Origin of the sequence: Halodesulfurarchaeum formicicum (assembly GCF_001886955.1) — an archaeon.
GTDB classification, from domain to species: Archaea; Halobacteriota; Halobacteria; order Halobacteriales; family Halobacteriaceae; genus Halodesulfurarchaeum; species Halodesulfurarchaeum formicicum.
Genome location: NZ_CP016804.1, coordinates 550,632 through 660,826, shown reverse-complemented (window position 1 = coordinate 660,826; position 110,195 = coordinate 550,632). Strand labels below are relative to the sequence as shown.

Annotated in this window: 117 protein-coding genes, 2 tRNA genes and 4 pseudogenes (2 of these 123 cut by a window edge); 74 read left to right on the top strand and 49 right to left on the bottom strand. The window is 64.5% G+C overall.

The genetic code is table 11. From position 1 onward, the window contains the following. Positions 1-405, top strand: the 3' portion of a protein-coding gene (locus HSR6_RS03450) for a DUF7117 family protein (RefSeq protein ID WP_071932815.1). The gene continues 318 nt to the left of window position 1, outside the view; the window shows 405 of its 723 coding nt (coding positions 319-723); the start codon falls outside the window, past its left edge; its stop codon occupies positions 403-405. On the opposite strand, the gene glyA is transcribed toward HSR6_RS03450, so the two are convergent. After that, on the bottom strand, positions 406-1,653 hold the full coding sequence (gene glyA, locus HSR6_RS03445) for a serine hydroxymethyltransferase (RefSeq protein ID WP_070364602.1): 1,248 nt from the start codon (positions 1,651-1,653) through the stop codon (positions 406-408). A gap of 134 nt (positions 1,654-1,787) precedes the next feature. On the opposite strand from glyA, the gene HSR6_RS03440 reads away from it, so the two are divergent. Continuing rightward, positions 1,788-3,488 (top strand): YcaO-like family protein, encoded by a 1,701-nt coding sequence (locus tag HSR6_RS03440; RefSeq protein ID WP_071932814.1) that lies wholly within the window; start codon positions 1,788-1,790, stop codon positions 3,486-3,488. Here HSR6_RS03440 and HSR6_RS03435 read toward each other — a convergent pair. The 6 genes from HSR6_RS03435 to HSR6_RS03410 all read right to left on the bottom strand — a co-directional run bounded on the left by HSR6_RS03435 (position 3,485) and on the right by HSR6_RS03410 (position 9,410). Further along, positions 3,485-4,609 carry a DUF63 family protein gene (locus HSR6_RS03435; protein ID WP_071932813.1) on the bottom strand — a complete coding sequence of 375 codons (1,125 nt, stop codon included), beginning with the start codon at positions 4,607-4,609 and terminating at the stop codon, positions 3,485-3,487. The genes HSR6_RS03440 and HSR6_RS03435 overlap by 4 nt on opposite strands. Positions 4,610-4,651: 42 nt before the next feature. Continuing rightward, positions 4,652-5,668 (bottom strand): [LysW]-lysine hydrolase, encoded by a 1,017-nt coding sequence (locus HSR6_RS03430; protein WP_071932812.1) that lies wholly within the window; start codon positions 5,666-5,668, stop codon positions 4,652-4,654. After that, positions 5,665-6,798, bottom strand: a complete 1,134-nt coding sequence (locus tag HSR6_RS03425) for an aspartate aminotransferase family protein (protein ID WP_071932811.1) — start codon at positions 6,796-6,798, stop codon at positions 5,665-5,667. Before HSR6_RS03425 ends, HSR6_RS03430 begins: the two co-directional genes overlap by 4 nt. Continuing rightward, positions 6,795-7,619 (bottom strand): acetylglutamate/acetylaminoadipate kinase, encoded by an 825-nt coding sequence (locus tag HSR6_RS03420; RefSeq protein WP_071932810.1) that lies wholly within the window; start codon positions 7,617-7,619, stop codon positions 6,795-6,797. Before HSR6_RS03420 ends, HSR6_RS03425 begins: the two co-directional genes overlap by 4 nt. Further along, complete coding sequence (argC, locus tag HSR6_RS03415; protein WP_071932809.1) at positions 7,616-8,656, bottom strand: N-acetyl-gamma-glutamyl-phosphate reductase; 1,041 nt, start codon at positions 8,654-8,656, stop codon at positions 7,616-7,618. The genes HSR6_RS03420 and argC overlap by 4 nt, the downstream gene beginning before the upstream one ends. Positions 8,657-9,326: 670 nt before the next feature. Then, positions 9,327-9,410: transfer RNA gene (locus tag HSR6_RS03410), tRNA-Leu, on the bottom strand. Between the two features lie 137 nt (positions 9,411-9,547). Between HSR6_RS03410 and HSR6_RS03405 the strand changes: the two genes are divergently transcribed. Together HSR6_RS03405 and HSR6_RS03400 are read left to right on the top strand one after the other, a co-directional pair. Then, positions 9,548-10,036 (top strand): DUF309 domain-containing protein, encoded by a 489-nt coding sequence (locus tag HSR6_RS03405; protein WP_070364595.1) that lies wholly within the window; start codon positions 9,548-9,550, stop codon positions 10,034-10,036. Positions 10,037-10,091: 55 nt separating this feature from the next. Further along, a complete protein-coding gene (locus tag HSR6_RS03400; protein ID WP_070364594.1) occupies positions 10,092-10,880 on the top strand; it encodes a M14 family metallopeptidase in 789 nt (262 codons plus the stop codon). Here the strand turns inward: HSR6_RS03400 and HSR6_RS03395 are convergent. After that, entirely contained in the window at positions 10,877-11,323 is a 447-nt protein-coding gene (locus HSR6_RS03395) for a UPF0179 family protein (RefSeq protein ID WP_070364593.1), read from the bottom strand. The two genes, HSR6_RS03400 and HSR6_RS03395, sit on opposite strands and share 4 nt — an antisense overlap. Before the next feature lie 101 nt (positions 11,324-11,424). Here HSR6_RS03395 and HSR6_RS03390 point away from each other — a divergent pair, with 101 nt between their 5' ends. Next, positions 11,425-12,117 (top strand): type 1 glutamine amidotransferase, encoded by a 693-nt coding sequence (locus tag HSR6_RS03390; RefSeq protein ID WP_095532144.1) that lies wholly within the window; start codon positions 11,425-11,427, stop codon positions 12,115-12,117. Here HSR6_RS03390 and HSR6_RS03385 read toward each other — a convergent pair whose 3' ends face one another. Further along, entirely contained in the window at positions 12,118-12,384 is a 267-nt protein-coding gene (locus HSR6_RS03385) for a hypothetical protein (protein WP_070364592.1), read from the bottom strand. 342 nt (positions 12,385-12,726) lie between these two features. Between HSR6_RS03385 and HSR6_RS03380 the strand changes: the two genes are divergently transcribed. From HSR6_RS03380 to HSR6_RS03290, 19 genes are all read left to right on the top strand, one after another. Next, on the top strand, positions 12,727-13,836 hold the full coding sequence (locus HSR6_RS03380; protein ID WP_070364591.1) for a hydrogenase small subunit: 1,110 nt from the start codon (positions 12,727-12,729) through the stop codon (positions 13,834-13,836). A gap of 4 nt (positions 13,837-13,840) precedes the next feature. Then, positions 13,841-15,388: a nickel-dependent hydrogenase large subunit gene (locus HSR6_RS03375; protein ID WP_071932808.1), complete on the top strand. Its 1,548-nt coding sequence runs from the start codon at positions 13,841-13,843 to the stop codon at positions 15,386-15,388. Next, entirely contained in the window at positions 15,378-16,373 is a 996-nt protein-coding gene (locus tag HSR6_RS03370; protein WP_070364589.1) for a cytochrome b/b6 domain-containing protein, read from the top strand. The genes HSR6_RS03375 and HSR6_RS03370 overlap by 11 nt, the downstream gene beginning before the upstream one ends. 1 nt (position 16,374) lies before the next feature. Continuing rightward, entirely contained in the window at positions 16,375-16,938 is a 564-nt protein-coding gene (locus tag HSR6_RS03365) for a hydrogenase maturation protease (RefSeq protein WP_070364588.1), read from the top strand. Continuing rightward, complete coding sequence (locus HSR6_RS03360) at positions 16,935-17,138, top strand: hypothetical protein (RefSeq protein ID WP_070364587.1); 204 nt, start codon at positions 16,935-16,937, stop codon at positions 17,136-17,138. Before HSR6_RS03365 ends, HSR6_RS03360 begins: the two co-directional genes overlap by 4 nt. Next, positions 17,138-17,524, top strand: a complete 387-nt coding sequence (locus HSR6_RS10780) for a HypC/HybG/HupF family hydrogenase formation chaperone (RefSeq protein ID WP_083258812.1) — start codon at positions 17,138-17,140, stop codon at positions 17,522-17,524. The genes HSR6_RS03360 and HSR6_RS10780 overlap by 1 nt, the downstream gene beginning before the upstream one ends. Next, positions 17,517-18,623, top strand: a complete 1,107-nt coding sequence (gene hypD / locus HSR6_RS03350) for a hydrogenase formation protein HypD (protein ID WP_071932807.1) — start codon at positions 17,517-17,519, stop codon at positions 18,621-18,623. The genes HSR6_RS10780 and hypD overlap by 8 nt, the downstream gene beginning before the upstream one ends. Before the next feature lies 1 nt (position 18,624). Further along, positions 18,625-19,683 carry a hydrogenase expression/formation protein HypE gene (hypE, locus tag HSR6_RS03345; RefSeq protein WP_070364585.1) on the top strand — a complete coding sequence of 353 codons (1,059 nt, stop codon included), beginning with the start codon at positions 18,625-18,627 and terminating at the stop codon, positions 19,681-19,683. Further along, positions 19,683-20,105, top strand: a complete 423-nt coding sequence (locus tag HSR6_RS03340) for a hydrogenase maturation nickel metallochaperone HypA/HybF (protein WP_071932806.1) — start codon at positions 19,683-19,685, stop codon at positions 20,103-20,105. Before hypE ends, HSR6_RS03340 begins: the two co-directional genes overlap by 1 nt. Positions 20,106-20,137: 32 nt before the next feature. Further along, complete coding sequence (gene hypB / locus HSR6_RS03335; RefSeq protein ID WP_083426090.1) at positions 20,138-20,923, top strand: hydrogenase nickel incorporation protein HypB; 786 nt, start codon at positions 20,138-20,140, stop codon at positions 20,921-20,923. Between the two features lie 3 nt (positions 20,924-20,926). Further along, complete coding sequence (gene hypF / locus HSR6_RS03330) at positions 20,927-23,281, top strand: carbamoyltransferase HypF (protein WP_071932805.1); 2,355 nt, start codon at positions 20,927-20,929, stop codon at positions 23,279-23,281. Next, positions 23,278-24,405 (top strand): ABC transporter substrate-binding protein, encoded by a 1,128-nt coding sequence (locus HSR6_RS03325; RefSeq protein WP_070364582.1) that lies wholly within the window; start codon positions 23,278-23,280, stop codon positions 24,403-24,405. The genes hypF and HSR6_RS03325 overlap by 4 nt, the downstream gene beginning before the upstream one ends. Then, the gene (locus HSR6_RS03320; protein WP_070364581.1) at positions 24,402-25,451 is read left to right on the top strand and encodes a FecCD family ABC transporter permease; all 1,050 of its coding nucleotides are present in this window, start codon (positions 24,402-24,404) and stop codon (positions 25,449-25,451) included. Before HSR6_RS03325 ends, HSR6_RS03320 begins: the two co-directional genes overlap by 4 nt. Continuing rightward, positions 25,448-26,224: an ABC transporter ATP-binding protein gene (locus HSR6_RS03315; protein WP_070364580.1), complete on the top strand. Its 777-nt coding sequence runs from the start codon at positions 25,448-25,450 to the stop codon at positions 26,222-26,224. Before HSR6_RS03320 ends, HSR6_RS03315 begins: the two co-directional genes overlap by 4 nt. 58 nt (positions 26,225-26,282) lie before the next feature. Beyond that, the gene (locus HSR6_RS03310; RefSeq protein WP_070364579.1) at positions 26,283-26,942 is read left to right on the top strand and encodes an energy-coupling factor ABC transporter permease; all 660 of its coding nucleotides are present in this window, start codon (positions 26,283-26,285) and stop codon (positions 26,940-26,942) included. Next, positions 26,939-27,238, top strand: coding sequence for a hypothetical protein (locus HSR6_RS03305; protein WP_070364578.1), 300 nt, complete (start codon positions 26,939-26,941; stop codon positions 27,236-27,238). The genes HSR6_RS03310 and HSR6_RS03305 overlap by 4 nt, the downstream gene beginning before the upstream one ends. A gap of 14 nt (positions 27,239-27,252) precedes the next feature. Further along, the gene (gene cbiQ, locus HSR6_RS03300; protein WP_071932804.1) at positions 27,253-28,065 is read left to right on the top strand and encodes a cobalt ECF transporter T component CbiQ; all 813 of its coding nucleotides are present in this window, start codon (positions 27,253-27,255) and stop codon (positions 28,063-28,065) included. After that, positions 28,062-28,952 (top strand): energy-coupling factor ABC transporter ATP-binding protein, encoded by an 891-nt coding sequence (locus HSR6_RS03295; protein ID WP_083258809.1) that lies wholly within the window; start codon positions 28,062-28,064, stop codon positions 28,950-28,952. Before cbiQ ends, HSR6_RS03295 begins: the two co-directional genes overlap by 4 nt. A 68-nt stretch (positions 28,953-29,020) precedes the next feature. After that, entirely contained in the window at positions 29,021-29,434 is a 414-nt protein-coding gene (locus HSR6_RS03290; protein WP_070364576.1) for a DUF302 domain-containing protein, read from the top strand. A gap of 20 nt (positions 29,435-29,454) precedes the next feature. Here HSR6_RS03290 and thsB read toward each other — a convergent pair whose 3' ends face one another. Genes thsB through HSR6_RS03275 form a run of 3 tightly spaced genes read right to left on the bottom strand, consistent with a single transcriptional unit; the run spans position 29,455 to position 31,954 of the window. Beyond that, positions 29,455-31,119 carry a thermosome subunit beta gene (gene thsB / locus HSR6_RS03285; protein WP_157754358.1) on the bottom strand — a complete coding sequence of 555 codons (1,665 nt, stop codon included), beginning with the start codon at positions 31,117-31,119 and terminating at the stop codon, positions 29,455-29,457. A gap of 59 nt (positions 31,120-31,178) precedes the next feature. After that, the gene (gene crcB / locus HSR6_RS03280) at positions 31,179-31,574 is read right to left on the bottom strand and encodes a fluoride efflux transporter CrcB (RefSeq protein WP_070364575.1); all 396 of its coding nucleotides are present in this window, start codon (positions 31,572-31,574) and stop codon (positions 31,179-31,181) included. After that, on the bottom strand, positions 31,571-31,954 hold the full coding sequence (locus HSR6_RS03275; protein ID WP_070364574.1) for a fluoride efflux transporter FluC: 384 nt from the start codon (positions 31,952-31,954) through the stop codon (positions 31,571-31,573). The genes crcB and HSR6_RS03275 overlap by 4 nt, the downstream gene beginning before the upstream one ends. A 181-nt stretch (positions 31,955-32,135) precedes the next feature. On the opposite strand from HSR6_RS03275, the gene HSR6_RS03270 reads away from it, so the two are divergent. Next, positions 32,136-32,657: an AmiS/UreI family transporter gene (locus tag HSR6_RS03270; RefSeq protein WP_070364573.1), complete on the top strand. Its 522-nt coding sequence runs from the start codon at positions 32,136-32,138 to the stop codon at positions 32,655-32,657. 123 nt (positions 32,658-32,780) lie between these two features. Next, positions 32,781-34,052 (top strand): formamidase, encoded by a 1,272-nt coding sequence (gene fmdA / locus HSR6_RS03265; protein ID WP_070364572.1) that lies wholly within the window; start codon positions 32,781-32,783, stop codon positions 34,050-34,052. A 12-nt stretch (positions 34,053-34,064) separates the two neighbouring features. On the opposite strand, the gene HSR6_RS03260 is transcribed toward fmdA, so the two are convergent. Continuing rightward, positions 34,065-34,385: a hypothetical protein gene (locus HSR6_RS03260; protein WP_071932803.1), complete on the bottom strand. Its 321-nt coding sequence runs from the start codon at positions 34,383-34,385 to the stop codon at positions 34,065-34,067. Positions 34,386-34,491: 106 nt separating this feature from the next. Between HSR6_RS03260 and HSR6_RS03255 the strand changes: the two genes are divergently transcribed. Beyond that, entirely contained in the window at positions 34,492-34,914 is a 423-nt protein-coding gene (locus HSR6_RS03255) for a universal stress protein (RefSeq protein WP_070364570.1), read from the top strand. 47 nt (positions 34,915-34,961) lie between these two features. Beyond that, entirely contained in the window at positions 34,962-35,897 is a 936-nt protein-coding gene (locus tag HSR6_RS03250) for a cation diffusion facilitator family transporter (protein WP_070364569.1), read from the top strand. Positions 35,898-35,908: 11 nt separating this feature from the next. On the opposite strand, the gene HSR6_RS03245 is transcribed toward HSR6_RS03250, so the two are convergent. Next, positions 35,909-37,054: a permease gene (locus tag HSR6_RS03245; protein ID WP_071932802.1), complete on the bottom strand. Its 1,146-nt coding sequence runs from the start codon at positions 37,052-37,054 to the stop codon at positions 35,909-35,911. A gap of 116 nt (positions 37,055-37,170) precedes the next feature. Beyond that, positions 37,171-37,593 carry a CoA-binding protein gene (locus HSR6_RS03240; RefSeq protein WP_070364567.1) on the bottom strand — a complete coding sequence of 141 codons (423 nt, stop codon included), beginning with the start codon at positions 37,591-37,593 and terminating at the stop codon, positions 37,171-37,173. 195 nt (positions 37,594-37,788) lie between these two features. On the opposite strand from HSR6_RS03240, the pseudogene HSR6_RS11390 reads away from it, so the two are divergent. The 3 genes and pseudogenes from HSR6_RS11390 to HSR6_RS11280 all read left to right on the top strand — a co-directional run. Then, a pseudogene (locus HSR6_RS11390) lies at positions 37,789-37,899 on the top strand (ArsR/SmtB family transcription factor); the annotation flags it as partial. After that, positions 37,874-38,212: pseudogene (locus HSR6_RS11385) on the top strand (zinc ribbon domain-containing protein); the annotation flags it as partial. The pseudogenes HSR6_RS11390 and HSR6_RS11385, both read left to right, overlap by 26 nt. A gap of 26 nt (positions 38,213-38,238) precedes the next feature. Further along, positions 38,239-38,364 carry a hypothetical protein gene (locus HSR6_RS11280; RefSeq protein ID WP_257786078.1) on the top strand — a complete coding sequence of 42 codons (126 nt, stop codon included), beginning with the start codon at positions 38,239-38,241 and terminating at the stop codon, positions 38,362-38,364. 156 nt (positions 38,365-38,520) lie between these two features. On the opposite strand, the gene HSR6_RS03230 is transcribed toward HSR6_RS11280, so the two are convergent. From HSR6_RS03230 to HSR6_RS03210, 5 genes are all read right to left on the bottom strand, one after another. Next, positions 38,521-39,360 (bottom strand): hypothetical protein, encoded by an 840-nt coding sequence (locus tag HSR6_RS03230; protein ID WP_071932801.1) that lies wholly within the window; start codon positions 39,358-39,360, stop codon positions 38,521-38,523. A 91-nt stretch (positions 39,361-39,451) separates the two neighbouring features. Continuing rightward, positions 39,452-40,396 carry an NAD-dependent epimerase/dehydratase family protein gene (locus HSR6_RS03225; RefSeq protein WP_233488551.1) on the bottom strand — a complete coding sequence of 315 codons (945 nt, stop codon included), beginning with the start codon at positions 40,394-40,396 and terminating at the stop codon, positions 39,452-39,454. Then, on the bottom strand, positions 40,393-41,319 hold the full coding sequence (locus HSR6_RS03220) for a DUF1616 domain-containing protein (protein ID WP_071932800.1): 927 nt from the start codon (positions 41,317-41,319) through the stop codon (positions 40,393-40,395). The genes HSR6_RS03225 and HSR6_RS03220 overlap by 4 nt, the downstream gene beginning before the upstream one ends. Next, entirely contained in the window at positions 41,316-43,241 is a 1,926-nt protein-coding gene (locus HSR6_RS03215) for a hypothetical protein (RefSeq protein ID WP_148661796.1), read from the bottom strand. The genes HSR6_RS03220 and HSR6_RS03215 overlap by 4 nt, the downstream gene beginning before the upstream one ends. A 244-nt stretch (positions 43,242-43,485) precedes the next feature. After that, positions 43,486-44,418, bottom strand: a complete 933-nt coding sequence (locus HSR6_RS03210) for a glycosyltransferase (protein ID WP_071932798.1) — start codon at positions 44,416-44,418, stop codon at positions 43,486-43,488. 266 nt (positions 44,419-44,684) lie between these two features. Between HSR6_RS03210 and HSR6_RS03205 the strand changes: the two genes are divergently transcribed. The 9 genes from HSR6_RS03205 (at position 44,685) to HSR6_RS03165 (ending at position 52,615) form a co-directional block, all read left to right on the top strand. After that, a complete protein-coding gene (locus tag HSR6_RS03205) occupies positions 44,685-45,986 on the top strand; it encodes a sulfatase-like hydrolase/transferase (RefSeq protein ID WP_071932797.1) in 1,302 nt (433 codons plus the stop codon). 184 nt (positions 45,987-46,170) lie between these two features. Next, positions 46,171-46,788 (top strand): acyltransferase, encoded by a 618-nt coding sequence (locus HSR6_RS03200; RefSeq protein ID WP_071932796.1) that lies wholly within the window; start codon positions 46,171-46,173, stop codon positions 46,786-46,788. Beyond that, a complete protein-coding gene (locus HSR6_RS03195) occupies positions 46,785-47,885 on the top strand; it encodes a DegT/DnrJ/EryC1/StrS family aminotransferase (RefSeq protein WP_071932795.1) in 1,101 nt (366 codons plus the stop codon). Before HSR6_RS03200 ends, HSR6_RS03195 begins: the two co-directional genes overlap by 4 nt. 5 nt (positions 47,886-47,890) lie before the next feature. Continuing rightward, positions 47,891-48,475 carry a metal-dependent hydrolase gene (locus HSR6_RS03190; RefSeq protein WP_071932794.1) on the top strand — a complete coding sequence of 195 codons (585 nt, stop codon included), beginning with the start codon at positions 47,891-47,893 and terminating at the stop codon, positions 48,473-48,475. A 126-nt stretch (positions 48,476-48,601) separates the two neighbouring features. Beyond that, positions 48,602-49,372, top strand: coding sequence for a polysaccharide deacetylase family protein (locus HSR6_RS03185; protein WP_071932793.1), 771 nt, complete (start codon positions 48,602-48,604; stop codon positions 49,370-49,372). Continuing rightward, the gene (locus HSR6_RS03180; RefSeq protein WP_071932792.1) at positions 49,365-50,528 is read left to right on the top strand and encodes a glycosyltransferase family 2 protein; all 1,164 of its coding nucleotides are present in this window, start codon (positions 49,365-49,367) and stop codon (positions 50,526-50,528) included. Before HSR6_RS03185 ends, HSR6_RS03180 begins: the two co-directional genes overlap by 8 nt. Continuing rightward, a complete protein-coding gene (locus HSR6_RS03175; RefSeq protein WP_083426088.1) occupies positions 50,525-51,643 on the top strand; it encodes an ATP-grasp domain-containing protein in 1,119 nt (372 codons plus the stop codon). The genes HSR6_RS03180 and HSR6_RS03175 overlap by 4 nt, the downstream gene beginning before the upstream one ends. A 5-nt stretch (positions 51,644-51,648) precedes the next feature. Beyond that, positions 51,649-52,290: an HAD family hydrolase gene (locus HSR6_RS03170; RefSeq protein WP_071932791.1), complete on the top strand. Its 642-nt coding sequence runs from the start codon at positions 51,649-51,651 to the stop codon at positions 52,288-52,290. Between the two features lie 115 nt (positions 52,291-52,405). Further along, positions 52,406-52,615: a pro-sigmaK processing inhibitor BofA family protein gene (locus HSR6_RS03165; RefSeq protein ID WP_071932790.1), complete on the top strand. Its 210-nt coding sequence runs from the start codon at positions 52,406-52,408 to the stop codon at positions 52,613-52,615. Between the two features lie 159 nt (positions 52,616-52,774). Here HSR6_RS03165 and HSR6_RS03160 read toward each other — a convergent pair whose 3' ends face one another. Together HSR6_RS03160 and HSR6_RS03155 are read right to left on the bottom strand one after the other, a co-directional pair. Then, positions 52,775-54,736 carry a VWA domain-containing protein gene (locus tag HSR6_RS03160; RefSeq protein ID WP_083426086.1) on the bottom strand — a complete coding sequence of 654 codons (1,962 nt, stop codon included), beginning with the start codon at positions 54,734-54,736 and terminating at the stop codon, positions 52,775-52,777. A 139-nt stretch (positions 54,737-54,875) separates the two neighbouring features. Next, positions 54,876-55,877, bottom strand: coding sequence for a glycosyltransferase family 2 protein (locus HSR6_RS03155; RefSeq protein ID WP_071932788.1), 1,002 nt, complete (start codon positions 55,875-55,877; stop codon positions 54,876-54,878). A gap of 541 nt (positions 55,878-56,418) precedes the next feature. On the opposite strand from HSR6_RS03155, the gene HSR6_RS03150 reads away from it, so the two are divergent. Continuing rightward, positions 56,419-57,936 (top strand): oligosaccharide flippase family protein, encoded by a 1,518-nt coding sequence (locus HSR6_RS03150; protein WP_071932787.1) that lies wholly within the window; start codon positions 56,419-56,421, stop codon positions 57,934-57,936. On the opposite strand, the gene HSR6_RS03145 is transcribed toward HSR6_RS03150, so the two are convergent. Both HSR6_RS03145 and HSR6_RS03140 read right to left on the bottom strand, forming a co-directional pair. Next, positions 57,937-58,770: a hypothetical protein gene (locus tag HSR6_RS03145; protein WP_071932786.1), complete on the bottom strand. Its 834-nt coding sequence runs from the start codon at positions 58,768-58,770 to the stop codon at positions 57,937-57,939. It abuts the gene before it with no gap. A gap of 14 nt (positions 58,771-58,784) precedes the next feature. Continuing rightward, complete coding sequence (locus tag HSR6_RS03140; RefSeq protein WP_071932785.1) at positions 58,785-60,251, bottom strand: right-handed parallel beta-helix repeat-containing protein; 1,467 nt, start codon at positions 60,249-60,251, stop codon at positions 58,785-58,787. 189 nt (positions 60,252-60,440) lie between these two features. On the opposite strand from HSR6_RS03140, the gene HSR6_RS03135 reads away from it, so the two are divergent. Then, the gene (locus HSR6_RS03135) at positions 60,441-61,421 is read left to right on the top strand and encodes an alkaline phosphatase family protein (protein WP_071932784.1); all 981 of its coding nucleotides are present in this window, start codon (positions 60,441-60,443) and stop codon (positions 61,419-61,421) included. An 8-nt stretch (positions 61,422-61,429) separates the two neighbouring features. On the opposite strand, the gene HSR6_RS03130 is transcribed toward HSR6_RS03135, so the two are convergent. After that, positions 61,430-63,595, bottom strand: coding sequence for a right-handed parallel beta-helix repeat-containing protein (locus HSR6_RS03130; RefSeq protein WP_071932783.1), 2,166 nt, complete (start codon positions 63,593-63,595; stop codon positions 61,430-61,432). Between the two features lie 397 nt (positions 63,596-63,992). Between HSR6_RS03130 and HSR6_RS03125 the strand changes: the two genes are divergently transcribed. Next, on the top strand, positions 63,993-65,240 hold the full coding sequence (locus HSR6_RS03125) for a DegT/DnrJ/EryC1/StrS family aminotransferase (RefSeq protein ID WP_071932782.1): 1,248 nt from the start codon (positions 63,993-63,995) through the stop codon (positions 65,238-65,240). 63 nt (positions 65,241-65,303) lie between these two features. Then, on the top strand, positions 65,304-66,503 hold the full coding sequence (locus HSR6_RS03120; RefSeq protein ID WP_071932781.1) for a carboxylate--amine ligase: 1,200 nt from the start codon (positions 65,304-65,306) through the stop codon (positions 66,501-66,503). Between the two features lie 4 nt (positions 66,504-66,507). Here HSR6_RS03120 and HSR6_RS03115 read toward each other — a convergent pair whose 3' ends face one another. Next, on the bottom strand, positions 66,508-67,476 hold the full coding sequence (locus HSR6_RS03115) for a polysaccharide deacetylase family protein (RefSeq protein WP_083426085.1): 969 nt from the start codon (positions 67,474-67,476) through the stop codon (positions 66,508-66,510). 103 nt (positions 67,477-67,579) lie between these two features. Between HSR6_RS03115 and HSR6_RS11380 the strand changes: the two are divergent. From HSR6_RS11380 to HSR6_RS03090, 6 genes and pseudogenes are all read left to right on the top strand, one after another. After that, positions 67,580-68,122, top strand: a pseudogene (locus HSR6_RS11380) (Gfo/Idh/MocA family protein); the annotation flags it as partial. A gap of 158 nt (positions 68,123-68,280) precedes the next feature. Next, positions 68,281-68,505 (top strand): annotated as a pseudogene (locus HSR6_RS11375) (Gfo/Idh/MocA family oxidoreductase); the annotation flags it as partial. Between the two features lie 51 nt (positions 68,506-68,556). Beyond that, positions 68,557-69,123, top strand: coding sequence for a Gfo/Idh/MocA family protein (locus tag HSR6_RS03105; protein WP_394327140.1), 567 nt, complete (start codon positions 68,557-68,559; stop codon positions 69,121-69,123). Beyond that, a complete protein-coding gene (locus HSR6_RS03100; protein ID WP_071932778.1) occupies positions 69,120-70,487 on the top strand; it encodes a nucleotide sugar dehydrogenase in 1,368 nt (455 codons plus the stop codon). Before HSR6_RS03105 ends, HSR6_RS03100 begins: the two co-directional genes overlap by 4 nt. Beyond that, positions 70,484-71,611, top strand: a complete 1,128-nt coding sequence (locus HSR6_RS03095) for a DUF354 domain-containing protein (protein WP_158514131.1) — start codon at positions 70,484-70,486, stop codon at positions 71,609-71,611. The genes HSR6_RS03100 and HSR6_RS03095 overlap by 4 nt, the downstream gene beginning before the upstream one ends. Further along, a complete protein-coding gene (locus HSR6_RS03090; RefSeq protein WP_071932777.1) occupies positions 71,608-71,871 on the top strand; it encodes a hypothetical protein in 264 nt (87 codons plus the stop codon). Before HSR6_RS03095 ends, HSR6_RS03090 begins: the two co-directional genes overlap by 4 nt. Before the next feature lie 56 nt (positions 71,872-71,927). Here the strand turns inward: HSR6_RS03090 and HSR6_RS03085 are convergent, their stop codons facing one another. Beyond that, positions 71,928-72,404: an NUDIX hydrolase gene (locus HSR6_RS03085; protein WP_071932776.1), complete on the bottom strand. Its 477-nt coding sequence runs from the start codon at positions 72,402-72,404 to the stop codon at positions 71,928-71,930. Positions 72,405-72,511: 107 nt separating this feature from the next. On the opposite strand from HSR6_RS03085, the gene HSR6_RS03080 reads away from it, so the two are divergent. The 4 genes from HSR6_RS03080 (at position 72,512) to HSR6_RS03065 (ending at position 76,504) form a co-directional block, all read left to right on the top strand. Next, positions 72,512-73,852, top strand: coding sequence for a phosphopentomutase/phosphoglucosamine mutase (locus HSR6_RS03080; protein ID WP_071932775.1), 1,341 nt, complete (start codon positions 72,512-72,514; stop codon positions 73,850-73,852). 83 nt (positions 73,853-73,935) lie between these two features. After that, positions 73,936-75,111 carry a bifunctional sugar-1-phosphate nucleotidylyltransferase/acetyltransferase gene (gene glmU / locus HSR6_RS03075; protein ID WP_071932774.1) on the top strand — a complete coding sequence of 392 codons (1,176 nt, stop codon included), beginning with the start codon at positions 73,936-73,938 and terminating at the stop codon, positions 75,109-75,111. Between the two features lie 150 nt (positions 75,112-75,261). Then, a complete protein-coding gene (locus tag HSR6_RS03070; protein ID WP_071932773.1) occupies positions 75,262-75,513 on the top strand; it encodes a HalOD1 output domain-containing protein in 252 nt (83 codons plus the stop codon). 235 nt (positions 75,514-75,748) lie between these two features. Beyond that, positions 75,749-76,504, top strand: coding sequence for a TraB/GumN family protein (locus HSR6_RS03065; RefSeq protein WP_071932772.1), 756 nt, complete (start codon positions 75,749-75,751; stop codon positions 76,502-76,504). 26 nt (positions 76,505-76,530) lie between these two features. On the opposite strand, the gene HSR6_RS03060 is transcribed toward HSR6_RS03065, so the two are convergent. Together HSR6_RS03060 and HSR6_RS03055 are read right to left on the bottom strand one after the other, a co-directional pair. Continuing rightward, the gene (locus tag HSR6_RS03060) at positions 76,531-76,734 is read right to left on the bottom strand and encodes a hypothetical protein (RefSeq protein WP_233488550.1); all 204 of its coding nucleotides are present in this window, start codon (positions 76,732-76,734) and stop codon (positions 76,531-76,533) included. A 700-nt stretch (positions 76,735-77,434) separates the two neighbouring features. Further along, positions 77,435-77,710, bottom strand: a complete 276-nt coding sequence (locus tag HSR6_RS03055; protein ID WP_071932770.1) for a helix-turn-helix domain-containing protein — start codon at positions 77,708-77,710, stop codon at positions 77,435-77,437. 558 nt (positions 77,711-78,268) lie between these two features. On the opposite strand from HSR6_RS03055, the gene HSR6_RS03050 reads away from it, so the two are divergent. Next, positions 78,269-78,484, top strand: coding sequence for a hypothetical protein (locus HSR6_RS03050; protein ID WP_071932769.1), 216 nt, complete (start codon positions 78,269-78,271; stop codon positions 78,482-78,484). A 46-nt stretch (positions 78,485-78,530) separates the two neighbouring features. On the opposite strand, the gene HSR6_RS03045 is transcribed toward HSR6_RS03050, so the two are convergent. Further along, positions 78,531-79,085, bottom strand: a complete 555-nt coding sequence (locus HSR6_RS03045) for a DUF7344 domain-containing protein (protein ID WP_071932768.1) — start codon at positions 79,083-79,085, stop codon at positions 78,531-78,533. A gap of 145 nt (positions 79,086-79,230) precedes the next feature. Continuing rightward, a complete protein-coding gene (locus HSR6_RS03040; RefSeq protein ID WP_071932767.1) occupies positions 79,231-79,911 on the bottom strand; it encodes a DUF7344 domain-containing protein in 681 nt (226 codons plus the stop codon). A 638-nt stretch (positions 79,912-80,549) separates the two neighbouring features. On the opposite strand from HSR6_RS03040, the gene glmS reads away from it, so the two are divergent. Both glmS and HSR6_RS03030 read left to right on the top strand, forming a co-directional pair. After that, positions 80,550-82,361: a glutamine--fructose-6-phosphate transaminase (isomerizing) gene (glmS, locus tag HSR6_RS03035; RefSeq protein ID WP_071932766.1), complete on the top strand. Its 1,812-nt coding sequence runs from the start codon at positions 80,550-80,552 to the stop codon at positions 82,359-82,361. A gap of 204 nt (positions 82,362-82,565) precedes the next feature. Then, positions 82,566-82,838 (top strand): HalOD1 output domain-containing protein, encoded by a 273-nt coding sequence (locus tag HSR6_RS03030; RefSeq protein ID WP_071932765.1) that lies wholly within the window; start codon positions 82,566-82,568, stop codon positions 82,836-82,838. Positions 82,839-82,930: 92 nt separating this feature from the next. On the opposite strand, the gene HSR6_RS03025 is transcribed toward HSR6_RS03030, so the two are convergent. Both HSR6_RS03025 and HSR6_RS03020 read right to left on the bottom strand, forming a co-directional pair. Next, positions 82,931-84,991, bottom strand: coding sequence for a heavy metal translocating P-type ATPase (locus HSR6_RS03025; protein WP_199399071.1), 2,061 nt, complete (start codon positions 84,989-84,991; stop codon positions 82,931-82,933). 109 nt (positions 84,992-85,100) lie between these two features. Then, complete coding sequence (locus tag HSR6_RS03020; protein ID WP_071932764.1) at positions 85,101-85,298, bottom strand: heavy-metal-associated domain-containing protein; 198 nt, start codon at positions 85,296-85,298, stop codon at positions 85,101-85,103. A 251-nt stretch (positions 85,299-85,549) separates the two neighbouring features. On the opposite strand from HSR6_RS03020, the gene HSR6_RS03015 reads away from it, so the two are divergent. Beyond that, positions 85,550-85,852 (top strand): UPF0175 family protein, encoded by a 303-nt coding sequence (locus tag HSR6_RS03015; RefSeq protein ID WP_071932763.1) that lies wholly within the window; start codon positions 85,550-85,552, stop codon positions 85,850-85,852. Then, complete coding sequence (locus tag HSR6_RS03010) at positions 85,849-86,373, top strand: hypothetical protein (protein WP_071932762.1); 525 nt, start codon at positions 85,849-85,851, stop codon at positions 86,371-86,373. The genes HSR6_RS03015 and HSR6_RS03010 overlap by 4 nt, the downstream gene beginning before the upstream one ends. Positions 86,374-86,478: 105 nt before the next feature. Here the strand turns inward: HSR6_RS03010 and HSR6_RS03005 are convergent, their stop codons facing one another. From HSR6_RS03005 to HSR6_RS02990, 4 genes are all read right to left on the bottom strand, one after another. Next, entirely contained in the window at positions 86,479-86,736 is a 258-nt protein-coding gene (locus HSR6_RS03005; RefSeq protein ID WP_071932761.1) for a type II toxin-antitoxin system HicA family toxin, read from the bottom strand. A 2-nt stretch (positions 86,737-86,738) separates the two neighbouring features. Next, on the bottom strand, positions 86,739-87,014 hold the full coding sequence (locus HSR6_RS03000; RefSeq protein ID WP_071932760.1) for a type II toxin-antitoxin system HicB family antitoxin: 276 nt from the start codon (positions 87,012-87,014) through the stop codon (positions 86,739-86,741). A 503-nt stretch (positions 87,015-87,517) separates the two neighbouring features. After that, positions 87,518-87,592, bottom strand: a tRNA-Glu gene (locus HSR6_RS02995). A gap of 62 nt (positions 87,593-87,654) precedes the next feature. Then, on the bottom strand, positions 87,655-89,007 hold the full coding sequence (locus tag HSR6_RS02990; protein WP_071932759.1) for an ATP-grasp domain-containing protein: 1,353 nt from the start codon (positions 89,005-89,007) through the stop codon (positions 87,655-87,657). A 94-nt stretch (positions 89,008-89,101) separates the two neighbouring features. On the opposite strand from HSR6_RS02990, the gene HSR6_RS02985 reads away from it, so the two are divergent. Genes HSR6_RS02985 through HSR6_RS02965 form a run of 5 tightly spaced genes read left to right on the top strand, consistent with a single transcriptional unit; the run spans position 89,102 to position 93,593 of the window. Beyond that, the gene (locus tag HSR6_RS02985) at positions 89,102-90,124 is read left to right on the top strand and encodes a succinylglutamate desuccinylase/aspartoacylase family protein (protein WP_071932758.1); all 1,023 of its coding nucleotides are present in this window, start codon (positions 89,102-89,104) and stop codon (positions 90,122-90,124) included. 46 nt (positions 90,125-90,170) lie between these two features. Beyond that, positions 90,171-90,602, top strand: a complete 432-nt coding sequence (gene sdhC / locus HSR6_RS02980) for a succinate dehydrogenase, cytochrome b556 subunit (protein ID WP_071932757.1) — start codon at positions 90,171-90,173, stop codon at positions 90,600-90,602. After that, positions 90,602-90,970 carry a succinate dehydrogenase gene (locus tag HSR6_RS02975; RefSeq protein WP_071932756.1) on the top strand — a complete coding sequence of 123 codons (369 nt, stop codon included), beginning with the start codon at positions 90,602-90,604 and terminating at the stop codon, positions 90,968-90,970. The genes sdhC and HSR6_RS02975 overlap by 1 nt, the downstream gene beginning before the upstream one ends. After that, the gene (locus tag HSR6_RS02970; RefSeq protein WP_070364551.1) at positions 90,970-91,764 is read left to right on the top strand and encodes a succinate dehydrogenase/fumarate reductase iron-sulfur subunit; all 795 of its coding nucleotides are present in this window, start codon (positions 90,970-90,972) and stop codon (positions 91,762-91,764) included. The genes HSR6_RS02975 and HSR6_RS02970 overlap by 1 nt, the downstream gene beginning before the upstream one ends. Positions 91,765-91,766: 2 nt before the next feature. Then, the gene (locus tag HSR6_RS02965; protein WP_071932755.1) at positions 91,767-93,593 is read left to right on the top strand and encodes an FAD-binding protein; all 1,827 of its coding nucleotides are present in this window, start codon (positions 91,767-91,769) and stop codon (positions 93,591-93,593) included. On the opposite strand, the gene HSR6_RS02960 is transcribed toward HSR6_RS02965, so the two are convergent. The 7 genes from HSR6_RS02960 to HSR6_RS02930 all read right to left on the bottom strand — a co-directional run bounded on the left by HSR6_RS02960 (position 93,594) and on the right by HSR6_RS02930 (position 100,097). After that, on the bottom strand, positions 93,594-93,791 hold the full coding sequence (locus tag HSR6_RS02960) for a XapX domain-containing protein (RefSeq protein ID WP_070364549.1): 198 nt from the start codon (positions 93,789-93,791) through the stop codon (positions 93,594-93,596). 38 nt (positions 93,792-93,829) lie between these two features. Further along, positions 93,830-95,116, bottom strand: coding sequence for a phosphoribosylamine--glycine ligase (purD, locus tag HSR6_RS02955; protein ID WP_071932754.1), 1,287 nt, complete (start codon positions 95,114-95,116; stop codon positions 93,830-93,832). Positions 95,117-95,188: 72 nt separating this feature from the next. Then, the gene (locus HSR6_RS02950) at positions 95,189-95,644 is read right to left on the bottom strand and encodes a DUF5804 family protein (RefSeq protein ID WP_070364547.1); all 456 of its coding nucleotides are present in this window, start codon (positions 95,642-95,644) and stop codon (positions 95,189-95,191) included. Beyond that, complete coding sequence (locus tag HSR6_RS02945) at positions 95,641-96,837, bottom strand: tRNA sulfurtransferase (protein WP_071932753.1); 1,197 nt, start codon at positions 96,835-96,837, stop codon at positions 95,641-95,643. Before HSR6_RS02945 ends, HSR6_RS02950 begins: the two co-directional genes overlap by 4 nt. 41 nt (positions 96,838-96,878) lie before the next feature. Continuing rightward, positions 96,879-98,084, bottom strand: a complete 1,206-nt coding sequence (locus HSR6_RS02940) for a methionine adenosyltransferase (RefSeq protein ID WP_071932752.1) — start codon at positions 98,082-98,084, stop codon at positions 96,879-96,881. Positions 98,085-98,156: 72 nt separating this feature from the next. Continuing rightward, positions 98,157-98,693, bottom strand: a complete 537-nt coding sequence (gene cyaB / locus HSR6_RS02935) for a class IV adenylate cyclase (RefSeq protein WP_070364544.1) — start codon at positions 98,691-98,693, stop codon at positions 98,157-98,159. 42 nt (positions 98,694-98,735) lie between these two features. After that, positions 98,736-100,097 carry an Nramp family divalent metal transporter gene (locus HSR6_RS02930; protein ID WP_071932751.1) on the bottom strand — a complete coding sequence of 454 codons (1,362 nt, stop codon included), beginning with the start codon at positions 100,095-100,097 and terminating at the stop codon, positions 98,736-98,738. Between the two features lie 106 nt (positions 100,098-100,203). On the opposite strand from HSR6_RS02930, the gene HSR6_RS02925 reads away from it, so the two are divergent. Further along, complete coding sequence (locus HSR6_RS02925; protein ID WP_070364542.1) at positions 100,204-101,124, top strand: FKBP-type peptidyl-prolyl cis-trans isomerase; 921 nt, start codon at positions 100,204-100,206, stop codon at positions 101,122-101,124. Here the strand turns inward: HSR6_RS02925 and HSR6_RS02920 are convergent, their stop codons facing one another. Together HSR6_RS02920 and HSR6_RS02915 are read right to left on the bottom strand one after the other, a co-directional pair. Further along, positions 101,125-101,778, bottom strand: a complete 654-nt coding sequence (locus HSR6_RS02920; protein WP_233488548.1) for an RAD55 family ATPase — start codon at positions 101,776-101,778, stop codon at positions 101,125-101,127. It abuts the gene before it with no gap. After that, positions 101,778-102,389 (bottom strand): MinD/ParA family ATP-binding protein, encoded by a 612-nt coding sequence (locus HSR6_RS02915; RefSeq protein WP_070364540.1) that lies wholly within the window; start codon positions 102,387-102,389, stop codon positions 101,778-101,780. Before HSR6_RS02915 ends, HSR6_RS02920 begins: the two co-directional genes overlap by 1 nt. Positions 102,390-102,483: 94 nt before the next feature. On the opposite strand from HSR6_RS02915, the gene pyrB reads away from it, so the two are divergent. The 8 genes from pyrB (at position 102,484) to HSR6_RS02875 (ending at position 107,456) form a co-directional block, all read left to right on the top strand. After that, positions 102,484-103,383: an aspartate carbamoyltransferase gene (gene pyrB / locus HSR6_RS02910; RefSeq protein ID WP_070364539.1), complete on the top strand. Its 900-nt coding sequence runs from the start codon at positions 102,484-102,486 to the stop codon at positions 103,381-103,383. Further along, positions 103,380-103,844 carry an aspartate carbamoyltransferase regulatory subunit gene (pyrI, locus tag HSR6_RS02905; RefSeq protein WP_071932749.1) on the top strand — a complete coding sequence of 155 codons (465 nt, stop codon included), beginning with the start codon at positions 103,380-103,382 and terminating at the stop codon, positions 103,842-103,844. The genes pyrB and pyrI overlap by 4 nt, the downstream gene beginning before the upstream one ends. Positions 103,845-104,133: 289 nt before the next feature. Beyond that, complete coding sequence (locus tag HSR6_RS02900) at positions 104,134-104,328, top strand: DUF1918 domain-containing protein (RefSeq protein ID WP_070364537.1); 195 nt, start codon at positions 104,134-104,136, stop codon at positions 104,326-104,328. A gap of 6 nt (positions 104,329-104,334) precedes the next feature. Next, on the top strand, positions 104,335-104,751 hold the full coding sequence (locus HSR6_RS02895) for an RNA-binding protein (protein WP_070364536.1): 417 nt from the start codon (positions 104,335-104,337) through the stop codon (positions 104,749-104,751). 1 nt (position 104,752) lies between these two features. Beyond that, positions 104,753-105,451 (top strand): RNase P subunit p30 family protein, encoded by a 699-nt coding sequence (locus HSR6_RS02890; RefSeq protein WP_071932748.1) that lies wholly within the window; start codon positions 104,753-104,755, stop codon positions 105,449-105,451. A gap of 49 nt (positions 105,452-105,500) precedes the next feature. Then, entirely contained in the window at positions 105,501-105,977 is a 477-nt protein-coding gene (locus HSR6_RS02885; RefSeq protein ID WP_071932747.1) for an Rpp14/Pop5 family protein, read from the top strand. Continuing rightward, on the top strand, positions 105,978-106,691 hold the full coding sequence (gene psmA / locus HSR6_RS02880; RefSeq protein ID WP_071932746.1) for an archaeal proteasome endopeptidase complex subunit alpha: 714 nt from the start codon (positions 105,978-105,980) through the stop codon (positions 106,689-106,691). 39 nt (positions 106,692-106,730) lie between these two features. Beyond that, positions 106,731-107,456 carry a ribosome assembly factor SBDS gene (locus tag HSR6_RS02875; RefSeq protein ID WP_070364532.1) on the top strand — a complete coding sequence of 242 codons (726 nt, stop codon included), beginning with the start codon at positions 106,731-106,733 and terminating at the stop codon, positions 107,454-107,456. A 3-nt stretch (positions 107,457-107,459) separates the two neighbouring features. Here the strand turns inward: HSR6_RS02875 and HSR6_RS02870 are convergent, their stop codons facing one another. Beyond that, a complete protein-coding gene (locus HSR6_RS02870) occupies positions 107,460-107,780 on the bottom strand; it encodes an FUN14 domain-containing protein (RefSeq protein WP_070364531.1) in 321 nt (106 codons plus the stop codon). Positions 107,781-107,861: 81 nt separating this feature from the next. Between HSR6_RS02870 and hflX the strand changes: the two genes are divergently transcribed. Beyond that, positions 107,862-109,163 carry a GTPase HflX gene (gene hflX / locus HSR6_RS02865; RefSeq protein WP_070364530.1) on the top strand — a complete coding sequence of 434 codons (1,302 nt, stop codon included), beginning with the start codon at positions 107,862-107,864 and terminating at the stop codon, positions 109,161-109,163. Here hflX and moaC read toward each other — a convergent pair whose 3' ends face one another. Both moaC and HSR6_RS02855 read right to left on the bottom strand, forming a co-directional pair. Continuing rightward, the gene (moaC, locus tag HSR6_RS02860) at positions 109,164-109,649 is read right to left on the bottom strand and encodes a cyclic pyranopterin monophosphate synthase MoaC (RefSeq protein WP_071932745.1); all 486 of its coding nucleotides are present in this window, start codon (positions 109,647-109,649) and stop codon (positions 109,164-109,166) included. Continuing rightward, a protein-coding gene (locus tag HSR6_RS02855) for an NAD(P)H-hydrate dehydratase (protein WP_199399070.1) crosses the window boundary here: on the bottom strand, positions 109,646-110,195 show its end. Its footprint extends 884 nt past the window's final position; only the last 550 of its 1,434 coding nucleotides appear in the window; the start codon falls outside the window, past its right edge; its stop codon occupies positions 109,646-109,648. The genes moaC and HSR6_RS02855 overlap by 4 nt, the downstream gene beginning before the upstream one ends.

Here is a 110,195-nt window from a genome sequence, read left to right as displayed (position 1 = left end):
GCGGCCCTCCTGGACCGAGCCACACCCACCGGGATCGACGGCGAGACCGTCGACCGGGAGTACGTGACGGCGCTGTTCGAAGCCGCGAGCGAGGGGCGACGCCCCCCGGCGTCGGCGGTTCCCGAATCGATGATCGGCCCCCGCGGACTCGGCGTGGCGGACGCGATCCGGGACTATCACGACGGGCTCAAGACCTGGCTCGATGGGACCGACGCCGATCGAGACGTGGATAGCTACCTCGAACGCCTCGACAGTCACGTTCGCCGGATCAGGGCTCTGGATGGCTCGATCGATCCGGCAGAAGGAGAGCGGTTATTGGCGGCAGCTAGGAGCCTCGGAGACTACCTCGCGAACGGCGACGGGGACCTGCAGGCCGTCGACGAGGCGCTCGGCGCCGTCACGTAGCTACTCGTAGAGCGGGTGATCGTCGGTAAGCCGGTCGACCTCCGCGGCGACCTCCTCGATGACGCTCGCATCGTCGATGTTGTCGATGACCCGCCCGATCAGCTGGCCGACCTCGCGCATCTCTGCCTCCTCGAACCCACGGGTGGTGAGCGCCGGTGATCCAATACGGATTCCCGAGGGCTCTTTCGCCGAGCGGGTTTCCCCCGGAACGGTGTTGGCGTTCAGGACGATGCCCGCTTCTTCGAGGGCCTCTGCGGCGTCGTTCCCGGTAACCTCGGGGTGGGACTCCCGGAGGTCGACCAGGATCAGATGCGTGTCGGTGCCGCCGGAGACCAGCGAGAAGCCCTGCTCCTGCATGCTCTCGCCCAGGGCGCGAGCGTTGGCGACGACCTGCTCGATGTGCTCGTCGAACTCGGGCTCCAGGGCCTCGCCGAAGCCAACTGCCTTCCCGGCGATGTTGTGCATGAGCGGGCCGCCCTGGATCCCCGGGAACACGGTCCGGTCGATCACGTCGGCGTACTCCTCGTCGGTGAGGATCATGCCGCCACGACCGGCGCGGATCGTCTTGTGTGTCGATCCGGTGACGAAGTCGGCGATCCCGACGGGGTTGTCGTGGACGCCGGCGGCGACCAGGCCGGTGATGTGGGCCATGTCAGCCAGGTGGTAGGCGTCGACGGCGTCGGCGGTCTCCTGTACGCGCTCCCAGTCGACGACCCGGGGGTAGGCCGAGTATCCGGAGACGATGATATCGGGTTCGAACTCGCGAGCGTGTTCGTCGAGTCCCTCGTAGTCGATGCGACCCGTCTCGGGGTCCATCTCGTACTGTTCGACCTCGTAGAGGCTGCCCGAGAAGTTGACCGGGTGTCCGTGGCTGAGGTGGCCGCCGTGTTCCAGATCCAGGGAGAGGATCTTGTCACCGGGTTCGAGCACGCTGAAGTACACGGCCATGTTCGCCTGGGTTCCGGCGTGGGGCTGCACGTTCGCGTGGTCCGCCCCCCAGAGTTCCTTCGCTCGCTCGCGGGCGAGTTCCTCGACGGTGTCGGCGTTCTCACACCCACCGTAGTAGCGATTGTTCGGATACCCCTCGGCATACTTGTTGGTAAGCGCGCTGCCCTGGGCGGCGAGGACGGCCTCCGAGGCGTGGTTCTCGCTGGCGATCATCGCGAGTGTCTCCTGCTGTCGGGTCGTCTCGCCCTCGAGGGCGTCGGCCACTTCCGGGTCGCTGGATCGGACGGGATCGAAGTCCATACCAATCATCCACACGCCACACTTTGTAAGTCTGTCTACCGGTGTAAGATTCGGCGAGTGGTCGGGGAACCCACTACCCTTTTGCCGCTGGTCGCTTTCGAACTGTCCATGAACCGAACTCAGGAGGGACCACAATGGCCGTCCTGCTGACCGGCGAGGGACCGGCCGTCGAGGCCGCAGCAGCGATGCTGGAGGACGCGGACGTGGCGGTCGTCCGCGGGTCGATCGACGACCTGCCGGGCGCGGACCTGGGGATCGTGGTCGGGCTGGCTGGCAGCGAGGGCTTCGAGACGGTAAAAGAGTACGCCGTCGATTCCGAGACGCCCTGGATCGGAGTGGAGGTCGGTGGAATCGGCGGCGTCCCGGTCGAAGGGCTGTCCGCGGCGATCACGACCTTCCAGCCCGGCTATGTCTGCTTCGAGTGTCTGAAGACCCGGGTCGCGGCGAACGACGTCCCGGAGGCCGAAGAGGCCACGGCCGACCGCTCGGCGGTCCGGCTGGCCGGCTCGTTTGCCGGTATGCAGGCCCTCCAGGCCCTCTCCGGCTCGCAGGTCGCTGGTGTCGTTCTGGAAGTTCCCTACGCCGAGCGCTCGTTGCTTCCCGTTCCGGGCTGTGAACACGCACCCGAGCGGGAGCGCGAACTCGAACTCGACGTCGTGGACCGAAGCCTCGATGAATCGATCGAACACGCCGAATCCGCCGTGGACGATCGGCTCGGACTGGTCCCCTGGGTGGGCGAACACGATTCGTTCCCGCTCCCGTACTACCTCGCGTCGGTGACCGACACCACGGGCTTCAGCGACGGAGCGGCCCCGGATCGGGCTGCGGGGGTCGCCCCCACGTGGGACGGCGCGTTCATGAAGGCTCTTGGAGAGTCCCTGGAACGGTACAGCGCGGCGATCTACCGGGAGCGAGAGTTCACGCAGGAGCCGGTGGCGTCGATCGACGGACCGGCCCCCGAGTCGTTCGTCAGCGTCGAGCACTCACCTGGTGCGGACGAGGAGATTCCCGTCGTGCCGGGCCGTGACTTGCTCGCGGACCGTCCGGTTTCGCTGCCCGCCGATCTGGTCCACTTCCCGCCGCCGGAGAACCGGCTCGGCCAGGCCATCACGACCGGATTGGGACTGGGGAACGGCGGCGTCGAGGCGGTTCGGTCCGGGCTCTACGAGGTGATCGAACGGGACGCCACCATGCTCGCGTGGTACTCCAGTTTCGAGCCGCTGGGCCTGCAGGTGATCGACCCGGACTTCGAAACGATGGTCCGGCGGGCCCGCGGGGAGGGCCTCACCGTGACGCCGCTTCTGGTCACCCAGGACGTGGACGTGCCGGTCGTCGCGGTCGCCGTCCATCGCGAGGAGTTCCCACGGTTCGCGCTGGGTTCGGCGGCGGACCTGGATGCCGAGGCTGCCGCCGTCGACGCGCTTTCCGAGGCGCTCCAGAACTGGATGGAACTCCGGGGCCTCGGCCCTGACGGGGCCGACGACGCCACCGGCGAGATCGGGGCCTACGCGAGGACACCGGGCGAGGCAGCGTCGCTTCTGGAGCCTGCCGAGACGGTGCCGGCCGAGACTGTCGGGCCGGACGAGGAGCTCTCGGGCCACAACGAGCTCGATGCCCTGCTCGAACGGGTCGAGAGTGCCGGGCTGTCCGTCTATGCCGCTCCGATCACACCCCGCGACGTCGACCGACTCGGGTTCACGGCGGTTCGGGTCCTCTCACCGGCGGCTCAACCGCTCTTCGTGGAGGAGCCAGTGTTCGGCGATCGCGCCCAGACCGTGCCAGCGGATCTCGGCTTCGAACCGCGGCTGGACCGGGCGTTCCACCCCTATCCCTAGACGCCGAAGGTCGCCCGGAGCATGTCCCGAACGCCGGGACCCAGGCCGACGGCGACCACGGCGATCAAGAGCAGCGTGCTGAAACGTGGCCCCTCGGTGATCATCTGTTCGTCGAAGAGCCAGGTCACGATCGTCGCGGCGACGATCTTGACGAGGAGAAAGCCCCAGGCCACCCCGATGACCGCGGTGATTCCCTCGGGAACCACGGCCACGGTGAGGTCGATGATCGCGCGGTTCGCGGGGTGTTTTGGCACCATGTCCGCGGCGAGGCCGAGTTCCGCACCCCAGTCGATGCCGAGAACGTTCGCGACGCCGTCGACAGCGTGCGCCCAGAGGATGACCGCACCCACGACCGGGGTGCCATCGGCCACCGCAGGAGCGTACTTCCTGAGTGCCCACCACCCGAGGACGGCGATCAGCGTCGCCCCGCCCATCGTGAGAATCGTGAAGGCCGGGTGGAACTCGACCTGCGGCTGTGTCGCGGAGAGATAGAGGAGATACCCGAGTGCGAGCACCAGCATGCCGCTCCCGAAGCCGAAAAGGGGCCACTCGAAGGAGTCGGCGTGGCCCTGATTCCGGAGCCGGAGACTCACGAGCAGGGCGGCCATGGCGAGGACGAAGACGGTCACGTAGATGAATGGGCTGATGAAAAGCGCGATCCAGGGGAACTCGATGAGCCCGGCCCCGACCGCGAGGGTGTCGTGTGCGTCCTCGACGACCCGAAGCGCGCCCCCGAATAGCATGAACGGGAGCAGCGGATAGATGAGCTGTGGCCGCTCCTCGAAGTCCAGCCGGTCGAGCAGGAAGACGATCCCGGCAAGCGCAACGAGGAGCGTAATCGCGTACCCGATCTCGGAGACGATTGTATACCCCGGGTACGCTATCGGCCCGGCGACCCCGGAAGCGCCGGCCACCGAATCGAAGAAGATCGGATCGCCGCCGTTGTAGGCGGCCGCCTGGGCGCCGTGGGCGTCGGCGGCAACCGGGCCCCAGAAGTACTGCCACACGAAGCCGCCGTAGACCCGTTCCGGGAAGAGCACGGAGCCACCGACCAGAACTGCCAGTATCGTCCCGACGGCCCCGGTCCAGAGCCGTTCAATCCGCGTGCTCGGGAATGCCATCTGTGCTGGGATGGGCAAAGCGACCGTATCAGCGTTTTGGTATCACAACGATTCGGCAGCCACGGTGAGCACCCGCACGGCCCGGTCAAAGACCCCGAGATCGAGGTGTTCGTCGGGCGTATGGTCCAGATCGGAGTCCCCCGGCCCGTAGGTCGCCATCGGCACGTCCCACGCTCCGGCGTAGACGTTCATGTCACTGGTTCCGGTCTTTCGCAGATGGGTGGGCTCACCTGAACACTCCCGAATGCCTCGGCGAAGCGCCCCCGCGACGGGATTACGTGGACTCTCCATCACCGGCGGGATTTCATCGTGCCACGCGACCGCTCCCGGACCGACCGCCTCGACGGTCGACTTCACGCCCTCGATAGTTTCGCCCGGTGGGATGCGGAACTGGGCCTCGACTTTGGCTTCGAATGCGAAGCCGTCTGCGCTCGTCCCGCCCTCGAAGGCGACGGGCTTGGGAGTCACGCGGTCGAAGACCGAGTCGCCGTCGTCGAACGCCGCCTCGACCTGGCTCCACCACGCCACCGCCTGCTGGATGGCGTTCGGCTCCGGTCGGGAAGTGTGCCCGACCTCGGTTTCGACCGTGTAGGTGCCCGAGAGCAGTCCCCGGTAGCCCAGGGTGATCGCGTCCCATCCCGAGGGCTCGCCGTTGACGACAGCCGCTGGGGGATCCCGATCCTCGACGAGGTGTCTGGCGCCGGCGGAGTCGGTCTCCTCGCGTACCACCCCGACGAAGCTCACACCGGCGTTCGCGGCTGCGACTGCCATCGCCGCGAGTGGTCCTTTCGCGTCGACGCTGCCCCGGCCCCAGAGGACATCCTCCTCGACCCGGACCGGGATCTCGCCCGGCACGGTGTCCATATGGGAGGTCAAAAGCACCGTGTCGTCGGCTGGGGCCCGGAGGTTACCCACGTCGTCGATCCACGCCTCGCGGCCCTGAGCCTCGAAGAAGGATCGCAGGCGCTTTGCGACCGCGTCCTCGCTCCCCGAGACGGAGGGCGTCTCGACCAGGTTCCGGAGCAGCGCCCGGGCCTCCTTTGTGGTGACGTCGCTCATTGGGTGTCGATCACGTCGCCCATCGCTTCGACGGTCCGATCGATCTCCGCCGCAGAGACGACAAGCGGCGGCAGGAAGCGAACGACGGTCCGACCGGCGGGGAGCGCGAGGATCTGGTGCTCAAGCGCCAGATCCCGGACCACGCGGTTCGCGCCACGCTTCACCTCGACGCCGACCATGAGCCCCTCGCCGCGAACCTCCCGGACGGCGTCGCCGAGTTCCTCGCGGAGGGCCGTCTGGAACCGGTCGCCGAGTTCCCCAGCGTGGGCTGGCAGTTCCTCGTCCCGAACCGTCTCCAGTGTGGCCGTCCCGGCTGCCGCGATCGTCGGACCGCCGCTGAACGTCGAGCCGTGGTTGCCGGCGTCCTCGGCGATCCACTCCCTGACAGCAGTTACGCCCATCGGGAGGCCGTTCGCGATCCCCTTCGCCGCGGTGAGAATGTCGGGGGTGACCCCTGCTTTCTCGGCCGCCCACATCTGGCCGGTCCGGCCGACGCCGGTCTGGATCTCGTCGAAGATCAGGGCGGCACCGGCCTCGTCGGTCGCTTCGCGGGCGGCTTCGAGGAATCCAGGATCCGCGGGGTTGATGCCGCCCTCCCCCTGAATCGGCTCGATTATGACCGCGGCTGTGTCCTCGTCGACGGCCGCGCGGAGTTCGGACTCGTCCTCGTAGGTCACGAAGTCAAACCCGCCCGCCAGGGGTTCGAATCCGTCGCGGTACTTCGGCTTCCAGGTCGCCGCGAGCGAGCCGAGAGTGCGGCCGTGGAAGGCGTTTTTCATCGCGAGGATCTTCGACCGGCCGGTGGCGTGGCGGGCGAACTTGATCGCGGCCTCGTTGGCCTCGGTTCCGGAGTTGCTCAGCCAGGCGTGATCGAGTGGGTCCGGAGTGACCTCGGTCACTAGCTCGTAGAGGTCGTCCCGAACGTCGACCGGATATGAGCCCTGGACGTAGGTCAGGGTCGCCGCCTGGTCGCTGATAGCCTCGACGACTGCCGGGTGGGCATGTCCCAGCGGCGTACAGGCGTAGCTCGCGCCCATGTCGAGGTATTCGGTGCCCGAGTCGGCAGTGAGGGTGGTGCCATCGCCGGACTCGATCCGGATCGGTTTCGGCGAGAAGACGAACTCGCTCATGGTTCCTCCAGGGCACTGGCCCGAATAGTCGTTCCGTCACCGTCGAGCGCACGGTGGATCGGTTCCTCGGCGTTCGCGTCGGCGATAATCACTGCCGTGGCCCCGGACTGCAACGCCTCCTCGGCAGCCATCACTTTCCGGCCCATGAATCCCTCGGCTGCGGCCTCCAGCTCGTCGAACTCTGCTGGGGACTCGACGGTCTCGATCCGGGTCGTCGAATCGTCCGGGTCCCGATACACACCCGAGACGTCGGTCAATTCGACCAGCGTGGCCCCAAGTGCCCCCGCGACCGCGGCCGCGGCCCGGTCGGCGTCACTGTTGACTGCTGTCCCTTCATCTGCGTACATCGGAACGGTGACCACGGGCGTGTAGCCCGCCTCGATGAGGAGTTCGAGCAGGTCGTCGTTGACCGATTCGATGGTCCCGGAGTGATCCCCCCGGCGGATCTTGCGCTTGCCGTCCTCGAGGACCCGCACGGCGGATTTTCGAGTCCCGGAGAGGACCTGTCCGTCGGGCCCGGAAAGGCCAATGGCGTTCACACCCATGGCCTGTAACTGGGTGACCAGATCCACGTTGAGTTTTCCGAAGACCATCTTGAACACGTCCATGGTCTCGGCGTCGGTGAACCGGCCGACGACCCCGCTTGGGGTTTCGACGTAATCCGGCTCGATATCCAGGCGTTCGAGGGTCTCGTCCACGGCGGTCGAGCCACCGTGTACCACGACGACCGGTTCGCCCGCCTCGATGAGACTCCCGATATCCGACAGGGCCCCTTCGGGATCGACGGCCCGTGCCCCGCCGATCTTGACGACGACGGTCATGGCGACCCAACGGGGTGCAGCCCCGTGAATCCCAGGCCGGCAGTCTCCTCGAAGCCGAGCGCTACGTTCGCGGCGTGAACCGCCTGGCCCGCCGCTCCCTTCATCACGTTGTCGATGGCGCTGAAGGTGACGATGCGACCGTTGCGTTCGTCGATCTCGAACCCGAATTCGGCCATGTTCGTCCCCGCGACCGCCTTGGGCTCGGGGTAGCGGTAGACACCCCCGCCACCGGTGACGACTCGGACGAACGGCTCGTCGTCGTAGGTGTCCCGGACCGCCTGCCAGATGTCGGCCTTTTCGGGCAGTTCCTCGGGGTAGAGGTGGCTCGTCGCCGCCGCGCCACGAACCATGTCGACGGCGTGAATCGTGAACGAGACACCCCGGCCGAGGTGCTCCTCGATCTCGGCCTCGTGGCGGTGACCAGTGGGTGCATAGGGACGGACGACTCCCGAGCGCTCCGGGTGGGAGGAGGCCGGCCCGCCGCCGGCCCCGCCCTCCGAGGAGCCGACCTTCAGGTCGGCGACGACCCGGTCCTCGGGTGCGAGCAGATCGTGCTCCACGAAGGGCAGGAGCCCGAGTATCGTGGCCGTGGCGTTACAGCCGCCACTGGCGATCAGGGAGGCCCCTTCGAGCCGCTCGCGCCCCAGTTCGGGAAGCGCGTAGACCGACTCTGAGAGCATCTCCGGGGCGACGTGCCCGTCGTACCAGGTGTCGTAGTCGGCCGGATCCGAGAGACGGAAGTCGGCGCTCAGATCGACGACGGTGTCCGCGACGGTCTGGAACTCCTCGATGCGTTCCATCGAGACGCCATGCGGGGTCGCCGTGAACAGCACGTCGACTGGCTCCAGGGTCCCCGGTTCGGAGAACCGCAGATCGAGGTGCCGGAGATTCGGATGGACCGAGCCGACGGTCCGGTTGGTGAACTGCCGGCTGGTCGCCGCGACGAGGGCGAAATTGGGGTGCCCATCGAGCAGCCGGAGCAGTTCCCCGCCGGCGAAACCGCTCCCACCCACGACGGCGGCCGTGTAGGTGTTCATACTGTCCCTCCGATCGCTGTTGGCGCACTATGTGGAATGTCGGTCCTCATATGTGCTAACACAGAGTGGGCGCCGTCTTAGTGGTGTCGTGACTCGCAAATATATGTTGGAACCAATTCACATGCCGATCGCTGTCGCTGATCGAAGCAGAACTGGAGCCGCTCGGGTTTTCGGATAGCCACAGCCGCTCGCGGTCTTTTTCCCCAAGTTTTTGCGAGCGGCTGGGACAGCCGCTCGGAAAAAGTGGGTGGCTCACGGGTCGTTCCTCCCCGTTCGCCGTCGAGGTCTCACTGCGTTCGACCTCGCTTGCGAGGGAAGACCGCTCCGGGTCTTCTGCACTATGCAGTGCGGGTGAAGACGAGCCGTTGCTCGCCGTTTCACGGCTCGCTGGCTCGTCTTCCCGGCTCTCACTCGCTTCGCTCGCGAGAACGAGGGAAGGGATTTGAACCCTTGGACCGCTACAGGAGCGAATCTTGAGCCCGCCGCTCGGGTTTTCGGATAGCCACAGCCGCTTGCGGCCTTTTTCCCCAAGTTTTTGCGAGCGGCTGGGACAGCCGCTCGGAAAAAGTGGGTGGCTCACGGGTCGTTCCTCCCCGTTCGCCGTCGAGGTCTCACTGCGTTCGACCTCGCTTGCGAGGGAAGACCGCTCCGGGTCTTCTGCACTTTGCAGTGCGAGGGAAGGGATTTGAACCCTTGGACCTCTACAGGAGCGGATCTTGAGTCCGCCGCCGTTTCCGAGCTTGGCTACCCTCGCACGCGACCGGTGGTTGGATATCGACCTGCATTAGGGTTGCGAAGGCACGCGGGCCAGGCACTCGGAACGAGGGGGAGAAACCGGCGATATCCTCGGCGTTCCGAGGGCACACCTCTATATGGTCCCTCTATAGTGCCATGGACGATCACACCCGTGACCGGTCAGTTCGACCGCCTCCAGCCGGCTCGAATCCACCGGGATGGTTACCCGAGAAGGGGCGGTGGGAGCACGACACGCTGCGACAGGCCACAATACACGGGGTTCGGCTCGTCAACGCCGGGGCCTACCACGAGGCCCACGATTGCTTCGAAGACGAGTGGTTCAACTACGGAAACGGCACGCTGGAGAAGTCCTTCCTGCAGGGGATGACACAGGTCGCCGCCGGGGCCTACAAGTACGACGGGCTCGACAACGAGGCCGGCCTTCGCAAGCTTCTCGGCTCGGCAATGGGCTACCTCCAGGGCGTTCCGGAGAACTTCTACGGAGTCGATGTCGCACAACTCCGCCAGGACGTTCAGGCCATCAGACGGTCACCGGAACGGGTCACGGAGCTTCGAATCGCGCTGGACGGAACTCATCCGACCGCCGGCAAAGAGGACCTGGGCTACGCCGCGTCACTCCCCTGACCGGGGGACACGGAAGGCACGCCCTTTTTGCGCCTGGGTCACCGAAGAGGGGATAATGCGAATCGCCCAGCTGGGGACGGGCGAGCCCGAACTCGTGATCGTCGGCGGCATCCACGGGGACGAACCCTGTGGGGTGCGGGCGGTCGAATGGCTGTTGGAGGCCGAGCCGGAGGTTGCCCGTCCCGTCCGACTGATCGTCGCGAACGAACGGGCCATCGATGCCGGGGTCCGGTATGTCGACGCCGATCTGAATCGCTCGTTCGATTACGTCTCCACGAAGACTGCCTACGAGGCTGGCCTGGCCGACCGCCTCCGGCGGGAGATCCAGGGCAAGACCGTCCTCTCGATTCACTCCACGCAGTCGACCCACGATCCCTTCGCCATCGTTTCGGGGCTCTCGAATGGCGTCGAACCGATCGTCTCCCGTCTCTCGGTCGAGGCCGTCGTCGACGCCGGTCCCCTCGAGGACGGACGGATCTTCGATACGAGTTCGACCGTGATCGAAGTCGAAGCGGGCTACCAGGGCAGCGAGACGGCGACAGCAAACGCCAAACAGCTTGCCGAGGAGTTTCTCGTCGCGACGGGCGCATTGCCGGGTGACCTGTCCGCAACCGAACGCCCGCTGTTCGAGATGGGCAAGGCCATCCAGAAGCCCCCCGCGGAGGACTACGAGGTGTTCGTGAACAACTTCAATCGAGTCGATCAGGGAGAGACGTTCGCCCGAGCCGACCAACAACGGCTCCAGGCTGACGAGGAGTTCTGGCCGGTGCTACTCTCCGCGTACGGGTATCGCGACATCTTCGGGTATCGCGGCCGAAAACAGGGCTCGCTGTCCCCGGCCTAGCGATTGGCCGGCGCGAGTTTGACGCGGGTGAGCGAGCGGTTCAGGTGACACACGTCGTGAGGCGGGTCCCCGAGGATCTCGACGATCCGGTACTCCGTGTCCATGTCTGCACCGAGTGGCTCACAGAGCGGGTGACTCGGGCATTCGGTGTGTGGGCAGGTCCCAGCGAGCGAGACTCGGCTTCCCGCGTAGGCCGCCTTCGAAGGAACGTTCGCCTCGACGGCGGTCGTCTCGACGTCGACCGCGACGACCCCCTCCTCGTGGACCGCACAGTCGAGTATCTCCCCGCCCTCGCGAACGTCCGTGACGGCGTATCGGGTTCCGGAATCGAGGGTGAGACACTGTTTGCGGTAGGGACATCCCTCACAGCCGGCTGCCTCGCCGCGATAGACGAACTCCGCACCCGTCTCGGCGATGTGGGTTCCGAGGAGGGTCAGGGACATACGCCGGGTTTCGCGACCCGAATGGTTAAACATCCCGCTGGGACCGAAATCGGCCGTCCGTGGGAAGAATCCACAATGCTATACGGGACGAAGAACTACTGGTGCCCGTGCTGGATATCGCCCTCATCGACGCGTCGATCGGGGAGACCCCGGCCCAGCGGAACTTCGAGCGGGTAACCGAAGCCGCACTCACGGGGTTCAAGGTCAGCGAGGGGGCCGAACCACCGACGGTGACAGGCCCGGAGGCGGCATTCGATGCGGTGATCGTCACTGGCTCCCAGTGTTCGGTCTACGAGGACCGGCCGTGGATTCATCGCCTGACGGAGTGGGCACGGGAAGCCCACGCCGCGGGCGTTCCCCTGTTCGGCATCTGCTGGGGCCACCAGTTCCTCGCTCAGGCGCTTGGTGGCCGGATCGTCGCCATGGACGACTACGAACTGGGCTATCGGGCCATCACCCGGACTACGGAGAGCCGATTGCTTGACGGGATTCCTGAAACCTTCGTCGCCTTCGAAACCCACTCGGATCGCGTCTACGAACTTCCCGAGGGCGCGACGCGCCTGGCCGAAAACGACGTGGGGATCCAGGCCTACCGCCTTGGACGGACCTACGGCGTGCAGTTCCATCCGGAGTACGACATGGAGACGGCGAGAAAGGTAACCAGAGGGAAAGACCTCCCGGCAGAACGGATCGAATCCGTCCTGGCCGAGATCACGCCGGAAACGTTCGAAAAAGCCCGTCCTGCAGCGCGGGTCTTCGAGAACTTCGAGGCGATCGTCACCGACGCTGCCTGATCAGGTATCCCGGGTGACGATTACTTCCTGGTCGCCATCCGCCCCCTCGCTCATCGGGATCTCGATCTGAACGAACTCCTCGGTGTCCGTATCACAGACCACGACGATGTCCTCGGAGGTGCAGAACATGTTGTAGTCCTCGATCGTGTACTTGGTCTGGGTTTCGAGGTCCGCGATGATTTCCTCGAACTCCGAGACGGTAAGTGTTCGCTCGCCTTCGGCGACGTCGATCAGGGTCTGGAGTGCACCGTTGTTTGTGTCGGCCATTGTGTCTCACTTCGCCGTTGGGCCGTCACGTAACTAAAGGTTGTTATCGGTATTGTGATTACTGCTCCAAATCGTGGGCCGCCCGGCAACTGACAGAATCGGCCGTCGCTGGAACAGTTTGCCATCGAGAACCGGGCATGTGTTGGGAATTTCATACAATACGACCACAAAATGCCAACGGAAGAAAACGTTCATAATACAGTTAGAGACACGTTTGAGCGATTTGATCGGATATCAGGGCACATGTAGGGATATCAGACATGTAGGCCTTCGCAACAGCTGAGAACTACGGGCTGTTGTTAATGAAATCCACCGTGTTGTGGTAACTGTGGCCGAGTAACAATGACAACCCGTCGTAACTTCCTCCGGCTCGTCGGCTCAACGGCGGCCGGGGGAGTCATCTCACAGTACGGGACGGAGATCGCCCGCGCCTTCGAGCAGGTCGCGGAAGGAGATATGGAAGTCGTCTGGTTCCAGGGCCAGTCGTGTACCGGCTGTACGATCTCGACGCTGCAGGCCCAGTATCCGACCCTCGAAGAGGCGCTGAACGAGTTCAGACTCGAAGTAACCTTCCACCCGACGATCATGCCCGAGGCGGGGGAGGCTGCCATCGAGTCGATGAGCATGTCACCGGACATCCTCATCGTCGAGGGGTCGATCCCGACAGACATCCCCGAGGCGGCGACGATCGGTGGGCGGACCGCCGAAGACTGGGTGACCGACCTCGCCCCGCAGTCGGACATCATCGTGAGCGTTGGCAACTGTGCGGCCTTCGGGGGGTGGCCGGCTGCCGAGAACAAGAAACGACTCTACGACCTCGGGGAGAACGTCACGGGCGCGAAGGGGCTCCAGTTCGAGAAACGAAAGAAGGGGGGTGTCCTCGGCGCGGACTTTACCGGCGGGGCCGGCCTCCCCGTCGTCAACCTGGGTGGCTGTCCGCCGAATCCCGATTACGTGTTGTTGACCCTCGCGACGGTCCTGAATGGACACGTCCCCGAACTCGACGAGTACAACCGGCCGCTTCCGTTCTACGAACCGCTGGTGCACGACAACTGCATGCACCGGGGGTACTTCGACCGTGGGGAGTTCGCGGACAAGCCGGGCGGTGAGGGCTGCCTGTTGAAACAGGGCTGTAAAGGCCCGTACACCCACTGCGACGACCAGACGAGACTCTGGAACGACGGCACGAGTGTCTGTCTGAACGTCAGCGCACCCTGTATCGGCTGCATGGAGCCCGGGTTCTGGGACCGGTTCTCCCCGTTCCAGCAGGAGATGGAAGGGAGCCCAGTCCTGGGCAACGTGAGCGCCACACAGGCCGGGGCGGTCGGTGTCGCGGCGGCCGCCGCCGGAATCGGTGCCCACCTCGGCCGTCGGGCGATGGGCTACGGGAAGTTCGAATCGGCCGAGAAAGCCGACGCGGAGACCAAAGCGGCCGAGGAGGACACGGAGTAATACCATGCCAGAGATCGATATCGACCCGACGACACGCATCGAAGGCCATCACGGCATCACCCTGCAGGTCGACGCGGACGGGACCGTCACCGAGGCCAAAAGCAAGATGGAGATGTTCCGTGGGGCGGAGATCGTCACGCTGGGTCGGCCGCCGTCGGATGCCCCCCAGATCACCGGGATGGTCTGTGGGGTCTGTTTCCTCTGTCACCGCTTTTGCTCCTCGAAGGCGGCCGAGGACGCCGCGTTGAACGCTGAAGATGTGGATTTTGGCGGCCCACCGGCAAACGCCGTTCGCCTCCGGGACACCGTCGAGGGCATCTTCTACCTCTGGAATCACGCCGTCCACCTTTTCGCCCTGGTCGGGCCCGATTACAGCGACGCCGTCGCGGGGACCGGCTTCGACCGGCTCGACCCCCTCGAAGGCGACGGCTACATGGCCGCGATGGCGAACCAGCGGAAGGTCATGAAGGCCCTGGCGGAGTTCGGCGGCCGGGCCCCCCACCCGGTTGCCTACGTTCCCGGCGGGTTAGCGACCCGGCCCGACGTCTCGACGATCCAGGCCGTGAAATCCCGGGTCCAGGAAGTCTCGAACTGGCTCGGGGCGACGGAAAACGTCCCCCAGGTCATCGAGAACGTACAGAACGGGGAGTTCGATCCCGCGCTCGGTGAGGGGCTCCACGACATCGTTTCGATCATCCTCGCGGCCGCCGAGGCCGGCGCGGCGGACATCGGTCAGGGACCGGACCGGTTCTACAGCAACGGCATGTTCGAGGACCCCGAGTCGGGCGAGCTGTTCCTCAAGCGAGGTGTGTACCGCAACGGGTCCGCCGAGGAGTTGACAAAACAGGAGATCATCGACGGCATCACCGAAGACACCGAGTACTCCTGGTACACCGATGACTCCGGCGGCGCACCAACCGACGCCAAGCCGCCCGAACCGGCGCCCGAGAAGGACCAGGCCTACTCCTGGGGGAAAGCACCTCGATTCGAGGGGCAGTCCATGGAGGTCGGCCCGCTCGCCCGCATGACGATCACTGGGCTGGATCCCTTCGACTTGCGAGCGACCCTCGGCGGGGGCGCAGCCGAGAGCAACACGCTCAACCGCCTGATCGCCAGGGCCCAGGAGACCCTCGTCGTCAGAGACCAGATCATGGACTGGCTCGACGCCATCGATCCCAGCGAGCCGTTCATGGCAGACGACTGGTCGGATGACTTCACCGGGAAAGGCGTCGGACTGATGGAGGCCTCCCGCGGGGCGCTCTCCCACTACATGGACATCGAAAACGGCGAAATCGAGCGCTACCAGATCATTACCCCGACGATCTGGAACCTCGGACCGCGAGACGGCTCGGGCCAGCCGAGTCCGCTGGAAGAGGGGGTTGTCGGCGACGTGGTCTCGAACGTCGAGAGCCCACTGACCGTCCTGCGGACGATCCGCTCGATGGACCCCTGTCTGGCCTGTTCGGTCCACGTCCAGAGCCCGGAGAACGCCTCCAAAACCGAAGTCGAACCCGTCACGCCGTCGATCGGAGGTGGGAGCTGTGACATCTGAGAAGCGGACGGACGGCGGGACCACGAGGGACCGGGCCCACCGGTCACCAGCCAGTGAACGGTGGCTCGGCCGGCTGTGGCTCACGGTCGCCGACCGCTACGAGCGATACCGATACCTGGACGAGGCCGACAAGGAGTCCCTCAACTGGCATAGCTGGGGGACGATCCTGACTCACTGGTCACTGCTCGTGCTGATGATCCTCGTGACGCTCACGGGGCTCTCGAAATGGCTCGGCGTCTATGGCCCACTCGACATCGGGATCTGGGGCGGGTACAACCCGGCCTTCCTGGTTCATGTCTGGTCCGGAGTCCTGCTCGCAGTCGTGGCGTTCCTCCTGTACCCCTTCTACTCGATTTACGTCGACGGGAAGTCGGTCCTGCTCACCCGCGAGCAACTCCAGGAGCAGATCGTGATCGCACTCGCCTTTCTCGGCCTCGCGAGTTACATCCCGGGCTACAAGAAGGCCCGGCGGTCCTATGACGCCGAGAACGAGGAGTGGATCGGTCACCACCCGACCCAGACGGCCTTCTGGTATGCGACATGGCTGTTCGTCGGCATCCTCACACTCACCGGCTTTGCACTCTGGGCGGCCCTCGCCAGCGATCCGGCCTGGTGGATCGCGACGCTGGGCTTCATGGACAGCTGGTTCGCCTTCGAGACGATCCTCCGGATTCACCTGGTCTCGACGGCGATCATCCTCGCGTCGGTGGCCATGCACGCGTACTTCCCGCTGCTGCCGAGCAACCACGATCTCCTGTTCTCGATGATTCACGGACGGCTCGACGGCTGGCGCGTAACAGCCGAGAACCGACCAGAGCGACAGGGGGCTGCCCGTTCGAAGGACACACTCCTCGGACCGCTGTCCGGTCTCGCGCGATTGTTCGGAACGGAACCGGACATTCAGGACTCGCTTGCCGGGCCCGAAACGGAAACCCCGACCGAGGAGCAGCCTGAGGCGACCGACACCCCGGAGGAGCGATCCTGACATGCCAGCGACTCGTGACCCGCAGTCGGACCGAACCGATCGAACAGCGATCGCACAGGGAGATGGGGAAGCCACCTCAGTGGCCGTCATCGCAGTCGGCAACCCGATAATGGGGGACGACGGGGTCGGTGCGCGGGTCCTCGAACGGCTCGAAGCCGGCCCGGAAGCCGACAGACCGGATCTCACGCTCGCCAACGCCGCGACGACCGCCTTTTTTGCACTCGAAGCCATGAGCGGTTGCGACCGGGCGATCGTTCTCGATGCGATCGCGACCGGGGCCGCGCCCGGAACCGTCCACCAGTACCGGTATGTGGACGGTGCCTTCGCCGGGGAGATCCCCGAGATGACCATGCACGATTTCTCCTTTGCCGAGGCACTCCAGGCGGGCCGGGAGGCGTATGATCTCCCCGGGGAGGTGCTCATCCTCGGCGTCGAACCGAAGCGCATCGAGATGTCGATGACGTTGAGCGAGCCAATCGAGCAGGCTGTCCCCGCACTGGTGGCTCGCGTCCGCGAGGAATTGCCCGACCGCCCGAACCATCCACCCCAGGCAGACAACGCATGACAAGTAGCTGGTACTGCACCGACTGTTCGACCCGAATCGATTCCGAAGCGATCGCCGAGCACGAACGGCAGGGCCATCACGTCCGAGGGGCCATCCGCCCGGATCGGCTCCTGGGGAACGACCCCTGGAACCTGCACGTCGAGGTAGAGGGCGAACTCGACGGGACCCAGCCCGTCGCCGACGAGGGAGGTGAAGGCTGATGTGTCTGGGCATCCCGGGCGAGATCCTGGAGATCGACGGCCAGGTCGCCCAGGCGGAATTCTGGAACGTCGAGAAGTCCGTTCGCCTCGACATCGTGGGCGAGGAGGTCACAGTCGGGGACTACGTGCTGAACCACGCCGGCTTCGCGATCAGAAAGATCCCCGACGACGAGGTGGCAGAGACGATGGCGCTCTACGAGTCGTTTTTGAGCGGCGACGAAGCCGACGCCCTCGAAGAGATCGGCGCGACAGACGCCACCCTCGAGTTCGGCGACCGACCAGCAGCGAGGGCGGAGGACAGGCCGGTCGCCTCGACCGACCGGGTTCCCCGCGGGCCCGGCGACGCCCGAACCGATCCCGAAGCGGATTCCGAGGACGATGTCTGAGACCGAGCCCCTCCAGTTCCGGGACCCGGCACAGGCAGAACAGTTGGCCGACCGACTGGAAACCCTGATGGCCGACATCGACGAGCCAGTCTCCCTGATGCACGTCTGTGGCTCCCACGAGCAGGCCATCGCCAAATTCGGGCTCCGAAGCATGTTGCCGGATGGGCTCTCCGTGCGAATGGGACCGGGCTGTCCCGTCTGTGTGACGAACATGCCGGAGGTCGACGAGGCCGTCGCGATCGCCGAACAGGGAGCGACCGTCGCGACCTACGGGGACATGTTTCGGGTGCCAGGAACCAAGAAGAGCCTCGCGGACGCCCGTGCGGACGGTGCGTCGGTGGAAGTCGTCTACTCGGCCAGCGAGGCGGTCGAACTGGCGGCGGCAAATCCCGAGGAAGAAATCGTTTTCTTCGCAACCGGGTTCGAGACGACGGCCGCCCCGACGGCAGCGATCCTCGACGCCGACCCACCCGCGAATTTCTCGGTGCTCTCGGCACACAAGTACGTCCCGCCGGCGATGGAGGTCGTCGCCGAGATGCCCGACGTGGACATCGACGGCTTTCTCGCCGCGGGCCACGCCGCGACGATCACCGGGTACGGGCTCTTCGAACCGTTCGTCGAGACCTACGAGTTGCCGATCGTGGTCGGCGGGTTCGAGCCCATCGACGTGCTGCTGGCGATCGAGCGGCTCCTGGAGTACGTCAGAGACGGAAAAGCCGGCCTGGAGAACGCCTACCCCCGCTGTGTCTCGAAAGCGGGCAACGAGCAGGCCCTGGAGACGATGTGGGACGTCTTCGAGACGGTTCCCGGGGAGTGGCGCGGGATCGCCGAAATCCCGGGCGCGAATCTCGTGCTTCGGGATCCCTACGCCGAGTACGACGCCAGACGCCGCTTCGACGTGGAACCGGTCGATGACGGACCCGACCCGCTGACCGAACAGTGCATCTGTGGGGACATCATGGCGGGGAAGGCAGATCCGGACGAGTGTGACCTCTTCGGTGAGGAGTGCACCCCGTCGAACCCGGTCGGAGCGTGCATGGTCAGCAGCGAGGGCACGTGCAAGATCTGGGACGAGTACGGCGGCCACCCAAACCTCTAACATGACACGAGATACCACCGAATCGGACCAGGAGTTCGTCACGCTCGCACACGGCGCCGGGGGCGGAGCGATGCGGTCGCTTCTGGATGAACTCGTCGTGCCCCAGTTCACCGGGAACGGGGCCGAAACGGGAAATGACACCCTCGTTGGACTCCCAGAACTCGACGACGGAGCCGTGCATCCGGCTGGGGAGGGAGCGCTCGTGATCACGACTGACAGCCACGTGGTTTCGCCCAGATTTTTCCCGGGAGGCGATATCGGCCGGCTCGCGGTGGCCGGAACAGTCAACGACCTGGCCGTGATGGGCGCAACCACCCCCACCGCGCTCACCTGCTCGCTCGTGATCGAAGAAGGAGTCCCCACCGCGGACGTCGAGCGCGTGATCGAGTCGATGGCCGAGACGGCCAGGCAAGCCGGCGTGCCGATCTCGACGGGAGACACGAAGGTCATGGGCAACGGCGAGATCGACGGCATTCTCATCAACACCGCCGGGGTCGCGTACGTCGACCGCGAGCAGCCAGTCCCCGACGCCGGCCTGGAACCTGGCGATTCGATCATCGTGAGCGGGTCGATGGGCGATCACGGAATCGCGCTGCTCGCTGAAAGAGAGGGATTTGACTTCACGGGTGCCCTGGAGAGTGACGTCGCCCCGGTCAACGACCTCGTAAATGTGGCCCTCGACGCCGGTCGAATCACGGCGATGAAGGACCCGACCCGCGGCGGGCTGGCGAACGCGCTGAACGAGATGGCCGGGAAAGCCGACGTGGGCATCGATCTTACGGAGGAGTCGATCCCCGTCTCCGGGCCGATCGCCTCGGCCGGGGAGGTCCTCGGAATCGACCCGCTCTCGGTCGCCAACGAGGGGAAAGTCGTCATGGGAGTGACCCCCGAGGATGCCGAGGACGTGCTGGCGGCGATTCACACTGTCCCGGGCGGCGAGGACGCCGCGATTATCGGGCAGGTGACCGACGACCACGCTGGCCGGGTCGTGGTAGACACCGGCTTCGGCCGGCGGTATCTCAGCGAACCCGAGGGGGAGCCACTCCCCCGGATCTGCTGATGCACGAGATCAGCATCGCCAACGGCATCCTGTCGAGGGCCGTCGACGCGGCGAACGAGCACGGGGCCGACCGGATCGACGCCCTGACGATCGAGATCGGGCGGGCCACCCACGTCAACCCCGAGCAGGTGGTCTTCTGCCTGGAAGCGATCGCCGATTCGACACCCGCGGCCGAGGCGACCATCCGCACCGAAACCATCCAGCCACGGGCCGAGTGTGACTGTGGCTGGGAGGGAACCCCTGAAAGCCTCGATCTCCCGGGCGGGTTCGCCCCGAATATCCGGTGTCCGGACTGCGGGCAGCGCGCCGACCTCGTGCGGGGACGGGAGTGTCGGCTCGCGAGCATCGAGGTCCCTGACGCATCACCCGAGGACAAACCGCCGGCCCGCCGGGCGGACGAAGTTCGCGGGTCCCCAAGTTAATGTTTCAGCACAATCCAACCCTGGTCGACCGAATGGCCGGACTGCACGACGACCACGGAGCCCGTGTCGGGCTCCCGGATCTACGAGAGCGCCTGCTGGGCCCGCTCCGAGCCCACCGGTTCGGGCACGGAGAATTCGAAGCGACCGGTGGCTCCGATGCGGAAGCCGACGTGCTGGCGGCCATCCGGGAGCGAGCGGGCGAGGTTCACGAACGGCTCGTCCACGAAAACGAGGTCTTTGCCGTCGAATTCGTCGGCAGCACGGGGGGCGGGAAGACCAAACTCATCGAGGAGTTGCTCGAACGGGCCCCGGCAGACGAACGTGTTGGGGCTGTCGTGGGCGACGTGGCGGGCGAGGACGACGCCACCCGGCTCCGGGAGTACGGCATCCCCGTCGAGAACATCAACACCGGCAAGGAGTGTCATCTCGACCCGGACGGGGTCGATTCGGCACTCTCGGCCTTTGATCTCGAAGCCCTGGACACACTCTACGTGGAGAACGTGGGGAACATGGTCTGTCCGGCGGATTTCCCCCTCGGGACGAGCCTCCGGGTGCTGGTCGTGAGTACGACCGAGGGCGGGGACGTCGTCGGCAAGCACCCACTGTTGGTGCAGGCGGCAGACGCCGCGGTCGTGAACAAGATCGACCTGGCCGAGGCCGTCGGAACGGACCTCGACCGGGTCCGGGGCGACATCCACGAGGTCGCCCCCGAAATCCCAGTGTTCGAGACGAACGCCAAGGCTGGAACGGGAGTCGATGACCTCGCGGCGTTCCTGATGGCCAGGCGGGAGAATTACACCGGGCACACCCACCAGTAGTCGATGACCGACACTCGAACTCGGGCCCAAATTCAGGTCACGGGCGTCGTCCAGGGGGTCGGCTTCCGGCCGTTCGTGGTCCGTCGCGCCGGAGCCCACGACCTTGCCGGCACGGTCCGAAACACGGGGGACGCGGGCGTCGAAATCGTCCTCGACGGGCACGACGAGTCAGTCGAGGCATTCCTCACCGACCTTCATGACTCGCCTCCTCCGCTGGCCCGTGTCGAGTCCGTTTCGGTCGACCGGCACCCAGCCGCCGCTGCCCCACCCCTTGAACAGCCCGATCAGTTCCGGATCCTCGACTCCGTGGAGAGCGAGGGCGGAACGGGAACGATCCCACCGGATACGGGAATCTGTGAGCAGTGTCTGTCGGACATCCGGGATCCCGAGTCACGCTACCACGGTTACTGGGCCACGTCCTGTGTCGACTGTGGCCCGCGATACACCGTCATCCGGGAGCTCCCCTACGATCGGCCACGGACTGCGATGGACGCCTTTCCGATGTGCGAGGACTGTGCGTCGGAATACGAGCGCCCGACGGACCGACGATTTCACGCCCAGACGATCGCCTGCCCCACATGTGGGCCCACACTCAAGCTCGCCGTCCCGACAGATGAGGGCCGCCGAATCGAACAGACCGAATCGGCGGCGATCCGTGCCACGCGAGAACGACTCGCTGCGGGTGACATCGTGGCGATCAAGGGGATCGGGGGCACCCATCTCGCCTGCTCGGCGACCGAGCAAGCCGTGGTCGACCGGCTGCGAACCCTGACTGGGCGGCCGGCGAAGCCGTTTGCAATCATGGCACGGTCGATCGACCAGGCCCGGGAGCTGGCCACGGTCTCCGAGACCGAAGCGTCGCTTCTCGAAGCCGTGCGCCGGCCGATCGTGGTTCTCGACCGGGCGGACGATGGGGCACTCGATGCCGTCGCCCCCGGGCTTCACACGGTCGGGGTGATGCTCCCCTACGCCGGGCTCCATCACCGCCTGTTCGATGAGGAATCCGTGGAGGGCCCACTGGTGATGACGAGTGCCAACCGCCCCGGCGAGCCCATGTGTATCACCGTCGATTCGATCTTCGCGGAGCTTTCGTCGGTCATCGACGCCGCCCTGGTCCACGACCGGGAGATCGTCGCCCGATGTGACGACAGCGTCGTTCGGGAAGTCGACGGCTCCCGGACCTTCCTCCGCCGATCACGCGGCTGGGTTCCACAGCCACTTCCACGCCGGGAGCGCGGGCCGCCAGGGCTGGCGGTCGGGGCCGAGTTCGACAACACCGTGGCCGTACTCAGAGACGACGAGGTGATACCCTCCCAGCATCTCGGTGACCTCGCGGGCCCCGCGAGTGAAGCGTTTCTGGAGGAGACCGTCGAGCACCTCACCAACCTCCTGGGCGTTGAGCCGACCTTCGTGGCCTGTGACATGCACCCGGACTTCCTGAGCAGCCAGTTCGCCAGGGAGTACGCAGCGTCCAGGCCTGGCGTCGAAAACGCCGACGGCGGGGCCCAGCCGATTCCCGTGCAGCATCATCACGCGCATGCGGCCGCGCTGCTGGCCGAACACGATCGCGAGCAAGGGATCGTGATCGTCGCTGACGGGACCGGCTACGGCCCTGACGACACGATCTGGGGTGGCGAGGTGCTCGACTCCACCCGGGTGGACTTCACACGGGTCGGCGGCCTGAGCCAGTTTCGACTCCCCGGTGGGGAAGCCGCGATCGAGTACCCCTCGCGGATCCTCGCGAGTTTGCTCGATGAGCCCGAGCGAATCGATACGCTCCTGACGGCACAGACACCGCTCGATACGACCCGTGTCGCTGGGGTCAGGGAGAGTCTCGCAGCCGGCGTCAACGCCCCGATCACGACGAGTGCTGGCCGATTCCTCGATGCGATCAGTGCCCTGCTGGGAGTCTGTCCGCAGCGCCAGTACGAGGGACAGCCGGCGATCGAACTCGAAGCCGTCGCCGCGGGGGCCACGCCCCGGGAGCTCACACTTCCGCTCCGACAGGACTCGGGATACACAACCCTCGATGTCCAGGAACTCGCCCAGCAACTTTCCGTCCTCGCTGATTCGGAACCACCCCCAGTCGTGGCCGCAACGGCACAGGACGCCCTCGCCCGAGGATTGGCCCGGATCGCGGTGGCAGCGGCTGCAAGACTGGATCGGGAGGTGATCGGCTTCTCCGGCGGGGTGGCGTCCAACGAGGCCATCACTCGACGGATACGGCGGACCGTCGAAGCTGCCGGGTTTCAGTTTCTCGCCCACCAGAACGTTCCACCGGGCGATGGAGGGCTCTCGTACGGCCAGGGGATCGTCGCGACGGCGAGGCTACCGGATACACCGGGTGGTGACCGATGAATCGACGTGCATTTCTCGGCGGACTGGGAACGCTGGGGGCGGTCGGCCTCGCCGGCTGTACGGGGTCGCTCCCAGGGCCCTCGGCGCTGGCGATCGATGCCAGCCGAGAGATACTCGACGGCGCCGGGCGGTCGGTTCCGCTTCCCGAAACAGTCGAGCGCGTGATCGCCATTGGCCCAGGTGCGCTCAGGCAGATAGCCTATTTCGAAGCGATCGACCGGGTCGTCGGCGTCGAGCGCGGGGAACAGGCAGACTTTCGAACCCTTCCGTATAACGCCGCCAACCCCGAACTGCAAGATCTGCCGATCATCGGCCCTTCCGGGCCGGACGCTGCCGGCGATGCCGAATCGATTCTGGCAGTCGAGCCGGATGTCGTCTTTCTCTCCGCGATCGGGGGGACCGGGGCTGCCGACCGGATTCAGGCACAGACCGGCGTCCCGACGGTGGTCCTGGACCTCCCGATCCCGCTGGATTCCGGCGGTCGAGAGAGACTCTATGACACCTGGCGGCTCGTCGGCGAGGTGTTACACGAGCCAACTCGGGCCGAATCGATCATCGAGACGGTATCCGACCACGTCGCGGCGATCCACGAGCAGGCTCCAGAACGCCCGTCCACGACCGCCTATGCTGGCGGAGTGAGTTACAAGGGGGCACAGGGGCTGACGACCACCCGGGTTCCCTATCCACCCTTTCAGTTCAGCGGGGCGAAAAACGTCGCCGAGTCCGTGAGCACCGACCGCGGGTCGGTCGACATCGATCCGGAACGGCTCCTCCAATGGGACCCAGACGCGATCTTCCTGAGTGCGCAGAACACCGGATTGATTCGGGACGATCTCTCCCGGCACCCCGCGCTTCGATCGCTGTCGGCACTCACAAGTGGCCACACCTTCGCCGTCCCGCCGGTCTCTCACTACCACGAGAACGTCGGGACGATGCTCGTAAACGCCTACTACGTCGGTGCAACGCTCTTTCCCGACAGGTTCGGTGCGGTCGATCTCCAGTCGATCGCCGCGTCGGTGTACGGATCGCTCCTGGGTGAGAACCCGTTTCCGGAGATCCGACAGCAGCTGTCGGCCTACGAGCGAATCGACCTGACCCAACGCGGAACAGACACCCAATCATGAGCAATGCCACCGAAGCGATCGAGGCGTACACGACCCAGCAGTCCCGGCGGAAACTCGTGCTCCTGGGCGGGGTCGTCGTACTGCTGGCGGTCTCGGTTCACGCGATGCTCTCGGGGTCGATCGACCTCTCGGCCAGCGCCGTCATCGGGTCGCTTTCGGGGTCTGGCTCGCCTTTCGCCCAGCGGGTCGTGTGGCAAATCAGGTTGCCCCGGGTCCTGGGCGGAGCGATTGCGGGTGCCGGACTCGCCTACGTCGGAACGGCCATGCAGTCAGTGCTTCGCAATCCGCTCGGGGCCCCGTACACCCTGGGCATTTCGCAAGCGGCGGCGTTCGGGGCGGCCCTCTCGATCGCCGTTCGTGGGGTCGAATCGGCAGCCGGGTCGATCTTCGGGCCGTACCTGACGACCGCGACGGCCTTCGCGCTGGCCCTGGGCTCCACGAGTGTGATCCTCCTCCTGATCCGGTTCAAAAACGCCTCCCCGGAAACGCTCATCCTGACGGGGGTCGCCCTCGGCGCGGTGTTCAACGCGGGGCTCACGGTGATCCAGTATCTCGCCTCGGACACGGAAGTGGCGGCGATCGTGTACTGGACGTTCGGCGATCTGGGCCGACTCACCTGGCCGACGGTGGCCATTATGGCCGTCGGCGTGCTCACAAGTGCAGGCTACTTCTCGCTCCGTGGCTGGCAGTACACGGTTCTCGACGCGGGTGACGAAACCGCCGCCAGTCTGGGCGTCGACGTGCCTCGACTGCGAACGGTGGGGATGCTCGTCGGCGCCTTCGGGACCGCCGTGGTCATCTCCTTTGTCGGCATCATCGGCTTCATCGGCCTGGTCGCACCACACATCGCCCGAAAGGTGGTCGGAACGGACGAACGCATTCTGCTGCCGGCCAGTGGACTCGTCGGGGCGATCCTGCTGGTGGGCGCGGATACGGCTGCCAGGGCCGCCTTCGATCCATTATCACTGCCGGTTGGGGTCCTGACGGCGTTTCTGGGCGCGCCGCTTTTCGTCTACCTGGTCATCGCAGGGAGGGAACACTGGTGACACTCGAAATCGAGGACCTCGCGGTGGCGTACGACGACACACCGGTACTGGATGGTGTCTCGCTTTCCGTGAGTTCGGGTTCGATCCACGCGTTGCTCGGACCGAACGGCGTCGGAAAGTCGACGCTGTTGCGAGCCGCGACGGGGCTGCTCGAACCGGATCGTGGCCAGGTGCTGGTCGAGGGCACATCGATCAGCGATCTCTCGGGCCCGGAACGCGCCGAAACGATCGCGTACGTCCCACAGTCGGAATCCCCGACCTTCGCCACCTCCGTCTTCCAGGCGGTTTTGCTTGGTCGGACGCCACACACCAGCTGGCGACCCAGCCATGAGGACCGGGACCGGGTCGGGGCGGTGCTGTCCCAACTCGGGCTGGCCGACTACGCGACTCGCCCCACGGACACGCTCAGCCAGGGCCAGCGCCGGAAGGTTGCCATCGCCCGGCTGCTGGTTCAAGAGCCGGCGATGATGGTCCTCGACGAGCCGACTGCCAGCCTGGATCTGCGCCACCGCCTCGACGTCCTGGAGATCCTCGAGAACCAGACCCGCGACCGGAGCGTTGGCACGCTCCTCGCCATGCACGACATCGAGCTGGCTGCCCGTTTCGCCGATACCGTGTCTATCCTGGCCGACGGCCAGGTCTTCGACAGTGGGACTCCCGAATCCGTCCTCACCGCCGCGACCATCGAATCGGTGTATGGCGTCTCGGCGACGGTCGACCGACACGACGGCCGGCTCCACGTCGACGCGCAGGGTTCGCGCCGAGTCTCATAACAGGCGGTTCTGAAATACCAAGGTTTAATATTTTGAGTCCGATTATTCATAATCACGAATGGCACACATCCACCTCCCGGAGGGAGCACTGCCCCTCTGGGCCGTCGCACTCTGGTCGGTCCTCGCAGCGGCGGTACTGGCGTATGCGGTGTACGGGCTGCGCAGGGACGGCCTGGAGGCGAGACACGTGGCGCTCGGCGGGATGGTGGCCGCCGCGAGTTTCGCCGTCTTCCAGGTCAACATCCCGGTTCTCGGCGGCGTCCACCTCTCGTTGACGGCCCTCGTCGGGATTCTGGTCGGGCCGTCACTGGGTGCGATCGTCGCGTTCGTCGTCAACGTCCTCTCGGCGCTTCTGGGACACGGGGCCTGGGGCTTTCTCGGGGCCAACACACTCGTCGGCGCGACCGAAGCCGCTGGCGGGTACTACGTCTTTGCGGCCCTGCGGGGCCAAAATTGGGATCACTTCCCGGCGGCCGCGCTGGCGACCATCGCCGGCCTCGGGGCCGGTTCGCTCCTCATGGGCGCGATCCCGATCGTGAGTGGCATCCGCGGCGTCGCAATCACCGGCGGCGACCTCGCGGTGTACATGGCCGCGCTGGTGGCGGTCAACCTCGGCGTCGCCGTGATCGAAGGCCTGCTCACGGGCTCTGTCGTCCGCTACATTGCATCCATCCGACCCGACCTGCTCGGGGAGACAGCACAGGTGAGCCAGGAATGAACCGAACGAGCCAGTATCTGGTTCTCATCGGCGCGATCGCCATCGCCGCCGTCCTCGGGTACGTCGGCTTCGTCTACACGGGTGGGGCTGTTCCCTGGGGCGAGCGCTTCAGCGCCGTCATGCAGGGCGGGACCGCCGCGGAGAGCGGTTCGCTGATCCAGATCGGCCGCGGTGGAATCGGTGGGTTCCTTCTCGCCGGGCCGTTGCGGGACAACGTCTTGCCGTTTGCCCTCCTGGTCCTGCTCCTGGGTGGGGCGAGTGTCGGCCTGTACTGGTGGATCGAATCGAGTGACTGACCAACGATTTCCCCATGAGTGAACTCACGAGCCACGTTCCTGACCCCCGCTTGCTCACCACCTACGCGGAGCAGGGCACCGGCCCCCTCCATCGGATCAACGCCTGGACGAAAATGGCCGTGCTGGCCCTCGCCGTGGTGGCAGTCACCATCGCCGAAGGGCTACTCACGGTCACGGCCATCTTCGTGGTGGTCCTGGCCGCCTATGCAGCGGCCGGGCTCCCCGTCAGACGGCTCGTCGCGTGGTATACACTGCCGTTCGTCTTCGTGACCGTAATCGCCGGCCCGCTGGCCTTTGGTATCCCGGGCGAACCCATCGTGGCCGTTTCCCATCCGTTCGGAGAACTCTCGATCACCTGGGAGGGGGCAACAACGTATTTCACCCTCCTGGGACGGGGGCTCACGGTCGTCACCTACTCGCTTGCGGTCTGGATGACGACCCGGTATGCGGATATGGTCCACGTCCTCGGCCGGTCGCTCCCTACGCCCATCGACCAGGTCGCGCTGTTCGCCTACCGGTTCACCTTCGTCATTCTCGAAGTGATCGAGGCCCTCCTGAAGGCGACCCGGGCCCGTGGCGGATCGCTCAGTGAGAACTTCTGGGCGAACCGGACCCTCTACGGCCGGATCTTCGGCCACACGTTCATCCGCGCGCTCGAACGCTCGGAGACGCTGCTCAAATCGATGCAGGCCCGGGGCTATCACGGCGATCTGACGGTGTACAGCCAGGTCGAGCGACCGCCGGCCCGCGAACTCGTGGTCGTGGCGGTGCTCACCGCTGCAATCGGGTGGTACGCGCTGACGATTCGATACGGAGTGATCGCATGAGCGAGACAGAGTTCCACGACCAGGACGAGAATCGGGCCGCCGAACAGATCGACTGTGTCCACGAGGACCCCTTCGACTTCGACGAGGAGCCCCTCGTATCCCTGCACTGTCTCTCACACACCTATCCTGACGGGACCCGGAGCGTCCACGACGTGAGTTTCGCCGTCAGGGCCGAGGAAACGGTGGGTCTCATCGGTGGGAACGGAGCCGGGAAGTCAACGCTGATGGAGCACCTGAACGGCCTCCTCGACGTTCAGGAGGGGCAACTCCGAATTCAGGGTGAACAGATCACCGAGGACAACGTGGAACTGGCCCGGCAGGAAGTCGGGTTCGTCTTCCAGGACGCGGATTCTCAGATCGTCGCTCCCACCGTCATCGACGACGTGATGTTCGGCCCGCTGAACTACGGGGCCCCGAAGGATGAGGCACGAGAGCGGGCCGAGCGGGCACTCGACCGACTCGACGCATTGCATCTCTCCGATCGAGTCCCACACCACCTCAGCGGTGGGGAGAAGCGCCTGGTCGCCATCGCCGGCGTCCTGGCGATGGACCCGAGCGTGATCGTCATGGACGAGCCACTCGCCGGGCTGGACCCGGCCCGCGAGCAGCGTGTTCGCTCGGTGATCGAGACCCTGCAGGCAGAGGGCATCGGCCTGGTCATCGCGTCCCACGACGTGGACTTCGCGGGCAGCGTCGCCGACCGGATCGTGGTCATGGACGACGGGGACATCGTCGGGTCCGGCACGCCCGATGCCGTCTTCTACGACGACACGCTGCTGGAGCGGGCAAACCTTCGCCCGCCAACAGCGGTCCGGGTCGCACGGCGACTCGGGGTCGAAGCCGATCGACCGGTGACCGAGGACGCACTCGTCGATCTGCTGTCCTGAAACGAAACGAGCCGGAGACGGCTGCCGAGAAACCAACCCGCAACCGTCTAGCACACCTTTGTCCGCTGATGAGCTACCACAACAAGATCGCCCTCGATGCGCCGTTCGACTCGGTTGTCGCGGAGCTTGAGGAAACGCTCGGCGAGGAAGGCTTCGGCGTCCTCGCGGACATCGATATCCAGCACATCTTCGCAGAGAAACTCGACGTACAGCGGGACGAATACCGAATTTTCGGCGCGTGCAACCCGCCACTGGCCAATCAGGGCATCGAAGCGGAGATCGATCTGGGGACCCTCCTCCCCTGTAACGTCGTGGTCTACGCCGAGGACGGCGACGTGATCGTCAGTGCCGTGGACCCGACGGAGTTGATCGATCTCACGGGGAACCCGGAACTCGACGAGATCGCGACGGAAATCGGCGAGCGGCTCGATCGCGTGCTGGGAGAACTCGAATCGGAGTTCCCCGCGGGCAGCGCGACATAAACAAAACGAGCGAGCAACGATCAGTGACCGATCGCCCAGGGGTAGCCATCATCGTCGACGTGGTAGGTCGGCGTGTCCGTCGATTCCTCCCCCTGCCCGGAGTCGCGATCGACCGCCGCGATCACGTCGTCGATCCTGAGGATGAGGGTGGCCGCCTCCGTCGCGTTCGAGAGCAGGCGGCGTTTCAGGGCGAGCGGTTCGACGAGCCCCCGGTCGAGGACGTCCACGACGCCTGCGTCCGCATCGAATCCAACGGTGGGCCCGCGATCGGTCTGGGCCGCACGAAGTGTGGTGAGCGTGTCGATAGGATCGACACCCGCGTTTCGAGCCAGGGTCTTTGGCAACGCTTCCAGGGCGTCAGCGAAGGACTCGGCGGCGAGTTGCTCGGGGCCGTCGATGCCTGTCGCCCTCGATCGGACGGCCTCGGCGACCCACAGCTCCGCCGCCCCGCCACCGGGAACGACCTCGCCCTCCGTGACGGCGGTCTTGATGACGGTGAGGCTGTCGTCGAAGATCCGCTTGAGTTCGTCGAGCACGTGGGCTGTCCCAGCCCGCAGGACGAGGGTGTGGGCCTCACCCGTATCTGACCTGATGGTGATGAACTCCTCGCCACCAGAAACGCTCAGATCCACGGTGGTCGTCTGCCCCAGGACGGACGCATCGACGTCCGCCGGTTTCACGACCCGTGTCGCCCCGGTCAGGGCTTCGAGGGCGTCGAATTCGTCCTGGCGAGTTCGCTCGACGACGAGAATGCCCCGTCGGCCCAGTTGGGCGGTGATTCGATCGGCCGCCTGCTTCTGACAGAAGACGATATCGACCCCGGCCGCCTCGAACTGGCGAACGATGTGCTCGATCGTCTGGGTCTCGTGGCGTTCGATCTCGTCCAGTTGGGCGGCGGTCTCGACAGTGGCGTTGGTGACTTGTCCCCCGGTTCGGACGTTGAGTTCGCCGTCGAGGAGGGCGATCGTGCTGCCGTCCCAGTCCGTACTCCTGGGTTCGAAAGAGGCGACGTCCGTCGAGGACTGATCGAGGTTGATCGCCACGCCATCGATCAGTTCCGAGTCGGTGACGGCCCCGCCCTGCACCTTCTGAAGCGCGACTCGATCCAGGTCGATCCGGTCGCCGATTCTCGCAGCCATGGCGGTCTCGACCGAGAGGTCGGCGAGAAACGCGATCCGGTCCGCATCCCAGCGGCCGGTCATCGTGGTTGCAGCGAGGTTCGAGAGTAGTTCCCGGTCGGTTGCGTCGATCGCCGTTCCCAGGTCCGTGACCGTCTCAAGCGCGTGATCGAGGGCGATTCGATACCCCTGGATCACCGTTCGCGGATGGAGGCCGTCCTCGAGCAGGCCTTCGGCTTCGCCGAGGAGGTCCCCGGCGAAGAGCACCGTCGAGGAAGTGCCGTCACCCTGGCCCGACTCCTGACTTTCCGCCGTCGAAACCAAAAGCGAGGCGGCCGGGTGTGTGACATCGAGTCGATGCAGAATGCTCGACCCGTCGTTCGTGACGATCACTGTCCCGTCGGTAATTAACATCTTGTCCCGGCCCCGGGGCCCGAGTGTGCTCCGGACCGTCTCCGCGATCGCCTGGGCCGCGGTAATGTTGGCCTCGAGGGCAGTTTCACCGCTCGCCTGCTGGGTCGAACGCGAAATGGACTGGATCGGTGTCTGGGATCGGTGACCACGCATCGTTCCACGAGTTGGGTTGCCAACCATATTACGTTACCGTGTGACACAACCCGTGGCACCTACAGCATCCCGCCCAACCCGGTCACCAAAAGCCAGGCGGCCCCGATGGCCGCGACCGCGCCGAGGAAGTTACCGAGGGCGTATCCGGTGGCGACAAATCGGTCGCCAGCCTCCCAGAGCTGCACCGTATCGACCGAGAACGACGAGAAGGTCGTAAACGAGCCACAGAGACCAACCCCGAAAAGCAGCATCGTCGAGTCCGTGACCCCCGCGAACGTGAGCAGACCGAGCAGGAAACTCCCCAGGATATTCACCGTGAGCGTGCCCAGCGGAAATTCCTCACGCTCGACCCAGGTGCTGACGACGTGCCGGAGCGACGCCCCGATCATGCCACCGAACCCGACGAGGTAGGGCTCCGCAGTGCCGCCCAGTTCCTGAAGCAGTTGGTCGATCATTTCGATCCCTCCATCGAGTGTGCAAGGTGCCGCCCCACCAACACGCCCGTGAAGCCGAGCAGGTAGCTGGCGAAGAGATTCGCAAGCCCGAGCACTGGCGCAGCCTGCACCGTCTCCATGGCAAACGTGCTGTAGGTCGTAAACGAGGAGAGGACGCCGGTGCTGAGCACCATCCTGGACGAGGCCGAGAGCAGATCCGTCTTGAGTGCCTCGTAGGCGAGGAATCCAAGCACTGCACTCCCGAGCGCGTTGACCACCAGTGTCCCCCCGAGACCGGGCGAGAACTGCCCGATCAAAAATCGCAGATTCGAGCCGAGAAAGCCGCCTACCGCGATGAGGGCGAACGTCTCGGCGTGTTCGAGGGGATGGGTGGAACCCATTGGATCGGCCTCCGGGTGGAACGGGCTTAAGCGTGATTCACCGGCAGGTGATCCCTGATTCCGCCGCATCAAGGTCGAGAACGCAGCTTTCCGGTCGAAAGTGATAACATCGCAACTAGAACTAAGTATCACGACGGCCTATCAAAACCCGGGGAGACCCGCCAAACCGAGGGGATCATACATGCCAGTAATCGAAGAACTGGGGATCGGGTTGTACTACGTCGGGGCCGTGTTGATCGTCAACGGGCTGTGGTTGTTGGGGTATGGGGAGGATAGGGACGTTGCAATCCTGAATCTGCTCACCGGCGTCATCACGTTCCTGATCGCGGCCTACTGGGCTTTCGTCCCGGGAACCGAAGGGACAGCGTTCAACGCCGCTGGAACCCTGCTGTTCTCGTTCACCTATCTCTGGGTGTTCGCGAACGCGATCAGGGAAAAAGAGGACCAGCGGGGCTTTGGCTGGTACTGTCTTTTCGTTGCCGCCATTGCCGTACCGACGGGGCTCATCGTCTTCCAGAGCGGTGATCTGGGACTGGCCTTGCTCTGGTGGATTTGGGCCGTGCTCTGGTTTTCCTTCTGGCTCCTGCTGGGTATCGAACGGAGCGAATACAACGACCTCGTCGGGTGGTACACCCTGGCAGTCGGCATCGTCTCCGGGGCCGCGGGGTTCGTCATGGCCGCTGGCTGGTGGCCCGTTATCTGACCCAGAACCGCCATTGGAGGCTCAAATCCGCCGACTACCGCAATTTATTGAAAGTATTACATAATAGTTATTTGTTGAGGATTCAAGGTTATAGGTAGGGGAAGGGAGAACACCCCGCAAACCATGCCAGAAGTACAATTCGAGGTCGATACGGACAAACCGGCAGACGAACAACCAGGGGCGAATCCGTTCAATCGATGGCATCCCGATATCCCGGCCGTCATCGAAGCCGAGCCAGGCGAGCGGATGCGTCTCGAAGCACTGGACTGGACGGGGGGCCAGATCAAGGACGACGAAAACGCAAACGACGTTCGTGACGTGGACCTGAACCAGGTACACTACCTGGCAGGCCCCGTCGAAGTGAAGGGGGCCGAACCGGGGGACCTTCTGAAAGTCGAGTTCCACGACATGGGCCCGCTGAACGACCGCTGGGAGTACGGGTTCACGGGGACTTTCTCCCAGAAAAACGGTGGCGGCTTCCTGACCGATCACTTCCCGGAGGCCGCAAAGTCAATCTGGGACATCGACGGCTATACCGTCTCCTCCCGGCATATCCCGGACATCAGCTATCAGGGGAAGATCCATCCGGGACTGGCCGGGACCGCTCCCAGCATGGAACTGCTCGAAGAGTGGAACAAGCGGGAACAGGAACTCATCGACAAACACGAGGCGGACCCAGAATCCATCCACAATCACCCGACCGGCGAGCCAGACCCACCGGTTGCGAACCCGCCGACCAAAGACGGCGCGTTGATGGGCGAGATGGATCCGGACGAAGCAGACGCGGCCGCAGAAGTGGCCGCCCGCACCGTTCCGCCGCGGGAGCACGGCGGGAACCACGACATCAAGGACCTCTCGCTTGGCTCCACGATCTACTTCCCGGTGTACGTCGAGGGAGCGAAGTTCGGCATCGGCGACTTCCACGCCTCGCAAGGTGACGGGGAGATTACCTTCTGTGGCGCCATCGAGATGGCCGCGTACATCGACGTCGAGTTCGACCTCGTGAAGAACGGGATGGAGAAGTTCGGGGTCGATCACCCGATCTTCGAGCCGGGCAACCGGGGGCCGAACTTCGACGATTATGTCACCTTCAACGGCTACTCCGTCACGGAGGACGGCGAGCAGCACTACATCGACCCGCACGTGGCCTACCGGCGCTCCGCCCTCGACGCCATCGAGTACCTGAAGAAGTTCGGGTACACGGGCGAGCAGGCCCTCCACATCCTGGGCACGGTGCCGATCGAAGGGCACCTCAGCGGCGTCGTGGACGTCCCCAACGCCTGTACCACCCTGGCGCTCCCGAAGGGCGTCTTCGAGTTCGACATCTCCCCGGAGGCACTTGGCGAGCCGGAAGACCGGGGTCAGATCCCGATCACGGACGACCCGCTCCAATAATCTTCTCGCCTCCTACGTTTTCTTCAACTCGGTCGAGAGATTTGGATCCTCACGCACCGCCGTCGCGAGCGTTTCGAGCACGGGGGCCAGCCGATCACGGTTCGATGAACTCACATCCAGGTCGTCGTACCTGGTCGCCCCGACGAGTGCGAGTCGAATGACGTCGTTGGTCTCCAGTACAGGGGTTTCAGCCGACTCGTTCAACTGATCCCGGATTTCCGCGAGGAGGTCTCGCGTGTCTTTGGACATCGTCAGGGACACCTGGACGGTCCGTGGGACATCCTCGTGAAGAGTGGCCACAGTGTCGCCGATCTCCGAGTTGTCTGTTGCCATATACCATTCATCGTGGGCCGGCTCCTAAATTTGTGGGGCGAAACCCAGTCCCGATCACCAAGTCGCGGGACGAAATTTGATATGTCTGCCTGACATACACTCACATATGCGGAAAATACTCGTCCCGGTCGACGGTTCGGAGCAGGCAGACGCTGCCCTGGCGTATGCGATCGAGCGGTTCTCCGACGCGGAGATAACCGCGTTGCACGTAGTCGATCTCCCACAGGGGTACTTCGCAGCCACGGCAGGGGACCCCGAGGAGATTCCATCGGTCGAGCACCACAAGGAGGAGGCCAGAGAGCTACTGGAAGCGGTCGAAGCCGAGGCCGAGCAGTTCGGCGGAGGCGTCGAAACGGACATCGCAACCGGCGATCCGGCGGACGAGATCCTCGAGTACGCCTCCGCACACGACTTCGACGAAATCGTGATCGGAAGTCGTGGGATCTCCGGCGTCGGCCGAATCGTGTTCGGGAGCGTCGCCGAGAAGGTCGTCAGACGGGCGGAGATTCCGGTCGTCGTGGTTCACTGAGGCCACCGACCGAGGATTTTTGGCCCCCGGTAGCCAATCCAGGTCGAATGGCCGGTCAGGAGCCACTGGATCGCTGCGAGGACGAGGCCGAGGGACTGGGCCACAGCCACGAACCGACGAGCAGTCGGAAGTTAGCCATCGTTGCCGGGATCAATCTGCTCGGCTTTCTGGGGGAGTTTGCTGGCGGACTTCTCTTCGGGTCGGTCGCGCTGTTGAGCGACGCCGTTCACATGCTGTTCGACGCACTGGCTTACGTGATGGCCTTTGCGGCCGCCTACGTCGCCGCGAACTACGACGGGTCGGCTCGCTTCTCGTATGGTCTGCACCGCCTCGAACCGCTGGCTGCGTTCCTGAACGGGCTGTTTCTCATTCCGATGGTCGGCTTCATCCTCTGGGAGTCCTACCAGCGATATCTCGCCCCGATCGAGATCGGAACCGGTCCCACACTCCTGATCGCGGTTGGCGGGTTGCTGATCAACCTAGGTAGCGTCTACGTCCTCCATGGCGGCGAGATGAGTCTCAACGAGCGGGGTGCGTTCTATCACCTGCTCGGGGATGCCGGCGGCTCGGTCGCAGTCATCGTCTCCGTGACGGTCGTCGAACTGACGGGCCTGGTCGTCATCGACCCGATCACGGCCGTGCTGATCGCCGGCGTCGTCCTCTGGTCGGCTGGGAAAGTCCTTCGTGGAAGTGCGGCGATCTTCGTGCTCAAGACGCCGTTCGATCCGGAGACCGTCCGCGAGGAGATCGATTCGCTTGAGGGAGTTATCCAGGTCGAGGATCTACACGCCTCACAGATCTGCAGTCGGCTCACCGTCGCGAGCGCCCACGTCCGGACGACTGTCGAGACCATGACCGAGGCCGATCAGCTCACGACCGAGATCCACCAGATCCTCCGGGCTCATGGGGCCAATCACGTCACCGTCGAATTACACCCTCGTGACGGAGACGAGCGGACGTACTCGCTCGATCACAGCCACTGAGAAAGGTTCTCTCAGAGCACTCCCCAGAGGAGGCCGGCCCCCGTCGCGGCGACAGCCACGAGGCTGATGTAGAGGGCGGTGCGTTTCGCGCCGATCGTCTTCCAGATCACGAGCATGTTCGGTAGCGAGAGCGAGGGGCCGGCGAGCAGCAGCGCCAGTGCCGGCCCGTCGGCCATGAGTCCCTGGGTGTACCCAAAGAGCGAGCCAACGATAGGCACCTCAAGCAGGGTCGGCATGTAGAGGATCGCCCCGATAACCGAGCCGAGCCCGGCCGAGAGCACGGTGGTCTCGCCGAAGATACCCTGGGTCAACAGCCCCGGGGCAACCTTGTGGGCGACGAACGTCTGCTCGCCGGCCTGGATCGTTTCGAGCGGATTCATCCCCTGGGCGATAGCGGCGATCGCCCCGATGATCCCAATGACGAACGTACCGGCGAGCAGGAGCGGGAAGATCGATCGGGTGAAAAACCACGTCTCCTGGAGCCACGTCTCGATCTCGCCGCGCTCGAACTTCGCCCACAACAGATAACCCAGAAGCGCGAAGAAGGGCGCGAGAAGTGGCGCCTTGACCGCCCAGCTAAGCAACCCGGTGGCGGCGATCAGCAGGATGGCGACCTGACTGCCGAAGAAGCCGGCTGTCACCCAGGTCGGTCGCTGCGTCGGCACCTGGCCGCCGTCAGTCGCCACCGGTTGGGACGACTGCTGGTCCGCCGCGTCCCCGAAGACGAAGGCCATGACCAGGCCGATGAACGCGGCCATCGAGACGGCGAAAAACGCCCGGGCCCCGCCCAGCGGCAGGCCGAGAACACGGGCCGTGAACACGACCGCGAGCACGTTGATCGCGGGGCCCGAGAACAGGAAGGCCGTCGCGGGGCCGATTCCTGCACCCTTCTTGTAGAGGCCGGCGAACATCGGGAGGATCGTACAGCTACAGACCGCGAGGGCCACCCCCGAGACGGAGGCGATCGAGTAGGCCTGAAGCTTCGGGGCGTCGCCACTGAGGTACTTCGTCACGAAGTGATCCGAGAGGACCGCCGAGATGCCACCGGCGATGAAGAAAGCCGGCACCAGACACGTGATGACGTGCAGTGTCAGGTACGACAACGTCTCGTCGAAGCCGGCCTGGAGTATCTGGGCGAACAGTTCTACGGGAGGCACTGTCCCACCACCATTTCAATTTAATCTAAAACGCTATGCGGCATATAGCTACTGGTTTCAAAAATTGCTGAAATGGATGGGTAAAGCGGTGGCCCACGCCGCGAAAGCGAGCAGGATCACTCCGACGGCGATCCAAGGAGTCGCTGGTGTTCGACCTTCATGCACCGATCCTGCACGACACGCGTGCCCGCCTGTTCAGCGCGTTCGGCGGCTGTATCGTCGCGGATTCCCAGTTGGGTCCAGATTACTTCCACGTCCGACCGTTCCAGGGCCGCATCGACGATGCCACTCACCTCCTCGCTGGGACGAAACACGTCCACGATGTCGATCTCCTGATCGACGGCCGAGAGCGAGTCGTGGCTCTCGCGACCGAATATTTCGTCGGCAAAGGGATTGACCGGGATCACGTCGTATCCGTGTTCGATGAGGTACTTCGGGACGTCGTGAGCGGCCTTGGCCGGGCTGGTCGAGCAGCCGACGACGGCAATCGTATCGAGGTCGAGGATTTCACGGAGCGCGTCGTCAGTTTCGACTGGCATGGCTGACGTATCGGGCGCGTGCTGAAAAAAGGGACACATGCCAGTGACACCCGAATTGGTCGATCCCCAGCTCAGATCGGTTCTGGCACCAGCGTTCTCGGTCGGTCGAAACAATCCACAAAACGACGAGAATCCGGCGGAAAGTGTTGTCTCAAAAGCGGCAACCGTTAATTGAAGAGCCGTTCAAGTGAGTACATGGCAACGGACTCCGGGCGAAGTCAACGGCATCTCGAGGACGAACTCGGGGAGTGCCGGGTCGAGGACGTGGAGATACGACTCGCGGAACTCGACATGCTCCAGTCCTCAGCCTGAGGACTTTGAGTGCGTGAAATGCGGCTACGAAAACCAGGCCGACTACAACGCGGCGAAGAATATCGGTTTGCGGTATCTTCGCCGGAACCAAACCGGCTCCGGTGGAGGCGCACCCGTAGGTGTGCGCTTGAATAGCGCGGGACCTTGGTCCCGCGGACCACGCGAACGGGCGCTACGCGCCCGTGAGCGGACAGCGGGACGCTGAACGCGAATGGAGTATGACCCTCCTGCCGAGGATTCGGCCCGAGCGGGAGTCCACGCTGAAAGCCCACGGCTTTGGCCGTGGGGTTGCTTACCGGTCCACTGATCGAGGTGCCAGTATTGCGTTCACTCGTGTCCGTCCCACTGTGGGTCCAGCGCAACGTCGACTGGCGCGATCACACCACGGGGCAACTCGATAGCACGAGGCCCGTGAGTGCAAACGGGAGCGATGCGGAACCGATCACGGAACGGGACTGATCTCGGCTGCGGCGGTCAGACGCGTCTCCGATGGTGCCCGATGAGATCGCCCCGCTGTCACCGATGGGAGGCCAGTTCCGAGTTCGGGTACCCGATATCCCGAGAACCAATTGTGGGTTCGTTCCCGGGTGAGGAGTGCAAAAACCCGCAGCGAGGTCACTCGTATCGAACCCGAGCGGACGCGGACCGATCCTCCCCAAGCCACCGCAGGGTGTAGGTCACCTGTTCTACAGAATTGGCTGCAGACCCCATCTGATACGTTCGGCCCCTGACTGCCCAGGATCTGGATTCACCTGGGGGGATTCGTCGCGAGACGAGCGTGACGAGCCGGTCGGTCGTGGCGCCGTCTCCATCGATCGCACCCCAGAAGTGTCCGGGATGGGAGCCTTCGTTTCGAACCGTCAACTCGAATTTCGGGTCGGTGTCGGGAGAGACGGTTTCCGGGACGGCCCATTCCTCGACCGTGAACTCCGGAATCGGGTTGGCAAGTCGTGACCGAATCGTTTCGGCCGGACTCCACTCCCCACTCGGCCAGGAGAGTACTGCCCCACTTGCGTCCCCCGTCTCTGGCACCTGAAACGCGATCCACCCATCGGTGCTTCCGTCGTCCCAGTAGCGCTCTTTTCCAGTGGTGTCCGGGTAACCCCTCCCCGACCCCTCACCACGGTGAAGCGGTGGGTGGTTCCACTCCGTTTTCGGGGAATACATGTCGCCAGCGAAGTGAAACTGGAAGTCCGTGATCGATGGGATCGTTCCGGAGTCGACGTGCACGTCCAAAAAGAGGTACTGGGAGTCGGGCTTGGACGCGATCTCGTAGGCGTCTTCGACCAGTCCCACGACACCGGCCTGGAGGCCACTGAACTCGATACGCAGTTCGGGTTCCGGCGACGTGGTGTCACCTTCAGTCGTCGGCTGTCGGTCACCGCCCATGCCGATACACCCCGCGACACCAGTCATGCCGAGTCCACACAGGGAGAGGAACTGTCGGCGATCCATGGAGAAGTCAACACGGCCCCCCAGTAAGTGCTTCGTGGTACCGTTGCTCAGTTAGTGCCCGGGAATCCCGTCAGGCATGAACCGGGGACGATCACTCAGCCGGCCCGAGTCCCGCTACGGTCTCCAGCCCATCGGCAAGCGAGACGGTCGCCTCGAACCCCAGTTTCGTCCGTGCGTCGGTCGTCTCGGCACAACTGTGACGGATGTCGCCGGGACGGGGATCGGAGGTCCGAATCGGTGAGTCCGAGCCCGCTAGCTCCTGGATGTGTGCTGCCAGCTTCGAGACCGTGACCGAGTCCCCGGTGCCGACGTTGAACGCTTCACCGACGTGGGGTGTGGTCGCCGCGCGGAGGTTCGCGCGGACGATGTCGTCGATGTGGACGAAATCGCGGGTTTGCTGGCCGTCCCCGTGGACGGTGATGGGCTCGCCCGCCGTCGCCTGGTCGACGAACGTTCGAATGACACCGCTGTAGTCGCCATCCGGCTGACCGGGGCCGTACGCATTGAAGTATCGCAGCGCGACGGTCGGGACGTCGTACAGCGAGGCGTACAGCCGAACGTACTGGTCGGCGGCGAGTTTGCTGACCCCATAGGGCGAGGTCGGCTCCTTGGGATGGGACTCGTCGACCGGAACGTACGCCGGCGGGCCATACACCGCGGCACTCGAGGCGAAGACGACCCGGGCGTCTTCCGTCCGTGCCTGTTCGAGAACTCGGACAGTCGCGTCCACGTTGGTTCGGGTGGTTTCGAGGGGCGCCTCGGTCGAGCGCGCGACGCTGACGACCGCGGCCTCATGAAACACGAGGTCGACGCCCGCCATCGCGGCGTCGAGAGCGTCCTCGTCGCGAACGTCACCGACGAGCAGTTCCGCGCCGTCGGGAACGTTCTCCCGCCGACCACTCGAAAGGTCGTCAAGTACCCGGACGTCGTTCCCGTCCAGAAGCGCCGCGGCGATGTTGCTCCCGATGAACCCCGCACCGCCAGTCACGAGCACCTGCTGGCCGGCGATGTCGTGCTCGAACGGTCGGGGGGTCACGTGGAGCCCTCCGCGGTGGTGTCCACCCAGAGGCGCAACCCCAGGTCAGCCGAATCGGCGTCGATCTCTCCCTCCGTGCCGCCCTTGTAGACAAGCACCTGGAGGCGGAGTCGCTCGCCCGTCATCGTCGGGTTGAGCGAGCGTTCGTAGACGCCGATCTCTTCGGATGCCAGGCTGACGCTGAAGTTATCAAGGCGTTCGCTCCCCAGGACCGTCCCGTTCTCAACCCGTTGCAGGCGGACCACGGTCCGGTAGTCAGTCGGGTCGCCCTCGTGGTTCTCGATGGTAAGTGAGACCGTGCTATCAGCGCCGGTGGCCATCGTCTGGGTTCCCTCTGCTGGTCCAAGGTCGAGGTCCTCACCGTCGGTCAGATAGACCTCGGTGTAGGGGTCCTCGGCCGGACTCGTGCCGGCGAACGCGAGCGTGCTGACCAATAGCAGCACCGACACCACCAGCACGAGCGACTGGACACCCGAAATGCCGAACGCGCCAGGCATCGACCCCAGCGAGACGCCAGCGACCGGGTCCGCACGGTGATCCCGCTCAAGTGGTCGCCGTCGAACCCCAGCGAGGACGACAGCGAGTAACGTGACCGCGCCGATCGACAGCACGGCCGGTGCCAGAGTGAGCCGAACCAGCGCTTCACTCGCGAACAGGACGCCGACCGCGGCGACGACGATCGCGCTCCCGATCAGCGAGAGACCGAACCTGGCGGGCCAGTCGAGTGAGTTGCCACCGGCCGGCGACGCCTCAGGTCGCCGGGGAAAGAGCGCCGCAACCACGGCATACCCCGGCAACAACACCAGCAGCGGAAGACCGAACACCCACTCGATCTGCCAGGGAACACCCGGAACCAGCAGCACGAGCATCGCGGCGACGGTCAGGCTGAACACGAGCCGCAGATCGGTCACTTGGGAGCTCATTCCGCACCCCCCGTGGAGTCGGTGCAAAGACACACCTGATCGTTCGTGTACACCCTGTTCCACCCGTCCGGGCACACGGTGGCGGGGTCACCTATAGTCCCTTCCTCGGGTGATTCGAAGCTAACCGGGCCCTGTAACTGGTAGTCACGAGCGGCAGTGGTGTCGGCTCCGACAGGACCGTCTGGACCGAGGATGAGGCTGCCATCCTCGTAGCCCCCGATAACCCGAAAGACCTTGTCGTAGGGGTGGTCGGTACGAATGACGCCGTGTTCGGCAGGCGGCCGGATCTCGACGCCCGTCTGGGCCGCACTTATCTCCGGTGCGGTGTAGGCAAAGCGGGCGTGTTGATCGCTGAACGCTGGACTGTCAAGCGTCGCCTTCTCGGCGACGACCATGGACGCGGGGTAGCCCACCGCCAGCACGACGAATGCGATGACGACCAGTGTCCGGGCGTTGCTTCGGGAGAGTCCCAGGAACCCGGCGGCAGCCAAAAGCGCCATCGGAGCGAACAGAAAGGCGATCCACCGGCCGGGTAACAGCGCACGGATGCCGAACAGGGAGAGCCCGTACACGAGCACGAACAGGGTGGCCGCGGCGAGCACGAAGGTGAGCGACAGGTCCGGATTGGGGTTCCGGCGGAGCAACCACAGCCCGCCGAGCACGGCAGCCGCGAGCAACAGCCCGAACCCGAACAGTTCAACGTACGGGATCAACCAGGCGTAGGCCGATGCGCCAGCAGCCCCGCCGGCCCCCGCGTCACCGCCGCTCGCGAGATTCAGGAGAGCCGCGTCCTCGGTAAGTGCCGACGTGATGACGACCAGCTCCCGCCCGAGGAAGGATTGGCCGCCGGCGAACGGTGTGTTCGCCCACGAGACGAGTGTGGCCGTCGTCGTCACGACAAAAATGCCGACGAGTGCGACTGCCTTGCGCGTGCGATGGGTGACCTGGCCGTCCCGTGCGAACAGCCCCAGCACGACAGCGGCAAACGCCGCGACGGCGAGGAACACCAGGGTAATGGCAGTCGCGACCTGGTGGGTGAACACCACCGCCAGGCTGGCCCCGAGCGCGAGCACGACCGCCCACGGTTCGGCGTCGGCGTAGAACATCCGCGCCACCAGGTACACGACCGCGAGGAAGAACACCAACCCGAGACTCGTCGGAATGATGTGGATTCCCCAGCGAATGAACTGGTCGGCAAAGGCGTACAGTGCCGTCGCCAGCAGCGCCCACCTGGCCGGGACCAGGAGTTTCCCCGTCGAGTAGACGAACACCGCCGACAACGGGACCAAAAGCCCCAGCGTCAGATAGATCCCCTCCCGAACACCGCCGAACACGAGGGTTCCGATGGCCCCGATGGCGTGGTAGATCGGCGCCATGAGGTATTTCGTCTCGGCTATCGAAGCCAACGAGCCCTGGGCCACGATGCCGTCGACGAACACCAGCGCGTGGGTCCAGATGTCGACCCCGACGTATCCCGGAGTCACGAACAGCGCCGACAGCCGGATCACGACGGCCGCGGCGAGGATTTCGAAGAGGATCACTCCCGGGGCAACCCCACCTTCATCGAGGAACAAAATCTGCCCGAAGATGAGGGTGCCAATGCCGGCGATCAGCAGGTAGATGGGAACCGTCCGGGTACCAACCAGCCGGGTCGCGACCACGAGGGCCACCAACCCGAGCATGACGACCGATGGAAGGTAGCCAGCCACGAACCGGGGCAGTGCCAGCCAAGACATCTCGGCAGCCCGTTCGTGGCCCGCCAGGAGGTAGAGGCCGCTCCCCATCCCGATCGAAAGCGGAATCACGAGGAGGAATGGCTGGGACGCGAACAGCCGGAGGCCGAGCAGCAGTACTGCTGCAAGAACACCTAATTTCGCCAGTAAAACGTCCAGATCGTTCGTTAACGATCGTCTGGAATGCATATTGCGGGACGTCATGGCCGATCCGCAGGCCCGAGTCTCCGTTCCGAGCGGGCCCCTGGTAGCCGACACTCCTCGGTGGCCGGTTCCCGGCTGTCGATGGCCGTTGGTGTACCAATCATCTGTCTTCTAACCCGGGATAGGACCAATCGGAAGATTGTAATCCCCAGCTTACCCGTCAACTCGCTCGGTAAGCTTTCGTTAGTCCGGGTAACAGAGCAGTTACCGTCCGCTGCCCTTCCGTCGATTACTGCACCGACTCGTACACGTCGAGGATGCGCTTGCCCATCCGGTCGAGCCCGTATGGTTCGACGTGGGCCCGACCATCGGAGCGCTCACCGCGTTCGAGGACATCGATGAGTCCGGCGACGAGTTCCTCGTCGGTCCGACAGACGTGTGAAGCCGTGACATCCGAGAGTAAGGCGGGGACGTCACCGACAGCCGTCGCCACGACAGGACAGTTACACGCCATCGCTTCCTTGACGGAGTTGGGCGAGCCCTCACTTTTCGACGTGAGCAACAGCGCGTCGGCAGCGTTCATGTAGAGCGGCATTCGGTCGTGGGCCACGCCGTGCAGCGTCCGGAGTTCGATGTCCCCGTCGAACTGCTCGCGAGCCGCGGCGACGACGGCCTCGGCTCGCGGGTAGTCCTTCACCGCCCGTCGCTCGGCGTAGGGAAAAAGCACCTGGGCGGCGTCGCCGTCCCAGCCGACCCGGTCGCGGGCGACCCGCCGAGAGAGCGGCTGGAACCGCTCCATGTCGACCCCGTGAGGGATGACGTGGCTGTCGATGGGATCGAGTGCCGCCGCCATCTCCTCGGACATCACGATGACAGCATCAGCCGCCCGCGCGCACAGACGACTCACCCACCCGACGCTGCCGAGCAGGTCCGACCCCCAGAGGGAGAGAACGACTGGCCGCCTCGGCTGGGCGAGCGCGGCTGGCGCGGTCAGCCCGTAGTTGGCATGCACGACATCGTAGTCACCACGCGAGGCCCGGAGCACCTGCGGGTAGAACTGCAACCAGTCCAGCACCGACCGCGGCTCGGCGGTGTCGTCGGTCGTCCGCCGGTCGCCCGGGACCGCGACGACGTCCGAACTGACTCCCAAACCAGCGAGGGTCTCGACCTGCTGCTCGAAGAACTGGGCGTCCGGGTTCGTCACGAGGTTGAGCACGTTCATCGGGAGTGCGGGCACGGTTCCGGAAGGCGGCCGACCCGGGGCTGTGCCTCGGCTACGGGCCGGATTCGTGGGCTGACCGACGGGAACGACGAGGAAAGTTATGCTGACATTACCGGGGTCACGTGGCGGGGTCGCGGTCTCCGGGCGGACTCGCGTCCCGAGCCCTCGGGGTTGGTGGTTCCTAACAAAGCCCTCCGAGTGACCGACTCTAGGGGAATGCACTGCACGCGATCCACCACTTCGGTACCGGACGCCGGACACCACCCATGACCGCCGACCGGAAGAACATCATCCTCGTGTCAATCGACAGCCTGCGCGCAGACCACTGTGGGTTTCTCGGCGACGAGCGTGGCCTCACGCCGACGATGGACGCGCTCGCCGACGAGGGCCTCGCTTTCGAAACGGCCGTCGCGCCCGGTCCCCAGACGTTCTCCTCGATGCCGGTCGCCTTCACCGGGTACCCACGGCCGGCGGAGCCGCTCGACCGCTATCCAGGGGCGACCCACTGGGAGCGCCGACTCGCTGCCCTCGACGAGCACATGGGGCGGTACGCCTCGCTCCCGGAACGGCTCCGCGAGCGCGGTTACGAGACCGCAGGCTTCAGCCCGAACCCCTGGGCGTCCACGGCGTCGGGGTTCGACCGCGGGTTCGACGTGTTCGAGGATTTCTCCGGGGTAAACGGCGGCTGGCTGCGCGCCGTCGCCGACCGGCTTCCGGGGATCGACACGGACAGCAAGCCGGTGGAGCTCGCACTTGACTTGCTCACTGGGAGTTCCTTTTTCGCGCGCTGGGAATCGTTCTACGACGACCTGGACGCGGTCCGCCAGGACCTCTCGGAGCCGTACTTCCTGTGGGTGTTCCTGATGGACACGCACTACCCGTTCCTCCCTGGCCGGGCCCACCGCACCGAGCAATCCCTGCTGGGGACCTACACGAGCGCCCTCAAGTCGGAGACGGCGATGCGTGGAAACGGCGACACGATGGGGGCTGGCGCGGCCGAGTCGGTGCGGGCGAGCTACCGGGACACGGTCCGCTCGGTCGATGCCTTCCTCGACCGACTCCACACCGACGCCGCCGGGGACGATTCGGCGCTGATCGTCCACGCCGACCACGGCGAGTCGTTCGGCGAACACGGCAACTACGGCCACCATCACCGTCAGCTCTACGAGGAGAACGTTCACGTCCCGTATCTCGTCCACAACGCGGGCAGCGACGCCACGGTGGCCGATCCGGCCTCGCTGGCAACGATCCCGGACGTGGCGCTGTCGATCGCTCGTGATGGTACCGTCGACCCCGAAGCCATCACGACACCGAACGCAGTCGCCACCAGCGAGGGCGGCAGCAAACGTGCCGTGCGCGACCGGCGGTTCAAATACCTCGAAACCGAGGACGGGGAGACGCTGTTCGACCTACAGGCAGACCCCAGTGAGTCGACCGACGTCGCCGACACCCACCGCGACCGGTGTCTACACGGCCGGGCACGGCTGGCACGATTCCAGTGCCAAAGAGAGGAGACGACCGCCATCTCCCGAGCCGCCAGGGCCATCGCCACCAGCGGCGGCCTCTGAGCCCGTAGGCGCTGCATAACAAACCGCCGAACCCGCTTTCGATTCATCACGCCGGAGGAACCGAACGGTCCCACAAGCGGTCGGGGACCGCCTCGACCACCGGACAGCCGGCATCACGAGGTCCACCAATGACACGACAGCATGCGGTCGACGACCGACGGAGTACTGACAGCCGGGTGATGGGATGACCCGCAGAGATTCACGCAAGGAGAAAAACGAGGAGCCCCGAGCAGCACTCGGCGAGAACGTCGTCGTCGACCCCGGTGCGACCGTCGGCTACGTGTACGATGACACCGCCGAGCCCGCTGTCGTCGGTGCGGAATCGACCATCAGGTCCGGGACGACCATCTACTGTGACGTCGATATCGGGTCCGGGTTCACGACGGGCCACGACGCGATGGTACGTGAACACACGACCGTCGGTGACGACGTCGTCCTCGGGACGAAGTCGGTGCTGGACAGCCGGATCCAGGTCGGCTCCGAGGTAAGCATTCAGACCGGCGTGTACGTCCCGGCGGAGAGCGAGATCGGTGACCGGGTGTTCCTCGGCCCGAATGCGGTCCTCACGAACGATCCCTACCCGCTCCGGCAGGACGTCGACCTGACGGGACCGACCCTCGAGGACAACGTCTCCGTCGGGGCGAACGCGACTGTGCTGCCGGACGTAACCATCGGCGAGGGAGCGTTCGTCGCCGCCGGTGCGGTCGTCACACAGGACGTCCCGCCGGGTCGGCTCGCTCTCGGGGTGCCGGCCGAGCATCGACCGCTGCCCGAGGAGCTACGGGGAGGGAACCGAACATGATTAACATCGCCAACCCGACGTTCGACGTCGCTGAACAGGAGGCGGTACAGGAGGTCCTCGAGGGCGGCATGGTCGCCGACGGCCCGAAGGTCCGGGAGTTCGAGTCGGCGTTTGCAACCTACTGCGGCAGCGACCACGCGGTGGCGACAGCCAACGGAACGGCCGCCCTCCAGGTCGCACTGGAGGGTCTGGGGATCGGCGACGGTGACACCGTCGTCACCACCCCGTTCTCGTTCGTTGCCAGCGCGAACGCCATCCGGCTCGTGGGGGCAGAACCCGTCTTTGCAGACATCGACCCGGCGACCTACAACCTCGACCCCGAGAGCGCCCGCGAGGCGGTCAGAGCGACCGACGCCGACGCGATTCTGGTGGTTCACCTCTACGGGCTCCCAGCCGACATGGACGCCTTCCGGGCCATCGCGAACGAAGCGGACGTTCACCTCATCGAGGACGCGGCCCAGGCGCACGGCGCCAGCTACGGTGGGCAGTCCATCGGCACGTTCGGCGACGCCGCGGCCTTTTCCTTCTATCCGACCAAGAACATGACGACCGGGGAAGGTGGGATGGTCCTCACTGACGACCCGGCGGTCGCCGACCGGGGGGCAAGCTTCGCCAACCACGGTCGCACCGGGGACGATGTCTACGCCCACAAGCGCGTTGGTCACAACCTCCGGATGACCAGCATCGCCGCCGCTATCGGGACCGTCCAGCTGGAGCAGTTAGAACAGTGGGTCCGGGCCCGCCGACGGCACGCCCGTCGGCTCACGGACCGACTCGAGGACGTTCCCGGACTGACCGTTCCGTCCGAACCGGCGGGGGCCCGACACAGTTACCACCAGTACACTGTCCGCACCGAGAATCGCGATCAGCTCCGGGAGCGACTGGACGAGGTCGGCGTCGGCACGGGGGTCTACTACCCGACACTCATCCCGCACCTCGAAGCCTACGATGGCTACGAGGCGGACACACCGGTTGCGAGCCGGGCGGCCGACACCGTCCTGTCGCTGCCGGTCCATCCCGGGCTCTCGGCGGCCGAGGTCGACCACGTCGCCACCGCGGTCCGGGAGGCTGTCGGGCCCGCCAGCCGGGTGAGCTAACCTGAATGTGGCCGTGGGAGCACATCGCAGCCGGCTACTTGCTGTACTCGCTTGGACTCCGCGCGTTGGGTCGACCCCCACCGTCGGACGGCGCTGTCGTGGCCCTCGCGGTCGCGAGCCTCGTGCCAGACCTCGTCGACAAGCCGCTCTCGTGGGGGCTGGGCTGGTTCCCGAGCGGGTACGCCATCGGCCATTCCGCGTTCGTGGCGATACCTGTCGGACTGGGCGTTCTCCTGTTTGGATCCCGGCTCGACCGCCTGTGGGTGTCCGTCGCGTTCGTCGTCGGCTACTGGACACACCTGCTTGGCGACGTGCTGAACCCGATCCGTTACGGCAATTCGATCCTGGTGGGGCGGGTGCTGTGGCCCGTCTCCGCGGCCGAACCCTACGAGATCGACCGTGGGCTCGGCCGCGGGCTGGCCTACCTCGAGGACTTCGTTGCCGAACTGGTGACGATGCCGATCACGGACGTCGTCCTCCTGTACCTGCTGTTGCCGGCAGCGACGATCGCACTCTGGATATTCGATGGAGCACCAGGAGTGACACTCCTGTCCCGAGCAGTCGGCACGGTCCGGTCCCGACTGCGCTGAGTGGGCTGGCCGACGGTTGTTTCCCGACCCAGCGGCGAGGTGACCGGGTAGAATACTCCTACTCCCGCCACTTTTTCGGTAGGCGACTGATTACTAACCCGTTCATCGGCCTGGGTTCCAGATAGAATGGCGAGTCAGAGGACCCAGTCGTCCGAAACCGTCGAGTTCACCTACAGCTGGTACGAGGACTTCCTGGACCGGATTCAGGCGGCCGGCTACGAGATTCGGCGGTTCGCGGACGGCGTTGACCCGGGAACCGTGGTCATCCGACACGATGTCGACCTCTCGATCAGAGACGCCCTGCGGATGGCCCTGCTGGAGGCCGATCGAGGGATCGCGACGACGTACTGTTTCCTGCTCTCGTCCGCGCTTTACAACCCGCTCGATCGGGAGCAGCGCGAGCAGATCCGCGAGATCGAATCTCTCGGCCACGAGATCGCACTCCACTTCAGCACCCACGAGTACTGGGAAGCTGACCACGAACCTGCGGATTCCGAGATCAACCGGCGGGTCGACGAGGAGCGAGCGGTCCTCGAAACGCTCGTTTCGGACCCGGTTGAGACCGTCTCCTTTCACTCCCCGCCGGAGTGGGTGCTGAGCCGGGACCTGGCGGACATCCGGAACGCGTACAGTCCAGCGTACTTCGAGGAGATGAGCTACGTCGCAGACTCCGGCCAGCGGTGGCGAACGGCCCCGCCGGTCGTCGGAGACTTCGGAGAATCGGCACAGATACTGACCCATCCAGGGCTGTGGAGTGAGAGCGATGGCAGCTTCACCCAACGGGTCGAGCAAGCGGTCACCAGGAGCTGTCGGCACGCCAATGCCAAGGCCCAGCGGGAGTTCATCCCGGACGGGGAAGTGGGAACGGAGTCGACGGGAGGGCAGACCAGTGTATAGAGACCACACCGTCGCCGCGGTCGTGCCGGCCTACAACGAGGAGGGGTTCGTCGGCGAGGTAATCGACGATCTGCCCGGGTTCCTGGACCAGGCGTACGTCGTCGACGACGGTTCGACCGACGACACCTGGGCAGAGATCCGTCGCCACGCCACCGAGCGCAACGCGGCCCACGACGGTCGATTCGACGACCTCGTCGTCCCCATCCGCCACGAGCAAAACCGGGGCGTCGGTGGGGCCATCAAGACGGGCTATCTCCGGGCCCGCGAAGCGGAACTGGATCTTACAGTCGTCCTCGGTGGCGACGGCCAGATGGACCCGAGCGAACTCACCAGGTATCTCGACCCGATCGTGGACGGGGTCGCCGACTACACGAAGGGCAATCGGTTCTCGCGTCCCGAGGACTACGCCGAAATGCCGCGGTTTCGGCTGCTCGGCAACGTCGTGCTCTCGTATCTCACGAAGGTCGCCAGCGGTTACTGGGCGACGATGGACTCCCAGAACGGATATACCGCCATCTCGCTTTCCGCACTCGAAGAGACGGACATCGAGGGAATGTACGAGTACTACGGCTACTGCAACGACCTGCTCGTGCGTCTGAACGCCGCCGACATCCGTGTCGGAGACGTGCCTCGCTCCTCGGACTACGCCTACAGCGAGGGCTGGAAGAGTCACATCAATTACAGAGAGTACATCCCACGCGTCTCGGCAATGTTGGCCCGCGGGTTTTTCTGGCGGCTCCGCCGGAAGTACCTGCTCCAGCGGTTCGAGCCACTCGTCCCGTTGTACCTACTCGGAATCGGCACCGTCGGCGCCGGGATCGCTGGCCTCGTCTCGGCCCTGACTCGTCGCGACGGTGACGGCGGCTCGTGGTTCCTCGCGACAGTCGGTGGGGCACTGATGTTCCTCTATGCCGCGATGCTCGATCGCCGGGACAACGAGCACCTCGAAGTACAGATCGAGCCCGACGAGCAGGCCCCCGAGGAAGCCGACCAAGCGGTCGAATCGGGAAGCGAGCGTGACGCCGACACGGAGGCAGTCGAACCGGACGAGGGCAGCGAGGAGCGGGCCCCACGGTCCCCGGCCCAGGCCGATGGCGGCACCGATGACGAACGGACACCCGACACGGAATCGGACACCGAGGGCGATAGAAGATGACAACCCCGACACAAACAGGCGACTACGAAGATGTGACCATCCTCATGACGGGCGCCGGCGCACCAGGTGCGTCCGGCATCATCAGGAGCCTCCGCAGCGTCGACGAACGGGCGATTCGCATCGTCGGCGTCGACATGGATCCGGATGCGTATGGCTTTGGCCTCGTCGACGAGCACTACACGGTCCCGGCGGGCAGTGACGAGGAGTACGTCCGCCGGATCGCCGACATCGCCACAGTCGAGGACGTCGACGTCGTGCTCCCGCTGACGACCGACGAACTGCAACCGCTCGCAGCCGACCGCGATGCCGTCCCGGCGACCGTGATGGTCTCCGATCCCGAGGGGCTCCGGGCCGCCAACGACAAGGCCGCGCTCTATGACTTTCTCGCTACCAACGGCTTTGACGCCGCGCCCGACTTCAGACGAGTGGCCGACGAGGCGTCGTTCGTCGAGGCCGTGGAAGCGCTGGGCTATCCCGACCGACCGGTCTGTTTCAAGCCCACGGTCGCCAGCGGGATGCGGGGGTTCCGCGTCCTCGATGAGGGAACCGACCGGGTAACCAGGTTGCTCGACGAGAAACCCGGCGAGGCGGTGACGACCCTCGAGGAGGTGCGGCCAGTCCTCTCCGAGGCCGACCCGTTCCCCGACCTGGTGGTCATGGAATACCTCCCCGGCGAGGAGTACAGCGTCGACCTCCTCGCGATGGACGACGAAGTCGGTCCCGTCGTGCCACGGACCCGATCCCGAACCCGGGCCGGCATCACGTTCCAGGGCATAGTCGAGGACAACGAGCCACTCATCGAGGAAGCGACAGCGATCTCCAAGCAACTGGGCCTGGAGTACAACATCAACCTCCAGTTCAAGTACGACGCGGACGGGACCCCGAAGATCATCGAGATCAACCCGCGGGTTTCCGGCACGATCATCATGTGTGTCGGCGCGGGGGCGAACCTCCCGTATCTCGGTGTAAAATACGCCCTCGACGAGTCCATCCCGCCGGTGGATGTCCGGTGGGGCACGCAGATGACCCGCTACTGGAACGAACTCTTTCGATCACCGGACGGGCGGACGTTCCACGTCACCGAGGAGACCACCGGGCCCAAGACAGGGTTATGAGGACGGTGACAGCCGTCTGTTTCGACCTGGACGACACGCTCTATGATTATCACGAGTACGCCGAGGCGGGGCTTCGCTCGGCCGCCGACCTGCTCGAAGCCCGCACCGGCGACTCGTTTCACGATGAGCTCCACGAACTCTACTTCGAGGCGGGGATCACCGACGGGACCTTCGACCGGCTGCTCGATCGACACGACCTGCCCGCAGACCTCCTCGATGATCTCGTAACGGCCTATCACTCGGCAACGGAGCCACTCACCCCGTACGACGACACGGAGGATGTCCTCTCGGTGCTAGGCTCAAATCACCAGCTAGGGTTGCTTACAGACGGTCGTGGCGGCCACGCGAAACTCCGCCGGTTAGGCATTCGTGAGTACTTCGATGCGGTACTCGTGACCTCGACGATCGGGCGGTCGAAACACGAACTCACGGTGTTCGAACGAATGCTATCCGAACTGTCGGTCCCCCCGTGGGACACCGCGTACATCGGCGACGACCCACGAGTGGACTTTCGCGTCCCGAACGACCTCGGCATGCAGACGGTACGGCTGCGACGTGGCCGGTACGCCGACCTCGAGCCGGCCGAGGCAGCGGCAGCCCCGGACCGGGAGGTCGACGAACTCGCCAGCCTCCTCTGTTATTTTTGACGGAGTAGTCGAGCGAGCCCTGGCCCCGAGATAGATACCGACTAGCCAGCCCTACCGGAGCCAGGTGTCAACTAAGAGCTACATAACAAACTACACACTCCGAGAAGGAGAACGTATGAAATCACTGCAACTGCTGTTGTACAACGCGCTCGTGGGCCTCGTCATCCTGATCCTGGCGAACGTGATCGGCCTGGGCGTCGAGATATCGATCCTCACGCTGCTCATCTGTGCCGTCTTGGGCGTTCCCGGGGCGGTGATCGTGATTATCCTCGCACTGCTTGATGTGGCGTTCATGGCCACCCTCGTCCCGACCCTGCCCTTCTGACCTCGCCGCATAGTGACATCGAAAAAAGATAGCTGGCGAGGGCTTGGTCCGAAATCTTGGCCGGAGCCCGTTCCGAGGAAATTCAGGTTAGCAACAGGAACGGACGGCGACCAAAGAGAGCTCGAAGAAAAATTCGACCCGCAGGAGTTCCCTCGCGAGTTAGCGGCGGCGGCCTGCGAGGAGCGCTGCACCGATGAACGCGACTAGCGCGACCCCGACGCCGAACCCTGGGACCGACGTCAAACTCGCGTCAGGAACGGTCGTCGTTTTCGTCGCGGTCGGCGTCTCCGTCTGGGGCGCGTCGACCTGGAGGGTCATCGACGGCCCGTCCACCACCTCGACTGCGTACTCGCCGGGCTGTTCGGGCGCGACCGCGAACGTAACGGTCCGGTTCTCCCCCGCGGGGACGGTGGTCCGCTCGACGCTGAGGGCGCGGTCGTTCACTCGAAGGGTGGCGTTGAAGGTTCCGGCTGCGACACCCTCGTTCGACAGCGTCACCAGCGCAGTGGTCGACTCCCCAGTTTCGATGTCGGTGGCTTCAAGCGTCGCGTCGGTGACCGATATCGACGGTTGACGGACCCCGACAGCGTACACCGAGGCGTTACTCCGGTTGGTGTGCCACATCGATTCCGTTTCATTCACGGCGGTCTGATTCAGCGGCGTCCACGTCGCGTTTGCAGCATCGTAGCCGTACAGCGTCGTTTCGTTTGCCGAGGCCACGTACTCGAATTCCACGCCATCGAGGCCGGCCCCGAGCGTGCTATTGACGGTCAGGTACCTGACCTGGGCGACGTGCTCGGACACTGGCTCGGTCCCGTTCGGCGGCGTCTCGTTCGCGAGCACCTCGAAGTCAAAGGCGACGTCGTGGGCGGGCGTGACGTTCACGTCACCGACCGCGACGGTCACGTTCTCGATCACCGCGACCTCCGATGGAACGAGCCCGGAGTCGTTCATCGGGATCGAGACGGTGTCGTTCGTCCAGGCGTCGGTGATCGTCCCGTTCACCCGTGACTCGTTCGCCGCGGCCCGCACGTCGACGGTAACGTTGTTCGGTTCGGTCACGGTGACGGTTGCGATCGGTTCGTGGCTGATGAGGACCTCGTATTCACCGGCCTCCTCGAACTGGTGGACGAAGGAGATGGTCCGGGACTCGTCTTCGGGAACCGACACCGTCTGCTCGGCGAGAATGGTCCCATCGTGGGAGAGGTACGCGTCGTAGCTGCCATCGGCGGACCCGACGTTCTCGATGGTCTTGTTGAACCGAATCAGATCGCCGACCTCGGCGGTCGTGCGGTTGGCCGAGTGGTTGACCGTACTGTATGCGGGGCTGTGACTTGAGGACTCACGGGGAGTGTAACGTGACGAGTCCTCCTCGGTGTCGACAGTAGATTCGGCGATGGTCGCGATTTCCGAAACGATGACACCGGCGGACTGGCCCTCGTCGATCCAGTCGCCATCGACCTGGGTCGCCATCGTTCGGAGTTCGTTGTCCGAGCGGTTGTCACTCGGCGGCGAGTGATACAAACTCGAACTCTCCACTGCCGTTCCGGGTGAGACAGCGATGAAGTCGACCCCGGACAGCGACGACAGTGCCGTGGACCGGGTCGCATTCGAGCTATCGTCGTCCTCGTCGGTCACGACCACGATTACCCGCTCGGCGTCGTCACGAAAGTCCATGTTCGTGGCCGTCAGAATGGCGTCGGACGCTCTCTCCACGTGGCCCGACTCGGGGAAGTGCATGGCCTTCTCGAAGCTGGCGAAGTCCCCGGTCAGCGGCTGTTCGATCCGGTTTTCCTCGTTGTAGGTGACCAGGCCGTAGCGAGCGTCGATACCTGCATCGTCGAACCGACTGGCCAGCCGGTCGACCTCCTGTGCCATGTGGTATCGATCCTCGTTCGTGCTCTCCGAACGATCGAAAACGATCACGATGTCGACGGCCGATTCTGCGCTTTCGGTTGTTTCGACGGTGCTGTCTCCGTTGGCTGCAGTCACCCCACCCATGCCGGCAACCGACATCCCAATGAGGAGGATCAAGACGACACCCAACACGCGTATCGCTGCGCTTGCCCCCGATGGAACGAACCGGGATAATTCCTGCTTTCGTTTGTTCTGCTGTACCATACTGGGGACAAGGAAATCGGTAGCCGTAGTAAACGACAGCTTACGGACAGGTAGCCGTCGTTGCAGCCCTACAGCGAGGAGTAAGCTGTTCTTTCCGGCCACCGGAGCGTTGAAATTTCAGGGCACGGCCGCCGGAATACTAGCGGTCGTCAGTCGCAATCGCCCCCTCGTGCACCTGGCCCTCCCTGAGGACCTCGACGGCGTCGAGTGGATACTCCTCGGCGGGCGGCGTCGGCGTTCGCAGTCCCTCGATGAGTCCAACGACACCCATCCCTTTTGCCAGGAAAATGCGGGCGGCACCCACAATTCCCAGCTTCGATGCCACCACGCCGAACCCGACCAGCGACAGGAGCAGCCACCCCAGAAGCATCGTTCCGGAGAGAAGGGACAGGACGCCGACACCGAGCCAGATGCCGAGAGCCACCTTGTACCGCTGTCTGCGAATGAGTCGCCACAGCATCGACGGGGAATGGGCCCACTTTCGGACCGTCTGGCCGGGTGCGATGAGATATCCCTGTCGCCAGCGCTGGACCGGTTCGGAGAACCCCTCCCCGGCGTTGTGGACCGCAGACACCTCCGGGAGCCGGACCAGGCGATAACCCGCCTCCTTCAACCGGAAGCCGACGTCGACGTCCTCGTAGCCGAGCAGATACGGATCGAAGCCGCCCACCGCGGCGAGCGCGGTCGCGTCGTACAGCATGACGCCGCCGACCTTGTCGACGTCTTTGACGCCCGTCTGGGTGGACGTGTCGAGGTTCCCCTCGACGGCGACCACCTGGGGGTCGCCGAGCTGTTCGATGGCACGCGGGAGCCAACTCTTGGTCAGCGTCATATCACCGTCGACGTGCAACACCAGTTCGCCGCGCGCGACGCGGTCGCCGACGTAGCGACCGGCCCCACAGGAGACGGTATGCTCCTCGGGAATGCGAAGCACCGTGATCGGGTACTCGGCGGCGTACTCGACGGTCCGGTCGGTCGAGGCCGAGTCGACCAGGATGACCTCGAACGACGGGACGGCCCGACACGCCTCGAACACCGATTCGATACACTCCCGCACGCGATCCTCCTCGTTCTCGGTGATGATGACGACCGACAGCCCCACTGCCCCGCGCTCCGGCGGGGTCGTCGGGTCGACCGTCATATTGGACCCCGGGTTGTGAGGGAACCGACGTTTGTCAGGCCAGAACAGGTGTGAGGGTTCCAAGTGGGACCGTCGCGGCTGCTCGGAACCTGTGAGTCATCGAGTCCGGTGAGAGGCAGGGGCTGGCGACGATCCATATGGATAGTTCACTCGGAAGGAACGTCGTGGGGACGTTTTGTTATGAAATGACTACCGCTGGTCAGCGGTTCAGCGACGTCCTGGCTGGGCTCGCATCTGGGCTTCAGACAGCCGGAACCGATCCCAGCTGCTTCGGAAGGTCCCTCGTGCGTGCAACGCAACTCTGGTTTCTGGATTGCAGCCTCGAAATTGGCTCTGTGGTCGATAGCCGCAGCATAACTTTCCGTGCTTTCCGGGTTCATTTAGAGAAGTACCTCCCCGATATGGAAACGAGAATGGCAAGCTTCCATTTAGACAGCGACCAGCGAGGCCGGACACGGACCCACCGACGGCTCCGCGATGCCAGCCGACCGTCGCGTGGGGTCGGTGACTGGCACCACGACGCCATGAAAACGACCCCGCCATGAAGGGGACTGAGAACCTGTTCCGTCGATTTCTGTCGCTTGTCAGCGCCAAGGTGATCGCGACAGGCATCGCTGTTCTCTCGACCCCGGTCATCGTTCGGCTGCTCGGACCGAGTGGCTACGGCGATTACGCCGTGCTGTTGTCCATCTTCTCCCTCTATATGATCCCCATCAGCGGGACGATTACGGAGGGGGTCCAGAAGTTCGTGGGAGAGGGTCGAAACCGGGACGGCTGGACCGAGGCCGTCGTCCGGTTCTACTTCCTTATCGGCGTGGGTGTCGTTCTCGTTGGGGCACTAATCCTGCTGGTCGTGACCCTGGCAGGGTTGCCCGGGCGGTTGTTCGCCCCGGCCTTCGACCGGTATGTCCTGCTGCTCGTTCCCTTCGTCATCGTCTCCCAGATCCGTGCATTCGGTACCCACACGGTGCTCGGGTTCGGGTTCGAGCACCTCTCGGGCCCGCTGTCCGTGCTCAAGAAGTTCGGCACCGTCGCCGTGGGCATCGCGCTCGTACTGGCCGGGCACGGCGTGGCAGGGATGCTGGTGGGCCACGTGGTCGCAAACCTCCTTGTCGCAGTCCTGGCGGTGACCATCGTCCTGCGCCAGCTCTCGCTGCGAACCCTCCTGTCCCCGCCCGCACTGCCCTACCGAAAACTCATGTCGTTCAACGTGGTCAACGTAGGGCTGGTCCTGCTCGGGATGTCACTGTACCACGTCGACCTGGTGATGCTGCGGGCACTGACCGACAGCCAGACCACGGGATTCTACAAGGCGGCACTGGCGATGGCGGAGTACCTCTGGTTCGTCCCAATCGTCGTCCAGCAGTTGTTGTTGCACTCGACATCGGCCCTCTGGGCGGACGACGAGGTGGACGCGATTTCCGAACTCTCGAGCCGCGTGACCCGCCAGATACTCCTGCTGGTCGTGTTGCTGGCCGTCGGGCTGGCCACGCTTGCCCCCCGCGTTATGCGGCTGTACTACGGTGCCCCGTTCGTCGTCGCGACACAACCACTTTTGATATTGTTGCCGGGAACAATCGCCTTCGCCGCCGCACGCCCACTGAAGGCCATCGCCCAGGGCTCCGGCCAGGTGCTGATCCTCCTGGCGGCCATCGGTGCCGCCGCGACGGTCAACATCGTGATGAACGCCATACTCATTCCACGGTACGGAATGGTCGGTGCGGCTGTCGCCACCAGCGTCGGGTATTCTTCGATGCTGGCGTTCACGCTGCTGGCGGCCCACCGGATCGGGTTCAACCCACTCGCCGATTTCCGACCAGGACGTATCATCCTCACTGCGGCGGTCACGGCCGTTCCGGTCCTCTCACTCGACTACGTGATCGAGTCGAACCTGCTCGCGCTGACCGTCGTGCCGCCGGTGGGGGCGCTCGTCTACACCGTCACCGCCGTCGCTACCGGTGCGCTGGACCCAGCCGAAATACGCCCCGTTCTCGATCGACTTCCCGATCCGATCGACGACCTGCTGACCCGTGGACTGGAGTACGTAGCGCGGTCGTGATCATCCCACGAGTCCCGCTTGCCGAGCGTCCGAAGGCGCTTCACGAGCGAGCGGGAACTCACGCAGATCCGGGTGATCGAGGTGCGTTCGGACCTCGGGCGGCAGGTCGGCCAGCGAGTCGGCCGTCGCGACAGAATCCCGGACAGTTTGCCACTCGTGGTGGCGACAGAGCACCTGGGCCGGCACCGACTCGATCCCGAGCAGCCGGCTGAGGTAGAACCGGTGACGGCCGCCGCTCCCGAAGAGCAGGCGTCCGTCGCGGCCGATGTGAACCCGACAGCAGACCGGTGACACTGCCCGGTCGTAGCCCTCGTCCCGGAGGCTCCGGTACAGCGTCTCCCGCTCGCCCTCGTACCGCTGGCGCAGGGCTGCTCGTGAGTCACAGCCGTGCTCGATGGTGTCGGCGTCAACCCGTTCAAGTTCCGCCGCGAGGTGATCGACAATACCGGTGTCCGTCCAGGGAGTGCCCGCCACACGGGCCTGACAGGCCTGGTACTTCGGTTGGTTCTCGATGCGAGGGAGGTTGCGGTCCCAGTCACCACCGCGGACCGTGCCCAGCAGCCGCCGGGGAAACGACGTTTCGAATCGCGAGAGGGGGACGATGTGCGTGACTGCCTGTGGGTCGATCTCGATGGTCGCCGTTGGGTCCGGAATGGCGACCAGGCCAGCGCGGCGGTATCGGAACCGCCGTAGCCGTCGTATCGACGCGAGCTGGACCGCCGTGAGCAGGTGTCCAACGACCCATCCCGGTCCTTCTCGAAGCAGCGACAGCGGTCCCTCCCGATGGACTTTCGCGACGACAGTCGCCGGCAGCGAATCACGGCGTTCGCGCATCGGTCAGGCTTCCCTCATGTCCACGTCCCCGGCCGGAAGTCACCCGGACCGGCCTCCATATGGTCGACGTGGCGCTCGCCGTCGGGGGTGACGAAGGTTGTGTTGCGGATGGTCATCGTCGAGTCACGGAGAATGAGCGGATAGCCGGAGACGTCGATGCGGGAATCGACGAGTTCACAGCCCTCGGAGTAGGCGACACGGATACCGTCACGATGGTCGCCCCGTTGTTCGATGGTGCAGTTCCTGAAGACGGTCCCGTCCCGACCGTTCAGTTGGACGGTGTACCCCCGTTTCGCTTCGCCGTCGACGGTCAGGTTTTCGAACGTCGGCCCGCCCTCGCCGCCTCCGGAGTGGTAGAACCCCTTGATGGCAGGGATGTCATCGCTGTCCATCGTAACCTGTGTGTTGGCGACCCGAGCGCCGCCGTTGTCGGCATGGAAGACGATGGCACCGAAACTGTTCGTAACCTCGGGCCCGAACCGGATGTCACAGTCCTCGACCAGTTGGCCGCTCCCCCGCCGGAAACGGATGCCCCGGAGGTTTATCGAATCGATTTTGGGCGCGGATTCGACGACGATGGTGTCGTCGCGAGCCGTCGACCCATCCGTCCCAAGGCGGATATTCGAGACGTTGTTGTTCTCGAAGTGCCCGCCCTCCGTGTGGACCGTCCCGCCCCCACCGTCTGAAACGCCGGGTGCCGAGCCGTAGAGCCCGTTGTCGGTGAATTCACTGAGTTCGCAGTCCCGGAAGGTCACCTCGCCGGAGTGGCGTTGCCCGACGTAGGCCCCGGTCATCCAGCCGCTGTTCTCGGCGTTTTGCATCCGGAGCCGCTCGACGAGGCCGGTCCCCTCGGGGTCACGGATATCGATCCGAAACATGGCGATCTGTTGGCGACAACTGCCCTGTGCGGTGACATCGCGGACTGTCGCGTCACCCGACGCGATGACGTTGACCGCGCCACCGGCCCCATCCCGGCTGAAATCGAAGTCGATCCCTTCCAGCAGGAAGTTCGTGATCTGGTCGAACTGGATGTGTGGGTCGGTATCGATACAGCTGTTCGCCGGCGCGACGAACGTCGGGTGTTCCTCGTGGGCCGCGACAACGCCGAGGTGATCGTACTCGGTGAGCCTGATCTGCGGGAGCAGGTAGGTTCCGGCCGGGAACGAGAGGAGCGTGTCATCGTCTGCATACTCGTTCAGGAAGTCGTCGATGGGTTCGTTTCCCTCGGGATCCGCACCAGCCTTCACGGCGTCCACGACGGTGCCGAATTCGTCGCCGTGACGGACCGGCTCCTCCTCGGCTGGCGGGCTCAGGTCTGCTGGGGTTTCGATCTGGTCGTCCCCGTTCGGGTCCGTGTCAGTATCTCTATTCGGGGGTGGTTCGTTCGAAAAGCGGTCGACGACCTGGCGATACACGGCGACGCCGGTGACCCCCACAATTCCGGTTACTGCACTCTGTCGCAGGAGTTGGCGTCGGTTCATCTGTTGGGTTCAATCCAGCGAAGCGCATTTGTTATGAGTGTCGTACGGCGCAGTAGGTTCGGCCCACCGCCATCTGAGCGCATCCGAGGGAGACGTCAGCCTGAGAGGCGGATGACACGGCTGTGCCACAGACAGACCCCGGGTCGGTAGCCCGTATTTACTTTTCCCCACTGCCGAGCACGACCCCACATGGCCACGAACGTCCGGGCCTGGGTCGCCGATACTCGTGAGCGAATGGACGAGGACATCCTCGGCGGCCTGCAGCTCGGGGCCTACTATCTCTATGTCGGGCTCTGGTTGACCCTCAGCACTCGCCTGCGGTTTGGGACGCCGGCTTACGAGCGAGAGTGGGACCTGCTGGTCATACTGGACACCTGCCGGACCGACGCGCTGGCGGCCGTAGCTGACGAGTATGACTTCCTCGACGAGCGCGAGGCGATTTGGTCACCTGGCAGCACCTCCAGCGAGTGGGTGTCCCACACGTTCGACCGAAAATACGCCAGTTCCATCTCCCGAACCGCGTATGTGACCGCAAACCCCCACTCCGAAGAGGTCCTCCGGAATCGGTTGTTGCCGCCGCAGTACGTCGCGACCCCAGTTACCTGGCCGGACTGGAACCCGGTCGAACCCGAAGTGTTCGGGTTGCTCGATGAAGTGTGGGCAGACAGTCGAAGCGAGCGGCTCGGAATAACCCCACCAGAGGCCGTCACCGATCGGGCAATATCGGTGGGGCGGGAGGCCGATGTCGATCGAATCGTCGTCCACTACATGCAACCACACGCGCCGTACATCGCCGACGCTATCGAGAGTGAAGACCCAGTCTCCGAGACGTGTGCCGAACCATTCGAGCCACTACGTCGAGGGGAGATCGACCAGGCGACGGTCTGGGATCACTACCTCGATAATCTCAGACTGGTGCTCGACGAAGTCACGGTTCTCCTCGAGAACGTCGACGCCGACCGGGTCGCCATCACCGCCGATCACGGCGAGGCCTTCGGCGAGTGGGGGTTCTACGAGCACCCTGTCGGCTGCCCGCTACCCGCCGTCAAGCGGGTCCCCTGGGTCGAAACGACCGCGACGGATCAGGGCACACGAGACCCGCCCCCAGTCACTACCGGGCCCGCCGAGCACGACGTCGCCGACCACTTACGCGACCTGGGGTATCGCTGAGACCGATCTCAGAGCCACGGCCGGTCGCCCAGACCGGGGTGGTTCGGGATGACATCGGCGGGGTCGTGAGCACCCTCGTCGCCGTAGACGTTCCCGCTGTCGCTGACGGCCCCGAAGTCCTCGAAGTAGGCGGTGGACTGATCGAAGAACCAGTTGTCCATCACTGTCAGCGACCCGCCGTCGAAGCCGCCGGAGTAGCCTGCCACACCCTCTGCTGCGGGGTTGTCCCACGTCCGGGACTCGCCGTTCTCGATGACGTTCGACTCGATGGTCGTGTCGCCCTGGAAGGGATCGTGAACGTCACAGATGTGCATCACCGAGACCGGCGAGAAGTGGTTGTACCGGGCGGTGTACCCCGGTGCGTTGTAGGCACAGGTCACCGAGTGGCGGTTGTTGTGGAAGTAGTTGTACTCGATGAGACACTCGTCGTTCGCGGCCACACCGTAGCCGAGGCCCTGGCCGTTGTTGTCGAAGATGTAGTTGTGGTGGACGTGTGAGCCGGCCTCCTGCACGGAGATGGCACGGTCCGGCCATCCCCACACCTTGCAGTTGTCGACTTCGACGTCGCCGCCCTCCAGACGCATCGCGTACGTGGGCGTATCGAAGGAGATCCCGTCCCGGTGGGTCACGGTTCTGTCGGGAGAGTGTCCGCGGAGCCGCAGCCCAGTTACGCGTGAGTTGGCCTGCGGGCGCAGCATGATCTGGGGCGTCTCGTCGGTGCGCAGCAGTGCCCCGGGAGCGCCATCGAGGCCGCGGTTCGACGCCAGCGTGACGCCGCTGGGCACGTCCATGGACCGCCCACCGGTGTCGATGACGGCGTCCCCGGAAACGAAGACGATATCGCCAGACGACGCGGAGGCGAGGGCGTCCTGAATGCCGTTTGCGCTCTGAACCACGTAGTCGGCGTCCTCGCGGGTCACGATGTTCTCGTATCCGGACCCACCGCCAATCCCGATGCCGTCCGTGCCCGTTTCGGTTGTCGTATCAGTCGTCGTATCAGTCGTCGTATCGGTTGTCGAATCAGTCGTCGTATCGGTTGTCGTGTCGGTTGTCGAATCAGTCGTCGTATCAGTCGTCGTCTCTTCGTCCTGCCAGAAGAAACCGCCTTTCCAGTCGTCACCGCTCGCCCCCGGCTGGGGGTACCGGGAGACTTTCGACTGCCTGCCGTCGACGTACGCATCGGCCGTCCCGTCGATGGTCACGTCGAGTACCAGGTTGTCGAACTGGAATGCGTCCCGATCATCGGGGAAGACACGTGCCGCGGCCTTCGTGCCGTCGTCACTGATCCAGTAGTAATCGGAATCGATCGTCGCCCCGTCCAACGTCGAGGCAACCAGCTTCCCGTTCTCCTCGACTTCGAGGTAGACGTCAGCCCAATCGTCGCCGACGCCCTCGAAGGAATAGCTGTGCTCGCGGTCGTAAACACGCTTTTCGCCCAGTAGCTCGTGGGGCGTGACCGACTCGCCATCGACTTTGAGGGCGAACTCGCCGGTGAGCGGCGAGAAATCAAGCACCTCGCCCGCAAACTCGAACGTGTCGCCGTAGCCGTTGCCCGTCAGTCCGGTCACCGTCCAGGTGCCGTCGTCGTTCTCCGTAATGGTGTCGTTACTCTCCTCGGCGGAGAGGGGCCCGTTGTCGAACACTTTCGTGATCTCGCCCGACGTGGTCATCGCGTACTCGACGGAGCCGTCATCGGGGGTCGTGATCTCCAGACGACGGGTCCGGTCGGTCACCAGATCCGACCGCGAGATGCGCTCCCCGTTCAAATAGAGCCGATAACTGCCCGTCTGTGGCCGGAACGCGACGACGTCGCCGCTAATCTCGAATGTGTCGCCGTACCCCGGGTCCATCCGACCGGTCACGGTTACGGTTCCGTCATCGTTCTCGACCACCGACTCCTCGGCCGCCTCCGCCGACACGAAACTGTTGTTCTCGATCGGCGTGATGCTGTCCGTGGTCGTGAACGAGTAATCGATCCGTTCGCTCCCAGACGAGATGATTTCGAGCCTGTCAGGGGACGACCCCGCGCTCGCACCTTGTGACATCGCGGCCGCTGTGGCTCCAGTAACCCCGAGCCCGGCGAGCTGAACGAGCCGGCGGCGAGTGATAGGAATGGCTTTCTCGTCATCGCCAGTCGACTCCTCCTCGGTAGCGGGACCATTACGATTTCCCATGGCCCGGAATGATGGACTTACTACAAAGACCCTTTCTGCAGGATTGGGACGATAAACCGGTTATTCCTGCCGATTGACGACTAGTTACCTGATTTTGGAGTCCAGGTAGTTACGAGTTGACTGCACAGATCGCGGCCCGTTCCACCCACAATCACACCCACACAATACCAACCATGGCAGTGGTAGGATCGACAATATCTGGGTTAATCCCACCTTAACGGACCTGTACGGGCCGAAATCTGTCTGGTGGTGTTATCCGATTTCGCCACGACCGGGTCGGTCAGCGACGGTTCGCGGACGCGAAAACCTGGTGTCCCTCGCCCAGTCGAGGAGCCATCAGGGGGCGACAGCGGTAAGCTGTCGGTACCTTAGTTGCCGGTCACACTCGGGACGGGTAATGCAACGTGAGTCCACCGGGCCGGCCGACCGACGGCGCCGGTCACGGCGGATGCGACTGGTCCCTCCTGCAGTCACGCCGCTGCGAGCCTCGGACATCGGTGCCGGACTCCTCGGACAGTTCCGGAACGAGGGACGCGGCCAGTTCCGTCGGACGATCGAAACGTCCCTCGACGCCGAGGGCAGCGGGACCTACACCTCGTTCCGACGCGCACTTGCTGCCTGCCTCCAGGAGTTGGCCCGGCAGGAAGACGACCGGGAAACGGTGCTGGTGCCGGCCTTTTGCAGCTCCGACTTCGTCGACGCCATCGAGGGAGTCGGGCTGGAGGCGGTCCGGTACGACATCGACCCGGAGACGCTGGCCGCCGACGAGGACTCGGTCGCGGCCGAACTCCGATCGGACCCGCTGGCCCTCGTCGCCGTCAACGTCCTGGGCTATGGGTCACCGATAGCCGAACTTGCCGAGCAGTGTGGGACCCACAACACGTTTCTCGTCGAGGCGCTCGGCTACGCGCTGGGGACGGAGTACGACCAGGAGCGCCTCGGCACGTTCGGCGATTGTGCGGTGCTGAACTTCCAGCAGGGGAAACCGATCCCGGTGGGCGGCGGAATGGTCGTCAACCAGAACCCCGCACTTTCCTTTAGCGACGCCGACCGCCCCGCGGTCGACGTGAACGTCGGGGCACTCGCCGGTTACACGGTGTTCTCGCGGCCGCGGGCCTACTACGTCTATTCACGACTCCGGACCCTGCTGGATGCGGCCGGGCTGTCAGCCCCAGCCACAACCCACCCGGAGCAGAAGTTCGACGTGGCGTACGGCGACCAGTTCGCGACGCTGTCGAACTTCCAGGGAACCGTCGGCCACCGGGTGTTCGAACGCCTTGATAACCACCGGACTCAACGGGAGCGAACGGCGCGGTTCTACGCCACCGAGCTATCGGACGTTGGCGGTATCAGGCACCTAACTCCCGTTGAGGGGCTCACATTGCTCCAGTACGTCCGGTATCCGATCCGGCTCGAGTCAGAGTCACTGCGGGACCGCATCAAGGCGTCGCTCGTCGACGCCGGCATCCAGGCGACAACGCTGTATGACTGGCCGATCCTCGACCCAGAGGCGTTTCCCGGCGCCGCGGCGCTCCAGCGTGCTATCCTCACGCTTCCGACCCACCCCTATGTCGACGAACAGGACCGCCAGCAGATCGTCGCCATCATTCGAGCGGAAGTGGCCGCCCATCAGAAATCGTCCTGAAGCCGCTCCCTTGCATGCCTTAGTCGCTGCATTACTTACCCCGTTGCGGTCGCGATTACACGTATGACCGGACACGAATCCAAAGGAGCAGCTGTCGTCCCGGCAGTTGGGACACCCGGCTCCGTCACCGCCATCCGCTCTTTGGGCCGTCACGGTGTCCACACCGTTGCCGTCTCCGAGAAGCAATCACCCCCGTCGTTCAGTTCGCGGTACTGCGATGAAACGGCAGTAGTGCCCTCTCCGACCGAGGACCTCGATGGCTATGCGGACGCGCTGCTCGAGCTTGCAGCCCACGATGCCGTCGAAGCGGTCATCCCGGTTCGGGAAGAAGACATCTACGTCCTCGCAAAGCATCGCGAGGCCTTCGCCGAACACATCGGGACGCCCTGGCCCTCCTTCGACAAATTACAGGACGTTCACGACCGCCACCGACTGTTCGCCGCCGCCGAGCGGGCCGGCGTCCCGGCCCCCGACACCAAACCGCTCGACGAGGTCGAAAACTGGGACCGCAACCGCATCGTCAAGGGACGGTACGCCTTCCTCACGGCCGACACCGTCGACGGGGTCCCCCCGGGCCAGTCCGTGGCACCGCCGAAAACGGTCTTCCTGGAGCCGGGGGTCGAACCTGACATCGAGGGCCTGATCGAGTCGATGGGGCACGTGCCGATCGCACAGGCCTACGTCGACGGGCCCGAGTACTGCTTCCGCGGCCTCTACCGAGACGGCGAACCGGTGGTCACGTCCCAGAAGCGACTCCACCGGGGGTACAAGTACGCCCGCGGGCCGAGCATCTACCACGAGGCAGTCGACAACCCGAAATTAGCGGCGACGGGGCGGGCGCTGCTCGCGGAACTCGACTGGGAGGGGCTTGCTTCCGCCGGGTTCATCCAGAACGACGACGGCGAATTCGAGCTCCTGGAGATTAACCCCCGAATTCCGGCGAGCGTCCCAGTCGATGTCCACGCGGGAGTCGACTACCCCGTCCGCTACTGGGAACTCGCCCGGGACCCCACCGTGAACCGACCCACGGACTACCGACCGGGAACAACGAGTCACCTGCTCCGCGGGGAACTGGTCTACTTACACAGCATCATCCGGGAGGATTACCCGCTCGCTGAGCGCCCCTCACTTCCGGGCGAGGTGTGGAACGTCGCATCCTCGCTCATCTCAGAGCCCCGGTTCGACCTGCTCAGCCTGGACGATCCCGGGCCGTTCGTCCGCGATACCTTGAACGCGGTACAGGGCGTCGTGGGGCGGAACTGAGCCTTCATCGGCCGAAGGTGACGTTGCGTGGCCGAACGCGTTCGCTATCGCCACCAGGTCGGTCCCGGTTGTCGACGCGGGCGGCCACGTCGGCCATCGTCTCGATCCGCAGGTCGGACCGATCACGCTGGGCGGCCGCGTAGGCGACGATCCGATGAATGCGCCTGCGGTCGCGATCCGTCTGCAGGTTGTTCGGGTGCAGCCACAGGTGAAAGAGCCCCTCCTCGCGGGACGCGCGGTCGATCCCCCGTTTTGCCATCCGGACGATCGGGTCGTCCCACAGTGCCGTCGTGACACGCCGCGGCCAATCCTCGAACCCGAAGAGGTACATCGAGGGCGGGATGTCCACCAGGCCGTACTCGTCGACAGTTGGGGTCACCAGCGGGAGTTGGCTGTGGCCACTCATCGTCAACAGTTTCCCGACAATTCGCCGGAAGCGTCCTTCCGACTGGGTTCCGGCCCCTCGATAACTGCGGAAGCCGAACGCCGCCAGGAGGTCCCGGTGGCCGACCGAGTTGCGAGGAAATACGAAGGACTCGAACTCCACGCCGATCGAGCGACCGGCGTCGACTGCGGCCGCGAGTTCCGCCCGCGCGATTTCACGGGTCGTCTCGGGCGCGCCGAACAGCACGTGTGAAAAGGAGTGACACGCAAGTTCGTGCGCAGCGTTCCCGTCGGCCACCTCCCCGATGAGGTCGGTCCCGAACCGAAGGTCCGGCCGGCCACTCCAGGGACCCCGTTCGCGTTCGAACCAGCCCTCGACGGACGGGTGCTCGGCGTGCAAGCCGTCACATTCGTTCAGGAAGAGGTGTCCAACGATGGCCCATGTCGCCGGCACCTCGTGTGTCTCGAGGATGTCAAGCAGTACCCGCCAGCCGGTCCGGGCGGCGTCCACTCGCGACACTGGGGGCTCCTCGTAGTCGCAAAACCCCCATCCCAGTTCGGCATCCACCGAGATTACCAGCGATCCCATTCGTGTCTCACGTTGGCTGATCCTTCGACGGGTTCCGATTAGTTATGCTCAGCTTACAGGCGTTCAACACCAGTGGCGACATCTTCGCGGGAAGTGATCGAGAATGGTGGGCATTACTGCCCGTGTCACGTTCGAATCCCTGCAGAAACGGGTGACTGCCCGCGATATCGTGTGGCGAGCGGCGGTCAGAAAGCCCTGCGGCGGTGGGACACCAGACCCATCCTACCAGTCGCAAGCGGGGAATAACAATCCGGTTCGACGGCTGATTCCCACCCGTGATAGAGATGCAAGGACCACACGATCAGCAAACCGTCCGGGGACGGGACAGATGAGCGACCGACCACCGTTCGATGGGCGGCTCGCAGCCGGCGTCATCGGGGTCGGAAGCATGGGACAGAACCACGCACGGGTGTACAGCGAACTCCAGGACACGACACTGGTGGGCGTCCACGACGTCGACGCCGATCGGGCGAAGCGGACGGCCGAAGACTACCGGGCCATCGCGATGGACAGAGACGAGTTACTGGAAGCAGTCGATGTTGTTTCCGTCGCGGTCCCGACGCCACACCATTACGACGCGGTCGCGGCCTGTATCGACCGCGACGTCGATGTTCTCGTCGAAAAACCGTTCGTCGACGACCTGAACCGTGGGCGCGAACTCGCCGAGCGGGCCCGCGAGGCAGGGGTCACACTTCAGGTCGGCCACATCGAGCGGTTCAATCCCGCGACCCAGGTGCTGGTCGAGATGGTACCCGATCTTGACGTCGTGGCCATCGAAATCGACCGTCTGTCGACGCCGATCGGGCGAAGCGGACGGCCGAGGACTACCGGGCCATCGCGATGGACAGAGACGAGTTACTGGAGGCAGTCGACGTCGCCTCCGTCGCGGTCCCAACCCCCCACCACTACGAGGCGGTCGCGGCCTGTATCGACCACGGCGTCGATGTCCTCGTCGAGAAACCGTTCGTCGATGACCTGGAGCGCGGGCGGGAACTCGCTGCCCGGGCCCGCGAGGCGGGGGTCACACTCCAGGTCGGCCACATCGAGCGGTTCAATCCCGCGACCCAGGTGCTGGTCGAGATGGTACCCGATCTTGACGTCGTGGCCATCGAAATCGACCGTCTCGGCCCACCGCTGGACCGAGACAACGAGGACAACGTCGTGATGGACCTCATGATCCACGACCTCGACATCCTGTTATCGCTGATCGATGACGATGTCACGTCCCTCTCGGCGGTGGCCCACGACGACCGCCACGCAACCGCCCAGTTCAAGTTCGAGAACGACAGCGTGGCGACCCTGACGGCGAGCCGGGTGACCCAGCAGAAGATCCGTCAGCTCTCGCTGACGGCACTCTCCTGTCGGGTGAACGTCGACTTCATCAGCCAGTCGGTCGAAATTCACCGGCGGTCCTTCCCCGAATACGTCGAGGCCGACGGCGACATCCGACACCGTCACGAGAGCGTCGTCGAGCGACCCATCGTCGAGACCGGCGAGCCGCTAAAGGCCGAACTGGCGTCGTTCGTCGAGGCAGCCGAAACCGGCACCGAGCCGGTCGTCACGCCCGAAGCGGCCCTGGAGGTGCTGGCGCTGCTCCAGGAGATCGAGGCGGACGCACTGGAGGAACCCCAGACGGTGGCGCCATGAGTCCCGCACTCGGAGCCCACTCCGGGCTGTACGACACCACCGCAACCGAGGCCGACCAGCGCGCGGCGTTCACCAGTGGCGAGGTACCTGTAGCCGTCTACGGCCTCGGGAAGATGGGACTGCCCCTGGCGGCGGTCTACGCGGAGGTGACCGGCAACACGATCGGCGTCGATATCGATCCGGAAGTCGTCGAGTCGATCAACGCCGGAAACACGCACGTCAAGCGGGAGCCGGGACTGGCCGAACTCGTCACAGCGGTCGTCGACAACGACGACCTCCGGGCGACGACCGACGGGGAAGCAGCCGCCGAGGAGGCTGCTGTCCACGTGCTGATGGTTCCGACGCTTTTGACCGACGATCGACAACCGGACCTCTCGCTCCTCGACGAGGTAGTCGAAACCGTCGGTGCGGGACTGTCACCGGGAGACGTCGTGTTCGTCGAATCGACAGTCCCCCCGCGCACGACGGCTGACCGGGTTGTCCCGAATCTCAGTGCCGCGAGCGGCCTGGACCCCGCAGCCTTCGGCGCGGCGGCCTGTCCCGAACGAACCGTCAGCGGGCAGGCGCTGCAGGACGTGCGAGGCACACATCCCAAGGTCGTAGGCGGTGTCGACGAGGAGAGTACCCGCGCGGCCGAACTCGTCTACGGCGAGATATCCGACAACGAGGTCGTCCCGACCAGCGACGCGGCGACCGCCGAGGCGGTCAAGGTGTTCGAGGGGGTCTACCGGGACGTCAACATCGCGCTGGCCAACCAGCTCGCCCGCTATAACCCCGCGATGGACATCGACGTCACCGAGGCCATCGACGTCGCCAACACCCAGCCGTTCTGCGATATCCACGACCCGGGCCCCGGCGTCGGCGGTCACTGCATCCCGGTCTACCCGTACTTCCTCACCGACCAGTACAACACCGACTCGTCGCTCCTGACCGCGGCCCGTGATACCAACGACGCGATGCCCGAGTACACCGTCTCGAACCTCGAAGCGATACTGGACGCTCACGGCGTCGCCCTCGAATCGGCGTCAGTGCTCCTGCTGGGAGTGACCTACAAGGCCAACATCAACGAACTCCGCAACGCGCCCTCGATCCCTCTGGTCCGGAACCTCCGGGAGCGCGGGGCGACGGTGTACGCGGTCGACCCCCTGCTGGACGATTGGAGCGTCGTCGGGGACATCGAGCCGCTCACACTCGAGGAAAGCACCGATCGAGCAGTCGACGCGGTCGTCCTCGTGACCCCACACGACGAGTTCGCCGACCTGGACTGGGACCGCTTCGACGCGCCCATCCTAGACGGTCGGGACGCCGTCAACGCGAGTGAGGTCGAACAGCCGGTGTACACCATCGGGGGCCAGTGGCCGTGACACAACAGCGTGTCGAGCGAGCGGGAAACAGTGACGTGCCCACGCCCACCGACACGGACACGGGCCTCCGAGTGCTGTTCGACGTGGGCCACCCCGCACAGGTCCACCTGTTCCGCAACGCCATCGCCGAACTCGGGGAACGGGGCCACGAGACGTTCGTCACGTCCCGCGAGAAGGAGGTCACCGTCGACCTGCTGGATGCCTACGGCATCGCCCATCGGCCGCTTTCGACCCGTGGGGATTCGCTGCCGTCGCTGGCAATCGAGTTGCTGGCTCGCGAGGTCCGACTGCTCGGGGTCGCGCGACGATTCAGGCCTGACGTCATCGTGAGCCGTCTCGGACCCGTTCCCGCTCACGTGGCGACGCTCGTCGGCTGTCGACACGTCGCCGTCAGCGACACTCACATCGACAATCGGTGGCTGCGGCTGGTGTACCACGGTGTCACACTCCCGTTCGTCGACACCCTCTGTGCCCCCGAGAGTTTCGAGCTGTCCGTCGACGCCCGGAAGCGCCGCCCGCTTGACTTCCAGGAGTTGGCATACCTGCATCCGAACTACTTCGACCCGGATCCGGCCGTCCTCGAAGCCCACGGCATCGACCCCGAAGAGCGGTTCTTCGTCGTCCGGATCGCTGGCTGGGACGCCTACCACGACGTCGGGTACGCGGGTCTGTCCCCCGAAGCCCTGCGAACGCTAATCGACCGGCTCTCGGAGGCGGGTCGGGTGTTCATCTCCGCGGAAGCGACCCTCCCGGAGGACCTGCAGCAGTACCGGTTGCCGACCGACCCGTCCGACATCCACCACGTCCTCTACTACGCCGACCTCTACGTGGGGGACTCAGGGACGATGTCGACCGAGGCTGCGATACTCGGGACCCCGGCCATTCGGACGAACACGATGGTTGGGGAGGACGACGAACCCGTGTTCCAGGCGCTCGAACAGCAGTACGGGCTCCTGCGGTCGTTCGCCGACGAAACCGAGGCGATTCGTGCCGTCGAGGACCTGCTCGCGGTAGGTATCGACCGGGTCGACTACCGTGAGCGCCGCGACCGACTGGTCGCCGACCAGCCCGACGTGACCGCACAGTTGATCGAGACGATTCTCGAAACGGAGGCACACGCATGATCGACGACACTGAAGACGAGACTCGAACCGTCGAGATACCGGAACGGACCGCACAGATCATCGCAGACCGGCTCTCGTGGACTGACTTTGAAACCGTCGACGAATACGTCACGTTCGCGCTCGGCCAGTTGCTACGGGAAATCGACCGACACGACGACCCGTCTGCGCATACCGGTTCGGACGGCGAAACCGCCGACGTCGACAGCCGACACACCGACGAAGCGGTTGCGGACCGGCTCGAATCACTCGGCTATCTCTGACATCCTCCCACGGCGAACGACTTCGGAGACGATCCCACAACGCAGGGGCCTAGCGGTCAGGGCCCGTGATCGCGAAGGACGTGTCGAACTTGTGGGAGGGTTCTCGCAGGCGGTTGGTCGGGATCGACCCACCGGGATTCGAGGACTCCCTCACCCCGGACCGGGTGTACCTCCGAGGCGACTGCACAGTCAAACACGGTGTAAACTGACACGGTCGACGGGCGACTCACGTGTGCGTACCAGAACCGCGAGACTGGACTGCCAACGACGGCGACACAGTCGAGTTCTTCGTCGAGTTCGCGCCGGACGGCGTCGGTCAGCGGTTCCCGAGGCCGGGCCCCGCCTCCGGGGAACGTCCAGAATCCCCGGCCGTCGGCATGGCGTTCCCGTACGAGGAGCACCCGCGACCCCGAGGTGATGAACGCTTTCGCTCCGCGCCTGACTGACGGCCCCGGCCGTGCAGCCGCGGAACCGAGCCCTGCGGCTGCGGGGAGGGAGTTCGACATAGTATCGAGCAGTCCGGCGAGCGCCATTAGTACAGACAAGTTACCAAGCGGTAAACCGAGAAGAACTCACCAAAACCCTGCCAGAAAGTCAGTAGGTAATTGATACTGATACAACTCGCGGGCGTCAACCGGCTATGTTCGGGACGAGTGGCATCCGGGGCCCAGTCGGCGAGACGGTGACGGGACAGCTAGCCCTCGACCTCGGTCGGGCGCTCGGCTCGATGGCCGACCGGATCGTGGTCGGCCGCGACGCGAGAACGAGCGGGTCGGCACTCGAGTGGGCCGCGATCGCCGGCGCTCAGGAGGCAGGGAGCGAGGTAGTGTCCCTCGGGATCGAGTCCACACCCACAGTCGCACGGGCCGTCGACTGGTATGACTCCTCGGCCGGGCTGGTCGTCACGGCATCCCACAACCCGCCGGAAGACAACGGATTCAAGTTCTGGACGCGGTCAGGCCAGGCGTTCGGGCCTGACCTGACTGCGACCCTGTCCCGGCGAATCGAGGATACGGCGGCGCTGACCGTGCCACCGGCCCAGATGGGATCGGTGCGTCGTGTTCGGGACGCAAGCCGACGCCACCTCGAAGCACTCCCGAAAGGCGACTGCGGGTCGCTCTCGGTCGTCGTCGATCTGGGCAACGGAACGGGCCAGCTGACCGTCGAAGCGCTGCTCGCGCGGGGATGTGACGTGACGGCGATCAACGCCCAGCGAGACGGGTCGTTCCCCGGACGACCGAGCGAGCCCACCGCGGCCAACTGTACTGAGCTTTCGACGATCGTCCGTGATGGTGACGCCGACCTCGGAATTGCCCACGACGGTGACGCCGATCGATTGATGGCCGTCGACGAGACCGGACGGTTCGTCTCGGGCGACGAACTGCTCACGCTATTCGCGATTGACGCGCTGTCCACCGATGGCGTAGTTGCCGCTCCCGTCAACGCGAGCGCGCTCCTCGATACAGTCGTCGGCGAACTGGGCGGCTCGGTCGTTCGGACCGCAGTCGGGGATGGAAACGTCGCGGCCGCGTGTGCCGAACCCGGCGTCGTCTTCGGTGGGGAACCGAGTGGGGCCTGGATCTGGCCTACGGAGACGCTGGCCCCCGACGCCCACTACGCCGCGTGCCGGCTCGTCGATATCCTCGGGAGAGGGGGCACGCTCTCCGACCGAACCGATTCCTTTCCCCGGTTCGTGACGAAACGGGAGTCGGTTCGGTCAGCGGACGGCTCCGCAATCGTCGCAGCGATCACGGATCGCGTCCGTGAACGGTACGACGACGTGACGGAACTCGACGGGGTCCGCGTCGACACGGCCGATGGCTGGTTTCTGGTGCGGGCCAGCGGCACCGAACCGCTGGTGCGGCTGACGGCAGAAGCCCGTACCGAACGGCGGGCGACGGAACTGCTCGAGGAGTCGAGGGGCCTCCTCGACGGAGTCCGCTCGACGCAACCCAAGTCGAACGAGTCGTTCTCCACGTGAGACCCGCCCGCAGCGCCGCGTGTTACGGCTCGGAATCGTCGTAACCTGTCCATACTAAAACAGATCCGCCGGGTAATTCGTCCGTGGACGTAATCATACTCGCCGCCGGACGGGGCACCCGGATGTGCCCCCTCACGGATGGGGCACCGAAACCGATGTTGCCAGTGGCCGACAGACCGCTCGCTGCCCACGTTGCCGACGCCGCTGTCTCGGCCGGCGCCGAGAAACTGGTGTTCACAGTCGGCTATCGCTCGACCGACGTCGAGTCGTTTTTCGGAACCGAGTACGGTGGCGTTCCAGTCGAGTATGCACACCAGCCAACCCGCTCCGGGACGGCCGACGCCGTCGCCATGGCGGTGACACACGTGGACGGCGCGTTCGCCGTCCTCAACGGTGACAACGTCTACGACGCGGCGAATCTGGCGAGACTATTTGAACACGTTCCAGCGGTCGGATACACCAGGGTCAGCGATCCCTCGGCCTACGGTGTGGTCTCCACGGACGGCGGGACCGTCACCGGTATCGTCGAGAAGCCAGCGAACCCACCCTCGAATCTCGCCAACACGGGTGCCTACGCGTTCCCCGATGGGGCCCGGAAACTGCTGGACGTCCAAGAGAGCGAACGCGGTGAACGCGAACTCACCGACGTGCTCGGGCGGCTTGTCGACCGGGAGACGGTGACCGCCGTCGAGTTTGACAGCTGGGCGGACGTCGCGTACCCATGGGATCTGCTTTCGGCCAACGAGCAGGCCCTGGAATCGCTCGAACGGGCGGTCAATGGCGCTGTTCATGCGGACGCGTCACTCCGCGGGCGGGTCACCGTCGAGGCGGGCGCGACAATCGACGCCGGCGTGGTCGTGGACGGACCCGTCCTCATCCGAGACGGTGCGACGATCGGCCCCAACGCGTACATTCGCGGGCCGACCGTCGTCGGCCCGGACGCCGCCGTCGGTCACGCTGTCGAGGTAAAAAATAGTCTCCTGCTTTCGGGTGCCAGCGCGAACCACCTCTCTTACGTCGGCGACAGCATTCTCGGACCCGGGGCAAATCTCGGGGCCGGCACCGTGACGGCGAATCTCAGACACGACGACGAACCCGTGCACGCAGGCGACGACGACCGCCCGACCAACCGCCGAAAGTTCGGTGCCGTCATCGGGCCCGGTGTCAAAACCGGCATCAATACGAGCCTGCAACCCGGCGTGATGCTCTCGACCGACACCTGGACGAAGCCTGGCGAAGTCGTCGACGCCGACCGGTGAGCGGTTCCCGGGTGGTAAATAGGGACACTCGTGAGAGTATCCCACTCACGGACATCGTCGCATCGGGCGATTCCCACGCCGGCTTAAATATGTTTCGGCCGTTCGGATTGAACTCGCGACACTTTTCCCGCCAGAGAACAAGCCCCCGATATGGAATTCGAGATCGAGGAAAACAAGCCGGTAAGTATGGCGGTGGTCCAGGCGGTCAGTACGGTCAAGGGCGCCAAACCCTGGTCGATCCCGCCGCTGGCCGAAGCGCTCGATCCGGACGCACTCGATGCCCTCTTCGAAACGGGGGCGGGCGGGACTCCCCAGGGAGCGGACCAAATCTCGTTTGACTTCGCGAACTTCCGGGTCAGTATCGATAACGGGAAGCGCCTGACCCTGAACCCCCTCGACTAGCTGCCCATCGCGACAGCGAACGAGATCTCGCCACCCTCGCTGAGCGTTTGGAACCGGTGTATTCTTGGATGGCAATTCGATGTAACCCCCAGCGGACTATCGATCCAGACGAGGAAACGGTGGCCATTTTCGCCGGCCAATTCGACGAGTGGGGCGGGCCCTTGGTGGGCGCGCTACCTAAGTAGCCAGAGGATTATACCCTGGTAAGACGGTCATTACGTCCGTCCAGTAGATTATGGGAAGCCAACAGGTCGCCGACCAACTCAGCACTGTCATGGAGAAGGACCCGCGGGTGAGTGAGTCGAACGTTCGTCACATCGACGGGGGATCGTCTCCGGTAGTGTTGGTCGGGGTCGTCCACGACCACCCAGCAAGTGTCCACCGCGCTGTTGCGGTCGTCGATGCGGTCGCGCCCGAGACCGTCGCCGTCGAGCTCCCGGACCTGTTATTGCCGGTCATCGAAGATGCGACCGCCGAGGACTCGACCGGCGCTGAGGAGGGCCTCGGCGGTGAGATGGCGGCCGCGATAGCCGCCACAGATGGCTCGCTCACCGGAATCGACGTGCCAGGCCGTGGCACTGGGCGGTCACTGTTCGCCGAACTCCGCAATGAGCGCCCGTCAGTGACGACCGTGCTACGGGCAGTCGGTGACGTTAGCCGAATAACTGCACACGCCCTGGTCGGGCGGCTGGCAGGACTGGGCGTCCCCGGCACGCCCGCTGTCGAGGATCTCGAACAGCGCCACGAGTATGACCTCCCGGCTGACGTCACCCCAAGGACCCAGGCCGAACACGAACAGGCCCACGTGCGGCGGAGCACGACGCTTCTGCGGAGTTTCGATCCGCCGGCGGCCACAGCATTTCTGGACGCGGTGCGGGAGCGGTACATGGTCAGGCGGCTCCAGTCCCTCCGGCAGGACGGGTCGGTAGTCGCCGTCGTCGGACATGGCCACCTCGACGATATTGAGGCGATGCTACAGAAGGCGGGGTGAACCGGGAGTTATCCCCGGCAGTGTCGTCAGTCCTTCAGGTGAACCGCATCGTCTCCGAACGACGCCACTCTCGAAGAGTCCAGTTCGAACATCTCTTGCCCTTCCGTCTCCCAGCCGAGACGCTGGCGGATGCTGTCTGAAATTCCTGTCTCCGGTTTCACGTGGGCCGTACCGCTCTGAACCGTTTCGATGGTGCCGACGTAGTCGCCGTCGTTTGTTCGTACCTTCATCCCTTCGTCACTTCGTCGGAATTTTCGGACCATAGTTAGTCATGGATGCAACCGTGCACTGGCACATCCGAGTCGATTCTACACGGGTCAGGTGCATTGTAATAAAGGTGCTATGCGGCGTTCAGACGAGATTACCGCTCGTGGCCTCAGCGAAGTGCTTAACGGGAAAAGAGCGCCGGATCGACCTCGAACCAGTAAGCCAGGAGATCCACGAGGGAGCACCAAGATGCCCGTGATTATCATCCGAGTTCTTCCAACCCGGAGCAGGTGATATCCCGGCGAATCGCTCGGCGGGAACACGGCGTCCCAGGGTGGCGTTGCGACCCATCAATTGCCGCCGGACAGTTTGAAGGTCAAATTGTCGTCGGGATCAAAATTGGGACTTGGAAAGGTGAAGTTTGCCGAGGATCGACGATCGAGCTCGTGGCAATCAGTGACTCGATTTCTCCCTGGGCCGTCCACGAGAACCCGAGACGGCGTCGAGATCGATAATTATGACGAGATAGTACCCAGTTGCCTCGAATTGGCGACAGTAAGTTGTGTCTACTTAGGTGGCTGAGTTCCGTACACGGAAGTATGCAGAACGGGCTCACCGAGAAGGACCGACGGCGAATCTCCGAGTTCCTCTCGGCCTCGAAGTACGAGCGGACCCCAGAAATGCTCATTCCGGACGACGACGAGAAGTGAAAACCACCGTTTCTTAGACCAGGTTCTGTGCCTCGATGGTCTCCCAGATCTCGCGGCCACGGTCGGTGATACCGTAGATACGGCCTTTCTTCCGAGACTCCGGCACGAGGAGATCGACGAGCCCACGCTCACGGAGGTCGTTCAACGCGCGTGAAACGTGGGAGTTGGCACAGCCGATATCCTCGGCGATCTTCGAGGTCGGTGCTGCCGAGTCGGCCAACCGCTGGAGAACCCTGATTCGGTAGGTCGAGCTGATTACGTACCCGATCTCGTCCCAGTCTGTACTCATTGGCCCCCTCTCACCGTTTCCGTCCGCCAGTCATCGTGGCTCATCTGATAGTTGTCCATGAAGGTATTTTCCCAGCGACACAGTCACGATTGTTCGACCCGATCTGGCGGGACTCTCCGTCACGACGTAGGATACATGATCCGGCCACTCAGGTATACGGCACTTACCGGCTCGCAAGCCACCTCCAACAGACATGGGGCCCAGTAGGCAGTCTCAACGAGTCCAAAGACTGGGACACAAACAGCCGGGTAGTCGGATTCGCTGCCGAGGTTCGAGGCCCCACCAACGAGCCGAATTCAGCTCGTCGATCGCGCCCGGTGTTTCAGTACCGGCGATTTTTCTCGTCGAGTAAGACGATCTTTCTCCGCTATGGGAAGTCCTACCAGTCGCTGAAATGGTTCCACAACTATCCCGTAACAACGCCGTACGTATCCGGCCAGAACCGTTAATCCCGTAAACCGATTCCTACCAGTATGCAGATTCGAGACGGATGGACGGACGAACCTGTGCGGCAATCTAAGACGACAACTGCTGGGCTCAATACCAGGAGGGGTCTCGATGGGTGAGCCCGAGAGAGGCGCGTGGGAGACCGTCGACGTCAACCCGGACCCGTCGACGGACCTGGGCTACGAGCACGAACCGTTGACCGCCATCCACGTCGAAGAGGACGGGGAACAATTCATCTTTCTCCCCAGTGAGGACGAGCACCTCACGGACGCCGAGTTCATCATCGCATCTCCCTCGTCAGTTCGGCAACTCTCGGACTGGCGGTAGGCTCAGTCCCCGCGACTACCACCGTCACAGCAATCTGAAAACTGACTCACTGGTCGTCGGGGACGAGCTCGACCGGTACCGTCGACTGCTGTTTCCGGTGGTACCAGTACTCGACCCCGACTGTCACCAGATAGCCGATCAAGATGCCGCCAACCAAAAGCGGCAACACGTTTGGTCCGAAAAGTGGCGTTACGATCACCCCGATCACCATCAGGGCACCAGCGAGAAGCAGGAGTGCGAAGTAGTGTCGACGCCAGGAGTACCCCGAGCGCTGCTTGGGGCTGAGAAAGGCGTCCATCTCTGTCGCCCGGTCGGTGAGTCTGACATCCCCCTCGTCGGAGTCATAATCGATCAGGTTGGTGGAGGCGAGTTTCGGGAGGTGGGTCTGGTACAGTGAGACGTACACGCGCTTTCGTTCCTGGCTCGTCAACTCGTCGATCTCGGTCTCGTTCTCCCAGGCCGCGATCTGATCGGCGAGGTCGCTCATCGTCGCCGACCCCCCATGCTGGCGGAGATAATAGAGAACCATCCGCCGGCGTTGACTACTGAGTATCTCGAATATCTGGTCCGTGCTCAGCCCGGCCGAATCGGAGGAACTCATCGTCCTTGAGTAGTTTGCGTGAGGGTTCGGCCGAATGTGTCCATACATTTCGTTGACGAGTTTACCCCATTGTTATGTATTCGATTCCCCGAGTAATGCCCACATAAAGCAGGGATTACCGGGCCAGAGGCGTGTTCATTGGCGTTCATGTGACCGCCGTTGTGTCGGTCGCCACGTCAGGATCGCCGCCCGATCGGAGAAGCATCCCAACGCCACCGAGGGTGGCCACCACGATGACAGCCAGCGCGGCGAGTAGCGAGAGCATCGATTGAGACTGCAGTAGTATCGCCATGGGCACCAGGGAGAGGCCGATGACCGGGAGACCGACGCGGAGCCCGGACAGCCGGTCTGTAGTTGCGGGGCGCTGCAGGTACGGTTCGACCGCGTCGGCGTTCGCTCCGAGTTCGATCAACCCCCGGGGTTTGTTGAACGAAATGACGTCCATGCCGTCCATCTTCGGCAGGTGACACTGGTAGAGTCCGACGTACACCCGCTTTCGCTCACTGGAGGTGATCTGTCTGATTTCTTTTTCGTTCTCCCAGGCCGCAATCTGCTCGGCCAGCTCGCTCAGCGATACCTGGCCGGGCTGTGATTCGAGATACTGGAGCACATAGCGGCGGCGCTGGTTACGCAGTAGTTCGAACGTTTCGTCGAGCGGCAACCCTCCTCGCGCCACGGGGTCGGTCGAATCGACGTTCATATCGCCGGTAGTCTCTGCTTTCGGCTGGTGATCTGATTCGATACCCCCGCTCGCACAGGTCGTGTCGGGGTTCGTGGTATCCGGGTCGATACGCCCTTCGGACACCGTTTCTGGTGCTTCGTTCATTGGATTGTCGCTGGGTTATGCCGCCCGTTCGTGCTGCGGTCTTTGTGTGCAGATTCACTCGGCCTGCGTTCAATCATGGATGTACAAATTCCATGAAATGGACTGAAGGACCCTGGACACAGCCGAATTCGGACACCCGGATAGGATCGGAGCGGGAAGTGGGAACGGAAACTGTAAGTTCTGCCTCTGGGGAGAGATTTCGGTCCATGAATCTCAATTCAACGTAGTCACATATTGTAATGCAGTTGTTTCACACGAACCGCCCGAATCCGGCGTCGAGAGCGCTCGGTCCCATTCCGTGAGAATCGGTTTGAGGGCGATCTGCGGATCGTTTCGGAAGCCCCGTGAGGATAGTTCAGTAAACAGTTCCCCGATCAGCCATGGGCCCGACACCAGGCAGAAACGCCTTCGCCCGGATCCGTGGCCGTATAGGCCGATTACTCGAAGCTAGCCTCGAATTCCTGTTCATAACAATACCACGCGAGAGCCTTCTCGATACTATCGAGGTTGTCACGACAGATGCTATCATTCGAAATTCCCGACACGGCACGACACACGACCACGAATCCGACGACCCGGGAACCGCTCCCGTCGATTCGGGTTCGGTTGTCTGACAGCGTCGCGGGGGTGATCGACTGATGTGTGGCATCACCGCGTGTGTCGGGAGTGAGGATGTCAGTGATACAGTGCTGCAAAGCCTGGAAAACCTGGAGTACCGGGGATATGATTCGGCCGGGCTGGCGCTGGCAAACGGGTCCGGCATCGAGGTGTCGAAAAGCGAGGGCGAAGTCGCTACCCTGAAGGGGAGCGCTCGAACGAATCGGCTGCGCGGAGACGTCGGCATCGGACACACTCGCTGGAGCACCCACGGGCCGCCGTCTGACGATAACGCCCATCCCCACACGGACTGTTCCGGGACCGTCGCGGTGGTCCACAATGGCATCATCGAGAACCACGACCAGCTCCGGGCCGAACTAACGGAGCGAGGCCACGAGTTTACCAGTGACACCGATACCGAGGTCGTCCCGCATCTCATCGAGGAACGACTCGATGACGGGGAACGCCCCGAGGCGGCGTTCCGTCACGCAGTCGGCAGGTTGGACGGTAGTTACGCGTTGGCGATGGTCGTCGACGGGGAAAAACACGTGTACGCCACCCGTGACGGGTCGCCGCTGGTTCTGGGGGTCGGCGACGGGCAGAACTATCTCGCGAGTGACGCCCCGGCGTTCATCGAGTTCACCGATCAGGTCGTCTACCTCGAGGACGGGGACATCGTCGTCGTCGATCGGGACGGCTACCGCATCGCCGACAGCGAGGGGCGAGAGATCGACCGGCCGGTCGAGACCATCGACTGGGCTGCCGAATCCGCCGAGAAGGCTGGCTACGACCACTTCATGCTCAAGGAGATCCAGGAGCAACCGATGGCGCTCCGGCAGACCCTCGAAGGCCGTATCAAGGACGGCAAGGTCGCGCTGAAGGACTTCCCGCCGGGGACGTTCACCGATGTGACGAACGTGCAGTTCGTCGCGTGTGGCACCTCCTACCATGCAGCCATGTACGGCGAGCAGCTCCTGTCCCAATGGGGCATCCCGTCCACGTCGTATCTGGCGAGCGAGTACGCCGTCTACCCACCGCCGGTTGACGATGGGACGCTCGTAATTAGTGTGACACAGAGCGGCGAGACGGCCGACACGCTCGAAGCGATGCGGGTCGCCCAGGGAAACGGCGCCCGAACGCTCACAGTGACCAACGTCGTCGGTTCCAGTGCCGCCCGCGAGTCTGACGACGCGCTTTTCATCCGCGCCGGACCCGAGATCGGCGTCGCGGCCACCAAGACGTTCTCCTCACAGGTGGTGGCGCTACTGCTCCTGGGCCTTCGATTGGCTGACGATGTGACCGGCTCGAAACCATCGCGTCAGTCCGAGTTGCTCGATGCGCTTGCAGATCTCCCACAGCAGGTCCAGGCGGTGCTCGACACGTCACGGGCCGAGCACGTTGGCACGCAGTATCTCGGCGATGGGGGAAGCTTCTTCATCGGCCGGGGGAACGCGTATCCGGTCGCACTGGAGGGAGCGCTGAAGTTCAAGGAGATCACCTACAAGCACGCCGAGGGGTTCGCGGCAGGTGAACTAAAGCACGGGCCACTCGCGCTCGTGACGTCGGAGACGCCCGTGTTCGCCATCTCCTCGGGTCGGGACGCCGACAAGCTCCGGAGTAGCATCAGCGAGGTTCAGACCCGGGGTGCCCCGGTTGTCGCGGTCACGCCGCGGTCGATGACCGACATCGTCAGTACGGCCGACGAGACGATAACGGTCCCCGGAACGCATCCTGATCTCGTGCCCGTGCTGGCAAACGTGCAGTTGCAACTCGTCGCGTATCACGCCGCTGCCCATCTGGAGCGGTCCATCGACAAGCCGCGGAACCTCGCAAAGAGCGTCACTGTCGAGTAGTCGGGCGGTGGCGAGCAGGCATCGGACCGACCGCGATTACCGTTTCATACGTCGCCTATTCGTAAGGAACTGGTCGCTTACAGTCCTGACACAGAGACCCACGGGAAGTAAGAACAGCCTCACGAAGCGCCAGACCGGGTACGCTCCGAAAAATCCTCGGACACGCCGTCAATAACTAAGGGGTATATCCCCGTTTCACCGACCATGGCCGAACACTATGACCGGGTGCTGTTACTCATCACAGAGGCGGTCTCGGACATGTTGGAGCGGCCGATAGAGGACCTCCCTCCGCTATCCGAGTCCATCGACCTTGAGGGCCTGGATGCAGTCATGAGCCATACCGCCAGCGACGTGGCAGTCATCTTTTCCTATGCTGGGCTTCGCGTTTTCGTTCACTCCGAGGGCTTCGTTTACGTCCGGCCGATGTGTGAAGACGAATGCCCCAATTTGGGAAGGAAATTCGTCCACAGCAGTTGAAGACCCCGCTCGGCCTCGTCTACTCGGATTTTGCTCACGGTTCTCTGGTGTCGGTCCAACCGCGAACCAGCAGCCACCAGGGATTACCCACGTCAAACCGAGAGGTCGACGTTCGAGAGTCGCTGGGCGTTAATCGCGACGATGATCGTCGAGAGCGACATCAACACTGCACCGATGGCCGGAGACAGGAGGACGCCGATCGGGGCGAGTATTCCAGCCGCCAGCGGGAGCGCGAAGACGTTGTAGCCGGTCGCCCACAGGAGGTTCTCCTGCATCTTTCGGTAACTCGCCTGTGACAGCCGAATGAGGCGGACGACGTCGACGGGATTGTTGTCTACGAGGATGATGTCTCCCGACTCGATGGCGACATCAGTGCCCGAGCCGATTGCAATGCCCACGTCCGCTCGCATGAGCGCCGGTGCGTCGTTGACACCGTCCCCGACCATCGCGACGAATTTCCCCGCGGACTGGAGCTGTTCGACCTTCGTATCCTTCTCCTCGGGGAGTACCTCCGCGAAGTACTGGTCGATGCCGAGTTCCGCCGCGACGGCGTTCGCGACGTCCTCGGAGTCACCGGTCAACATGGCGACCTCGATGCCCATCCCGTGTAGCGCCTGGATGGCCTGTCGGCTCTCGGGTCGAATGACATCAGCCAAGGCGAACGCCGCGACGACTTCGGACTCCGCGTGAATCAGATAGATAACTGTCTGGGCGTTCATGCCGGCTTCCGCGGCGAACGAGACGATCTCCTCGGGACGGTCGATCCCGAGCCGCTCGATCAGGTTCGGTCCGCCGAGATGCACCCGTTCACCCTCTCGCAGGTTGCGTTGCTCCCCGTCCGATCCGTCCGAAGTGGTCGCCACCTCGCCGTCCAGAGTGGCCCTGACACCGAGACCCCGGAGGTTCTCGAAGTTCGAAACAGGTGCTCCCTTTATGCCCCGTTCATCGGCAGCCTCTCTGATCGCACGGGCTATCATATGCTCCGAATCACCTTCAACACCCGCTGCGACCTCGAACGCCCGCTTTTCGCCCCAGCCGCCCGCCGTCTCCACGTCGACGACACCCTGTTCGCCCCGGGTCAGCGTCCCGGTCTTGTCAAACATCACCGTGTCGAGGTTCCGGGCCTCCTCCATCGCGATCCGATCGCGGATGAGCATCCCGTTCTGGGCAGCCGTCGAGGTGTTGATCGCAACCACCAGCGGGACGGCCAGACCGAGGGCGTGTGGACAGGCGATGACGAGGACCGTCACGACCCGTTCGAGAACGCCGACGTCGAACCCAACTGCGGCGACCCACGCGACGGCCGTGATTCCCGCGACAGCCAGCGCGACGTAGAACAGCCAGCCGGCGGCGCGGTCCGCAAGGAGCTGGGTTCGGGATTTTGATTGGCGAGCTTCCTCCACCAGGCGCATGATACCCGCAAGCGTCGTCTCCTCGCCCGTCTTCGTGACTCGAATCCGGAGGCTCCCGTCCTGGTTGACCGTGCCGGCGACCACGTCTGCGCCGGGGGCTTTGCCCACGGGCCTGGATTCGCCAGTGATCATCGATTCGTCGACGGCTGACTCGCCCTCCATGACCTCGCCGTCTGCCGGCACCGATGCGCCCGGCCGGACGAGAATTACGTCGTCTACACCGAGTTCGGAGACGGGCACGGTCTCGGTTTCGCCACTCTCGGCCACGCGCTCGGCGGTGTCTGGCATGAGTTTGGCCAGTTCATCGAGCGCGCCGGACGCCTGCCGGACCGACCGCATTTCCATCCAGTGGCCCAGCAGCATGATGTCGATCAGCGTGACGAGTTCCCAGAAGAACGGCGTCGTCCCCGGAAGGAAGCGGCTCGCTATCGAGTAGCCAAACGCGACGGTGATGGCCAGGGAGATCAGCATCATCATCCCCGGCTCCCGATTCTCGAGTTCTTCGCGAGCCATCGAAAGGAACGGCACCCCACCGTACGCGAAAATCACGACCGAGAGAACGGGCGTGATCCAGCCGCTCCCGGAAAACGTGGGGGCCGTGTAGCCGATGACGTCCTGGACGAATTCACTGAAGATGATAACCGGCACCGAGAGAGCCAACGATACCCAGAACCGCCGCCGGAACAGCTGTTCGTGCCCCGAATGATCGGTGTGGTCCTCGTGGTCAGGATCGTGGCTCATGCCAGAGAGTGTCTATCGTGTTACACGGCCCCGGGCTTGATACTTGTGCGGAGAATTGCGGACGCGATTGCGAGGTTGTGGCGGGACGCTGCTACAGGGGCGCTGGGTTTCAGGCGTGTGCCGTGTACCCAGCGTCTTCGACGGCTTGCACGAGGGACGCGGCGTCGGCGTCCCCAGTGACTGTCGCTTCTTCGGCCTCACGATCGGCGGTTGCCTCGGTCACGCCAGACACGGCCTGAAGTGCCTCTTCGACTGTCGCTTCACAATGCCCGCAGGTCATTCCCTCGACGGTGATGGTCAGTGCCATTGACAAATGCGTACGCTTCGCTCCCTTATGCGAATATCCCCTTCGAACCATCGGACGATAGGTGGACGGAGGTTTGGAAACAAAACCTGGGTTGGCCAGCTAGTTTGCAATTTGTCGACTCGCCATCCGCACGGTCTACAGGCGGAAATTCGTCGTCAGGGAATGGAGCACAGAATTCATGGGCAAACGCAATGGTCCCCTCCCAACACCAGGGTAAACATATTTGTAGCACAATGTAGTAAGATGTATACGTGCCATCGATCAGTGCTCGCATCCCAGAGGACGAGGAACGTGAACTCGCGGAGGTCATCGAGATCCTTGGCGAAGATAAGAGTACGGTGATCCGGAAAGCCCTCAATGAAGGACTTGGGTCACTCAGAGAACGTATCGCAATCCAGCGATACCAGGCTGGAGAGATATCGGTCAATCAAGCGGCACGACTGGCAGGCGTGAGCATCGCGGAATGGTTCGAGATCGCCCGCGAACACAATCTCACCACGCAACTCAAACCCGAGGACCTCGAATCTGACGCTGATGCTGCCGGGAAGCTATGACGGGAATTCTTCTCGATGCCACCACGTTGATAAGCTTGGGTTTGATCGGCGAGTTGGAGTTGCTCACGAACTTTTCCGGTGAACTGATTGTTCTCCCGGCAGTGGAATCTGAGGTCGATACGGAGCCAGCACGAACGAACCTCCAGGCCTTCATCGAAACACATGCTATCAAGGATAAAGATCTCGAGTACGAACACCAGGTTCCTCGGGCACTGTCAGTTCTCGAGGAATCAGATCGGAATGGCGATGTCGAGGTCATTGCCGCGGTGCTCGCCTATCGAGCAGAAGACAGGCAGATTGGCGTCATTTCGGATGATCGGCGAGTCAGAACTACCGCCGATGCGTTCGGTGCAACAGTGACGGGGACTATTGGTGTGGTCGTCCGTGGAGTCAAAGCGGGGATTTCGAAAGACGATGGCCTCGATATTGTAGAACGGATAGATGCTCGGGGACTACACATGACTGGTGAACTCAGGGAGAAAGCCGAGTCACTGATTCAGGAGACAGCCGAAGATATCTGACTCTTGCTTCCTCGAAAAACTCGGTCGCTGCAGTGCTCGCGGTTACACCGCTCGCATAATCGAGGCAGTCGATTCACTTCCCAGATTCGGACCAAGTTAGGTCGCTTACCGGTGTTCGTCGATCCATTCGCAGAACGCTTCGAAATCTGTCGCACCAGCATCATCGGCGATGTCGTGGAGTGTTCCGATACTGATCGAATCGTGAGCTGGAACGGTCACCCGGCGGGCGTCAGTTTTCTCGTGGCTTTTCGGGGGATCCCACTGCAAAATCAAATGATCACCTGTCGTGCGGACGTGCCGAAAACCGCCAACGTTGACCAGTACTTTGTACACGTCTTCGCCGGAGAAATCCCTTGTGACCATTCCTACTGCAAGATGTCGGGGAGGTCGTCCTCCTGCGTTCGAGCGACTTCAGGATCGACATCCAAGTCCCGAATCTCGTCATCCGTCGGGGAATGGCCACCGTCACCTTCGACGGCCGCAACGACGGCGTCGAGGTTGTCGAGTGCTTCCTCCCGACTCTCTCCCTGTGCGGTCACCTCCACGCTGAGGTCGCGAGCCGTCCACTGCCCATCCGGATTCTTCAGCAGGCGAATTTCCCGGTCAGGACCGTTCGTCCGTCCCGGATCGGCACGAGCCATATGGTTCGTTACTTTACCAAGATTCAAAACCCTTCGGGCGGCTATTACTAATCAACGGTCCGTTCTCGCCACATGATACGGGAGGTCCCTCGTTCGCTGCAGTGCTCGCGGTTCCACCGCTCGCAAAACCGAGGCTCTCACTTCGTTCGCGTCTCGCTGCTCAGGGGTCACTCCGTTCCCCGTTCGCTATTCCCGAGACGCTCAAACCGCGAGCATCTCGCATGCTCACGGGTCGTTTCTCCCCGTTCGCTATTCCCGAGACGCTCAAACCGCGAGCGTCTCGCATGCCCTTTGGAATTTGAACCCGATGGCAAATCCTCCCTTCGGTCGGATTTGCGTGATTCAAATCTCTTCCCTGCGCGCTTCACTCGGGTCAAAACGGCCGGCCCTCGTTGCAGTGCTCCGTCAGGGATTTGAACCAGAACCAGACGTGCTCACTTCGCTGCGCGTCTGGTAGGGTGTCAAATCCCTTTCCGTCGCATTTTCTCACTACGTTCGAAAAGTGCTCCGTCAGGGATTTGAACCCTGGTCCTCGGCTCGAAAGGCCAAGATGATTGGCCGGACTACACCAACGGAGCGCATCCGATCATATCCAGGGTTTAGGTTTAAAACCGTCGAATCGGATCCTCGTCGCCGTTCTTTACTCCTCTCCAGTCTCCTCCTCTTCCTCCTCTGTCGTCCCGTTACCGCTGTCAATGGTCCGCTTCACGTCGATCTGGTAGTGCTCCAAGATGTCCCGGCCGAGCAACAGCGAGTAGTCCATGTGGGACCGATCCTCCAGGCTGGCTGCCACGGTGTGCCGATCGCCGCCGATCCCGACCACGATATCCACGATGGGCCGTGACTTCCCCGTCTTCATGCTGCCCGAGCGAACCTTGGTCATGCTCTTGATCGGCCCCGCGCCGATCTCGGCCGCCAACCGGGTGTCGATGCTGGTGCGGGCGGCCCCGGTGTCGGACTTCGCCACGACCCGCTCGGTGCCGGACGTGCCGCTGACAAGCACCTCCTCAGTGTACCCGATTACTTCCGTCGGCTCCCGTGTGTTGGGTTTGGTCTGGGAGACGGTCTCGGGCATCGAATCATCGAGGACGCCGGCCAACTGCTCGACCTGGTCCGGATCGACCGATCCGCCTGCGGTCTCGATGGCCAGCGTCGCGATCGAGGCTGCGGGGTTGTGGCCGGTCGCCTTGAAGAGCCCCCTGAACCCGGCGGTGGGGTTGACCTCCAGGAGATGCCAGCCGTCGACGCCCTCGACGAGATCGACGCCTGCGTAGTCCAGTCCAATCATGTCGGCGGCCTCGACGGCCATCGACGCGGCCTGTTCGGGAAGGTCCGGCACCGCTTCGACTTCGCCACCCAGCGCCACGTTCGTCCGCCAGTCGTTATCCGGGGCCCACCGGCGCATCGCGCCCTCGATCTCCCCGTCGACCACGTACACCCGGAGATCGGACTGTCGCTGTTCGTCGGTCTGCTCGATGAGTTCCTGGAGGAACGCATACCGATCCCCGACCCGGGGGTTGACCGACTCGTCGCGGCCGATCTTCCAGGTCCCACCGCCATGGGTCCCGATCGCCGTCTTGTAGACCGCCTCGTCGCCGAACTTCTCGCGCAGCACGTTCAACCGGTCGGCGTCCAGCGCCAGGGCCGCGTCCGGTATCTGGACCGCAGAATCGGCCAACAGCGTCGCCGTCGAGAACTTGTGAAAGGCCGTGAGGACACTCTCCGGGCGATTGAGCATCGGTCGGAGTTGGCCCAGACTCTTTGCCAGCCCCAGCAGTTCGGCCGGCTGTTCCGTATTCGAGAGCAACATGCGGTTCACGATGATGTCCACGTCCGGTTCGAGTGTCGCCTGCCCGTCCTCGATCTCGACGACGAGGTTGTTCTGCCGGAGCCAGTGTCCCTCATGGCCCAGCGCGTTGACAGTGTTGAGGATGGATTTGGTCTCCTTGCTGTTGTGGAGACTCACGACGCCGACTGAAACGGGTTCGGTCATAACACCACAGACGGCACCAAGGGTCATAAACCAACCCGGCATCGGCCCCCAAATTGGGGACAACGGCTTAACCATTGCCAGTCGAAGTGCCGGCATGACAGCGGGCGCGTTCACCTACAGTGGCGGAAAGGTCGACCCGGGCGAGTCGAGTACCATCCGCTACCGGATCAGCGAGACGTATCTCGGGGATCCCGTCCGAATCCCGGTCTCCATCGTCAACGGGGAGAAGCCAGGCCCAACCCTGTTCATGACCGCCGCCGCCCACGGGGACGAACTCAACGGGATCGAGGTCGTTCGCGAGGTCGCCCTCGACTGGGATCACTCGAACCTCCACGGAACGCTGATCCTCCTCCCGGTGCTCAACGTCCCGGCCTTCCTGGCACAGCAGCGCTACCTCCCCATCTACGATCGGGACCTCAATCGATCGTTCCCGGGGGATCAATGGAGTACGAGTGCCAAACGAATGGCCCACACCATCTTCACGAACTTCATCGAGCCCGCGGACCTGGGGATCGACTTCCACACGTCGACTCGCGGCCGGACGAACATGCTCCATGCCCGCGGTGACATGGCCCGCGAAGACGTCTTCCGGCTCGCACACGCCTTCGGCTCACACGTGATTATCGACACCGAAGGATCGGAGGGGACGCTTCGCCGGGAAGCGACTGCTAGCGGAGCCCCGACGATCACCGTCGAGATGGGAGAGGCCCACAGATTCCAGCGCGGACTGATCGATCGGGCCCTCGAAGGCGTGGCAAGCGTGCTCGCCGAGTTCGAGATGTGGCCGGGCGAACCAGTTCACTGGCCAGGCTGGCGCACTATCATTACCGCCGAGAAGAAAACCTGGCTCAGGGCCGAGAGCGGTGGCATCGTCGAGATGCACGCCGAACGGGGCGACCTGGTGGAGGGGGGTGAGACGATCGCCACTATCACGAACCCGTTCAAGACGGAGCGAACGACGATCGAATCCCCCTGGACCGGGCTGCTCGTCGGCGTGCTGGAGAATCCGGTGGTCTACCCTGGAAATCCGCTCTGTCACCTGGTCGAAGTGGATGAAGCCACCCAGGCAGTAATCGAACAGGAGGTTGCCGACACCCACACCGCGGGTGAGGAGTAACACTCGGGAGGAAAGTTCTTTGTGCGCTGCCGTCGCCGTAGCAGGTATGTCAGCGCCCTACGACCGTGGCCGGATCGAGGACTTCGGCCGCTTCCGGCGATTCTCGGCGGGAATGTGGGCCTGGGTCCTCCACAAGGCCACCGGCTGGGTTCTCATCGGGTACCTCTTCGCCCACATTGCGGTCCTCAGCACGGCGATTCCGGCGGCGGGGAACCCGGAGGCCATCGCTGCCGAGGCAGATCTCTACACGCGTACGCTCCAGGGACTGGAGGGGATTTTCCTGGTACGCGTCCTGGAAGTCGGCCTGCTCACGGCGGCCGCCTTCCACATGGTAAACGGGATTCGGCTCCTGCTGGTGGACCTGGGAATCGGCCTCGAACGACAGGTCCAGACCTTCTACGCCTCACTCGTGGTGACGGCACTGATCGTGCTCGCGAGTATCCCCGTCTTCCTTCCGCCGGAGGTCGTTCCCTGGTAATGACGGGGTCACGACCCACGTTCAGCCACGGATCTCTCGCCTGGTTCCTCCAGCGGGTCACCGCCGTAGTGCTCCTGTTCACGCTCGCCTTTCACTTCCTCTGGCTACACTTCGTGAACCACGCCGCCGAGGTCACGCTCTGGGGGTCGGCGCTCCGCATGGATCGGCTCTCCTACCTCCTGCTGATGGTCGTCTTCCTGCTGACAGCGGCTTTTCACGGGATCAACGGGATCTACAACGCACTGGTCAACGAGGGCCTCTCCGGGCGGGCACGACGTGTCACCGCCTGGGTGCTGGCCATCGCCGGGACAATCCTGGTCGTCCAGGGACTCCGGGTTTCGGTTGCCCTCGCGGGGGTGGTGAACTGATGGCAGAGTCGGTCGACCCGGACACGAGCAGGCTCAAGGGATCGGAAACACAGCCCCAGGCTGAGGACGAGACAGTCGAGTTGCAGATATTCCGCTACGATCCGGAGGTCGAGTCCAAGACCGAGGCCCACTTCGAGGACTTCCATGTCCAGCCCCACGAGGGGATGACAGTCCTCGACGCCCTGATCGAGGCCCGGGACGAACAGGACCCATCGCTCACCTTCAGACACTCCTGTCGGCAGGGGGTCTGCGGGTCGGACGCGTTGTTCATCAACGGCAAGCAACGCCTCGGGTGCAAGACCCAGATCGACGAGCTCTCGACGCCGATCCGGATCGAACCGCTTCCCCATCACCCGGTCGTCAAGGACCTCGTCGTGGACATGGATGACTTCTACGAACGGATGCGGGCGGTCGAACCGTACTTCGACCCCGACGACCCACCACCCGGGGAACTCGAAGAGCGCAAACAGAGCCGGGAGAACCGCGAAGCGATCAAGCTGAGCACCCGGTGTATCTGGTGTGGGGCCTGTACCTCCTCCTGTTCCATCGCCGCCGACGAGGACGTCTATCTGGGACCGGCGGCCATCAACAAGGGGTATCGCTTCTACGCCGACGAGCGGGAGGGCGAGGATCGCAAAGCAAAGCGACTGGAGCTGTTGACCGAAACCGATGGCGTCTGGCGGTGTCAGACCCAGTTCTCCTGCACGACGGTCTGTCCCCAGGAGATCCCGCTCACCGAACATATCCAGCAACTCAAACGCGACGCGACGAAGGCGGACCTGAAATTCTGGTAACCATGTACGAACACGACGTCCTCGTGATCGGCGGCGGCGGAGCCGGCCTGCGGGCAGCCATCGCGGCCCAGGAGGCCGGGGCTGACGTGGCTATCGTCTCGAAACTCCACCCGGTGCGGAGCCACACGGGGGCCGCTGAAGGCGGAATCAACGCCGCGCTGCAGTCCGGCGACTCCTGGGAGGCCCACGCGAAGGATACGATGAAGGGCGCGGACTATCTGGCTGACGCCCCCGCGGTCGAGACCTTCGCCCGGCGAGCGCCCAAAGAAGTGATGCAACTCGAACACTGGGGGATGCCCTTCTCCAGGGACGAGGACGGGACGGTCTCACAGCGCCCGTTTGGTGGGCTCTCCTTCCCTCGCACGACCTACGCCGGCGCGGAAACCGGCCACCACCTCCTGCACACCCTCTACGAACAGGTCATCAAGCGCGGGATCACCGTCTACGAGGAGTACTTCGTCACTCGCCTGGCGGTGACCGACGAACCCGACCCGAACGACCGAACCTGTCACGGGGTCACCGCATTGGACCTCAAAACTGGGGCCGTGGAAGGGTTCCGGGCCACCGGCGGGGTGATTCTTGCCACGGGCGGCCTCGGCCAGGTGTACGACCACACGACCAACGCCGTGGCGAACACCGGCGACGGGATGGCGATGGCCTACCGGGTGGGTGTCCCCCTGGAGGACATGGAGATGATCCAGTTCCACCCGACGACCCTGCCCTCGACCGGCGTGCTCATCACGGAAGGCGTCCGCGGCGAGGGGGGCCGCCTCTTCAACAGCGAGGGCGAGCGGTTCATGTTCGAGCGCGGGTACGCCGCCGACGAGGGCGAACTCGCCTCCCGTGACGTGGTTTCCCGGGCGGAACTGACCGAGATCCAGGAAGGACGTGGCTTCGGCGATGGCCACGTCAAACTCGACATGCGTCACCTGGGCGAAGAGCGGATCATGGACCGCCTGGAGAACATCGTCGGCCTGGCCCGACACTTCGAGGGCGTCGATCCGCTCGAAGAACCCATGCCGGTGAAGCCGGGCCAGCACTACGCCATGGGCGGCATCGAGACCGACGAGTACGGGTCGACCTGTATCGAGGGGCTCTATGCGGCCGGCGAGGCGGCCTGCGTGAGCCTCCACGGGGCGAACCGCCTCGGCGGGAACGCGCTCCCGGAACTGTTCGTCTTCGGGGCCGAAGCCGGCCGACACGCCGCGGGCGTGGATCTGGACCCACCAGCGATCGAGGTCGGACCCGACCCGGACGTAGCACGCGAGGACCGCGAGTGGCCGACCGAGCTGGGAGCGGGGGGTGCTGAAACCGACGTCGTCCCGGACGGTCGCGATCTCGAACCCGGCGCACTCCTCGGCGAAGCCGTGGCTGCCGAGCGAGAACGCGTCGAGGAGTTACTAACAGGCGACGGCGATCGGGGCCACGTCGAGGTCCGCGAACAGGTCCAGGAGACAATGACCGCCCACGTCAACGTCTTCCGGGAGGGCGAGGGCCTGGAGACGGCACTGGAGGACATCAGCGACGCGCGTGAGGCATACGAGGATGTCACGGTCACGGACCCATCACGAACCTTCAATACCGACCTCCAGCAGACGATCGAGACCCGGAACGTCATCGACCTCGCGGAGGTCATCACGATGGGTGCACTCGCCCGACCCGAGTCACGGGGCGCTCACTGGCGGGCCGAACATCAAACGCGACGCGACGAGGAGTGGCTCCGTCACACGCTCGTGAACTGGCGGGACGGTGACCCGGAACTCTTCTATCGGCCGGCGATCCTCGAAAGCGAGTCGGTCACCTACGAACCGGAAGAACGGTCCTACTGATCAGCGGAGGCCGAGGATCGCCAGCAGGTCCACGCCAATTTCGGTCCCCTCGATGGCGACGTAGCCGAGATAGATCCCCAGAATGCCCAGCACGCCGGAGATGCTCGGCGGGGCAGGGATCGGGGCCTTGAGCAGTCCGAAGACGACACCCGTGAGCAAGCCCGTGAGTAATGCCAGGAGCGGAACGGCGGCGTTCATACCTCACCTGGACTATGACTCCCAAAAAGCGGTTCGGCTCAGTTGTCCCCGCGGAGCGAGCGCATATGCTCGATGCGGGTCTGGATCAGGGCCTCGGTGCCGATGTCGTGCCGAACGTGAAAACCCTCACCGACGTCAGCGAGTGCAGCCTCGGCCCGGTTTTCGGCGGCCGCGATGGTCTTGCCCCGCCCGAGCACCGCAAAGGAACGAGAGGTCGTCGTGTAGAGGCCGTCCTCGCGCTCGTCGACGGAGGCATAGAAGAGATCAGTGTCCTCGACTGCGTCCACGTCGACGGTCACCCTGGCCCCCGCGGTAGGGTCGGTCGGGTAGCCCTCGGGGACGGCGTACTTGCACACCGTCGCCTGGTTCCGAAAGGAGAGCGGCGGCAGCGAGTCTCCCTCCCGGGCCGCCGTCAGAACGTCGAGGAAATCGGTTTCGAGTACCGGGAGCGTGTTCATGGCCTCCGGGTCACCGAACCGAACGTTGTACTCGATCACTTTCGGCCCGTCGGCAGTGAGCATGAACTGGCCGTAGAGGACCCCGCGATAGTCAGCCATCGCGTCCACGGTCTCCTGCAGGACCTCGACGGCGGCCTCGTAGTCCGCGGCCGTCATGAAGGGCAGAATGGCGCGGGCATCGCTGTACGAGCCCATGCCGCCCGTGTTGGGCCCCTCGTCACCCTCGTAGGCGCGTTTGTGATCCTGGACGGCCGGTGTCGGCCGGAGCGTCCCGTTGGCGACGAAGGCCTGGACGGTGAACTCCTCACCCAGCAGTCGTTCCTCGATGACCCACTCGTCGTACCCGCTCTCCCGCATGTACTCGACCGCTTCGGCGTTCGAGACCTGATCGCCGGTCACTCGAACGCCCTTCCCGCCCGTGAGCCCCCGGGGCTTGACTGCCACGTCGCCATCGACGCGTTCGACGTACGCGACAGCCTCCTCGACCGATTCGAAGGTCTCGAATTCGGGCCGGGCGTCGATCCCGTGCTCGACCATGAACTCCCGCTGGTAGGCCTTGTCCGTCTCCAGGCGGGCCTGGTCAGCGCGTGGGCCGAACGCGTAGATCCCGGCCTCATCCAGCGCGTCCACGACGCCGGCAGCGAGCGCCGCCTCGGGCCCGATGATCGCCAGGGTCGCTTCGATCTCGGTCGCGAAGTCGACGATCGCCTCGGTGTCCGTCTCCGAGCCGATTCGAACCTCGTTCGCGAGGTCGGCGATACCCGGGTTCCGATTGCTACTGTACGCAAACAGCGTGGCCGTCGAGAGGGCGCGGGCGATCGCGTGTTCCCGGCCGCCACCGCCGACGAGAAGCACTCGCTCTTCCATGGGCAGGGAATGGACCCACGCTCGTGTAAGTTTTATCCTGTTCCACCGGTCGAAATATCCACGATCTCGCACCTACCCACGCTCGAACTCCCGCTCTGTGACCCTGACCACGACGGTCGCCTCGACGTCGGCGAGGTCATAGGCCGGGATCGAGTCCTCGCGGCGGGTCACGTACATCGGCTCGATGAGTTCCCGGTCCGCGAGGCCGTAGACTTTGAGGTACTGGCCGGTGGCATCCGGCGGGATCTCGCCGTTTCGAACCTGTTCGGCAAGGTCACGCGAGAGCCACTCCGAAGTCGAGACCGAGGGGTCCCGGAGCAGCGTCCCCTGGGTGGTGCGGGCGAGATACCAGTCGAGGTCGTTCAAAAGCGAGATCGCCGCGCCCAGGCTCACCGTCTCGACGGCGATGGTGTTCTCGAAGGGGTGGTGGTGCTGGTAGGGAGCCAGCGCCGAGCGCGCGGTCTCGTAGGCCAACAGCGCCTCCTGGATGTCAGTCTCGGGCTGGCCGCGGAGACAGACCTCGGTCATGGCTTGTGCAGGTCGACCGAGGGCTCGATGGCCTGTATGTCTACTGCCGCCGCGGCCTGTCTCGCCCAGGCCGGCAGTTCATCAGGTTCGGCCCCCTCGACGCGTTCGATGGGAGCCTGGGTCTCGGGCTGGTCGGGCGCAATCCGATTACATCCCGCGTCGACGGTTGCGGTCTCGTAGGTGCCGATTTTCCGGGCTTTCGCGATGATCTCCTGTTTGTCCAGGGCGAGCAGCGGGCGATGGACTGGCCAGTCAGTCACCCGGTCGGTGACCTGGAGATTGGTCACCGTCTGGCTGGATTTCTGGCCGATCGACTCCCCGGTGACGATTCCGCGGGCCCCGGTCTCGGCGGCGATCTCCCCCGCGACCATCAGCATGAGCCGCCGGACCGAGAGCATCCGGGTGTCCCCAACCCGGTCATCGAGGGCTTCGAGTGGCTCCCCGATCGGCGCGATCCGCAGCGACCAATCCTGTCCCGGTGCGTGGGCGGCCAGCCGCGAGACGGTTTCGATGGCCCGGGCGCGATGGTCGGCCCCACCATACGGCCCGAGATCGAGATAGACGGGGATGACGGGTGCGCCACGCTTCATCGCGAGCCAGGCCGCGACTGGCGAGTCGATCCCGCCGCTCACCAGCGCGACCAGCGGTTCCTGGGTGCCGACGGGGAGGCCACCCGGCCCGTCGAACCGCTCGGTGAAGACGTAGGCCTCGCCGTCCCGCACTTCGACCTCGAAGCGGTGGTCGGGGTCGTCCAGGTCGACTTCGGGCTCGAACTCGTCCGCGACGGCCGTCCAGATCGCGTCGCCCCCGACCCGGCCGACGTCCTGGCTCGTAAAGTCGTGGTCGCCGGCCCGGCTCGCGTCGACGGCAAACGAGCCCCCGTCGTAGGTCGCCCGCGCGGTCTCGGCCAGGGCCTCGCTGATCGCGTCGAGGGTCGGCTCGACGGTGCGTGCGGGGCTGGCCGACACGATCCCGAAAACGGTCGCCGCCGCCCTGGCGGCCATCTCGGGCTCCCGAGTCCGGACGAAGAGCCGGCCCCAGTGCTGCTCGACGCGGCCGGGAACGTCCCAGGCGTCGAGGGTCGCCTCGAGGTTCGCTGCCAGGGTCTCCTCCATCCAGGACTGGACCCGGCTGGACTTGACCCCGATGTCCCCGTGGCGGACGATGACCACGTCCGCTCCCGGTACCTGCATACCCCAAGAAAGACCCCGCGGTTAAAGCGCCCTTCGAAGGCTCAGAACGTGGATAGCTCGCCGCGGATGACCGCCGCGGTCACGTCCTCCACGCTGGCCAGTCCCTCGTCCACGATCCGGCGAATCTCGGGGTCCACGTCGCCCAGTTCGTAGCCCGACTCCGTGACGACGTGGAGGTCGGCGACGTGTGGCTGATCGATCGGGCTCCCGATCTGGCTGAGCAGCCGGACCCGGAGATCACGGATGCCCTCGACCTCCTCGACGACTTCCATGGCGATCTTCGTGGAGAGGAGGTTGTAGATCTTCCCGATGTGATTGACCGGGTTCTTGCCGCTCGTGGCCTCCATGGACATCGACCGGTTCGGCGTGATCAGCCCGTTGGCCCGGTTGCCCCGGCCGACCGACCCGTCATCACCCTGTTCGGCACTGGTGCCGGTCGTCGTGAGATAGATCGCACCCGCGGCGGTGTCGTCCGCGGTGTTGACGTGCACTCGAACTTCCCGGTCCGTGTACTCGTAGGCAAGGTCGGTGACATACTCCCTGATCGCGTCGATCTCGGCCTCGTAGGCCTCCATGTTCGGAACGAAGGTATCCACGAGCGCGGCGGCGACGGTGAGATCGATGGTCGAGCCCTCGCGCTTGCCCATCACCTTGATGTCCTGGCCCAGCGCGGGGTGGTCCTCGCCGAAGTCCTCGATCAGCCGTCGCTCGGTGTTGTACACGATCTGTTCGGTTTCCGAGAGCGGGGCGTGACCGACGCCGAAACTCGTGTCGTTGGCCATCGGGACGGTGCCGCCGTCCTCGGAGAAGACCTCCTGAAGGTCCCCCGAGCCCTCGCCGAGCCGGACGTCCACGATGACATCAGTTTCGAGATCGAGGTTGGGCAGGTTCTCCCGGAGGTAGTTCCGGGCCGCCTCCAGGGCGATCGAGTCGACGGGGATCTCCTGGCCCTCGTAGCGTTTGGTGGCGCGGCCGACGATGAGAATGTAGATCGGCTCGACGACCTCGCCACCGCCGAAGGCCGGAGCGGCGTCACCGGCGACCAGCTGGGTCTCGTCGGTGTTATAATGAAGGACTTTGCCGACGCGATCGAGATAGGCCTGCGCAAGCGCGCGAGAGACGGCCTCGGCGATGCCGTCACAGATCGAGTCGGGGTGGCCGATCCCCTTTCGTTCGACGATCTCGATCTCCTGGTCCTCGACCGCGCCCCGGTCGAGGGACTGGATGCGGATGTTCCGATCGGTCATTAGAGAACCTATCCGATGGCCGCTCCTATAACTTGCGAAAACTTATTTGTCGGCGCTCATGTCTCTGGTGCATCAGTCGTCCAGGAGCAATCCGAGGTACGAACGGCGGATCTGTGCCTCGGGGTCGAGATCGAGGCGAGAGAGGACCGCTGCGACGGCCTCCCGGGTCGCCTCGATGTCGGCTTCCGTGGCCTCGGCTTCGGCCTCGACGAACTCTCCCAGCCCCGAAACCGTATCGAGGGAGACGACGATCCCGTCGAGTTCGAAGCGTTCGCGGGTCTTCTCGACGGTCGCAGCCGGTTCGAATCCCAGGGCCGAAAGGGCCGCCTGCATCTCCCCGCGGGAGCCGACCGTCGTTTCGAACTCCTGACGGGTTTTCGACGTGTCATCGACCTTCGGGCCCTTGTAGGTGAGCGCCGTGGTCGTGCCTTCGGCGTCGGTCTCCTCGCGCAATCGGAGGGCTTCGTCCCGGGCCGCAAAATCGCGGTGCGGGGCGTCGAAGTACACATCTACTTGCTCCACACGGCCCAGGGAGCGGGCGCCTTCCCGCTCCAGAGCCGCCCGAACGGGCTCGTGGGCCGCCTGGACCTTCATCTCGACTTCGTACATGCCCGGCCGGAGGGGCCCGGGGTAGAAAAGTGCGGGTTTCGATCAGCCGACGAGGCCGAGTCGACTCAGTCCGCCCATGATGCCGAATCCGAGCACGAGCAACATCGTGACGGCATAGTAGATCGTGTGGGCCCGGTCGGGCTGGAAGGCCTCGGGAAGGTGTTTCCGGACGATGTAGTAGTTCGCGAAGTAGAAGAAGACCTGGAGGATCGCCATCAGCGCGGCGGAGAACACCATCAGGGTGACCGGCAACTGCCCGATGACCAGAATCGGAATGACACTCGCCGTCCCCATGAGCAGGATGAACCCGCGACGAAGGCGGTCGGTGTCCATCTCACGTTCCAGCACGAGCGGGAGCGTGTCGGCGTTGACCCGCGCGGCGCCGTCCATGACCGTGATGACGGTGGAGTAAAGCGCCGCGAACGCGCCGGCGACCACCAGGTAGAACGTCCAGTCGCCAAAGCCCTCCTGGAGGATGCTCCCGATCGCGATCGCGAGGTTCTGATCCTGTGGCGGCGTGGGATAGAAGACGGAGGTTGCCAGGAGAATCATGCTCACGAGGAGGAGGAAGCTAAAGCCGAAGGCGACCCGGAAGTCCCGGGTCCCGGTTCGCATCCAGCTCGCGATGTACTCCTGGAAGCGCTCGTCGGTCGGGTCGTAATCCTTGCGGCGCAGGGCCCGTGCGCCCTGCTCTTTCGCGAGACTCCAGCTCCCGATCGTGACGGTGGTGCTCAGGCCGGTCGGGGCGTACCCCGCGAGGGCGGCGAAGATCCCCAGGAAGACCGGTGCGGTCAGATCGGGCACCGAGAACGCCGTCTCGGCGACCAGCGACGGCGACGGCGGCGAGACGAACACGCCCAGAACGATGAGGCCCCCAAGCACGATGACGAAGAGTTTCATCAGGTTCTCGATCCAGGCATAGCGGGAGACGATGGTCAGGGCCACCGCGAAGCCGATCAACAGGAGGTACAGTTGAATGGCGGAAAGTGAGGGCACCAGCGCCGCGAGGAAGGTCGCCGCGCTAAAGCCCACCGAGGCGAGGATGACCGTCCAGCCCACCAGGTAGACCAACATCGTGAAGACCTGTCCCCAGTGGTCCGGCCCGGGGAGGTCCCCATAGCCCTCGACTGGATTGCGTCCGATACCGTAGTTGTACCGGATGCCCAGCTCCCAGCCCCCGTATTTCGCCAGGTAGATGATGGCGATGACCCAGATCCCGAACATCCCATAGAGGCCACCGAGGGTCGGCGCCAGGACGATGTGACTGCCGCCGATACCGAGCAACGCCCAGAGAAGCGACGGGCCCAGATGCTCGCGGATGAATCCGGGCCAGTCCTCCTCGGGATATGTGAGCTCGGGCATGTCCTCGGCTGTGGACTCGCCCGACGCGTCGGCTGATGACATGAGTGTCTGTGACCTTGTCACGGGCAGGGGTCTAAACGTTGCGATGCGAGCGAGCGGCTGTGATCGGACCGTGATTCTTAAGGGTCGAACGGAACTCCCTTGGGGTATGAGTGACGAACAGACGGCCGAATCGGCCGATGATGCGGCGGAGACCGCCGAGGAGTCGGGTCTCCAGAACGGCGACTTCGTAAAAGTGGCGTACACCGCCCGAACAGTCGAGGGCGGCGACCTCGTGGACACGACCGACAAGGAGGTCGCTGAAGCGGAAGGGGTTGACACGGAGGACCAGGAGTTCGCCCCGCGGACGATCGTGCTGGGTGACGGTCACCTCTTCCCCGCCGTCGAGTCCGACATCGTTGGTCGGGAGGTCGGTGACTCCGGCAGCGTGGTCGTGCCCGCCGCCGAAGCCTTCGGCGAGTACAACGAGGACGAAGTCCGTACTGTCAGCGCCGAGAAGATCCCGGAAGACGACCGCTACCCCGGTGCACACGTGGACATCGACGGGCAGCACGGGCACGTCGAGACGATCATCGGCGGCCGCGCCCGCGTGGACTTCAACCACCCGCTGGCCGGCCAGGACGTCGAGTACGAGTACGAAATCCTCGACACCGTCGAGGATCCGGTCGAACAGGCCTCGGGCCTGCTCCAGACCTTCTTCGACGTCGAACTGGACATGCACCTCGCGACCGACGAACTCGAGGAGGAAGTGGAGGTCGAAGACGAGGAGGGCGAGACCGAAACGGAAGTCCAGACCGTCGAGAAGGAGACCCTCTACATCGAGAGCAACCCACAACTACAGTTCAACCAGCAGTGGATGATGTCCAAACAGCAGATCCTCGGTGACGTCATCGAGAAGCTGGACATCGATCGGGTCATCGTCCAGGAGATCATCGACGGCGCGCCCGCGATGCCCGGCATGGGTGGCATGGGCGGCGGACTCGGCGACATCGAGGCGTCCCTCGAAGACGCCGACGTCGACGCCGACGAGATCATGGACGAACTCGACGTGGACGAACTCGAGGAGTAATCAGGCGATATCCCGGCTCGTATCGACCCGCACGCGCTCGGTGAGGTCGAGTTTGATCGACTCGCTGGGAATCTTCCCGCCGCGATACTTCTGCACGGTGAGCCGGCTGTCTATCTCGCTCCCCTTTCGATCGACATCGAGATCCAGCACCACGTCCGCCATGTGCTGGGTAGTCTCCCGGTGAGCCGGCGGATTCGGCCCCTCCAGGGCGTGCAGGAAGGCGATCCCGCCCGTGTTGATCATGTGATTTCGAATCTCGTTGAGCAGTTGCTCGTAGCGGGCCCGATCGGCCCGTTCGAGGGGGTCGATGGGATCGATGATCACCGTCATGCCCTCGAAAGCGTTGCGAACGGCCCGGCGGGTCGAGTCGATCGGATCCTCCCCGGTCACGAGTTCGATCTTCGGCTCGCCCGTCGGTGCCTTGGCGGCCGCAATCGCGTCCGCGACAGCGTCCTCGGTCCGAATGGTGGTGAGATACAGCGTCTCCCGGGGCCGGGTCAACTCGTAGAGGAGCAACTCTCCCTGGCTCGCGGCGGGGGCCTGGTAGGCGACGACGCTCCCGGCCGGAAGCCCGCCGGCGAGTTCGCGGTCGAGTACCTCGACCCCGGTGGAGAGTTTCTCCGCCATCCCCTGAACGGTTGGTTCCCGGGACATTAAGCGTTCGCCCACTCGTCGAGAATCCGGTCGTACGCCACGCGGGCCTGATCGTGGGCGATCGGATCCGAAACCGACGGGACGGGCACCAGCGGCTCCACGCCAAGTGCGGTTTCGACCGACGCCGGCACGGCCGCGGCGCGGCTGAGAATTACCCCGGCGAGCGGTGCATCGACGGCCCGACTCATCCGGACCGACTTCACGCTATCCGTGACGGCCGCAGGAGTCTGCCGCGCGACGACGACCGCAGCGTCGGCGTGTCGCAGCGGCGTCACTGCGCGCTCGTCGGCCCCGGCAGCCCCATCGAGGATCACCGGACGCTCGGTCCGGACCTGTCGGAGCGCGCGTTCCAGATCGGTCCCGGGGGTGGCCCCGACGATCGACACGCCGGGATAGCGTTCGGCGGGCGTCGCCGCCGCCTCGATCGGCGTGCCCGCAGCGAGGGCGGCCAGCCCGGAATCGTCAGTGCCCGCCCGGATGTGCAAGTTCGGCATGTCCACGTCCGCGTCGATGACGATCGGATCGCGACGGCGCTCGGCGAGCGTGACGGCCAGTCCCAGCGCGGTCGTCGTCTTGCCGGTGCCACCTTTCCCCCCAGTCACGGCGAGCATGGGCCTTCTGGTCCGGTCCTCTCTGATAAAGGACCGGCCGGGCCGTGCCCGCCAAACGGGAGATTCAAGACCGTTCCACGAGCGAGTGAGAGTAATGCGTCACGAGCACGTGATCTCCGCGAAACAGTTCTCGCGGGCGGATATCGAGGCGGTGTTGGACCGGGCCGCCGACTTCGCCGCCGACCCGCAGGCAGCAAGCGGACACGAGGGGGCCCTGCTCGCACTCGCCTTCTTCGAGCCCAGCACCCGGACGAAGATGAGTTTCGAGACGGCCATCAAGCGCCTGGGCGGGGACACGATCGACATGGGGCCGGTCGAGTTCTCGAGTGTGAGCAAAGGTGAAACCCTCGCGGATACGCTTCGGGTACTGGAGGGCTACGCCGATGGGATCGTGTTGCGCCACCCGATGGAGGGCGCGGCCACGATGGCCTCGGAGTTCATCGACGTCCCGCTTTTCAACGCCGGGGACGGGGCCGGCCAGCACCCGACCCAGACGCTGCTCGATCTGTTCACCATCCGGGAGGAAGTCGGACTCGATGACCTTACGATCGGGATCATGGGCGACCTGAAGTACGGTCGAACCGTCCACTCGCTGGCCCAGGCGCTGACGAACTTCGACACCCGCCAGCACTTCATCAGCCCCGACTCCCTTCGTCTCCCCCGAAGTGTCCGATATGACCTCCACGAACAGGGGGCCCAGGTCCGCGAACACGAGGGCTACGAGGAGATCCTCTCGGAACTCGACGTGCTCTATGTCACCCGGATCCAGCGCGAGCGGTTCCCCGACGAGGACGAGTACCACGCCGTCGCCGGCAAGTACCGTCTCGACGCCGAGACCATCCGTGAGTACAACGAGGACCTGACCGTCCTCCACCCGCTCCCCCGGGTCGACGAGATCGCAGCGGACGTGGATGACCTGCCAGGTGCGACGTACTTCGAACAGGCCCACAACGGCGTGCCAGTGCGAATGGCACTCCTGGATATGCTACTATGACCCAGCCAGACACCGAACTCCGCGTGAGCAAGATCGAGAACGGGACCGTCATCGACCACGTCACCGCCGGCGAGGCCCTCCGGGTGCTTGCCATCCTCGGCATCGACGGCACCGAGGGCGAGACGGTGAGTGTCGGCATCAACGTCCCGAGCGACCGGCTCGGGCGCAAAGACGTGGTGAAAGTCGAGGGGATGGAACTCAGCCAGGACGAGGTGGACGTGCTCTCCCTGATCGCGCCGGATGCCACCATCAACATCATCCGGGAATACGAGGTCATCGAGAAGTCCCGGGTCGATCGGCCCGAGTCAGTGGTCGGCGTGCTCACCTGTCCGAACACCAACTGCATCACCAACGCGGGCGAGCCAGTGAACACACACTTCGACGTACTCGATACCGGGGTGCAGTGTCGCTACTGTGAAACCATCATTCGCGAGAACATCACCGACCACATCGAGACCTGAACGGCCCCGCTCGCCAGAAAGTGTATAACGTATTACCACTTAGTAACAGGTATGGGACGCACAATCCTCAAAGTCGGTGTCGCGCTCATCCTGATCGCCCTGGTCTGGAAGCTCGTACTGGGCCGTGAAGACGAAGAGACCATCGACCGTATCGACTGACGACCACGGCGACGAGCGAGTTCGGATTTTCGGGCCGGTTCTCGAACCACAAGTCTGCGACCAGGAGTTCGGATGGCGCACCGGAAAAGAGACCGGTTGACTTTAATGAGCCGGGGAAATATCCCGTGATATGCCATTCGAAGAAGACGACGAGGTGCTCCTGCACGACGAGCACAGCGAGTTCGACGGCGAGATCGGGACCGTGACACAGGTCGTCGAGACCATGTTCGGCGACGCCAACTACACCGTGTCCTTCGAGGACGGCCAGGAGGCCGGCGTCCCCGAGGACCACCTCGAGGCCGCCCCCGAGGAGACCGACGACTGAGCGGGCATGGGCCTTCCCTTCCACTACGTCGACCTCCGGGCCTTCTGCTACGAGACGGAGGCCGAGGACCGCGTGCGTTCGGCACTCCGGACGTTGCTCCCGCCGGAGGCCGAAATCGAGTCCTCGGTCGGGGAGGGCCATCACGGCGATCGAATCGTCGTCCTCAGCGCCCGACTGGAACGCACCGACGAGATCGAACACGTCTTCGAGCGCCTCCGGGACGGGGTGAACATGGCCGAACTCCTGGACGAACTGGGGGATCGACTCGACGACAACAACGCCTTCTACGTGACACTGGACAAGCAGGCCGCCGCCCGTGGCGAGGTCACACGCGGCGACGGCATCACCCTCCGGGCGAAGGTCGAGGCCTACCCGGCCAACCGGGAGAACGCCCTCGAAAACGCCCGGGAGGCCCTCTCCTGAGATGTACGAATCCGTCCGCGTTCGCGAGGACGGGCCGACAACCCCCGACAGGTTCGGGCTGACTGTGAAAAACGCCGGGTTCGAGGGCCTGGTCGTCAGGAATCGTCAGTCCACGCCCGCAGCGGTCGATCACGAGGCCATCGCAGAGACCCACGGCATCGACGTGGTCCAGGGCATCGAGATCACCGCCGACGAACCGGGGCGGGCAAGCGGCGCGATCGGGAATCGCCGGCCCGAAGCCGAAGTGCTTCTCGTCCAGGGTCGCGATCCGGAGATGAATCGCTTCGTGGTCGAGCAAGCCCAGGTGGACGTCCTCGCCGATCCCATGGGCGGGGCCGGGGACGTCAACCACGTAATCGCCCAGACCGCCGCCGCAAACGACGTCGCACTGGAGTTAAATCTCGGTCCCGTGCTCCGATCGAGTGGCGGCGACCGAGTGCGAGCGATCAAAGCGCTCCGAAAACTCCACGAACTCGTCGCTGATGCGGGCGCGCCGTTTGTCGTTTCTGGAGCCCCATCGAGCCATCTACAGGTTCGCGGGCCGCGGGAGTTGTTCGCGGTGGGTGCCCAGATCGGCTTCGACCACGAAACGATCCAGCAGGGACTGGCGGCCTGGCGAACCATCGCCGAGCGGAATCGACACCGGCGGGACCCGGACACCGTGGGGCCGGGGGTCACCGTCTCCGAGCCCGAAAGCTGAGACCACCTCGATCCGTGGAGTTACAACAGTCCACGTGTAACCCCTTGCCGTGCGCCACCTCCCGAAACACCTCCGACCGCGCTATCGCTATCTCGCCGTCGAGATAGAGACGTGGCCGGATGTCACCCTCGCGGAGCGACCCCTCCAGGAGGCGGTCTGGACGGCGACACGGACGCTTCTGGGCGATCCCGGAAGCGCCGAGGTTGATCCGCGTGTCCTGGAGACCGACCTGTATCCCGGCGGTGGCTGGGCGCTCGTTCGGGTCCGCCGAGGGACCGTCGAGCAGGCCCGGGCCGCAATCGCGTGTGTCGATTCCGTCCAGGACCAGCCGGTTCGGGTCGGCGTTCGGGGGGTGGGCGGAACAGTTCGAGCCACCAGGCGGTCGTTCCTGCAGGGACCGCCAGCCGTGACCGACTCGACGGCCGTGACCTTTCGCGACGGTGAGGCGACCGCCCACCTGCGGGAGGACCGCGTCGACGTCGAGTGCGCGGACACCTTCGTCGGGGCAACACCCCGGGATCTCTAAATGCAAGGACAACAACAGCAAGCGTACGATCGTGGCATCACCATCTTCTCCCCGGACGGCCGACTCTACCAGGTCGAGTACGCCCGGGAGGCAGTCAAGCGAGGCACGGCGAGCATCGGGGTGCGAGCCAGCGACGGGGTTGCACTGATCGTCGACAAGCCGGTTCGATCCCCGCTGGTCGAACAGGACTCCGTGGAGAAACTCCACAAGGTCGACGATCACGTCGGCATCGCGAGTGCTGGCCACGTCGCCGACGCCCGCCGACTGATCGACTTCGCCCGCCGGGACGCCCAGGTCGAGCGACTGCGGTACGAGCAGGCCATCGGGGTCGAAACGCTCACCAAGGACGTGACCGATCACATCCAGCAGTTCACCCAGATCGGCGGGGCCCGGCCCTTCGGCGTGGCCCTGCTGGTCGGTGGACTGGACGACGGCCAGCCACGCCTCTTCGAGACGGACCCGAGTGGTACGCCCTACGAGTGGCAGGCGATCGCCATCGGCTCCGATCGGGAGGAGATCCAGTCGTCTCTCGAAGCCGAGTACGACCCCGAAATCGAACTGGCCGAGGCCGTCGAACTCGGACTCCAGGCTCTGGGCTCGGTCCAGGAGGAGCCCCTCGATCCCGCGGGCGTGGGCGCGGCGACGGTGGACGCCGAGTCCGAGCAGTACATCCAACTCACCAACGAGGAGATCGAAGCCGCCCTGCCGGAGTGACGTGCTACATTTTTCACGCTCCACGCCGTAGCGCAGGCCATGATATCACTTGACGATGCAGTGACGGCGCGGCTCGAGTCCCACGGGGCGCGCTTCGAGGTCCTCGTCGATCCGGACGCGGCCCTCGCGATCAAACGTGGGGAGTTCGATGGGGACCTGGAGGACGTGATCGCGGCCCGGGACGTCTTCGAGAACGCCTCGCGAGGCGATCGACCGGCCGAATCGGACGTCGAGAAAGTCTTTGACACCACGGATCCGATGGAGATCATCCCGCAGGTGATCGAGCGCGGGGAGATCCAGATCACCGCCGAACAGCGCCGGAAGATGCTCGAACGCAAGCGCCGCGAACTCATCGACCGGATCGCGCGCAACGCCGTGAACCCACAGATGGACGACGCCCCGCACCCCCCGGATCGAATCGAGAACGCCCTGGAGGAGGCCGGGTTCGACGTCGACCCGATGGAGCGGGTCGAGTCACAGGTCGAGGACGCTCTCGATGCGTTGCGACCCGTGATCCCGATCCGGTTCGACGAGGTAACCATGGCCGTCCAGGTCCCACCGGACTATGCCGGGAGCGCCCAGGCCCAGATCCGGCAGTTCGGAGACCTAGAACGGGAGGAGTGGCAGGCGGATGGCTCCTGGATCGGGGTCCTGACCTTCCCGGCAGGGCTGCAAAACGACTTCTACGATCTGGTCAACGAGCACACGAGCGGCGAGGCGGAGGTCCAGATCATCCGGGACGAAGACGAGATCGCCCGCCGCTGAAAACTATCCTTTCTTGAAGCCGACGAGGAAGCCCCCGGTGAAGCCGGCCCCAACGGAGAGCGTCGAGAGGAACGTGTTCACCCAGGGCGGCGGGGTCTCCATCGAGGCGGTCTGTGTCAGATCCAGGAGCCCGCCCGTGAGGCGGTCCCAGTCCACGGTCAAGATGCCCCGCGATTCGAGGAACTTGAACAGCGCGAGTTCGAGGCCCACGATGACCGCGATCACCTTCGCGATCTTCTTGAAGGCAAACCCGATAATCGCGCCGATCACGGCCCCGCTACCGAATTCGAGGCCGAGTTGTGTCGGGTCCAGTTCGAGCGCCATACCCCTCGTTGGGCCGTTCTCCGGTAAGTCCTTTGTGCCCCGCATGGCCCTTAAGTGATCTCGGCCCCTACAGAGCGGCGAGTGACGGAACCCGACCGGGCGATCATCGCGAAGCGAGTCAGGGACGGCCAGCCGGACACGGCCGAGATCAGACAGCTTGCCGCCGCAGCCGGCTACGAGGTCGTCGGCGAGTGCACACAGCGTCGCGAACCGGACCCGGCCCTGCAACTCGGGGCCGGGAAGGTCGAGGAACTCACCGAGCAGGTCGAGGCGACCGGTGCCCGGACGGTGATCTTCGACAACCGACTTGGCCCCTATCAAGTGTACAACCTCGGGAACGAACTTCCGGAGGGCGTGACGGTCAAGGACCGGTTCCGGCTGATACTGGATATCTTCGGACAGCGGGCCCAGACCCGGAAAGCCCAGCTCCAGGTCGAACTCGCGGAACTGCGCTATGAACTTCCACGAGCCGAGGCCAAGACCAGCCTCGCCAAACGTGAGGAGCGACCCGGGTTCATGGGCCTGGGCGAGTACGACGAGAGCCGCGAGCAGGACATCAAATCCCGGATCAGCCGGATCCGGGACGAACTCGAACGGATCGAGGAGACCGAGCAGGACCGGCGGGAAAAGCGCCGGGAGTCCGGGTTCGACCTGGTCGCCCTGGCAGGCTACACGAACGCCGGGAAGTCGACCTTGATGCAGGCCCTGGCCGAGGACCTGGAAGTCGGGGAGAACGAGTCGATCCACCCCGACCTCGATCCGACGGCCGAGCGCGAGGATCGGCTGTTCACTACCCTCGGGACGACGACTCGGCGACTCGATCTCGAACGGCGGGACGCCCTGCTCACTGACACAGTCGGATTCATCAGCGATTTACCCCACTGGCTGGTCGAGTCCTTCAAGTCGACCCTGGAATCGGTCTACCGGGCGGATCTCGTGCTGCTCGTCGTGGACGTGAGCGAGCCGATCGCGGAGATCCGCGAGAAGCTCATGACCAGTCACGACACGCTCTACGAGCGCAACGAAGCGCCGATCGTGACGGTGCTCAACAAGATCGACCGAATCGACGACGCTGAGCTGGAGGAAAAACGGGCGGCACTGCGTGCGCTGGCCCCGAATCCGGTTGCGGTGAGCGCGAAAGCGGAGACGAACCTGGAGGAGTTACGGGCGCGCATCCACGAGGAACTGCCCGACCGCAAGCGCGAACGGCTGGTCCTCCCGATGACCGAGGACACGATGAGCGTGGTCTCCTGGGTTCACGACAACGCCTTCGTCGAGGACGTGGAGTACCGTGATTCGGAGGTCATCGTGGACTTTCTGGCCCGACCGGCGGTCGTCGAACAGACACGTGCCAAGGCGAGTGACCTGGCGGCGGACGCCTGATCAATCGAGCGCCCGTTTTTCCTTCTCGACGACCCGGACGTCGCCGATAGCCGTGTCCGGATACTGCCCGTCGGCGTCTTTCTCGGCGGCCTTCACCATGTCCCAGATCACGTCGAGGCCGGTCGTCGTGCCCTGGAGGGCCTCCATCTCGCAGCCAGTTTTCCCCGTCGTCTCGACGGCCACGGTGAGCGTGATCGTCTCTCGTGCCACGTCAAAGTCGGTCTCGACGTTCGTGATCGGGATCTGATGGCACATCGGAATCGTCTCCCAGGTGTGTTTGACGGCCTGGATCGCCCCGACACGAGCCGTAGCCAGGACGTTCCCCTTGCCCACCGAATCGGCCTGAATCGCGTCGATCGTCGAGGGCTGGAGGTGGATCGTCCCACGAGCGACAGCCCGCCTGGCGGTGTCCGGTTTGTCCCCCACGTCGACCATCTGGGCCTCGCCCTCGGCGGTAGTATGGGTCAGTTCGTCCTCGTCGCTCATGCCTGTTCACCCCCGAGTGCCGACGGCAAGGTCCCAAGGAGATCGGAGGCGAGGAGCCCCCCGTTCCGTGACTCAGCCGCGAGGTCGCCAGCCATCCCGGTCAGGTAGGCCGCGACCGCCGCGGCCGGCACCGGATCGAGCGTGGCGAAGGTAGCCCCCGTGACCCCAGCGAGCACGTCGCCAGTTCCGCCCACGGTCATGCCGGGGTTGCCCGTCCGGTTGATGCGCGTGCGATCGCCGTCAGTGATCACGTCGTGGGGGCCCTTGAGGAGCAGCGTCTGGCCCAGATCCGCAGCGACCCGGCCAGCCGACGTAGCCCAGCCGTCACGATCATCAGCGGACTCGCCGCCCAGCCCCTCGAACTCGCCACGGTGGGGAGTCAGGATCAGAGACGCGTCAGTCTCGACGGCCGAAACCACGCTGATCGCGTCCGCGTCGACGACCGCTTTGCCCTCGTAGGCCTCCAGAAGTTGTCCCACGGCTTCACGGGTTGGATCGGCCGCCCCCAGACCCGGGCCGAGGATCAAGACGTCCTGGTCGGCTGCG

Excerpts from the sequence above, each read along its gene's own strand:
- glyA (WP_070364602.1), bottom strand. The coding sequence starts at position 1,653 with ATGGACTTCGATCCCGTCCGATCCAGCGACCCGGAAGTGGCCGACGCC.
- HSR6_RS03440 (WP_071932814.1), top strand. The coding sequence starts at position 1,788 with ATGGCCGTCCTGCTGACCGGCGAGGGACCGGCCGTCGAGGCCGCAGCA.
- HSR6_RS03435 (WP_071932813.1), bottom strand. The coding sequence starts at position 4,609 with ATGGCATTCCCGAGCACGCGGATTGAACGGCTCTGGACCGGGGCCGTC.
- HSR6_RS03430 (WP_071932812.1), bottom strand. The coding sequence starts at position 5,668 with ATGAGCGACGTCACCACAAAGGAGGCCCGGGCGCTGCTCCGGAACCTG.
- HSR6_RS03425 (WP_071932811.1), bottom strand. The coding sequence starts at position 6,798 with ATGAGCGAGTTCGTCTTCTCGCCGAAACCGATCCGGATCGAGTCCGGC.
- HSR6_RS03420 (WP_071932810.1), bottom strand. The coding sequence starts at position 7,619 with ATGACCGTCGTCGTCAAGATCGGCGGGGCACGGGCCGTCGATCCCGAA.
- argC (WP_071932809.1), bottom strand. The coding sequence starts at position 8,656 with ATGAACACCTACACGGCCGCCGTCGTGGGTGGGAGCGGTTTCGCCGGC.
- HSR6_RS03405 (WP_070364595.1), top strand. The coding sequence starts at position 9,548 with ATGGACGATCACACCCGTGACCGGTCAGTTCGACCGCCTCCAGCCGGC.
- HSR6_RS03400 (WP_070364594.1), top strand. The coding sequence starts at position 10,092 with ATGCGAATCGCCCAGCTGGGGACGGGCGAGCCCGAACTCGTGATCGTC.
- HSR6_RS03395 (WP_070364593.1), bottom strand. The coding sequence starts at position 11,323 with ATGTCCCTGACCCTCCTCGGAACCCACATCGCCGAGACGGGTGCGGAG.
- HSR6_RS03385 (WP_070364592.1), bottom strand. The coding sequence starts at position 12,384 with ATGGCCGACACAAACAACGGTGCACTCCAGACCCTGATCGACGTCGCC.
- HSR6_RS03380 (WP_070364591.1), top strand. The coding sequence starts at position 12,727 with ATGACAACCCGTCGTAACTTCCTCCGGCTCGTCGGCTCAACGGCGGCC.
- HSR6_RS03375 (WP_071932808.1), top strand. The coding sequence starts at position 13,841 with ATGCCAGAGATCGATATCGACCCGACGACACGCATCGAAGGCCATCAC.
- HSR6_RS03365 (WP_070364588.1), top strand. The coding sequence starts at position 16,375 with ATGCCAGCGACTCGTGACCCGCAGTCGGACCGAACCGATCGAACAGCG.
- HSR6_RS03360 (WP_070364587.1), top strand. The coding sequence starts at position 16,935 with ATGACAAGTAGCTGGTACTGCACCGACTGTTCGACCCGAATCGATTCC.
- HSR6_RS10780 (WP_083258812.1), top strand. The coding sequence starts at position 17,138 with ATGTGTCTGGGCATCCCGGGCGAGATCCTGGAGATCGACGGCCAGGTC.
- hypD (WP_071932807.1), top strand. The coding sequence starts at position 17,517 with ATGTCTGAGACCGAGCCCCTCCAGTTCCGGGACCCGGCACAGGCAGAA.
- hypE (WP_070364585.1), top strand. The coding sequence starts at position 18,625 with ATGACACGAGATACCACCGAATCGGACCAGGAGTTCGTCACGCTCGCA.
- HSR6_RS03340 (WP_071932806.1), top strand. The coding sequence starts at position 19,683 with ATGCACGAGATCAGCATCGCCAACGGCATCCTGTCGAGGGCCGTCGAC.
- hypB (WP_083426090.1), top strand. The coding sequence starts at position 20,138 with ATGGCCGGACTGCACGACGACCACGGAGCCCGTGTCGGGCTCCCGGAT.
- hypF (WP_071932805.1), top strand. The coding sequence starts at position 20,927 with ATGACCGACACTCGAACTCGGGCCCAAATTCAGGTCACGGGCGTCGTC.
- HSR6_RS03325 (WP_070364582.1), top strand. The coding sequence starts at position 23,278 with ATGAATCGACGTGCATTTCTCGGCGGACTGGGAACGCTGGGGGCGGTC.
- HSR6_RS03320 (WP_070364581.1), top strand. The coding sequence starts at position 24,402 with ATGAGCAATGCCACCGAAGCGATCGAGGCGTACACGACCCAGCAGTCC.
- HSR6_RS03310 (WP_070364579.1), top strand. The coding sequence starts at position 26,283 with ATGGCACACATCCACCTCCCGGAGGGAGCACTGCCCCTCTGGGCCGTC.
- HSR6_RS03305 (WP_070364578.1), top strand. The coding sequence starts at position 26,939 with ATGAACCGAACGAGCCAGTATCTGGTTCTCATCGGCGCGATCGCCATC.
- cbiQ (WP_071932804.1), top strand. The coding sequence starts at position 27,253 with ATGAGTGAACTCACGAGCCACGTTCCTGACCCCCGCTTGCTCACCACC.
- HSR6_RS03295 (WP_083258809.1), top strand. The coding sequence starts at position 28,062 with ATGAGCGAGACAGAGTTCCACGACCAGGACGAGAATCGGGCCGCCGAA.
- HSR6_RS03290 (WP_070364576.1), top strand. The coding sequence starts at position 29,021 with ATGAGCTACCACAACAAGATCGCCCTCGATGCGCCGTTCGACTCGGTT.
- thsB (WP_157754358.1), bottom strand. The coding sequence starts at position 31,119 with ATGCGTGGTCACCGATCCCAGACACCGATCCAGTCCATTTCGCGTTCG.
- crcB (WP_070364575.1), bottom strand. The coding sequence starts at position 31,574 with ATGATCGACCAACTGCTTCAGGAACTGGGCGGCACTGCGGAGCCCTAC.
- HSR6_RS03275 (WP_070364574.1), bottom strand. The coding sequence starts at position 31,954 with ATGGGTTCCACCCATCCCCTCGAACACGCCGAGACGTTCGCCCTCATC.
- HSR6_RS03270 (WP_070364573.1), top strand. The coding sequence starts at position 32,136 with ATGCCAGTAATCGAAGAACTGGGGATCGGGTTGTACTACGTCGGGGCC.
- fmdA (WP_070364572.1), top strand. The coding sequence starts at position 32,781 with ATGCCAGAAGTACAATTCGAGGTCGATACGGACAAACCGGCAGACGAA.
- HSR6_RS03260 (WP_071932803.1), bottom strand. The coding sequence starts at position 34,385 with ATGGCAACAGACAACTCGGAGATCGGCGACACTGTGGCCACTCTTCAC.
- HSR6_RS03255 (WP_070364570.1), top strand. The coding sequence starts at position 34,492 with ATGCGGAAAATACTCGTCCCGGTCGACGGTTCGGAGCAGGCAGACGCT.
- HSR6_RS03250 (WP_070364569.1), top strand. The coding sequence starts at position 34,962 with ATGGCCGGTCAGGAGCCACTGGATCGCTGCGAGGACGAGGCCGAGGGA.
- HSR6_RS03240 (WP_070364567.1), bottom strand. The coding sequence starts at position 37,593 with ATGCCAGTCGAAACTGACGACGCGCTCCGTGAAATCCTCGACCTCGAT.
- HSR6_RS03230 (WP_071932801.1), bottom strand. The coding sequence starts at position 39,360 with ATGGATCGCCGACAGTTCCTCTCCCTGTGTGGACTCGGCATGACTGGT.
- HSR6_RS03220 (WP_071932800.1), bottom strand. The coding sequence starts at position 41,319 with ATGAGCTCCCAAGTGACCGATCTGCGGCTCGTGTTCAGCCTGACCGTC.
- HSR6_RS03215 (WP_148661796.1), bottom strand. The coding sequence starts at position 43,241 with ATGCATTCCAGACGATCGTTAACGAACGATCTGGACGTTTTACTGGCG.
- HSR6_RS03210 (WP_071932798.1), bottom strand. The coding sequence starts at position 44,418 with ATGAACGTGCTCAACCTCGTGACGAACCCGGACGCCCAGTTCTTCGAG.
- HSR6_RS03205 (WP_071932797.1), top strand. The coding sequence starts at position 44,685 with ATGACCGCCGACCGGAAGAACATCATCCTCGTGTCAATCGACAGCCTG.
- HSR6_RS03200 (WP_071932796.1), top strand. The coding sequence starts at position 46,171 with ATGACCCGCAGAGATTCACGCAAGGAGAAAAACGAGGAGCCCCGAGCA.
- HSR6_RS03195 (WP_071932795.1), top strand. The coding sequence starts at position 46,785 with ATGATTAACATCGCCAACCCGACGTTCGACGTCGCTGAACAGGAGGCG.
- HSR6_RS03190 (WP_071932794.1), top strand. The coding sequence starts at position 47,891 with ATGTGGCCGTGGGAGCACATCGCAGCCGGCTACTTGCTGTACTCGCTT.
- HSR6_RS03185 (WP_071932793.1), top strand. The coding sequence starts at position 48,602 with ATGGCGAGTCAGAGGACCCAGTCGTCCGAAACCGTCGAGTTCACCTAC.
- HSR6_RS03175 (WP_083426088.1), top strand. The coding sequence starts at position 50,525 with ATGACAACCCCGACACAAACAGGCGACTACGAAGATGTGACCATCCTC.
- HSR6_RS03165 (WP_071932790.1), top strand. The coding sequence starts at position 52,406 with ATGAAATCACTGCAACTGCTGTTGTACAACGCGCTCGTGGGCCTCGTC.
- HSR6_RS03160 (WP_083426086.1), bottom strand. The coding sequence starts at position 54,736 with ATGGTACAGCAGAACAAACGAAAGCAGGAATTATCCCGGTTCGTTCCA.
- HSR6_RS03155 (WP_071932788.1), bottom strand. The coding sequence starts at position 55,877 with ATGACGGTCGACCCGACGACCCCGCCGGAGCGCGGGGCAGTGGGGCTG.
- HSR6_RS03150 (WP_071932787.1), top strand. The coding sequence starts at position 56,419 with ATGAAGGGGACTGAGAACCTGTTCCGTCGATTTCTGTCGCTTGTCAGC.
- HSR6_RS03145 (WP_071932786.1), bottom strand. The coding sequence starts at position 58,770 with ATGCGCGAACGCCGTGATTCGCTGCCGGCGACTGTCGTCGCGAAAGTC.
- HSR6_RS03140 (WP_071932785.1), bottom strand. The coding sequence starts at position 60,251 with ATGAACCGACGCCAACTCCTGCGACAGAGTGCAGTAACCGGAATTGTG.
- HSR6_RS03135 (WP_071932784.1), top strand. The coding sequence starts at position 60,441 with ATGGCCACGAACGTCCGGGCCTGGGTCGCCGATACTCGTGAGCGAATG.
- HSR6_RS03130 (WP_071932783.1), bottom strand. The coding sequence starts at position 63,595 with ATGGGAAATCGTAATGGTCCCGCTACCGAGGAGGAGTCGACTGGCGAT.
- HSR6_RS03125 (WP_071932782.1), top strand. The coding sequence starts at position 63,993 with ATGCAACGTGAGTCCACCGGGCCGGCCGACCGACGGCGCCGGTCACGG.
- HSR6_RS03120 (WP_071932781.1), top strand. The coding sequence starts at position 65,304 with ATGACCGGACACGAATCCAAAGGAGCAGCTGTCGTCCCGGCAGTTGGG.
- HSR6_RS03115 (WP_083426085.1), bottom strand. The coding sequence starts at position 67,476 with ATGGGATCGCTGGTAATCTCGGTGGATGCCGAACTGGGATGGGGGTTT.
- HSR6_RS03105 (WP_394327140.1), top strand. The coding sequence starts at position 68,557 with ATGGTACCCGATCTTGACGTCGTGGCCATCGAAATCGACCGTCTCGGC.
- HSR6_RS03100 (WP_071932778.1), top strand. The coding sequence starts at position 69,120 with ATGAGTCCCGCACTCGGAGCCCACTCCGGGCTGTACGACACCACCGCA.
- HSR6_RS03090 (WP_071932777.1), top strand. The coding sequence starts at position 71,608 with ATGATCGACGACACTGAAGACGAGACTCGAACCGTCGAGATACCGGAA.
- HSR6_RS03085 (WP_071932776.1), bottom strand. The coding sequence starts at position 72,404 with ATGGCGCTCGCCGGACTGCTCGATACTATGTCGAACTCCCTCCCCGCA.
- HSR6_RS03080 (WP_071932775.1), top strand. The coding sequence starts at position 72,512 with ATGTTCGGGACGAGTGGCATCCGGGGCCCAGTCGGCGAGACGGTGACG.
- HSR6_RS03070 (WP_071932773.1), top strand. The coding sequence starts at position 75,262 with ATGGAATTCGAGATCGAGGAAAACAAGCCGGTAAGTATGGCGGTGGTC.
- HSR6_RS03065 (WP_071932772.1), top strand. The coding sequence starts at position 75,749 with ATGGGAAGCCAACAGGTCGCCGACCAACTCAGCACTGTCATGGAGAAG.
- HSR6_RS03060 (WP_233488550.1), bottom strand. The coding sequence starts at position 76,734 with ATGAAGGTACGAACAAACGACGGCGACTACGTCGGCACCATCGAAACG.
- HSR6_RS03055 (WP_071932770.1), bottom strand. The coding sequence starts at position 77,710 with ATGAGTACAGACTGGGACGAGATCGGGTACGTAATCAGCTCGACCTAC.
- HSR6_RS03050 (WP_071932769.1), top strand. The coding sequence starts at position 78,269 with ATGGGTGAGCCCGAGAGAGGCGCGTGGGAGACCGTCGACGTCAACCCG.
- HSR6_RS03045 (WP_071932768.1), bottom strand. The coding sequence starts at position 79,085 with ATGAGTTCCTCCGATTCGGCCGGGCTGAGCACGGACCAGATATTCGAG.
- HSR6_RS03040 (WP_071932767.1), bottom strand. The coding sequence starts at position 79,911 with ATGAACGAAGCACCAGAAACGGTGTCCGAAGGGCGTATCGACCCGGAT.
- glmS (WP_071932766.1), top strand. The coding sequence starts at position 80,550 with ATGTGTGGCATCACCGCGTGTGTCGGGAGTGAGGATGTCAGTGATACA.
- HSR6_RS03030 (WP_071932765.1), top strand. The coding sequence starts at position 82,566 with ATGGCCGAACACTATGACCGGGTGCTGTTACTCATCACAGAGGCGGTC.
- HSR6_RS03025 (WP_199399071.1), bottom strand. The coding sequence starts at position 84,991 with ATGAGCCACGATCCTGACCACGAGGACCACACCGATCATTCGGGGCAC.
- HSR6_RS03020 (WP_071932764.1), bottom strand. The coding sequence starts at position 85,298 with ATGGCACTGACCATCACCGTCGAGGGAATGACCTGCGGGCATTGTGAA.
- HSR6_RS03010 (WP_071932762.1), top strand. The coding sequence starts at position 85,849 with ATGACGGGAATTCTTCTCGATGCCACCACGTTGATAAGCTTGGGTTTG.
- HSR6_RS03005 (WP_071932761.1), bottom strand. The coding sequence starts at position 86,736 with ATGGTCACAAGGGATTTCTCCGGCGAAGACGTGTACAAAGTACTGGTC.
- HSR6_RS03000 (WP_071932760.1), bottom strand. The coding sequence starts at position 87,014 with ATGGCTCGTGCCGATCCGGGACGGACGAACGGTCCTGACCGGGAAATT.
- HSR6_RS02990 (WP_071932759.1), bottom strand. The coding sequence starts at position 89,007 with ATGACCGAACCCGTTTCAGTCGGCGTCGTGAGTCTCCACAACAGCAAG.
- HSR6_RS02985 (WP_071932758.1), top strand. The coding sequence starts at position 89,102 with ATGACAGCGGGCGCGTTCACCTACAGTGGCGGAAAGGTCGACCCGGGC.
- sdhC (WP_071932757.1), top strand. The coding sequence starts at position 90,171 with ATGTCAGCGCCCTACGACCGTGGCCGGATCGAGGACTTCGGCCGCTTC.
- HSR6_RS02975 (WP_071932756.1), top strand. The coding sequence starts at position 90,602 with ATGACGGGGTCACGACCCACGTTCAGCCACGGATCTCTCGCCTGGTTC.
- HSR6_RS02970 (WP_070364551.1), top strand. The coding sequence starts at position 90,970 with ATGGCAGAGTCGGTCGACCCGGACACGAGCAGGCTCAAGGGATCGGAA.
- HSR6_RS02965 (WP_071932755.1), top strand. The coding sequence starts at position 91,767 with ATGTACGAACACGACGTCCTCGTGATCGGCGGCGGCGGAGCCGGCCTG.
- HSR6_RS02960 (WP_070364549.1), bottom strand. The coding sequence starts at position 93,791 with ATGAACGCCGCCGTTCCGCTCCTGGCATTACTCACGGGCTTGCTCACG.
- purD (WP_071932754.1), bottom strand. The coding sequence starts at position 95,116 with ATGGAAGAGCGAGTGCTTCTCGTCGGCGGTGGCGGCCGGGAACACGCG.
- HSR6_RS02950 (WP_070364547.1), bottom strand. The coding sequence starts at position 95,644 with ATGACCGAGGTCTGTCTCCGCGGCCAGCCCGAGACTGACATCCAGGAG.
- HSR6_RS02945 (WP_071932753.1), bottom strand. The coding sequence starts at position 96,837 with ATGCAGGTACCGGGAGCGGACGTGGTCATCGTCCGCCACGGGGACATC.
- HSR6_RS02940 (WP_071932752.1), bottom strand. The coding sequence starts at position 98,084 with ATGACCGATCGGAACATCCGCATCCAGTCCCTCGACCGGGGCGCGGTC.
- cyaB (WP_070364544.1), bottom strand. The coding sequence starts at position 98,693 with ATGTACGAAGTCGAGATGAAGGTCCAGGCGGCCCACGAGCCCGTTCGG.
- HSR6_RS02930 (WP_071932751.1), bottom strand. The coding sequence starts at position 100,097 with ATGTCATCAGCCGACGCGTCGGGCGAGTCCACAGCCGAGGACATGCCC.
- HSR6_RS02925 (WP_070364542.1), top strand. The coding sequence starts at position 100,204 with ATGAGTGACGAACAGACGGCCGAATCGGCCGATGATGCGGCGGAGACC.
- HSR6_RS02920 (WP_233488548.1), bottom strand. The coding sequence starts at position 101,778 with ATGTCCCGGGAACCAACCGTTCAGGGGATGGCGGAGAAACTCTCCACC.
- HSR6_RS02915 (WP_070364540.1), bottom strand. The coding sequence starts at position 102,389 with ATGCTCGCCGTGACTGGGGGGAAAGGTGGCACCGGCAAGACGACGACC.
- pyrB (WP_070364539.1), top strand. The coding sequence starts at position 102,484 with ATGCGTCACGAGCACGTGATCTCCGCGAAACAGTTCTCGCGGGCGGAT.
- pyrI (WP_071932749.1), top strand. The coding sequence starts at position 103,380 with ATGACCCAGCCAGACACCGAACTCCGCGTGAGCAAGATCGAGAACGGG.
- HSR6_RS02900 (WP_070364537.1), top strand. The coding sequence starts at position 104,134 with ATGCCATTCGAAGAAGACGACGAGGTGCTCCTGCACGACGAGCACAGC.
- HSR6_RS02895 (WP_070364536.1), top strand. The coding sequence starts at position 104,335 with ATGGGCCTTCCCTTCCACTACGTCGACCTCCGGGCCTTCTGCTACGAG.
- HSR6_RS02890 (WP_071932748.1), top strand. The coding sequence starts at position 104,753 with ATGTACGAATCCGTCCGCGTTCGCGAGGACGGGCCGACAACCCCCGAC.
- psmA (WP_071932746.1), top strand. The coding sequence starts at position 105,978 with ATGCAAGGACAACAACAGCAAGCGTACGATCGTGGCATCACCATCTTC.
- HSR6_RS02875 (WP_070364532.1), top strand. The coding sequence starts at position 106,731 with ATGATATCACTTGACGATGCAGTGACGGCGCGGCTCGAGTCCCACGGG.
- HSR6_RS02870 (WP_070364531.1), bottom strand. The coding sequence starts at position 107,780 with ATGGCGCTCGAACTGGACCCGACACAACTCGGCCTCGAATTCGGTAGC.
- moaC (WP_071932745.1), bottom strand. The coding sequence starts at position 109,649 with ATGAGCGACGAGGACGAACTGACCCATACTACCGCCGAGGGCGAGGCC.